The following is a 111953-nucleotide window of genomic DNA, read 5'->3' as shown; positions in this document are numbered from 1 at the left end:
GTCTGGCGCAAACCCGGGATGTTATCGCTCGTGGTGTTATCGACGAGAAGACTATTAGTGGGAAGGAAATTATTGCTTGACCTGTGTCTGATATCCAGTCCTTATTAGTATCGAAACCAGAGAATGACAATCATGATTCGAGAACACAGATACACCACTAACCAGGACTTGACCACATGAAGCCATGACCATCACATTCACATCTATTACAGTCGCTGATTTTTCGCAACTACTTGACACCGACCGGCCACGTACACTTTGCACATGCGTCGAGTGAAGGGACAACCATGGTTCGTGTATCGCCGGATCCGGATTGGACGCCGGTGCCTTTCCGCCAGTCATGGAGCGGACACCTCATCGTCGGCACCATTACTGCGATAGGCATCGTGATTACGCTGGCGCTGAGCCGGTTGTTTCTCCCTCATCAGGTGAATTTTTTCGCTCTGCTGCTCATTGTGGTGCTGAGCACCGTAGCTGTTGAATTCCTTTCAACACACATCGACCGTTGGCATCAACGCCGCTGGCGCCATCCGAGTCCTGGCGGATGGATTCCTCCGCTGTGCCGGATTGTATTTTTTGTGGGGGTCTATTTTCTTGTCACGCTAGTGCTGACGCTGAACTCCCGGCAGGCACTCATCTGCGGTGGCGCGGCAACCACAGTCGCGATCATCGAAGTGATTGGGATACGGGAGTGGAAATCCGGCTTGACCGGAGCGGAGGAGAGAGAAGCCACTCGGACAGCCAAGAAAGCGCTTGAGGAAATAGCGATAGAAGCGCGCATTGAGCGCCGGGAGAAAGCTCGCCGCAAGGAGGCGGAGCGCCGCAAGCGGCTCGGTTTGCCGGAGGATACCAGTCCGATTATTACGGTAAAGCGGGGTGGTTTCGAATTCAGGCCGCACCGCGTGAACTTTATTCCGCCGCGCGCCGAGCCCGACGCCGCGGAGCGGCCTGATAGTCACTCTGATAAGTGCCCGCAGGAGGGGTGGGATTAGCGAAGCGATGCGCGGGGCCTTGTTCCGCTGTGTGGGCGGAGCTGGCCGCTGAGCTATGGGAGGCGCGGTGCGCAGGGTTCGGCACGGATGTGGCGGCCGCAGCGGAGGTATGCGCGGCGCGGCGGCCGCGGATTTCCTGCCAAATATTGCGGCTGCGTGCGGCGCTTTCGGTACCCGGCTGGGCAGCCCGGCTCCCCCGCCGCCGCGGGCGCTCGGCAGCAGCTGCCGGCGCTTCGGGTGTTTCTGCTGGCGACTCGGCTTCTGCGGCGGATTCCATCTCGACAGCGTCATTCGCTTCCGCTACCGACTCCGGCTGAGCTTCCGCCTCGGGATGATCACCCGCTTCAGCCGCCACATCCAAAACCGGCACCCCGGCGGCTGGCCCGAGCGCGGTGGCGCGCTGGAGGCGGACTTCATCCACAGAGAGCAAAATCCCAGCGGCCCGTTCCAGGATGGTTACCTGCCAAACTTGCACCCCCGCTCCGGCCAGGGCCCGCACGGCATCAGTAATATCCGGATCGATAGCACAAGCGAAAATGCTCAAGCGCGGGGCCGGTTCCGGGATGGGCGGATTGACGGCGGTGAACTCCTGCCAGGCGGAGGAAAAATCATGAGGCCCGCCCGGGAAAAGCCGGGTAATTTCCCGCCGATCCAAAGTGGCGTGCTGGGCGGAACGGGCGAGGGCCGCGAGGAGCGCTGCGCCGTCGAGAACATCAATAATATCGACGCTAATAATGTTCCCGGTGGCATCCAAGGCGACCAAAGAAGCGGTGCCGCGCTCCCCTTCCGGGCGCGTCCACGCTACTTGGAAGGCCGGGAAATCGAGGAACTCCGCAATCTGGGCGCGCAGCGCTTCGGCAACGGAGGCGCGGGTTTCTTCCGGAAGATCAGCGGGAGGCGCCGCGCGATGAAATTGCCCGCCACGTAATGAGAAAACGCCCACGAGATACCATCTCCGATACTGCTTACCGCACCAACCTGCCTATCCAAGCCTATCCTAGGCGAGGTACCTGAGAATTGACTGCACCGCGCTTTATTGCACGACGGCGCCCGCGTCTCCAGGTGCTTGCGTTGTCGTGCCCGAACGGCCCCGGTGGCCCGGTACCGCTAAGCCATCAGATGCTAAGCGGCCGGGCGGAAACCAGCTCCGTGAAGAGCTCGGTTCCCGCCCGGCCGCTGTGCAGTGCTAACCGTGCTTGGCTAACGTTTGCGTGCCCGGCTAACGGTTACGCAACTACGCGCAATACGCAAGCGCTACGCCGTCGCGCCGGCTCCGGACTCATGCCCCTTGGCCATGACGGCCGCGCGCCCGGCTTCCAGGCGTGCCACCGGCACCCGGAACGGGGAGCAGGACACGTAATCCAAACCGACGGAGTCGAAGAAGTGCACCGAGGCGGGATCCCCACCGTGCTCACCGCAGATACCCACGGTGAGATTCGGGTTGCCCTTCCGGCCGCGTTCGGTACCCATGCGCACCAGCTCGCCCACACCTTCGCGGTCGATGGTCTCGAAGGGCGAGGTGTCAAAGATCCCTTCCGCCATATAGGTCGGAATGAATTCGTGTTCGACGTCGTCCCGCGAGAAGCCCCACGTGGTCTGGGTCAGGTCATTGGTGCCGAAGGAGAAGAATTCAGAATCTTCGGCGATCTTCTCCGCGATGATCGCCGCGCGCGGCAGCTCGATCATATTGCCGATCGCGATGTCCAGGTCGTAGCCGGATTCGCGTTCCACCTCGGCGATGATCTTGCGGGCGCGGTCCGCCACCAGGCGGAATTCCTTCTCCGAACCGATCAGCGGGATCATGATTTCCGGATGCGGGTCCAGGCCGCGCTTGCGGCAGGCAACCGCCGCCTCGGCCACCGCTCGCACCTGCAGATCCACGAAGCCGGGGATCTGGATGGACAGGCGCACCCCGCGCAGGCCCAGCATCGGGTTATCTTCGTGACGTTCGGTTGCCGCCCGCAACAGGGTGCGGGTGTGCTCGGACACCTGCTGGCCGCGGGCTTCCATGGTGGCTACCTCAACCGCGAGCTTCGTCATATCCGGGAGGAATTCGTGCAGCGGCGGGTCGATGAGGCGCACCACCACCGGCAGGCCGTCCATCGCCTCGAAAATACCTTCGAAGTCACCGCGTTGCAGCGGCATGAGCGCGCCCAGAGCGGCCTCCTGCAATTCCGGGGTGGCCGCGAGGATCACGTGCTCGATAAGTTCGCGCCGCTCCCCTAAGAACATATGCTCGGTGCGGCACAGGCCGATGCCCTGCGCCCCGAATTCGCGAGCGCGCGCGGCATCTTCCGGATTATCGGCGTTCGCCCGCACGTGCATGCGCGAGGATTTATCCGCCTGGGTAAGGATGCGATCCACAGAACGCACCAATTCGCAGGTGTCCTTATCGTCACCGGCAGCCTCCAGCGCGGCCTCCAAGCCCTGGGATACGTAGATCATGACCGGGGAGTCTTCCACCGGTACCGCCCCGAAGAATACTTCCCCGGTGGTGCCATCAATGGAAATAACATCCCCGGCACGCAGCGTCTGCCCGGTGGACTTGATGAAGACCGTGCCGGCCTTTTCTTCCACAAGCAGGTCCTCCGCACCCACCACGCAGGTGCGGCCCATCCCGCGGGCCACCACCGCGGCGTGCGAAGTTTTCCCGCCGCGCGCGGTGAGCACGCCGGCGGCCACCACCATGCCGGGCAGGTCATCCGGGTTGGTTTCGCGGCGCACCAGGATCACTTTCGCGCCTTCTGCCGCGCGCGCTTCCGCCTGTTCATTACTGAAGACCACTTCACCTACGGCCGCACCCGGGGAGGCCGCCATGGCCTTGGTGATGAGGGTGCGCTGCGCATCGCGCTGGAATTGCGGGAAGAGCAACGAGGTGAGCTGTTCGCCGGTAGTACGGGTGATGGCTTCTTCCGCGCTGATAAGGCCTTCGTCCACCAGCTGGGTGGCCACCCGGAAAGCCGCGGCAGCGGTGCGCTTACCCACGCGGGTTTGCAGCATCCACAGCTTGCCTTCCTGGATAGTGAACTCGATATCGCACAGGTCCCGGTAGTGGTTTTCCAGACGCTTCATGATGTCCATGAGCTCGGTGTAGGAAGCCGGGTCCAGCTGTTCGAGGTCCTTGAGCGAGAGAGTATTGCGGATACCGGCCACCACGTCTTCGCCCTGAGCATTGACCAGGTAATCGCCGTACACCCCGGAGTGCCCGGTGGAAGGATCGCGGGTGAAGGCCACTCCGGTTCCGGATTTCTCCCCCATATTGCCGAAGACCATCGTGCAAATATTGACGGCGGTGCCCAGATCATCCGGGATGTGTTCGCGGCGGCGGTAGATGCGGGCACGTTCGGTGTTCCAGGAGCGGAACACCGCGGTGATCGCGAGGTTCATTTGCCGGCGCGGGTTCTGCGGGAAGGGATACCCGGTGGCGCGCCGCACGATTCCCTTGAATTGTTCGACCAGCTCTTGCAGGTCCGCCGTCGTCATATCAAGATCGCCGCTGTAGCCTTTCGCCTTTTGCAGGGCGTGCAGGGCGTCGGAGAAAAGATCCCCATCAATATCGAGGACGGTGCGGGCGAACATTTGGATGAGGCGCCGGTAGGAATCCCAGGCGAAACGCTCGTTGCCGGATTGCGCCGCCAGGCCCTTCACGGATTCATCATTGAGGCCAATATTGAGTACGGTTTCCATCATGCCCGGCATGGAGAACTTCGCGCCCGAACGCACCGAGAGCAGCAGCGGGTCCTCCGGATCGCCAAGTTTCTTGCCCATCTGCTCTTCCACGGTTTCCAGGTGGCGCGTCACCTCCGCTTCGAGTTCTTCTGGTTCCTGCCCGTTACTCAGGTAGTAGCGGCAGGCTTCGGTGGTGATGGTGAAACCGGGTGGGACAGGCAAATCCATGTGGACCATCTCGGCCAGGTTGGCTCCCTTGCCGCCGAGCAGGTCCTTCATGTCCTTGTTGCCCTCGGTAAATGCGTATACGAACTTGGTCATATCGTCCTCCGTGAGGGTTCACACGCGCATAAGTGCGCGGAGCGGCCCCGTCGCCGCTCACGTGTCCAGGGTAACACTTTGGGGCGGTGTGATCGAGAGGGATTTTTAGTGAATACCGCGCACGTTGCCGGCCGCGTCCACGCCAATGGCCAGCGCGGACGGTTCTTTGGGTAGGCCCGGCATGAGCATGACGCTCCCGGCCATCACCACGACGAACCTGCCACCCGCGGAGAGATGCACGTCCCGTACCGGCACGTCGAAATCGCTGGGTGCGCCCAGGCGTTTCGGGTCGGTGGTGAAGGAGGCCGGGGTTTTCGCGATGCACACGGGATAGCTGCCGTAGCCGCGTTCTTCCAGCTCACGCAGTTGCTCGCGGGCTTCTTGCGCGAAGGTCACGCTCGCACCCCCGTAAACGCGCCGCACCACCGCGGTGATTTTTTCGGCGAGACTCGCGTTATCGGGGTACGTGAACGTGGTGCGGGAGGGCGTTTCGAGGGCGCCCAGGACCGCTTGGGCCAGTGGCGCCGCGCCTTCCCCGCCGCGCGCGAAATGCTCGGAAACAGCCACGGGCACGCCCAGATCTTCGAATTGCGCGCGCACGTTTGCGATATCGGCTTCGGTATCCGTATCAAAACGGTTAAGGGCGACGACGACGGACTGCCCCCAGACCGCCCGCAAATTATGGATATGCCGGGCAGCGTTGGCGATACCCCCGTGGTAGCGCAGGGCGCGCAAAGTAACCACGAATACGACGGCGTCGGGGCGCAGCCCGGAGGTCCGGCACATAATGTCAATAAATTTTTCGGCGCCCAGATCGGCCCCGAAGCCGGCTTCGGTCACCGCGATCTCCCCCATCGCGAGCGCGGCGCGGGTCGCCACCACGGAATTGCAGCCGTGGGCGATATTAGCGAAGGGCCCGCCGTGGACCAGGGCGAGGGTGCCTTCCTGGGTGGCGACCAGGTTCGGGGAAAAAGCTTCGGCGAGGAGGGCGAGCATAGCGCCGGTGGCCCCCAGGTCTTTGGCGGTGACCGGCTTGCCGGCGCGGGTGCGGGCCACTTCCATCGAATCGAGGCGCTCGCGCAGGTCCGCGAAAGAGGAGGCCAGGCAGAAAGCTGCCATGACTTCGCTGGCGGGAACAATATCGAAGCCGGTGGCGCGGGTGGCGTGCGCGCCGGGATTGGAGTGGGTGCCCGCACCCGGGCCGGCACTATCGAGGCGCCCGCTGGGGCTGAGGAGGATGGCACGCAGGGCCCGGTCGTTCATGTCGATCACGCGGCGCACGCTCACCGTGGCCGGGTCGATATCGTGGGTATCGAAATACACCGCGTTATCGGTCATGGCGGCCAGCAGGTTGTGTGCGGCGGCGATAGCGGCAAAATCCCCGTTGAAGTGCAGGTTAATGGAGTCCGCCGGGGTGAGGGTGGCGCGGCCCCCACCGATGGCCCCGCCCTTGAGCCCGAAGACGGGCCCCAGCGAAGGTTCACGCAGGGCCAGCACCGCACGCTTACCGAGGTAGCGCAGGCCGTCGGCCAGGCCGATGGAGGTGGTGGTTTTCCCTTCCCCGGCCGGGGTGGGTGACATGGCGGTCACCAGCACGAGGCGGCCGGGTTGCACGGAGTTGGTTCCAGGTTCGACGGAGCCGGTTTCGGGGTGGCCCAGCTGCGCACCGAGGCTTTCTACCCAGCGGTAATCGATCTTCGCCCGATCCCGGCCGAAGGGGATGACGGCATCTGCAGGCACACCGGCCGCCAGAGCCATATCAACAAGGGGAAGATCAATAGACATACGCTGTAGTTTATACCGCCACGGCCGATCACCTAGGCAAGCGGACCCATGTCAGCAACGTAGGCGTCGAGAAGCGCTTGGCCGCGGGCGTCGTCGTCGTTATTAAAATATCGGAGCACGCGGGCCGGGACCCCAACCACAATGCAGTTCGCGGGGACGTCGCGCATGACGACGGCGCCGGCGCCCACGATGGAGTTTTCGCCAATGGTGACACCCGGGCCGATAGTGGCCGAGGCGCCGATCCACACGTTATCGCCGATGGTGATAGCGGTGCCGAATTCGAGGTCGGTTTCGGCGCGCAGGCGCGGGGGAACCGGGTGACCGGCGGTGGTGATGGTGACGCGCGGGCCGATGAGGACGCGGCGGCCCAGGGTGATGGGTGCGACGTCGAGCAGAATCGCGCCGGAGTTAATGAAAACCTCCGGGCCAATGTGGACATTCGCGCCGTAATCGCAGTGGACGGGCGGAACCACGGTGGCGCTCGGGTCGAAAGAACCGAAGAAACGTGCGGCGATAGTGCGGATCGTTTCGTTATCGGAGGGGTTGGTGGCATTGAGTTCATGCTGGACGGTGAGGCCCTCGCGGCGGACTTTGGCGAGGTAGGGGTCGTCCGCGATGTACATTTTCCCGGCGACCATGCGTTCCCAGGTGGGAGAGGGTTGGGACGCCGATTGTGGTGCGGCGGGCACGGGTTGGGCGGCGGCGCCGGGCACGGATTCCGGCGCGGGCTGATTCGATTTGGTCATGGGTTCATTCTGGCATATCTGAGCTACCATCTAAGGTGAACTCTTGTTCACCCTTCGGAAGGGATGCGGTGGTGCGTTTCCCAGGCTTTCTACCCCGGCGGTGGCCGGCTGGACATCGTGGCCCAGCTGGCATGCTGCCACTTCGCCCCGTGACGGGCTCCCAACTGCGCGGCCGGGCGTCCACCACCGCAACCGTATTGATAAGACCTCACCAGCAGCGGGCCGTTCAGCCGGCCCCACATCAGAAAGGATGAATTATGCGCATTGCAATTATTGGAGCTAATGGCGCGGCCGGAAAACTCCTCACCCAGGAAGCTATGTCGCGCGGGCACGAAGTTATGGCCGTGACGCGCTCGGAAAACGAAACGGAAGCTCCGGTCTCGCTGCGCCGCGATATTTTCGATATCGAACGCGGAGATATTGCCGGCGTCGATGCCATGGTTGATGCCCTCACGCCCAACGCGGATGCCGGGAAGGATTTCCCCGAACGCGCCGCGCACCATCTCATCGAATTGGTTTCCGGGCTGCCGACCCGACTCATCGTGCTCGATAACGGGGACGCGAAGGTCCCGGCAGCTTTGGAGGGTGCCCACATCGCCAAATGGACATATATTTCCCCGGAGATCACCTCCGCCGATCTGGCCGCGGCCGTGATTGAGGAACTCGAACGCGGGCCGCTGACCGCGCATATCCGCCAGCATCTGGTGGTGAGCTAGAAGTAAAGAAGGGAACCTATGATTATTTACTTTTCTGAAACTGGCATTACTGAAAAGGCAGCAGAACGTTTGCAGGATATCGTCGGCGGTGAAGCGGTACGGATAGCCGCAGCGCAGCCCTACACGAATCAGGATTTGGATTGGCGAGTCGAGGATAGCCGGGCGAACCTGGAACAGCACGGAAAGCTCCCGGCCCCGGAACTCGCAGCACCGGTCGATTTAGGTGGCGCCACGGACATCTTCCTCGGTTTCCCGATCTGGTGGGGCATCCCGCCGAAAGTGGTGGATAGCTTCGTGAACTCGCATGATTTGGGGAAGGCGCGGGTACACCCCTTCTGCACCTCCGGAAGCTCACCGATGGACGAGGCAACGGAGTATCTACGCTCCACCTTCCCGCAGATTGCGTGGGCACCAGGATTGCGTTTCCACAGCGGCCTCAGCGACGAAGAAATCCGCGCCTGGGCCGATGCTCAGTAAGGTCACGGGCGCGACCACTGCACTTATCGGAATTCTTGGCACGCTTGCTACCCTCGCGGCATGTTCACGGGAATCGCATCCCTCTTTCGATGAATTGGCGGCTTGCACCGGAACGGTGACGCTTTCCCAACTCAACCTGCCCGGCCCCTATGGGGTTTCCTGGACGGTTGAGTTTGCGGAGGGTGACACCGCTACCTTGACGTACAACGTTCCCGGTGAAGGTGCGGGACTGAAGGAGGTCTATCGGGAGTCTTTCCAGGTTGACCCGCAGCTGCACCAGGAGATGTGCGTGCAGGCTGCGATGACAAAAGAAGTCGAAACCCTGCCGGGCGGAGCGACCGTCAGCTGGGATTTACCTCCGGCCGGCTCGGGACACACCAATGACGGGGAAGCAACTGCGCTCATGGAGCCGGTCATGCTCATGGTCACCAAGGAACGCCTGTGGGCTGGGAACGAGGCATATGAGGAATACGCACGCAATCGCTAGTGGACGCGCGGGGCGGCAGGCGCAGCGTCGTCGTTCTAAATAAGGGACGGCACGGAAACCGCATGCCGCCACGGCGCGAACCAAAAACGAAAGCAGGTACCGTCGCCCCGGTTTCCTCCAGGGCGACGGTACCTTTTCTGCAATAAGGCGTTAATTAGGCTCCGGTTACTTCTTGTTCAAGATCGTCGGTAATAACCTTGCCCATGGTTTCCGGCGTGGACAGGCACGCCAGAATTCCTAGGCCCATCATGATGGTGGTGAAGGTCAGTACCGGCCACCAACCGAAGCTACCCGGCCGCACGATAATGGCCGCGATCATCGGGGTGAAGCCCACAATGATATTGCCCAACTGAGTGGAGACGGCATAGCCCGTCATCCGCAGGCGGGTTGGGAACATCTCGCTATACATCGGAGCCTGAACAACGTTTCCGCCGGTCGAGACCAACCCGATAATGAAGAGCAAAACTACAAGCAGCGGCACGCTCTTGATCTGAATTGCCCAGAAGATAACCGGGAACAGTGCCACGAGGCTGAACATCGAGATGAGGTACACCGGCCGGCGGCCGATCTTATCCGAAAGCGCTGCCCACAGCGGCTGAACTGGAACACCGATAACCATCGATACGGTGGCTAGAGTCAGCAGGGTTGAACGTTCCCAACCCCAGTAGGTCGTGCCGTAGTTGAGCATGTAGTTCGTGAGCAAAACGCCGGTGATCGCGAACTGTCCCATCGCCATAACGCGAATGACTTGGCGCCAATGATTCTTGAAGAGGTCGCCGAGGCTCCCCTTATTTTTTCCGGCAGTTTTTGTTGCCGAATGTTGCGTGGTTTTGCCCTGCTGGCGGGCGAGGGCCTCGTAAACATCACGGGGTTCATCTGCCTTCGTCCGTACCCACAGCGCGTAGAGCACCAGGGGAATCTCAACGAAGTAAGGGATTCGCCAGCCCCAGTCGAGAAGGAAGGACTCATTCCCTGACACAGGGATAAAAGCGGCAATGCCGAGGAGCTGACCGATGAGAAGTCCGTGCATGGTGAAAGCAACGAGGCGCCCGCGTTTCTCGGGCGGGGCTAACTCTGAGGTCATTGCTGTGGATCCGGCTTGCTCACCACCCGCGGAGAAGCCCTGGATGAGTCGCATCGCAATCAAAATAATGCCGGCGGTAGGACCAATCGAGTCGTAGGACGGCAGGATTCCAATAACGAGAGTGGCAAATCCCATTAACCCGAGTGTGAGGAGGAGCGTCTTCTTCCTTCCCCAAGTATCGCCGAGGTGGCCGAGCACGATGGCTCCGAGAGGTCGAGCAAGATACGCAACTCCAAAAGAGGCAAGCGAAGCAATATTCGCTAAGGTCGGATTATCTCCGCCACCGAAGAAAACGGTAGGGAAGATGACTGCGGATGCGGTTCCGTACAGGCCGAAGTCATAGTATTCGGCAAGAGCGCCCCAAAAGCCAGATTTTGCGGCTTTTTTGGCAGATTTTTCTACGTTCACTTCCTCGCTCGAGGCCTTCACGGTTACATTCGATGCGAGACCGCTCTTCGGCGACGATGCCGGTGCAGCACCCGATGTCGTGTGCGGGTCCGTCATTGGTTATCCTTTCGCGCAACGGAGCTGCATTGCATCCGTTATATGCGGTAAATCGTGGGCGTTCCCTTACGTCCATTCGCTAGCGTACTGAGAGCATGGTGATTAAAACCGCGTCAAAGCGGGTGAATTATTTACTCTCTCTTCACACCATCAGACGAGTAGACTAGTCCGTAATCACCGGAAGTAATATTCAAAAATCCGTGTAACGAATGGCGGTGCAGCATGCGAACAAACCTACAATTCTCACAGCGTTTGACGGACGCAATCCAAGCGCTCCACGCAGCCGATGACCGCCGGGCCATCGCGCGCTATTTCGTTGCTTTACTTGCGGACGTGGCACCTCATGCAGACTACATTTCTTTCCACGTATTCTTGCCGCGCCAGAATACCTTTGCGGTACTGGGCGTATACGGGCTGCGTCATTACAATTCCACTCTCTTGGTGGAATCCGATTCGACCTTTGGAAGAACTCTTGACTGCCGCGAACAGTACTGGGCCCGTACCCCCGCAGAGGTAGCTCGCCTGTATTCCTTCCCGGACGATTCTTCGCTCGCCTACGAACGAACTCGGCCGCTATTTCGCTCGGCTTCCGAAGCAACTCACACATCCGCGGTTATTCAGCCCTGCATCATCGGCCAAGAATTAGAGGGCACGATCTGGCTGGAATCCCATTCGCGAGCCGGAGCTTTTTCGACAACAGATCGGTTGCGTATCTCCCAGCTTTCCACCCTCGCTGCGCTACTTCTGCGCACCGCACCTCACGCAACTATTCTCAATTCTGAAGGTTTAGCGGAGGTATGGGACGTGCTTCCCACCAACCCCACTCAAGTCACCGCGGAAACACCGGAGAATTCCGGATCTCAAAATACGCCACGCAGAACCGAATCGAGAAACGCACCGGCTCTTACACCCCGCGAGAGGGAGGTATTAGCGCAAATTGCACGGGGCCTCACCAATTCCGAGGCGGCCTGTGCTCTGCATGTATCTATCAATACGGTGCGCAGCCATCGCCGCACCCTCATGCGAAAACTCGGAGCACACAATGTAGTGGAGCTACTGGATGCAGCGGAACGCTACGGAATACTACCGAGCTCATAGAGAGACTAATCCCCCCGACAGTCCATGGGAGGTGTTTTCACCCCGATGTGCCAAGCTAATTCAGAGCTCGGACTCTAGGCTGGCATTTAACCGCACAGGAGATTATTTCGAGGGAGAAATGATGAACGCACCAACACTGACCGTACCGGTTCCCCATGCCGTAGGTCCGATTCCAGCCAACGATAAAAGCTATCCCTTTTCTACAATGCGTTTCGCACGCGAACCACTAGATTTAGCCACGTACGGATACGTTGAGGAGGAGTATTTCCTTTCCGGTACCGCGAATATTTATGGTTTCGCTCCGGAGGATAACTCCTGCGTCGTCGTAGAAAAAGAGGGAATCCCGTATTGCACCCGCGTGCTGGTGCGGCGCCCTGCGGAGGAGAGTTCACCGACCGCGTGGGTGTCCATTTTGAACGCCTCGCAGGGATACGACATTGAAGATGATTGGCGGCGGGCCTGGGACTACCTCATGAGCAAACGGCATACCTATGTCGCGGTGACGGCCAAGCCCATCCAGATTTCCGCCTTGCAGACCTTTGATCCGGAGCGTTACGGAAAGCTGAGCTGGGGTGGAAAGCCACGCCAGATTGATGCTGCGGAGCCGGGCTGGAATCCGTTTATGCAGCTCGACGAGTGTGAAGAAGGCTTGGCCTGGGATGTGATCGCCCAGGTGTCTGCGTGGTTACGCTCATCGGATAGCCCCGTTGAATTAGAGCATGTTTTCCTTATCGGTCAGTCCCAATCCTCGGTGTATGCCAATACGTATCTGACGTACTTCCATAATCTCTTGCGACTAACCGACGGCGCACCTACGTATGACGGTTACGCTCCCGGGGTTGGATCTGTGTTTGTCAAAGCTATTAACCAGCACAAGTCCGGGATTCCACCGCAGATGCTCAGCGGTGTTGATCTTGAGGCGCCCGGAACCGAGGAGAAACAAGCAGCGTTTGTCCCCTACCTTGTTGAACCCGCCCAACTCGATGTGCCGATCATTAGCACTTCTTCGGAGGCCGATGTGAGTCTCTTCGGTGCTGGCCCGGATTCTTTCCACCTTGGGGATGGGCCGCTGCGCCGGCATTGGCACGTAACGCGCTCCCCGCATTCTGATGCTCGTTCGCGGGTGATTCCGCAAAATTCGGAAGTGGTCAAGGCGAAGCGGCGCCCGCGCCAGATAGATACCGCATTCCTCGAATCCCTCAGCGCGCTTCCTATTGAGCCCATTATTACCGGATCCATGGCCGCCGTGGAGAAGTGGGCTGCGGAGGGTGCGCCGGCTGCACCTTCTACCTGGTTTGATGCCGATGGGAACCGCTGGATTAAAGATAGCGATGGAATGCTTTCAGGCGGCGTTGAGCTGGGCATTGTGGCTCATCCGATTGCGGACTTCCTCCCCGGAGAACCTTCTAATCCGGTGTACGGCCTCATGACCCTACACTCGCGCGAGTCGATTTTGGGGCGTTTCGCTTCTTTCGAGGACTACCAGGCAACCTGCGATGAGGTCGATGATGCGCTGGAAGCGACCGGGTACCTCGAGCCCGTGGGCCGGCGTTTGCTCCACGCCGTGGAGCGTGAGCTGTGGGAGCGTGCGGTGAACGGGGCACCGGCACCCCTGAGTTCACCGCAGGGGCGGTAATTTCGCCTGAGCTTCCGGTGCGAGAGGTGCGGCGTCGCCCTTAATCCCGCGCACTCAAAGCACCGGTTTCTTCCAGGTAATTCTCCCACTGCGGCGAGGCCGGGATGCGCCGGACCTGCGCGGAGGCCAGCATGGCGAAGGCCGCGAGCGCGGTGGGAAAGGCGAAGGCACTCTGGGTGAGTTCCCAGCCCAGAGCGCCGATGCCCCAGCCGGCCAGCGCGGGCGCGAAGGCCGCCGCGCCAGAGGAGAAGAACTGGCTGACCGAACCCACGCGGCCCATGAGCTCGTTGGGCGTCATAAGGGTGACCAGGCCCATGACCGCCGCATTGACGGCGGGGATAATCAAGCCCATTAATGCGTACACCGCGCCGATCCACCCCAGGCCAGGAAGGAAAGGCACCAGGGCGACGACGCCGGCGCACATGAGGAATCCCGCCACGATCAGCACTCCGGAGGCCACCCGGGCAACCACTTTGGCTGCAACCACCGCCCCGGCTAGTGCCCCGCAGCCGAGCGCGGTGGCGAGCAGGCCAATGAGCGCCGGCTCCACCCCGCGGTCGGCAAGGCCGAGGGTTACGCTCATCATCATGCCAGCCCAACCCAGGTTGAGCAGGCAGGCGCAGATAAGGAGCACCCGCACCGCAGTGCGGTCCCATATCCAGCGCAGGGATTCGTTGAATTCCGCGAGAGCGCGGGAGATACGTCCGGTACTGATAGAGCTCGCAGAGTTTTCTGAGTTCTCAGGGCACCCGGCTCTGCCGGAGCACTCATCCCCGCAGGAACGCCCGGGCCGGTAATCCCCGCGCATGAGGAGTGTAGCCCCCATGCTCGCCAGCTGCCCGATGATTTGCGCGAGGGCAGGAACGTAGAGATGGATAGCGAGCAATGCTCCGCCGGCCGGGCCGGTAGCCAGAGTGACTGCGGCGTCGCGCCCTTGATTTGCGGCCACGGCATTGGGCAGTAAGCGCCCGGGCACCACCTGTTTAAGCATGGAATTGGAGGCCGGGGAAAGCAGCGAATTACGCAGGCGATCCAGGAAGGCGAGCGCGGCAAGGTTGGCCACGTTCGCGGTGCCGGTGAGGAGCAGTGCCACCAGCGCGAGCTGCGCGAGCACGCCCAGTCCGGAGGAGACCAGGCGCAGCGTGCGCCGGTTGTGGCGGTCCGCCAGAACTCCCCCGGGGAGGATACCCAGCAGGGTGCCCGCACCTTGGAAGAAGCCCACAGTTCCGGCGTGGACCGGGGAGCCGGTAACCGCCAGGCAGACCAATGGGAAAGCGAACATTGCAATGCCCGCGCCCAGGTCTTGGAGGAGGTCGCCGGCAAACCAGGCCCGGTATTCACGGGATGCCCAGATGGTGGCAGGTTCACGCTCCGAGGCAGGCGCCCGATCTTGGTCAGCCACCTGATCCGTTACTGTGACTGGCGCATTCGCCGTGCTTGACATGCTTTCTCCTTGCCTATTTTTGGCCATTTCCCTGGCTTCCACCTCCCACTATAATTACGCAACATATATTGCGCAATATTTGTTGCGAATATGAGAGGATTGGGCACTCCAGCTACAATGAACCCATGGCTTCATCTGACGGCACCCCCGAATCGAGCAGGACCGCGCCGGGGACCACCACTACAGAAACGGCAGCTCGCCTCAACCGCGAACAGCTGCGGGCGCTTTCTCACCCGGTTCGTTTAAGTTTACTTCACACCCTGAGCCGCCTAGGCCACGCTCGCGCCGCCGACCTGGCCGAAGAACTGGACCTACCCGCTAATTCCATGAGCTACCACCTGCGGATTCTGGCTCGCGGCGGCCTGATTCGCGAGGATCCCACCCGGGCGCGCGATAAGCGGGATCGAGTGTGGACGCTCACATCCCCGCGCATGGCCACCGATTCCAGCCTGCCCAATCCCGAATATTCCAAAAGCGTGACCGCGGCTGGCACCGCGATTCTGGAATGGGCCACCTCGCTGTGGCTGGCGGCGATGACTGCTCGCACCGATCACCCGGAGGAACGGCCACTGTTCACCAGTTTGCACCCGGCGGAAGTCCTTCTCACTCGCAAGCAAGCTGCCGATCTTTCCAAGAAAATGTACGAGCTCGTGGAAGAATATCGAGTGGATAACGAGGCGGCCGCGGCGGCCCATCAAGAAGGCGCCGCCACGGAAAACGCCACGGATAATGCCACACCTTTCGTGACCCTGCAGGCCATTATTCCGCGCAGCCCCCACAAGAATTCTTAACGAACCTCAAGCCGCAACTCACCCGCGAAAATCCCACGAGTACACAACAGCGGCCTACCACTTTCATCCCCACTCTGCCAGGAGACGCAGAGCACCCCACTCCCCGGTTCCACATCGAGCACTTCAGCATCGTCCACACTGGCGGTGCCGTGCGCGAGTGTGAGCTGTGTTGTTACCAAACGGTATCCATAAGCATTTTCGAGACAATCGCGCACCGGACGACTGAGATCCTCAGAAAGTAAATCGGGAAAATGCTTGGCATCGATGTGGGTTTCTTCGACGCCGCGCACACCAGACCCGGTACGCAACTGTCGGACGAGATACACAAATTCTCCAGAATCCAAGCCGAAAGCTTCACGTTGGGCAGAGTTAGCACGTTGCAAAGCGCAGCCAATAAGCTCCGTGTCAAGACTGGTGCGCAGGTGTTCCTCGAGGCTGGGCAGCGGTTCCCTGCCCCGCTCCGGGCGTGGCACCGCCACGAAGGTCCCCTTCCCCGGAATGCCAACAGTGCGCCCCTCCTGCGCGAGCAGTGTCAGGGCGCGGCGTACCGTCATAGGCGCCACGTCCATTTTGCGCGATAGTTCCAATTCACTATCGAGTTTCGCACCGGGTTGCAGCTTCTCGATGGTCGCGAGGAGACTTTCGTACACGGCTGCGTATTTCGGCTTCATGCTCTTTATTATTACCTAGATCTCATCGCGAAAGGCAGCCGCACCCTAGACGGCCTAGGGTGATGTTTATTACCCTAGGGTTATTCGGTTCGGGCACCTCACCCGGCCGTGCGGGCATCTTCTAGCAAAGGAGCGCAATGAGGCATTCCGCGTTATCGTATTCAGTTTCTGGGGCTCCCATCGAGGGCACTATCGTCGCTTTTCACGGGGTGACCGATTGCGCCGCCTCGCTACACAGCCTCGCCGCGCATTACGGGCGGGACTACCGAGTAGTGCTCTGCGATCTCCTCGGCCACGGACTCTCGGCCCGTTTCGCCAAGGATGACCTGGCCGATCCCTTTTCCGCCCTGGTTGCCAGCGCAACCGATGTGGTGGTGCGGGCCGCGGCCAGTACGCCCTCGCGCCAGATTCTCCTCATGGGGCATTCCCTCGGCGGTGCAGTTGCCGCGCATATTGCCGCCGCGCATCCCGCCCTCATCGCGGGGCTAGTGCTCGAAGATCCAGCACTCCTCACCCCGGAGCAGGTACAGACCTACCGCGAGGCCGCGGAAAGCCTGGGCAAAACTCAGCAGCGGGTGCGCGAATACCTCCCCGAGGCCATCGCTTCGCTGCGCGAGTCCTACACCACCTGGACACCCTCCGAATATGCCGGCTGGGCGCAGGGTAAAACCGAGGTTGATCTCGATTTCATTGCCACCGGCGTGGTGGGTCGCCCCGGCCGTGAGGTGCTCGGCCAGCTGCATATGCCAACCCTCCTTGTTACCGGCGACGGCGATGACGTGCTTTTCGGAGCCGCCGGCATCGAAGCCCTGGCCGAACACCGCAACCCGCAACTGCGCGGAGTACTTATCCCGCAGTCCACACATACGGTGCGCCGCGACCAGGACAGCGCGTTCTACGCCGCCGTGGACCCCTTCCTCGCCGAGTGCGCAAAAGCGCAGGTGCGCCCGCAACCGTACTTGGATCCGCAGCTCACGCCGCTGCTCGCGGGCGTCCCCGAGCAGACCACCTGGGATACCGCGGCAATGCGCGCGGAGGGCGAGGCGCTACTGGGAGCAGAGCCGGAACTACCCGCGGGAATTCGCCGCGAGGTCGTTACGGAAAACGGCCTCGAGTTGCGTATTTTCCACCCCGATAGCACGACGACGCAGCCCCGCGTGGTCCTGTCCTTGCACGGCGGTGGTTACGTGGCGGGCCGCGCCCGCTACGATGACGCCCGCAACGCGGAGATTGCGCAGCTGGCCGAGGCCACCGTGGTAGTTCCCGATTACCGACTGGCTCCCGAGCATCCTTTCCCAGCGGCGGTGGAAGATTGCCGGGCTGCGCTCGCTTATATTACGCGCGTTTTCCCGAGTGCACCCGTGCTGATTTTCGGCGATTCGGCCGGGGCCGGCTTGGCCGATCAGGTGCTGCGCTTCGCGCAGCCGGAGGAACTGGCGGGCTTGTGCGGCGTCGTCGCCCTAGAACCGTGCGTGAGCCCGCGCCTCGATACGCTTTCCTACCGAACCTATCGCGACGGGCCGGTGTGGACGCGGGAGGCAGCGGCCGCGGCGTGGAACGCGTACGTCGGCGATTCCGGGTATCGCGCCGAGCCGATTTCCGCAGGTAGCGGACCATATTCCGGCTTGCCCATGTTGCTTGTAGTCAATCCGGTGGACCCGCTGCGCGACGAGGGCCTGGACTGGGCGCGCGATCTTATGGACGCCGGAGCAGCCGTGGAGCTGCATATGTATCCAGGGACGTTCCACGGCATGCTCAGCGCCCCTGGCACCGATGCCTGGGCGAAAGTCCGTGCGAATATAAGCAGTTTTATGGCGGCCGCTTTCGCCGGGCCGCTTCCCACCTCCACAAAAGAAAGGCAGAACAATGAGTAAGGCGACTTCTTCGCGGCTCCTTCAGGTAGCCATCGCCGCCGCGCTCGGAGGTTTCCTCTTTGGCTTCGACGTCGCCGTCATTAACGGCGCGATTGGGTCGGTATCAGGGAACGTGACCGGGTTCGACCTCAGCTCCCTCATGACGGGAGTGGTGGTATCGGTGGTGAGCCTCGGCGCAGCCATCGGGGCCTGGTTCGCCGGGCAATTCTCCAATAAATACGGCCGCATTAAGGTCATGGTTACAGCCGCTATCCTGCTGGCTATTTCAGCTCTTATGTCCGGACTGTCCTTTAGCGCTTGGCAGTTGGTGGGCTGGCGACTGCTTGGCGGGCTGGGCGTGGGCATTAGCGCCGTCGTCGCTCCCGCCTATATCGCAGAGATCGCACCCGCGGATAAACGCGGGCGGCTCGGAACCCTGCAACAGCTGGCCATCGGCATTGGTATTTTCGGGGCCTTTATCTCCAATTTCATCCTCGTGAAAATTGCCGGCTCCGCGGACGACATTCTGTGGTTCGGGCTAGAAACCTGGCGCTGGATGTTCATGAGCGAATTGGTGCCTGCACTGATTTACGGATTGTTGGCGCTACGCCTGCCCGAATCGCCGCGTTACCTAGTTTCCGTGGGGCGTGAGACGGAAGCTGTTGCTATTCTGACCTCTACCGGAGCGGATGCGAATCCGGCCGAACGCGTCGAAGAAATCAAGCGGAGCCTACGCGGGCACCAACCGCGGCTGCGCGATCTGCGCAATAGCAAGTACTTCCTGCACCCGGTGGTGTGGGTGGCACTCGCCTTCGCCTTCCTTATCCAAATGGCCGGTATTAATAACATTTTGCTGTATGCAACTCAGCTGTGGGAGACGGTGGGCTACACCGGAAACCTCGCGGTCTTCATCCCCGTTGTCACTTCAATGATCGGTATCGGCATGACCGTGGTGGGTATGCTCTTGATTGACCGCGTGGGGCGCCGGCCACTGCTCCTGTGGGGTGCTATCGGCATGTTCATCACGATGATCACTTCGGCCATCGCTTTCATGCAGGGCACGGTCGACGCCAGCGGTGCGCTCGAACTTCCCGGAGCGTGGGCGGCTATTGCGCTGGTGAGCGTACACCTCGTTTACATCATTTTCTGCGGTACCTGGGGCGTGGTGCTGTGGGTATTCCTCGGGGAGATTTTCCCGAACCTCATCCGCACCGCAGGACTTGGTTTGGCAACGGCGGGCAACTGGATTGGCGGAACCCTAGTGACGCTGCTCTTCCCGGTATTCGCGCAGCATCTCGGCCTGGCCGGTACCTACTTCTCCTACGCGGTGGTGGGCGCACTGCTCATCTGGCTGGTAGTGCGCTATATCCCGGAGACGAAGGGCCGCGAACTCGAGGAGATGGAATTTAGTACGCGGTAGCTAGGCTGCTGCGGCTGTGCTGCGGCGCCTTCCGAGCACCGGGTAATCCAGACGGCGGCGATGGTGAATCCTCTAGGTTCACTATCGCCGCCGTTAGTTTTCCTCGGGCGAAGCGGGAGGCCGGTGCACATCGAGCCAAGACGCCCGGCAACTATCCGGAATATCCGGATAGTTCGATTGGAACGCGCAGCTCTTCTCAACGCAGTTCAGACTATGACTCAGATTCATAGAACCTATCTCTCCGCCCAGAACACTTATCAGTGAACGGCGAATGGACTGTACGTCTACAGATACAGAAGTACAATGAATATATGGCTATCACCGCTTTGCCTAGTTCAACGCAAGTTCCATCACTCCAGCGGCTTCAGTCCGCTGAGGAGGAAATTCGCGATGTCATTAAACTTCATAAAGGCACCGGGCGGTTCTGGGTTTTCGGTTCAGTTGCTCGCGGTGAGGCAACCACCGAATCGGACTATGACCTCCTGGTCGAATTTTTGCCCGATGCTAGCTACTTTGACCTTGTAACAATAGAAATGAAGCTGAGCGAGCTACTCGAAACTCCAGTCGATGTCATGTCGATTCGTTCGAGGGGCTACGCTGCAGATCATGCACGCTCCCAGGCTATAGAGATCAAGCATGGCTCCCCCTACTGATCCGCGCATCGTGGCCGAAGCTCTCAACGAATTGGCAGATACAGTCGCATACATCGTTAGCCACGGAAGAGATACTTTCCTTGCACGTTCAGCTGAGTCAGAACTGCTGTACCTTGCATCCTGTCAAGTTGTAATTCGACTTCACGCTATGATTGAGGACCTTCCCAAAGAACTGACAATTTCATGGTCTGATTTGCCTTTAGGACAGGTACGTGGGATGCGTAACCGACTTGCGCACGGATACCTTGATATTGATGAACAGATGCTCTGGAAAACCCTAGCAAACGACACACTCCCCTTAATCACCGCCATACTTGCTCGAATCGAAGAGTAAGTTGCCCGCAGGAAGCATAGGAAACAGCGGGACCTTGCTCTTCCAGCAAGTAGTCACAACAAAGGCTATGGACACCGAAGGGCAACTATTGGAATTTTTCCAATAGTTCGAAAAGAAGACATCAGGAAGATCACGCCGCTAACCCAGCATACTCCCGCTATTGCACTTCAAACTAGAATCTAGGCCGGTCTGGACCTATGTCCAAGACCGCTTTTATGACAACCCCACAATCGCGCGGATTTCCTCCACATGTGCTTCCAGATCCGCGAGCGGAGTCCGATAGGTCAGCGCGCTGACCGAGATTGCCCCGTCCGGAACCGCGGTTGAGGAGAAAAAGTACGGAACAGCCAGGCAGTTAATACCGGTCTCGTTTTCCTGACGATCCACCGCGTAGCCCTGCTCCCTAATTTGGAGGAGTTCCCGATACAGTTCTTCCGGGTCGGTCACCGTGTATTCGGTGCGGGCCGGGAATCCCACACGCTTCTCCAACTCACGCACATCCTCCAGACTTCGTACCCGGTAGGCAAAAAGAAGCTTCCCCACCGCCGTGGAATGGATGGGATTTTCTCCACCGATGCGCGATGTCAGTTTCACGGGCCCGAGGATGGGATCCTTTTTCGCCCGGTAGATAACGCGGTCCGCTTCCAGAGTGGCATAGTGGGCAGTCTCCCCGAAGCGTTCCACCAGTCGCTCCAAAACGGGGCCAACCCGCTCATCATTACTCCACGCTTCGAGATTACGTAACGCTAGGCGCACATAATTATCTCCAAGGACGTACGTCCCATCGGGGCGCTGATCGGCCAATCCCGCCCGCCGCAAAGCTGCCAAACCCCGATGAACAGTGGGTTTTGGGGAGTCTACCGCCCGCGCGAGCTCCTCGAGCGAAGCCCCGCGCACCCGCTCCCCCAAAGCCACCAAAATGGCGAGAACTCGGTCAGAACCCACCAATTTCTTGCTTTGCTCACCCATATCGCCCCTATCGGCTAAACTCATAACTGTTCCACTTATCGAATTGCGTTCCATTTATCGGAACCGCCCAGTGCGGGGCACGCCGCGGAAAGCGACGGCATTTCGGCTTGGAACACCACGCAATCCGGCATCGTCGCTTGTGTAGATTTGAGAGGTCATCATGGCATCCCTTCTTGCTATGCCGCTAGGAACATTACCAGCGGTCTTCCCCATGGAGGCGGAAACCGCCTCCGCTCACCCTGGCATTCTTGTGGCCGCGGCCCTCCTGGGCATTGCCACCATCGTTGTTCTTATCACCGTTTGCAAGATCCACCCCTTCCTTTCCCTCATGTTCGGATCGGTGGTCATGGCTCTTGTGGCCGGCGTTCCCCTCCTCGACGTTTTCGATTCCTTCACCAAGGGCTTGGGCAGCACCGTCGGCTCCGTTGGTGTTCTCATCGTGCTCGGCTCCATGATTGGCGCACTCCTCATCAAATCCGGAGGCGCGGATACCATCGTCGATTCCATCATCGGGCGCACCAGCACCTCGAAGCTCCCCTGGGCTATGGCACTGATTGCGTTCATTATCGGAATCCCGCTCTTCTTCGAGGTCGGCGTGGTTCTGCTTATTCCGGTCGTCCTCATGGTCGCCCGCAAGTCCCATGTTAACGTGTTGCTCATTGGCGTGCCCGCCCTGGCCGGCCTGGTCTGCCTGCACGGCTTCGTTCCCCCGCACCCCGGCCCGCTTATCGCCATTGACGCACTGGGCGCGAACCTCGGCCTCACCCTGGGCATCGGCCTCATTATCGCCATCCCGGCGGTTATTATCGGCGGACCGCTCGTGGCGCCCATGATGGCCCGCGCTATCCCCGATCTGCAGCCCAAGGAACTCATTTCCACCGATGAACCGGTCCCGGCCGAACACCGCCCCGGCTTCTTCGCGTCCATCATGATCGTGCTGCTGCCGGTTATCCTCATGATGCTGCGCTCCGTCGTCGAAATGACATCACTGAACGTTCCCGTTCTCACCACGGCGCTGCTCTTCCTGGGAGAACCGGTTGTCGCACTGCTCTCCTCCGTGATTTACGGTGCTTTCGCGCTGGGGATGCGCGGCGGGCGCGGCCTGCAAGGAGTCTCCGATATTATCGGCTCCTCGCTCCCGCCCATCGCCGGCATTCTCCTCATCGTGGGTGCCGGTGGCGGTTTCAAGCAGACCCTCGTCGATTCGGGTATCGCGGATGTGATCGGCAACTGGCTCTCCGGCCTGCCGCTTTCCCCGCTCCTGGCTGCCTGGCTCGTGGCGGTCTTCATCCGCCTGGCTACCGGCTCCGCCACCGTTGCCACGATTACCGCGGCCGGCCTGGTGGCACACCTGGCCGAAGGCATGGAACCCATTTCCCTGGCCCTCATGGTCCTTGCCATCGGCGCCGGTTCCCTCTTCATGTCCCATGTGAATGACGCGGGCTTCTGGCTGGTCAAGGAATACTTCGGTATGACGGTCGGCCAAACCTTCAAGACCTGGTCCGCCCTCACCACGATTATTTCCATCGTCGGAATTGTCATGGTTGAGATCATTCACCTCTTTGTCTAGGAAAGGAGCTCCCCCACCATGGAAAACCCGCAATTCATTTGCCCCACGGTCACGGCTTTCGATAACAACCTCGATATCGACGCCGCAACCAACCGGCAGCTGTGGGACCGACTCATCACGGGCGGCGTTGATGGCATTCTTGTGGCCGGCTCCATCGGAGAGTTCTTCGCCCTCGCTTATGAGCAGAAACTTGAGCTGATCAAGCTTGCCGCGCAGCACATTAATGGCCGGGTGGAGTTGCTGGCCGGCACCGGGATGAACTCCCTTCCGGAAACCATCAAGCTTTCCAACGCGGCGCTGGAAGCGGGAGCGGACGTCGTCGCCCTTATTACCCCGTACTACTTCACCCTGGGTGAGGAAGCGCTCTTTGATTATTACGCGGCTTGCGCGCAGGCAATTGACGGGAAGATTCTGCTCTACAATTTCCCGGCTCGAACCGGGAACGATATTGGCCCGGAACTGCTGCGGCGCCTGGTGGATGAGTTCCCGAATATCATCGGGATTAAGGACACTGTCACGGAGCTGTCCCATACCCGCGCGCTGATCCAGGCGGTACGCCCGCGGCATCCCGATTTCCGCTTCCTGGCCGGTTTCGATGAGAACTTCTACTACACGCTGCTCAGCGGTGGAAACGGAGCTATTTCCGGCCTGGCGAATGTGTACCCGGAGGTGACAGCTGCCTGGGTACGCGCGGCGCGCGAAGGGAATGCGGCCACACTGGAGCGCATGCAGGAGCTCATGAACCACCTGGCGAATATTTACACTATCGCCCCGGTTTTCGTGCCCGTCATCAAGGAAGCGATCCACCAGCGCGGCGTCGCCCTTTCCACCGCGTGCCGTGCCACCCCGACCGGATTGACCGCGGCGGAAAAGGAAGCAGTCACGGAGCTGCTTGCCCGCGCCGATGACCTGATCGCCGCAGCTGACCTCCCGCCCACCGACCGCTAGAAACACAGCAGAGGAGACAACTATGCGCCTCGAAGATATTTACGAGGAACAGCCACCAGAATTTTACGAAACTCGCACGCACGCGGAGGGCCCCAGCGGCAAGCTCCCGCTCACCGAAGATTTCTTACGCAATGCGCCCTCGGGATATATTTTCTCGATGACGCAGGGCCGCGGCATGGGCTGGGAAGCCGATGATCTCGCCAATGACGACATCATGATGATTTCCACCCTCGGCGGCCTGCGCGATGCGGACGGCAATCCCACGGCTCTCGGCCTGCACACCGGGCATTTCGAGCTCGGCATGCTGCTGGACGAAGCGGCCAAGGAGTTCAAGCGCCTTGATCATATTCCGTACGCTACTTTTGTGTCCGATCCGTGTGATGGGCGTTCCCAGGGCACCACCGGAATGTTTGACTCACTTCCGTATCGGAACGACGCCGCAATGGTCTTCCGCCGCCAGATCAGATCGCTCCCCACCCGCACCGCGGTGCTGGGCGTGGCCTCATGCGACAAGGGCCTGCCGGCTCTCATGATGGCCCTCGTTTCCCAGCATGACACCCCGACCATCCTGGTTCCGGGAGGTGCCACCCTCAAGGCTTATGACCACGAGGATCTGGGGACAGTTCAGACCGTGGGTATTCGCTTTGCCGCCGGGGAGATGACCCTGGAAGAAGCCATGATCGAAGGCTGCCGGGCTTGCGCTTCGGGCGGTGGCGGTTGCCAGTTCCTCGGTACCGCAGCCACGTCACAGGTGGTGGGTGAAGCCCTCGGGCTCGCCCTCCCGCATTCTGCGCTCTGCCCTTCGGGTGAAGATATTTGGAAGAACCTGGGTACTGCTTCGGCCCGGGCGCTACTCGGTTTGAAGCGTGATGGCATTACCACCCGGGATGTCATCACTGATAAGTCCATTGAAAATGCCATGGTGCTACACGCCGCTTTCGGCGGGTCTACCAATCTGCTGCTCCACCTCACGGCTATCGCTTACGAGGCCGGCTGCAAGGTACCCACGGTTGATGATTGGGAGCGCATTAATAAGAAGGTTCCGCGCCTGGTATCCGTGATGCCTATTGGCCCGGTACATTTCCCCACCGGGGTGGCTTACCTGGCCGGCGGAGTTCCGGAAACGATGCTGCACCTGCGTGATCTGGGATTGCTCCATCTGGATGCTCTGACCGTAACAGGGAAAACCGTAGGGGAGAACCTCGAGTGGTGGGAGAATTCCGACCGGCGCGCCCGCGTGCAGGAGCGCCTGCTGCGCGTCAATAAGATCCCCAAGGACGACGTGATTATGGATCCGGAGAAGGCCCACCGTAACGGCCTAACCTCCACTGTCACTTTCCCGAAGGGCAATATTGCGCCGGAAGGGTCGGTTGTAAAATCCACAGCCATTGATCCGAGCGTGGTGGGCGAGGATGGAGTATTCCGCCAGACCGGACCGGCTCGCATTTTCGTGCACGAAAAGGACGCTATGGCCGCACTCAAGGACGGCAAGATCCAGGCCGGCGATGTCATGGTCATTGCGGGCATCGGCCCCTCGGGTACGGGGATGGAGGAAACCTACCAGCTCACCTCCGCACTGAAGAAGCTCCCTTACGGCAAGCATGTTTCCCTCATTACGGACGCGCGTTTCTCCGGGGTATCCACCGGTGCCTGCTTCGGGCACGTGGGCCCGGAGGCCTTGGCCGGTGGCCCCATCGGCAAGCTCCAGGAAGGCGATCTCATCGAGATTGTGGTGGATACCGTCAACCTGGAAGGTTCGCTCAACTTCATTGGGCGGCCCGGGGCGGAGGTTAGCTGGGCGGAGGGTGCCACGATTCTTGCCGAGCGGCCCTCGAACCCGGACCTGGCTCCGGACGAGGATCTCCCTGATGACACCCGACTCTGGGCAGCACTCCAGGATGCCTCGGGTGGGATTTGGCGCGGTTGCGTCTACGACGTCGACCGTATCGTTGAAACCCTGCAGGCCGGACGTGCGGCACTCAAGGAGGCGGGGGTGCCCTGGGCCCAATAAACGTAATAAATCTTGTCTAGTTCCTCAATCGGAGCTACATCTCCATGACCCGTCAGCACCGAGCTGACACGCCGCGGGCGGCTTGATCGCACTCATCAAGCCGCCCGCACTTTTATTAGCGTTTTATTAGCGCCTTCGGGCGCCCGGTAAGCTCGCTACTCAGCACGCCTCGTGCGCTTTATCAACGCGACCCGCATGCCTATGAGTGCGCCTCCCTAGCTTCCGCGATCCGGTTGCACAGCGCGGCCACGGCATCCTCGTCATTGGAACCGATCTCATAAGCCGAAATATCCTTGACCGCCGCCACAGAATTGGACGGGCAAATCGCCACGCCCACTTCGCGCAGCCAGGGCAGGTCATTGGCGGAATCGCCGATGCCGGCGGTGCGAGCAACCGGAACGCCGAGCCCTTCGAGGATAGTGCGCAGCGCCACCCATTTATCGGTAGCCGGGCTGGTCACCTCGATGGTGCCATCATAGGAACGCGCCGCATTGGGGAATTCCGCCGCAAGATCGGCGCGGATACGCTCGTATTCGGCATCACTGGCGAAAAGCGCCGCCTTGAGGCGGTCCTCGCGCGGCAGTTCCTCCAGGTCCGCCACGATGGGCTGCTCGCCTTCGTTGCGCTCGGCAAGCACCCGCACCGCTTCGCCGTCTTCCTTGGCGAAAAGATGGTCGCGCCCGAAAATAACCAGCTGGAGGTTGTGCTTGCGGCAAAAGTCGAGGATGCGTGCGTAGAGTGCGTCGTCCATGGGTTCGTACGACGCCGCACCCGCCACACCATGCGCATAATCTCGCACAGAGGCTACCGCCATCGCGCCGCTGGCCGCGATAAGCGGTCCGTCAATATTGGCACGCTCGTAAATTCCCACGGTAGCCGGGTATACCCGGCCGGTCGCCACGATAATAGCGACACCGGTGGCATGCAGCCGGGCCAGCGCGGCGATCGTGGCATCGGAAACGTGTTTGTCATTGCGCGCCAGGGTGCCGTCCAAATCGAGGGCCAGCGCGTCAACGGTGAGAAGGTCTGCGGGAAGCTCAGCTTCCAGGTCCAGATGAATAGCCATATCTCCACGGTACGCTACTCGCGCGCGCTCCGGGAGGGGCTGCGCCGCCCGCGGCCCTTGCACCGGGCAACCGACCTGCCCGAACGCACCCGCAGTCCGCGGCGCACCCGGCGCAGCTACCGGTGACTAATCGTTTCCTTCCCGTCCTTCCCGTAAATTTCCACCAGCTGCGCGGTGGCTGACTGACCATCCGCGGCCACCTCCGTGATATCAATCGTCAGGGCCAGCTCACCCCAGGCCGGATCGGGGCTGGCCGGCTTGGGAGTTTCACCCGGCCGGGTCACCACCGCCGGGTCCACAGTTTCCAAGCCCAGCTCCTGGGGCGAATAGCTTTCCAGGCCGGCGATAGTCACCCGCGCCCCCCCGCATTGGGGCGGGGAGCTCTCCAGGAACACATCGCACATGGTGGCCACGCCACCCGAAATAATAACCCCGCCGCGCACCTTCACTTCTCCGGTGCCGTGCGCGATAGCCTCAGACGGGAACTGAGCGGTATCCCCGGGCGCGCCGGGGAGGTGCGTGGCCGGTGGCTGCGGCGTCGTACCACCACTGCATCCACCCAGACCCGCCACGCCGCAGAGCGCGGCCACCGCTCCCGCGGCCCAAGCCATTAGTTTCGTGCTCCGCATGTCACACCTTTCGTTTCTGGGTCCGTGCCCCGCGCGAATCCGCCCGCGCCTACTGGTAGCTCACAAAAGCCGGGGTCGGCTCCACCTGGGTGTAGGTTTCCTCCGGCGTGAGCATAGGTTTGTCCTCATCGTAGAAGTTCTTCCAGCCCCATGCCACACCCGCGGGCGCGTGGCTGTGCAAGGTGCGCCAGGTGTCCTGCTTGGCGGCCTGGCTGCCCTGGCCGTCGGCGTGGATCACCAGCGCGACTTCGGCGCGGGACTGGTCGAGCTGATCGACGTCGCGCAGCATCTGCACCTGGAACTGGTGCAGGATCACGACTTTCTGCGGCAGCTGATTCTCCCGCACAAAATCGGCGAGCCACCTCACCGTCTCATTGACCTCGGCGATCTCCACGTGGCCGATGCGCTCCAGCGGAAAATCATCCGGGCCCAGGCGCCATTCCGGATCCAGCGCGATGCCCACATTCGGGTAGCGCAACAGCTTCTCATAGCGTTTGACCTGCTCGGGGAAGCTGGAACGCCCGGGCTGGAAATCGAGAACCACATACTGCCCGTGGCGCGCCGCCGCCTCAATATAGGGGATGAAAATATCCGGATCCCATTCGTGTGAGAAATTGCCATCGTCACCGGCCTGCCCGGCCGCCACCGTCACGATGAGCTCCATCGCGGGGATCACCGTATCCTCCGTGAGCGCGCGATAAGGCTGGGCATGCATATCGGCCCGCGCCGCGGTTTCCTCCACGCCCTGCTCGCCGAGCACCCCGAGCGCGGCCGTGACCGGCGAACCGTAGAGCGCCACGTAGCGCTTACCGTCCAGCACCAGCTGCCCGCCGCCGGGCAGTTCCGTTCCGGTGCGCGCCGCGGCCAACTGCCAGGAAAGATTCGGAAGGTCGACGCCGAAGCTGGCCACCGCCGCCTCACCTCCCGCGAGCGCCTGGATAGTTGCACTGCTTGCGCGCGGATCAGGACTTGATTCGACGACGGCGCCCCCTGCCGCGCGCACCGTGGCCAGGGTCGCAGGATTAGCGCCGTCGGTCACGACAGGGAATGACGCGGTGGTGGCCGGCAGGTAGTGGAAATCGGACGGTGCGGGATGTGCGGAACCGGAAGGCTGCGCGGTGCCATCGGGCTGGGCAGATTCAGCGGGCGGCGCGGATTCCCGACTCTCCGCGGGCTGGTACTCTTCGGCTTCGCCATTCAACCAGGCCGGCTTCGGGGTACCCACCAGGAGGGTATGCTGCACGCCGAGCCGCTCAAATTCCGCGGCGAGGGTGCTCCCAGCAGTCGAGGCTTCGGGCTGAGTCTCCGCGTTTCCCACCGGGAAAACCGGTACGCCCAGCGATTCGGCTAGCTCGCCGGCCTGTTCCACGGAGCCCGGGCCGCTCAGCACCGCAAGCTGAGCACTGGCAAAAAGCGCGGCGGAAGCGGCGATGGCACCTTCCGCGTCCGTGGCGGGAAGTACCAGGTCCGCAGTCGGGGCGCGATGCACAGCAATAGGCCCGCGCTCCTCGACGCTCGGCTCGCCGCTACAAGAACTGAGGCTGAGAGCTAGCACAAGGGCCAGCACGGTGAGCAGGCCAAACGCGGCCGGGTGCGCGCGGCGGGCAGTGTGCGAATCCGTGAATGGCGTGGTGGCGGTGCTGGGTCGACGGTGACGATGCGGCACAAAACTTCCTTCCTTCGGCGCCTTTCCAGGGTAGCGATTATGCGCCGCCCGCGCATCCCCGCCTACCCCGAAAGCGGCTCCTCACCTACTTCCGATTGATAGTCGGCGAGGAGGACTGCCGCGAAGGCGGCGTCGTCGGAATTAATAGAACGGAGCACGCGGGCCGGAACCCCGCCGACGACGCTCCCCGGCGGGACGTCGCGCAGCACCACGGCACCGGCGCCCACCACGGAATTTTCGCCGATGGTCACGCCGCCGGCGATGGAGGCGCCCATGCCGATCCAGACGTTATTTTCGATGGTGATGGGGCGGCCGTATTCGAGGCGGGTGGCGCGCAGAGCTGGGTCGATGGGATGCGAGGCGCAGGAGATGGTCACGTGCGGGGCGATGAGCACCCCGGCGCCGATGCGCACCGGGCACAGGTCCAAAATCACCGCGCCGGTATTAATGAAAGACCCCTCCCCCAGGCTGATATTCACTCCGTAATCGCACGTGAAGGGGCGCACGATCTGCGCTCCGGCCCCGAAGCCGCCGAGGAGCTCGCCCAGGATTTCGGTTGCTCGGGCACTGCCCCAGGCAGCCTCGGCATTGAATTCTTCCAGCAACGCGATGGCGCGTTCGCGCACCCGGGCTTGCGTCGGCCCCCAGCGGTAGAGCCGACCTTCCACCATGCGCCGCCATTGCACGTCTGTTTCTTCGCCCGGAAGCGGGCAGCGGGAACGTTCGGGCAGCTCGGAGACCTGCGGGCGGGCAATATGGCGCGGGTTGCGGGGTGTTTCGGGCATTTTTCTTCCTTAAGTTTGATGCGCGGGAAAGACGGAAAAGTAGTACGACGACGCCCGTGTGGGGCGAGTAGTGACCTACCCGCCCCGCACGACCCCGGAGGAGTGCAATTCCGGAGATTGGTAACCCCAGCCTGCATAGCCAAGCCCATTAGCCTTGGCACGCTGTTTTACGCTCAGCGTGAGCAGTCCGATGGCATCACGTAGTGGGCTTACCTCAACGAGCCTCCTTACTTGGTGGACTTGATCATGGCAATAGCTACGCATCCCACCAGCGCGAGAACAATACTCGCCGGGAAAATCGCATGGTAGCCAGCGATACCGATGACAGCAGAGGCAATCAGTGGGCCGATAATCTGCGATCCGCTTTGCGCGAGATTCAGAATTCCTAGATCCTTCGCGGCAGTCTCTGGGTTCGGAAGGACTTCCAAATTCAGCGCCTGATCAACGGCATTGAACGCGCCGTTACCGATACCAGCTCCGACAATTGCGTAGGCAATCATTGCCCACGGATATGGGAAAATCCATGGGAAAACTAAACCGATAGCAATTAGGAATGCCGACACAATTACGGGCATCTTCCGGACAGCAAGCTTGTCGGAGAGCGGACCAATAATGGCCGCAACGATTACACCCACCACCATCAGACATAGAGACATGATCGTGATAGTCGATTGTGTTGTACTGTCGTCCGCACCAATGTAATCGGTGAAGATATACAGCTGATAACCCGTAATCGCGAATCCAGCTGCCAAGATAAACAGGCGCCCAAACAGTGCCAGGTAGAAATCCCGACAATGTTTGGTCGGAAACATGAAATTCGTAAGGAAAGTCTCCTTATTGAAGTTCTTCTTCGGCATACTTGCGCTAGACGGCTCCCGAATAATCGTTGCTGAGATCGGTGCCGCACAGAACACTAGAACGGCCATGACGATGTATCCCATTCGCAGATCCTTAAGGAACTGCGCTCCAATGAGCTGACCCGAAGCCATGCCCACCGTAAAACCTATGGCATACATTGCTGAAATTGTTCCGCGGAATTTAGGAGCAACCCGATCAGCAATTGTTGCTAGCAGCGGCGCGACAAGCGAATTCAAGAAGACCTGATAGACACACCAATTGAGAATCAGAAGTGGTACTGACGGCGAGTAATACACGAGCATTGTCGCCGCGGCAGTACCGATTGACCCCACCCACAACCAAGGCGTTCGTTTACCGAACCTTGATCTAGTCAAGTCAGAAAAAGCCCCGATAATGATATTGGCGAGAGTTGCCGTCACCATCGCAAATGTTGCGAGGGTCGCAACAACCACTTCCTTTTGATCAGGTGCAATCTCGACAACCTTGGCAGGAAGTAAAAGAGCATTGATCCCCAAGTACGGCACGATCCAGAGGAGCGCACCAATTGTGACGCCAACACCTACTCGGTAAGGCGGCTTGGTTTGCCCGCTAAAGGGATCTTTTGCGTGCTCTGATACTGCGACAGGATCCGCACGATTCTCTTTCCGCTCCATTTCAGTTCCTTTCGGGAATCTCGACGGAGAGAGCCAAAGCGTCTGGGGCACCGCGATATTGCGCAGCCTCAAGTACTACCCCGGTTGGGAGTGGGTCGAACTCCGCTGACTGTTCGTTCCACTCACACAGTGGCCACAGATCGATATCTATCGTCGTTGTCACCGATTCACCGGGCGCCAGCAATACTGAAGTGAATCCCAGCAACTCGCGCACACCACCGGAAACAGAACCGTAAATCTGGACTACTCCATGAGCTAGTCGGTACCCATCGTTACCGATAGTTACACGAACCTTACCCGTAGTTTCGCTTGCGCTAACAAGCTCGAAATCGCTCAACGAGAAAGTGGTGTACGTTAGGCCCCATCCGAGTGGGAAGAGCGGTTCCTCACCTATCTCATCTAGGAGCCTCGACCCGAACTTATCGTCATAAGTAATCGCTGTGGCGTTAATATCAAGAGGCGCAGTATGCTCCTGCTTCTTCGGCATTACATAGGGAAGACGTCCACCCGGAGCGCGCTCACCAGAGAGTACAGCACCCAGCGCGTTACCGCCTTCTTGTCCCGAATACCACGCGAGCATGACAGCCGGAACTGAATCAATCCAATCGGTCATAATAACGGCGCCCGCCGTCACCACGGAGACTACAACCTTTTCGTTCAGATCCACGACCCTGCGAATAAGGTCGGTATCTCCCTCCGGAAGCGCAAGGCTAACGCGATCACCACCAGCAGTCGCGCCGCCAACAACAGATTGGCCTTCAGCACCACTCTTGGCGAAAGCTTCCGCAATACGCTTCTCTTCTTCCGTCACAGGTTTGGGATACAGCTTAAGAAGGTCATCACGCTGCATCACGGTACCATCAACAAACTCGCCCTCTTCTAGCGCTGTATACCCAACAACCGCGATTACTAAATCAGCGGCCCTAACCTGAGAGTCGAACTCGTCAGAGTCCACGTCAGCCAATACAACATTTGCAGCGGGGAAACTCCTTTTAATACCCTCATAGGGTGTGACCACGTACGGAGCATCCACCTTCGAGGAGCCGTTATCACCAGTGTTGGCAAGATCTGCAAGCCTTCCAACAACCAAGATAGTGCCCGAGAAGTCCCGCGATACCGGCAGCAACCGCACACCATCAATCGAATCATTTTTCAACAAAGTCATCGACTGTACGGCCGCATCAAAAGCCAGTTTTGCGTGTTCGGGGGACGCAATAACCTCCTTTGAAGGCACCTCACCTAGCTTTGCGTAGTGCTTCAGAACAGTACGAATAATCCGAATTCCAGCACGCTTTACCGCTTCCCAGCTTGTTTCGCCATTTGCAATCCGCTCAAGCATCCCGTCTTTACGCTGTTGCGCAAAGGGAGCTTCAATATCAAGTCCTGCCTCCAAAGCCTTCGCCGGATCGCGCATGCCCCATACAAAATCGGTGATAACAAAACCTTCAAAGCCCCAGATATCACGGAGGATTTCGGTAAGCATCTTCCGATTCTGACCACCCCATTCGCCGTTTACAGAGTTGTAGCAGGACATAACTGACGCAACCCCGGATTTGATAATCTTTCGGAAGTGCGGCAGATAATGCTTATGTAGATCCTTATCAGAACACGTTACGTCTACAGAGAAGCGCGCATTTTCCATGGAATTCAACGCATAGTGCTTAACACAAGCCATCGCATTCTTCTGGATACCCTTGGCAAACGCTGAGCCCATATTGCCGAGGATCACCGGTTCTTCCGAATAGGTTTCTTGGGCGCGCCCCCAGGCCGGGTTCCGTGGAAGATTGACACACACTCCACCAAAGAAGTTTCCACTATTGGCTCGAACCTCTTCTCCGATGGCTTCACCAACTCGTTCTTCCAAGTTAGTATCCCAAGTAGCTCCGCGAGCCATCGAAACTGGGAAGGCCGTGGCAGTTCCAACAGCGCATCCACGCGGACCATCGATGAACCGGATACCCGGGAATCCGATCCTCTCTACGGCACCCATAACAAATGGTTGCGCGTTGTAGCCAACATCGGGCCCCATCATCGCATCGATACCCCGCCAGAACGGCACACTGCCCTGCAGTAAGGCAATACGTTCATCTTCCGTTAGTGCATCGTAAATATCATGCGCGACCGCGTTTGCGGACCCACCATTCTTTACGTCGGATACATAATCGCTAAATTGCTTAGCCTTCACGATTCTCACTCCTTTGTGAATTGGACGATTAGGTATTTCTTGTTATCCATTTATGTCTTCTAATTAGTGGCCAACAAGGGCCCGTGTCGCTCTCGCGTCCTCGCGAGGGTTTCCGTACAAGGCCGGTTCCGCAGTACTTCAAAACAGGAACCTCCTTTCTTCGACTGCGGACACCGGCGATTAGCCAATAAGGTGGCGCATGGCCTGCTGGTAGAGCTCAACGTAGTGGTATTCGCGCGCGGCCAGGGCTGCGACGTCGAACTTCTCCGCCCGCACATCATCCAGGCTCTCGCCTTCCGCCACGGTCGGTTCGGCCAGTTCGGGAACCGAGGCAGCTTCCATGATTTCCTGGGTGCGCGGGTCGGCGCGGAAGGCCTTCGCCTTCTCCGCGAGCATGAGGTACATTTCCATATTCGCGGCCGCGGATTCCCACACGCCTTCCAGACCTTCGGTGCGCGAGGGCTTGTAATCGAAGTGGATGGGGCCTTCGTAGCGCGGGCCGCCATTGGAGAAGCCGTTGACCAGCAGATCCACCGTGAAGAAGGCGGAGGCTAGATCGCCATGACCGAAGCATTTGTCCTGGTCATAGCGGGGTCCGGCCTGGCCGTTGAGGTCGATATGGAAAAGCTTGCCGGCGTTGAGCGCCTGCGCCAGCCCGTGGGTGTAATTGAGGCCGGCCATCTGCTCATGCCCGGTTTCCGGGTTGAGGCCGACGATATCGCCATTATCCAGCTCCGCAATAATGCCGAGGGCATGGCCGATGGTGGGCAGGAAAATATCACCGCGCGGTTCGTTCGGCTTGGGTTCCAGGCCGATCTTGAGATCGTAGCCCTTCTCCTTAATGTAGCCAGCTACCGTATCCAGGCCTTCCTTGTAGCGTTCGAAAGCGGCATTGAGATCCTTGGAGGAATCGTATTCGGTCCCTTCACGCCCGCCCCACATTACGAAAGTGGTGGCGCCAACTTCCGCGGCCAGATCCACGTTGCGCAGGATCTTCTGGAGCCCGAAGCGCCGGATCGAACGATCGTTATTGGTGAAGCCGCCGTCCTTGAAGATGGGATGGGAGAAGGTGTTCGTGGTGACCATTTCAATGGTCAGGCCATTGGCATCGGCAGCTTCCTTGACCTTGCCCACCCGCTCGGCACGCTCAGCGTCGCTGGCGTCAAAAGCGAAAACGTCATTGTCATGGAAGGTGATGCCCCAGGCGCCCAGCTCGGCAAGCTTTTCCGTATAGACCCACGGATCGAGGGCCGGGCGGGAATCCCCGCCGAAGGGATCGGTTCCGGTCCACCCCACGGTCCACAGACCGAAGGAGAACTTATCTTCTTTTGTAGGCTTTCTCATTATTCCTCCTTGCGTAGCCGAACTCCTTTGTTCTACCTCTAAACTAAGGGGGCGAAAACGGTGCGTCAAGGGGGCGAAAATCAAGGCATTTTGATTCGGCTCAAAACAAAGCCTAAGCCAAGCTTATTGTGAGGCGATTCACATAAGGCTTATGTGGTTAGACGCCAGGGAAACCACTCAGGTCCTCTATCAAATCATTAAAAATCCATAGACAAGCGCCTATTGCCGCCGATATCTCACCCTTTCGATTCACGATGAGTTCAATATCTTTCCAATGCGACGAAAGCACACGGTACTTCAATTCAGCTTTAAGAATCGTCTCGAAACATGGATATAAATCTACGAAAGTACCGCCAAAGAAAACCGTGTCCAGATCAAGAAGATTTAGCGTATTCGCGAGCGCTAGCCCTAGGGCGAGAGCTCCGGCGTCCATCGCATCCCGAGCAGTTTCACTCCCCTCTCGGAAAAGCTCAATTAGCTTCGACAGTTCGGTACCTTCAGGAAGACCTGCATTTCGCACTAATCCCGATTCGCCAACATACTGTTCTAAACAACCATTAGAACCGCAGTTGCATTTCGGTCCTGATCGGTCGACACAAACATGTCCAAACTCTCCAGCCCAACCATGAGAGCCACCCAGACGCCGGCCTTTTTCATACACCGCAGCACCAACACCAACCTCACCGGAAACATAAAGGAAATCCCTATAGTTTGACACTTTTCCGGGAGCTGTGTGGAGAACAGAGTATCCCGCAGCATCAGCCTCGTTAAAAAGGCGGAATCCCTCAAAACATCTTGGCTGGGCAAAGGATAATTCTTTCATCTGAACGCCCGTCCAGCCTAGGTTTGGGGCAGTCAATACCGTTGCACCATCATCGGCAATCAAGCCCGGAACACAAAGCCCGGCGCCGAGAACTTTGACAGCTTTGGGTCGCTTCCATTGCCCGTAAATCTTCTCGAGCTCTTTCAATGCGCCACTTGGACCTAAGTGACGTGTACTCATTTTTTTGATTTGCGAGTAGAGGAGTTTTCCGGAAAGGTCCATCACAGCGACAGACAAATAAGCCACATTGACTTCACAACCAACGACAGCATGCCGCGCGGTACGGGGAACAAGAGGGGATGCGGGACGCCCGATTGCGGATTTCACCGGTGGCAGTTCGCTAATAATGCCGTAGTCAAGAAGTGAATCCACCAAGCGCGAGACCGTGGCGCGAGTTAGACCGGTGGAAGCTGAAACATCGGCACGGGATGGGGGGACTTTACTGGAGAGGATCGTCTTTAGGACAAGTTTAGTGTTATCCATACGGAGCGAGGTGGGCGTTTTACCACTTTTCCCCATCAGCTACCCTCCCGTGTCGTTTTGACAAACTACTAGACAGCATAAACCGCCTGGCGGTTTTTTACGATCACCCCATTCCTAGCGAGTAGCCGAGCTTCTACCGCATCCGAACCATTCTTCGTACGGCTCGGTCTCCTTTCGCGTTTCACAGCAATACAACAATCACCTTTTATTATTGTCACGGCAACTGCAAGCCCATGAGGCAATTCCTTGTTTCGACGACATGAAAGGGTAAAGGGTTGCTTGATAAGCATGATAGAGGTCTGGTTGCCCTGGCCACGTGTAGGTTACAGGGGTATTGCTCCTGTCAACTTCATGGAACCACCCGCCACCGGACCTGTCTACAATTGCCGAATCAATCCAACGCCAAATACGTTCGTACAGCTTAGATAGTCCAGCATCCGGGTTCTCCTCGTACAGGAAGCGAGTAGCGCCAGCTCCTTCGGCGGGTGGCCACCAGAATTTTTCCGTAACCACAGGCGATCCATCCCAATCAACGGTGTAAACAAATCCCCCCTCTCGGGTCCACCCGTCTTCGAATGCTCCCTTCACAAGGTTTTTCGCCGCTGGGAGCATCCAATCCTGCTCAATTCCTGCACCACGAATTTGCATAAGCAGTTTCGCCCACTCCAGCCAGTGTCCAGGTTGCGATCCGTAAGGACGGAACGCATGTCGCGGATCGTCACGGTTGTAGTCACGCAACGGATGCCATTCTTCATCGAAGTGCTCCGGGATGCGCCAACTTCCTTGTTCGCTAGATACGGCCTGCCCCACCGTATTCTCTGCAATACGACTAGCACGTTTGAGGAATTCCTTATCGTTTGTAGCCTCATATGCAGCTAGAAAAGCTTCAGTCAGATGCATATTTGCATTTTGGCCCCGATAGGCGTCAAGGTCTGTAAATGTCCGATCATAGGCTTCGACGCAGCGTCCCTCGTCATCAAGCCAGTATTTCGTATCGATTAAGTCGATGGATTCTTCGAGTAGTTTTACCGCACCGGGGATGCCCGCAAGAGTTGCCGAGGCGGCAGCAAGCATAATATGGGCTTGACCGTATAGCTCTTTCCGATCCGATGGGGTATTACCTCCCACGGTGGCATACCACCCACCATATTCGCTATCTTTGCCCGGCCCATCTGAGTAAAAACGCACGCCTTGTTCAGCCAGTTTTTCCGCGCCTTGCCGACCGAGCATTGCGGCGACCGCAAAACAGTGGATCATTCGCGCCCCGAGATACAGTTCAGCACCCCGTTCAGGCATAGGGTTGCCATCTCGATCCAGATAAGCGAACCCCAGATCCGATGACTGCCACACCCGCGGCTGGAAATGATCCAAAAGCCTCTCGCGCTCACATAAAAGGTACTCCTGGTGGGTTACATCAGAAAACGCTGGAGTTTCAGACGAATTTAACTGCGATGAGAAAACAGGCATCGTGTCGACTTCCTTGTCCCTAACGACATTGACCCCTCTATTGTATTCCACTCGAGCCTCTGTCGGGCAAAAGACAAAACATTAGTTCCCGGCGGCAACAAACACTGATAGACTATTTCTTAGTTAAAGCTAACGTCACCCACAGAATAGTCAAAGGAGACATAGTGGCACTTGTAGCGGGTGTAGATTCTTCTACTCAGTCAACAAAAGTTCTCATTGTCAACACAGATAACGGCGCAGTTATTCGGATGGGCACTTGTCCCCATCCTTCAGGAACCGAAGTAGATCCTAACGAATGGCTTACAGCTTTGAGAACAGCTATCCAAAAAGCTGGTGGAATAAGCGACGTATCTTCCATTTCCATCGCCGGCCAACAGCATGGCCTGGTCGCATTGGATGCGAACGGCGATGTTATTCGGCCCGCGCTTCTCTGGAATGACACGCGTTCCGGGCCAGGTGCTGCCGCGCTTGTTGATGAGTTAGGGCCCGAATTTTGGGCAAAAGCAACCGGTTCCGTTCCCGTCGCTTCCTTGACAGTCTCCAAACTCCGTTTTCTCGCCGATAGCGAGCCTCACAATGCCGCTCGGATCAAGGCGATATGTCTACCTCACGACTGGTTAACATGGAAATTATCTGGGTCAACAAGGCTATCTGAACTTACAACTGACCGCAGCGATGCATCTGGGACAGGGTATGTAGACTGCTCAACTGACGAATACCGCTATGATATCCTGGCGCACGCTCTACACATCACCACCGAAAAAGCTAAGGATATAATTCTTCCCCGAATCGTTCCCTATAACCAAAGCGTTGGAACTGTCGCACAGGAATGGATAACCGACAAACCTTCCAGTCAACAAATTCTAATTGGCCCCGGAATGGGTGATAACGCCGGATCGGCATTTGGTCTTAACCTTCAAACTAACCAGGCATCAATCTCCATCGGAACCTCCGGCGTTATCGCGACGATTTCCGACACCCCTATTCAAGATCCTCGTTTCGGTGTTACCGGATTTTCAGATGCCACAGACAAATGGCTACCGCTTGCCTGCACCCTCAATGGTGCCCTCATCCAGGACTACTTCCGCAAGATCCTAAACGTGAGCTTTGAAGAGTTAGGCACCCTTGCCGAACGAACACAACCGGGAGCCCAAGGCATTACCCTGGTTCCTTATTTCCAAGGAGAAAGAACACCCAATCTGCCTTACGCAACCGCGCATATCGCGGGGCTCACCTCTCATAATTTCACACGTGAAAACCTCGCCCGTGCGGCCTACGAGGGTCTTGCTTGCCTAATGCGCGGGGCGCTCGAAGCTCTTCGCGGCGGAGGAATATCAGTCAATGGTGCCATGCTTATCGGCGGAGGCGCACAATCAGAAACGCTCAACCAGATTCTTGCGGATGTTCTTGAAATTCCTATTAGTGTTCCGCGAACTTCCGAATACGTCGCTAGGGGTGCAGCGCGGCAAGCCGCCGTGGTTGCGGGTATTCCTGAGAATACTAACTCCTGGTCCCCAGACATTACCCAAACATACAAGCCTCGAGAGAATGAAAGCGTCTGGGAACGCTATCGAGCCGTCTCCGAGTCAATTCGTAAAAGCTACCCGACTTTTCGTCCTGAATCAGCCTAACTGTAAATCGCAATAGCGACCGTACTAATTCATCCTTTATCAATACGGAGAACGTGGGACATGATTCTTTCTTACAATCACACTTCCACACGTGGACAGGTTACGTTAAAAGTATCTACAATCGGTGCAACCCTTCTCAGCTATCAAATAGATGGGACCGAGTTTATAGACGGTTATCTCAGCGAAGATGAGTTGCAAACACAAGATGGTTTCAGATCTGCAGTGTTGGTGCCCTGGTCAGATCGACTTTGCGACGGAAGATACTCTTCCGCTATCTACAAGGACGATGGTGTAGGTGACCGTCCACGCATTGGTCAGAGCCCCGCTCCGTTCGCTGCCGATCACATTTTCTCGGCAAAAAACCCGAAGTATGAACCTGGCATTCACGGTCTTGTTTACGACAAAGATTTCAAGGTTGTCGAGAACAGCTCCGAAGCTCTTAGGTTAGAGCTTCATCTGGAATCCGAGCCTGGATACCCCTTTGAACTACTAATCTCTGTAAGTTTCGAGATAACACCCGACGGAGACCTCGTCACACGAATAAGCGCGCAGAATCAATCTCTGCTCGCCTGCCCAATCTTTATCGGTTGGCATCCATATTTTCTTCTTGACGGCCCTCTAGGGCAAGCCGACCTGCGCATATATGGATCTTCAGTAGTGAAAACCGACGACGACCTCATTCCACTTCCAGGAAACGCTGCATTTAAACCGATACAAAGTCCCGCGCCTGGGAAAGTCTCGACCTATGCGGACGTGGGGTACACCCACCTGAAAAACCTCCAAGATATTGAGCACTGCAATCCCCCTACAGGTGCGATTACATCGCTTGACGGCAAAGCTTCGAGGGATTTTTCGGGTTATGCCCATCTGAACACCGGGAACCGCTCAATTCACATGTACGTGAATTTTGGAGCCGATCTTCCGTTGCGCACATTCCATGTGTTCACCGGGCATAACCTCAAGCGAAATCCTCTTACTTCAATTGCCATCGAGCCATGTCAGGCTATCGTTAATGCCTTCAACCGGCATGATGTCGGAAATAAACTTGTACAACCAGGAGATAGCAGGCAAATGCGTACTCTCATCCAAGCCAGGATTGAAGGATCGGCTTCTACAACCGACCCGATGTGCAGTTAAATTCTTCCACCGTCACGCTCAAATGTGGTCAGTGCTTCAATTGAGAGTGGATTATTTACCAGCATCTCGGCTACTGAGAGTGAGATCGTAACATCATCTGCACCAGCTGCAAACGCCGCTGATACATCTTCAACTTTCCGAAGCGACGCCGCGAGGATACGAGTTTTTGTCTCAGATAGAGTCCGAGCCATACGTTTGAGCTCCAATTCCGGATCTTTGCCAATGTCACGCATTCTGCAAAAATACGGAGCGAGTCCCCACACCCCTATTTCTCCAGCAATGGCAGCCTGTGTAGAGTCATAAACCGCCGTAAGCAGCACTTCATGTCCTTCGTTGGTCACTTTAGCCGCAACAGATAGCCCCTCCAGCGTCGCCGGAATTTTAACCACAACGTCATCGCCTAGACTTAGAATTTGACGAGCAGACTCCTCAATGTCACTCTCGGTACACCCTGCGGTTTGGAAGAATAATCGATCAAAACCAAATTCTTGGAGAGTGCGATAAAGCTCTGGGATATCCTGCTGGCACAACCCCTGCCGCGCCAAAATGGTAGGGTTCGATGTCACTCCAGAAAAAACTCCTGTTGATGCATACTTACGCATCTGCGCGCAATCGGCACTGTCAAAATAGATCGCCATCTTATCTCTCTCATTCGTAATTGCTATCCGGACCGTTTTGACGTATCGGCAAAGAACACTCGTGTCATAGTGAGCTACGCTCGACAGCTCATTCAGAGACGTTACCTTTTCTTCAACGACAATTTGCTTTTCTACTAGCTACCATATCGAGATAACGCGAGAATCTGTCGCTTCGCCCGCGCTCAGCTTTCGGCGTAAATGTAGATGAAATAGTAGGTCGAACCCGAGCCCGAACGGCGTCAATCGAATCACCCGTCATCACCGCCAACGCCTGGACACACGCGCCCCTAGCAGTTGCTTCTGTCAATTCTAGACGCGAGACCGGCTCACCCATAAAGTCTGCCAATAACTGACAGTAGACATCCGATTTTGCACCTCCACCCACAGCAACATTTACACCGTTGATACCCGAACCTAGAGCCCGTATTTTTCTTGATCCGGCATACAAACCCATTACAACGCCCTCGAAGGCAGTGAAGGCTAGATCCTCACGTGTCGTACCGTTTGTTAGCCCCTCAAGCAATCCGGTTGCGTTCGGTATCGACGGAGAACGTTCACCATCAAAAAATGGAACCAGCAGTGGCGTATTACAAGAAACGCTCATCGATTCCGCCAGGTTGCCTAGCTCCTGAACGGATACTCCTAGCCATTTCGCCACCGTATCCGTCACTTTCGTCGAGTTGAGCGTGCACGTTAATGGTAGCCAACCTCCTGTGGCATTACAGACTCCGTCAACATCTCCAGAATAATCGCGAACAGGAGTAGGAGATGAACTGAAAGTGACTCCCGATGTGCCAATTGAGAAACACATATCGCCATCGTCGAGACCTATGCCGACCGCACCAAGATGCTGGTCGCCACCCCCAACCGCCACAATGACATCAGAGGCAAGTCCTAGTTCTACGGCCGCTTCAGGAGATATTGAGCCTACAGCCTCCGACGGTTCGAGAACATCGGGGAAAACATCATGCCAAGATCGGGAAGGAATCCCCTTCCCTTCCTTCCCAAACGCGTTACTTATAACGTCAGACACCAAGTCGAAGAGATAGACGTTTCTCAAACCATCGAAATAACCAGTCCCAGAGGCCTCGCTCCGGTCTGTCACAAATTGACCAGTTAAGCGATAGGTAAGGTAATCATGCGGAAGCAAGATTTTAGAAATCCGCTCCAACGTATCTACTTCATGACGCGCGAGCCAGAGTAACTTTGAAACCGTATGTGCAGCATTCGGAACGAAACCGACTTTTTCTACCCAGAATTCTTTACCATACGTTTCAATGAGCATCTCTGCTTCAAGTGCAGAGGTCGTGTCATTCCACAGTTTCGCCGGTCGAATGACTGTGCATTCTCGATCTAGAGGCACAAGTCCATGACACTGACCTGCAACTGAGATAGCTCCAATCTTGCGCACTTCAAGACCACGCGCATGGAGGAGGTGCATCCCTTTTACTAGAGAGTCCCACCAGGTCTCCGGATTCTGTTCCGACACTGGTGGGTGAGTAGCCGGTAGCGGATTTGACACGCAATCAACTACGTGAAACGTCTCCACATCCCGCACTTCTAAGGTTACGGATTGGGTTGAACAGTCAATCCCAAGGACAAAGGACACTTTCATTGCTCCAATCTGTTGAGCTCTTCAGGTGCCGTCTGCATTTTTCCAACTGCGCCCGCCGGATGAATTTCAAGCGTTTCTTTCCACGATCTCTTACGTAAACGCATAAGCACATAAGCCAACGCATCACCCCACACCCCGGAAACCAGCGTTGATCCCATGGCGATAACGTTACCCGGATCCGCTTGATCGGGCGTGTGTAAGAGGACAGTTACATCAGCCAGTCCAGCAAGTTCCGAAGACTCGTTCTCAGTCAATGCTACAATTTTCGTTCCCTTTTCTCGCAAAATCGAGCAGAGCTGATTAAGCTCGTCGGATCCGCCTCCTTTAGAAATCGCAAAAACAACATCGTCTTTGGTGATAGCTCCCATGGTGCCGTGGAGACAGTCCATCGGATGAAGGAAAACCGCTGGCGTACCAGATACGGATAAAAGATGAGCCATTCGGCGCCCGGCATGTCCAGAAGTTCCCGCTCCGGTAACTATAACTTTTCCTGTCATACGCAAACATAAGTCTGCCACCTCTATAAAAGAGTTGTTCAGCAACTGCGCTACTCCAGCAACCGCCCTAGCTTCCCGTTCAATTTGTTGACATGCAGCTTCCAAAACAGCCTGGTTTTTCATATTTTATTCTTCCCTGAGTGAAGGTGGGGTGCGAGGGCCACGGTTGAGCAGCCTCACACCCCACTATCTTTTGAACCTATTCAGAAATCTCTTGCCACGCCATCTCACGGAGCCGCGTAACGTTTAGATCCCCCGCAGGAACTCCCGATTGGACAACTCGGCCATGCGCGAAAACAGTCACATCATCGCAAAGCTCAAGAATCTCTTCTTCCTCGGACGATACGACCATGACAGCAAGGCCCTCTTCATGCGCGAGTTCCCGGACGATTCTATGAATTTCAGCTTTGACACCAATATCCACGCCCTTTGTTGGCTCGTCTAGCATCAGAATCTGCGAGTCTTCCATTATGACTCGAGCTAGGAGGACTTTCTGCTGGTTACCACCAGAAAGCGACTCTATCGACGCCTCAACATTACCTCGCACCTTTAAAGCGTCGAACTGTTGTTTCGATGCCTTCCGTGCCCTCCTGCGGTCAAGGAATCCAGGTTTAGAGTACCGGTCCGTAATTGGGAGTGTTGCATTTCGATAACTATTTAACTGAGGAACAATCCCATCAAGTTTCCTTTCCTCTGTGAGATAAGAAAACCCAGCTTTCTGCGCGCTTTTCGGGTTCTTAGGCTTATACGGGTCCCCATTAACCGTAAATTCACCCGACTCATATTCATCAGCCCCGTAGATACAACGCATGGCCTCGGTCCGCCCAGATCCGATTAACCCGTAGAACCCATGGACTCGACCCGGATAAATATCGAACGACACACCTTTATGGGCTACTGAACGCAGATTCCGAACAGAAAGTGCAGGTACGCCTTCCGGCACCTTCCCTTGCCGTCCACGAACAGTAGCGCTAGTTTCAACGGATACATCTGTACCCGCATTCACTTCACCGGCGATCGCGGTTACAACCTCTGCATGCGAAACCTCGTCCGCCCTTCCCGAAATCCTTACCTTACCGTCAACGAGAGCAACGATTTTATCGGCCACGGCGTACAGCTCATCAAGTTTGTGGTTGACGAGTACAATCCCGATACCTTCCTTTTTAGAAAGATCACGCACCCACTCCAGGAAACTCTCTACCTGATCACCTTCGAGCGACGTTGTTGGCTCATCCAGGAGCAAATAGCGCGTGTTTCGAGTTGTTGCAATAGCAATCTCCATCAGTTGCCGAGTCGCAACGGGGTAGCTACCTACCTTACGATCAACATCAACATCAATTCCGTATTTCTCCATAAGAGACCTGGCGGATTTTCGCATAGCTGACCGGTCGAGGTTAGGGCCTTTCCTAACTTCTCTCCCTAAGAACGTATTCTCGGTCACCGAGAGATTAGGAAGAAGGGAAAGCTCCTGGTAAACAGTAGCTACCCCGTGTGAAAGGGCATCTGAAGGGGAAGCGAAGGTTACTCTCTCCCCGTCCACTTCAAGGTAACCATCATCATTACGGTATGCGCCTGAAAGTACTTTAAGCAGAGTTGATTTTCCCGCTCCGTTATGCCCGACGAGCCCCACGACTTCGCCAGGGTGAACCGTTAAAGAAACACCGGAGAGAGCGGGTGTACCCGCAAAAAGCTTCCAAATATCGACCGCCTTGAGGGACCGCTTGCTCCCCGGCGTTTCCAACGTTGTCATCTTTTACCCCAATTCTCCTTCACCAGGGGTTTGGCCCTTCTCGAACTGCTTAAGCGACTGCAAAAGCTCACTCTCAACAGACTTACCTTGCTTATATTCTGCGATTTGTTGCACCAGGATGCGTCCGTACTCTTCAGGCTCCTGGGCGACGCAACCGGGGTAAGCATCAGTGAGGGTTTCACCAGCGGCACAAAAACCGTAGACCTTAATGTCCTTACCAGATGCCTGGACAGCCTGCAGTGCACCATACGCGGCAGGGCCAGTCGACGCGAAAATTACGTTAATGTCAGGATTACCCTGAATCATCGCAGATGTAACATTGAGTGAATCATCTGGTTTAACATTGCCGTCGACTTCCGCAACGTCCTTGGCATTCGGGTTGCTCTTCATTTTTTCCCGGAATCCAAGATCGCGCTGAACCACAGGCAATTCATCCGGTTCAGTAACGTACCCAATGTTCAGCTTTGCGTCGGCACCAAAATCGGCAAGAACCTTCTCTGCCATCTGGACGCCACCCTCATGGTTGTTGGCGCCCACATACTGAACGACACTCGCACCTTGTGCGTTTAATGCATCAGGATCGACAATAATATTCACAGTGAACACCGGCACCCCGGCATCATTAGCTGCCTTGACGATTGCAGCCGCGGGTTCGGACTTCACTGGGTTAAGCGCCAAAGCACAGGGATTCTTCTGCAACATAGCCTGAGCTTGAGCAAGCTGGTTTGCATCGTCGTCATTGGCAATCTGGACTTCAACATTGAACCCCTTCGCCTTGCCTTCTTCTTCAAATCCTCGCTTCATTGCGACGTAGTAAGGATTCTGCTGGTTAGGAAGCAACACTGCGAGGTATGGATTCTCAGCGTTACAAGCTTCAGGAATCTGAACGCTTGCCTTCCCGGTTTCGCCAGTGCCACCACTATTTTCACCGGTTCCGGTATCGACTCCCCCGCAGGCTCCCATTGTCGCGGCAAGAGCCGTCGCGCCAATAGCTGCAAAGAGCTTCTTTTTCATGTTTTTCTCCTCTGTTTTCCTAGACCTCGTTGTCTCGGTCATGGGTTTGGATACTTTTCTTCCCACCGGGCATTCCAGCAGGTTGTTTTTGTGAATGACTAATTTCGGAATTGGTCGTATCCGCAGATGCATGCGATGCCACCGACGTAGCTTGCTGCTTCTTGCGGAACAGCTTCGAGAGGGACAGCTGCTGGCGATTAGTATCGAGAAGAACACCAACGAGAATAATTACGCCAATGACAAGCGGCTGCCAATAAGAATCCACTCCAATAACGTTCATTCCATTGGAAACTTCTGCGATCAAAATGGCACCAAGGAACGCGCCGAGAAGGGTACCGACACCACCGAAAAGCGAAACGCCACCAACAACTGCCGAAGCGATTGAGTAGAACTGCTCAGTACCCGATCCAGCTGTCGGATAGCCGACCATAAGGCGCGACGTAACAATGATTCCCCCGAACCCAGAACAAATACCGGAGATTACGTACACTAGAATGATGATCTTTCCATTATTAACACCGGCAAGACGGGCCGTTTCTTTGTTGCCGCCAACCGCGTAAATATGGAGACCCGTTTTTGTCCGGTGCAAGAACCAAGCGAGAATAACCGCAGCAATAAGCACTAAAACCACCGGAATAGGGATGCCGAAAATACTCCCTCGGCCGAAGAATGCGAACATTGGATCAGCGACAGTTACTGACCGGGCTTGCGTCAGGATCTTCGGAATTGAAGCGGAAATCCCAAAGGTAGCAAACGTGACGATGAATGCTGGCATTTTCCCAAAATGAATAAAAACGCCGTTGAATACGCCAACGAGAGCACCAGTCACAATGGCCAGCAATGCGGCAAGCCACCAGGGAAGACCTCCCTGCATCGCCAGCGCTGCAATCATTCCAGTCAACGCGATATTGGATCCCACCGAAAGGTCAATACCACCAGTTAGGAGAACAAATGTCTGCCCCATTGCAAGGAAAAGCACGACCGTCCCATTGAGCAGGAGAACCTGCATGTTATTCATTGTGAGGAATGCTGGAGAAAGCAGCGCCATAATAGCACCCACTATCAGCACAACACCAAAGATTCCCGCCTCCTGCGGTACGCGGAATTTTTTCATTACATGCTCCTTTGCATGACTTCGCTTTTACAGATCGAGAGACCGGATGCCTACTGCCAAAACTTTCCCGGATCTATTGAAGATAGACAGTCATCTGACCGTTGCAAGATATTTTTCTGCAACCTCCTCAAATCTCTCGATAATAAAAGAGTCGTGTTTCGCTTGGTACTGAGACCGGAGACGTGGAGTCCATGCCGGAGGATCGTCTCCTCCCATATAAGTCCATGCCGCCTGTCGTGCCGCGCCATCGGCTGAGTAAGCTGAATACTCAGGAACGCTCACAGGTAAACCGAGCACTGATGCGGCTATCCGGCGCATAGCTGGCGTACGCGACGCCCCACCTACCAGTGTTATACCGGTAACCTCCACACCAAGCCTTCGAAATGCGGAAAGACCTCGAGCTACACTCGCTACGATTCCTTCATATGCCGCACGCGCGAGATTCGGCGCCGTGAGGTTTCGTGATGACACTCCCAAAACCGCTCCCATTCCTTCCGGAAGCCGCGGATTTCGCTCTCCCGCGAAATATGGAATCACCACAAGGCCTTCCGCCCCAGGCGCGGCATTAAGTGCGGCACGTGAGAGTTCCTCTAGCGTCATTCCAAGTAGAAGGGCAACGTCATCGAGAACACGGCTCGCATTAAGCATTCCGACTAAAGGAAGATACCGTCCAGTCGCATCCGCGAAACCAGTAACCTGACCAGTCCTGTCCTTAATCGGACTGTCCGAAACCAAGGAAGTAACACCAGAAGTTCCTATAGAAACACACACCTCACCGGGAGGTAAATCCAGCCCCAGCGCCGTGGCTGCGTTGTCAGCGCATCCGGGACCCAAAACGATTGCCTCGCCTTTAGAATTCAGTTCTCCTACAGATTCTGCTTTTCCAACAACACGTGGCAAAACGAGTCTCTTAGATAATTCACTTCTTGCCGCCAAGTCAATTAGGTCGTTGCGGTACTCGTTCTTTTCCGCGCAGTAGTAACCGGTGCCCGAAGCCTCCGAGCGGTCTGTAACGAGTTCCCGAATATCCCGCTTTTTCTCTAGGCCGTCTCGGGAGTCGTCAGCACCCATAAGTTGCCACGTGAGCCAATCATGAGGCAATGCAATGGCACATAACTGTTTGAATAGCTGAGGCTCATGATCAACGAACCACCTCAGCTTCGAAACTGTCAACGACGAAACTGGCACGCTTCCGACGCTGTCAGCCCACAGCTTACGTCCCTCAGAAACATCGCCTCGGCCTAATTCTCTAATCAGATCTTCGGCATCTTCCTTGGAGCGATTATCGTTCCAAAGAATCGCTTGACGCAGGACATTCCCGTCAGCGCCTAGACCAACGAAACCATGCTGCTGTCCGGCAACAGACATCGCCACTACATCATCTAATCCGCCAGCAAGTTCGACCGCTGAACGATATGCTTCCATCCATGTCCGCGGATTGGTCTCTGTCTTAGTGCGGAAAGATGCAGTTGCGCCGCGAACCAGCTCACCCGTTTCCAGATCACGAATTACTACGTGGCAGGAACGTGTAGACAAGTCAATACCAGCGACATTGCTCTTTTTCATTGCACCTCCAACCCCAGCGTTAGATTTTGTTGCTGTTTGCAATATACCCGTCCAGTTGCATTAAATGCAACAATGCGCACGTCGACACTTCTGTGTCACGCGCCACAAGTTCGGCTGATAGCGTCCTCTATCATTAAGTGGTGATCAACCCTTTCGGAACATCTACGGAGACTTGCTGTGCGAAAAGCTGCTGAGACCTCTCACGGTGCTGTCCGCAACCAAAATTTAGCTTCTTTAGCAAGCCGGATTATCTTCACCAATTCAGCCCCATCAAGGGCGGATCTAGCCCGCTCAACCGGATTAAATCGGTCCACTATTTCACGACTAGTTGACGAGCTTGTTAACCGTGATATCGTGCGGGAAAACGAAGTTTATGTCTCTGGCCCTGGCAGGCCCGGGGCGCCCTTAACGCCAGCCCCAAGAACATACTGCGCCCTCGGGATCAATGTTTCCGCTGAAGCGGTAGAGGCATCTCTAATAGATCTGACGGGAAACGTGCTGATCGAACGACTAATTGACATGCCCCCAGACTCAACCTCTCAAACCCTCGATGATATTGCCGCAATTCTGCGATCCGTATCAACGCAATGCAACGTTGCCGGACTCTCGCTCAAGGAAGTTGTAATCACGTTTCCCGGAATCGTAGATCCAGCCACCTCCACCGTAGTAAATTCCACCCCCCTCGGTTGGATAAACGTCGAATTATCTCGAATTGTCGAGGGAATAATTGATTGCAATATCGTCATTTCCAATTCCACAACAGCGGGAGCGAGCGCAGAAACGGTCTATCTTCACCGTAATGACGAGCAGCTTGATAATTTTCTTTACGTCAACCTCGATTCAGGCATCGGCGCCGTACATATATTGGACGGAGCACTTTCACCCGATAGCACCGGCTGGAGTGGGTCTTTAGGCCACATCTACGTTTCGGATCAAGCACGCATTTGCACCTGCGGACAAAACGGCTGTCTTGAGGCATTTGCTACCAGATCTGCAATTGTTGCAGCCAGCAACCTACCGACTGAAACAACGATTGGAACCCTTGTTTCCTTGCTTAAGCGAAACGAAACCCCTGTTACCAAAGTGGTCAAGGAAGTAGCTACCCTAATCGGCCGAGCAGCTGCTAGCGCAATTAATCTGATCCACTCCCCTACTTTGATTTTTGGCGGGCAACTCGCCGATATTTACGATTTTTTGCTCCCTAATATCCAAAAGGAAATTAGTTCCCGCGTGATTTGGAGTGGTCAGGCCCCTTTGGATATCCGGGCGACCCTCGCTCGGGGAGCACCTCTTTCCCGCGGCGCTGCCTGGTTAGCAATCGCCAACTTCTTAGGAAGGCCCGAAACCTGGGATAGGGAGCACACAGATCACGACAATCCGGTAGATGCCTCTTCACTGCCAGAAATCCAGTTAAATATCGACACATAATCCATTTACTGAGTAGACGCCAAGGCCCGCCTACCCGACTTTGGCGCGTACCCTGGAGAACGTGGGAAGCTAAAGGAGGCGCCCGCAGCTGCGGCGTCGTCGTACCCGGACTTACGAGGAAGAAGGACCATGATCGTCACCACTGAACGCGTGTGCGCGGGCCGCACCGTTACGCTGCGCGCGGCCACTCGCGGCGCCACCCTGCTCAGCTATCGCCTGGGCGATACCGAGATCATCGACGGCTACCGCGATCCTGTTGAGCTGCGTGAGCTCAACGGTTTTCGCAGTGCCGTGCTGGTGCCGTGGTCCAATCGCATCCGCGAAGGGCGCTACCCGACCGCGCTCTATCACGGCGAGGATCCAGCCGTGCGCGCTAAACTCCACGCCAATATTCCTGTAAGCGGTGTTCATAGCGTGCCGGCCCCGATTCCTGAGGCTGAAGCCGGCCTGCACGGCCTGGTCACTACCCGGGAGTTCGAGGTTATTCGCGCAGGCGACGGCGTTCTCGAGTTCGCCACCCGCGTGGATGCAAACGGTGTTTACACCTTCGAGCTTGCCGTAAACATTGTTTACAGCATTGGTGCCGACGGCTCCTTGCACGTGCGTCTACGCGCCGAGAACCTCAGCGAAGTAGCGGCCCCGGTCGCTCTCGGCTGGCATCCGTATTTCCGGCTCGCCGGTCCGCTGGCGGAGGCACGCCTGAGCCTGGACTGCCGCGCGCGTATCGCCACCGATACCACGCTTATTCCGTACGACGGCGCCGGCGCTTTCGCGCCGTGCGAGCCGCTCGCGCACTCCCCCATCGACCCGGCCACGGATTGGGCCTACGCGCAGCTTGCCGATGACGCCGGACCGGATGCGGGTGCTGTCGGCGCTGGCGGAGGTGCGGACGGTAGCGCGGACGGAAACGGTGGCGCCGGGACTAGCTGGAATGTGGCACGCCTGCACACCGGGGATCGCGAAGTAGCCCTGTGGGCACGCCTGGGCGACTGGCCTTCGAAGAATTTCCATATTTTTGCTGGCGCCGGGCTGGCGCGCGACGCCGGGCAGGCGGTAGCTATGGAGCCGTGCCAGGCGCTCCCCAATGCTTTCAATCGCGCCGAAGGCCGTGAAATGTTGCTGGAGCCGGGAGCGTGCCGCGAGCTCGAAGCGCGGGTTGTGGTGACGGAGACGGGTACCGCGTAGCTGAGCCGGCACAAGCTGTGGATGACACGCCGCTACGAGTCCTCCTGTGGATAGGCTCTGGGCGGGTGCAACGCGACTGTTAACGTGGCGCCATGAACGTACTCATAACCGGGCGCCGTGCCGGAATTCTTGCCAGCCTCTGTTTCCTTCTCAGCAGCTGTGGGGCAGGGGCAGGCGCGCCTCCCCCTGGGCTCTCCCCCGGTAACTTTTCCGGAATGCCTGCTGCTAGCTCCGCCCCACCCGCTGCGAACTCACCCTCGTCTACCATCAGTTCTGGCTCTGTCGCGCCCTCAGTTCCCCCATCCTCTCCCCCCACCTGGCCGGTCCAGATTCCAGTGCCCGCACCACCCGCCCAGATGTCCGAAGATTCCGTAGCGGGAGCCATCGCGGCCGGGCAGTATCTTTTCACCCTCCTCGATTACGCAACTATCACCGGCGATATCGCGCCCCTCTCCCCACTGGCCGGAGAACAATGCGATTGGTGCCAACACCAGATCGCGAAACGTGAAGAAACTGATTTCCGGCCCCGGCAAGCCACCGTTTTTAGTTTTAGCGATGCGCGGGGGCGCTGGAATGATCCCATAGCCGCCTATACCGTGCAGTTCTCCGTTTCCCATCCACCCAATCCAGTGATGAACCGCAAAGGCGCCGAAAAAACAGATCGTGCCGAAGAATTCTTTGTGACCATGCGGATTTTCCGCTCCGGTAGTAACTGGATCGTCGATGCGGTGGGGATGAACGATGACATTTTGGATGGAGGCGTGTGATGAGGCCATACACCAACCCCAGGTTCAGACCGCGCTGGTTCCTGCGCGCCTTCATCGTAGGCGTGGTCGCAGTGATATGCCTTGGCTCGTGCACGGTGAGCGCTCCGGCCCTCGCCCGCGAATATGCGGATGGTGAGGAACGCATTTACACCGCCCGCACCGATGCCGGCGGAGTGACCGTGGAAGGTCAGGTGAGTTACACCAGGCGTTCGCCCGGCGAGGCAGCCGGAGTGTCATCAAGCTCAGGTGCCCTTGCCAGCGGGAGCGCCGGACTCTCCAGCGGGCCTTATGGCCTGCCGTGGTCGCGCGGTGCACTAGTAGCCGCGGTGCGTGATGCGTCTCTACCGGGCCATGTGCGCGGCGCGGCAGGAATTCTCAGTTGGATACTGGGTAATGGCACTCCTCCGGCCGGCACTCAAGCGGGAGCGCCTCCCACCCCCGCGCAGCTGGAAAGGCTTATCCACACGGAAAGTATCCGGATCGCGGTAGCGAGCGCTGAGGCGCGGATGGAACCGGCGCGCGGCTGGGTGGCGATCAACTACCCTGTTCGCCTGCATTATTCCGCTCCGGCTCAACGGCATCCGGTTGTAGTGCTCGGCGCGGAGGTTGTTATTGACCTGATTCCCGTGCGGGCAACTTGGGAGGTGCCCAGCGCGGAAAGCACAGCCGCAAGAAACTCCGGAAACGCCACGCCCAGCGGCTCGCTCCCCGCTCACTCAGCACAGCTCATCCCGGCCCGCCAGCCCTTTACGGAAGTTATGTACCGCCAGGCCAATGAGGAGGTGAAAGCCACGCTCGTCATGGAGTGGGAGGTGCACTACACCGTTGCCGGGCAGCGCCGCACGGTATCGGAGTTGCTCACTACCCGCTCCGAAACAACCCCGGTGATAACGCGAGAGCTCGAAGCGCACCTGATCGGTTAGCTTCGAGCTCTCGGTATCAGCTATTCCTTGCTAGCGGCCCTAGCCGGTGCCTGAGCGTGGCCGCCCCTAATGTGGGGCTTTAGCTCGCGGCCCCGCTTGGGACGCAGCAATCCTAGTTCGCTGCGGCCAGGCCACCTCCGGAAGTCGGCGCGCCGGCACCGGCTACCGACCCGCCGCTGGGGCGAGTATTCACCCCGGAAGCCAAGCCTTCCATTTGCGCCGGTTCTTCGGCTTCGATCACACCATCCGGTAGCGGCTGGTCGGGCGACTGGCCGGTGAAGGTGAAGGACATCGGAATATTTTCCTTATCCACATCCACCACGATGATGTCCCCCTTGGCGAATTCGCCATAGAGCAGCTTCTCGGAGAGCACATCTTCCACGTCACGCTGGATGGCGCGGCGCAGCGGGCGTGCCCCGAGCACCGGATCGTAACCACGATCCGCCAAGAGTTCCTTCGCATCCTTCGTCAGGGCGATCGACAGGTTCTGATCCCGCAGGCGCTTATCCAGCTTGCCGATCATCAGATCCACAATCTGGAGGATTTCCGGGCGGCCCAGCTGCGGGAAGACGATAATGTCATCCACGCGGTTGAGGAATTCGGGCCGGAAATTGTTCTTGAGTTCTTCCGCAACCTTCGTCTTCATGCGCTCGTAGGAAGACGTGGTATCGGCATCGAACTGGAAACCAGTTTGCACACCCTTCGCGATATCCTTCGTACCCAGATTGGTAGTCATGATGATGATGGTGTTCTTAAAGTCCACCACCCGGCCTTGTGCATCCGTGAGGCGCCCTTCTTCCAAGATTTGGAGAAGAGAATTGAAGAGATCCGCGTGGGCCTTCTCAATTTCGTCAAAGAGCACCACGGAGAAAGGCTTGCGCCGCACTTTCTCGGTGAGCTGGCCGCCTTCTTCATAACCCACATATCCCGGAGGAGCACCGAAGAGCCGCGAAACGGTGTGCTTCTCCGAATATTCGGACATGTCCAAAGTGATCAGCGCGGATTCATCCCCGAAAAGGAATTCCGCGAGTGCCTTGGCGAGCTCGGTTTTCCCCACACCGGTAGGCCCGGCGAAAATGAAAGAGCCACCGGGGCGGTTCGGGTCCTTGAGTCCCGCGCGGGTACGGCGAATTGCCTGGGAAAGCGCGGTCACGGCTTCATGCTGGCCGATAACCCGCTTATGCAGCTCGTCTTCCATACGCAGCAACTTCGCGGACTCCGCTTCGGTGAGCTTGAAGACCGGGATACCGGTAGACATGGAGAGCACCTCGGTGATGAGATCTTCATCCACCACCGAGACGACGTCCATATCCCCGTCCTTCCAAGCCTGCTCACGGGCATCGCGTTCTTCACCGAGCTTCTGCTCTTCATCACGCAGGCCAGCGGCCTTCTCAAAGTCCTGGGCGTCAATAGCCGCTTCCTTAGCGCGGCGCGTGGAGGCGATTTTATCGTCCAGCTCGCGCAGCTCCGGCGGCGCGGTCATCTTACGGATGGCCAGGCGCGCCCCCGCTTCGTCGATGAGGTCAATGGCCTTATCGGGAAGGAAGCGGTCGTTAATATACCGATCCGCCAGGGTGGCGGCCGCCTCCAGGGCGTCGTCGGTAATAGTCACGCGGTGGTAGGACTCGTACCGGTCCCGCAAACCACGCAAAATATCAATGGTTTGTTCCACGGTGGGTTGTTCCACCTGGATGGGCTGGAAGCGGCGCTCAAGCGCGGCATCCTTTTCAATGTACTTACGGTATTCATCGAGGGTGGTTGCCCCGATGACCTGGAGTTCCCCGCGGGCCAGCATCGGCTTGAGCAGCGAGGCGGCATCCAGGGCACCTTCCGCGGCACCCGCACCCACCAGGGTATGGATTTCGTCAATGAAAAGAATAATATCCCCGCGGGTATTAACTTCCTTGAGGATCTTCTTCATGCGTTCCTCGAAGTCGCCGCGGTAGCGCGAACCAGCCACGAGGGAACCCATATCCAGGGAATACAGCTGCTTATCCTTGAGGGTTTCCGGCACATTACCCGCGGCGATGGACTGGGCCAGGCCCTCGACCACCGCGGTTTTACCCACGCCGGGTTCCCCGATCAGCACCGGGTTATTCTTGGTGCGCCGGGAAAGCACCTGCATAACCCGCTCGGTTTCGGTATGCCGGCCGATCACGGGATCAAGCTTGTGGTCACGCGCGGCGGCCGTGAGGTTACGCCCGTACTGATCCAGAATCGTGGAGCCGGCCTTGGTGCCTTCACGCGGGCCCCCACCCACCCCAACGGCTTCCTTACCTTGGAAACCGGAGATGAGCTGGCTGACCTGGTTCCGCACGGTGGGCATATCCGCACCGAGCTTGATGAGGACCTGCGCGGCAACACCATCCGCTTCGCGGGTGAGACCGAGGAGGAGATGTTCGGTTCCGATATAGGAGTGGCCCATCTGAAGCCCCTCACGCATCGCGAACTCAATGACCTTCTTGGCGCGCGGCGTGAAGGGAATATGACCCGAGGGTGGTTCCTGGCCTTCGCCGATAATATCGATGACCTGCGTCCGGACGGACTCAAGCGTCACCCCCAGGGCTTCCAAGGCCTTTGCGGCCACCCCTTCGCCCTCGCGAATGAGGCCGAGCAAGATATGTTCGGTCCCCAGGTAGTTGTGCTTGAGGTTCCGTGCCTCTTCCTGCGCGAGCACGATGACTCGCCGGGCGCGGTCAGTGAACCTTTCGAACATAACTCTCCTTGCACTTGCAATCTTCTAAAAGAGTAACGGCCCGCGGCCCGGGAGCCGTCCCCTGTTCGCCAGTGGCATGAGTGTGTGGCTCACATTTTGCTGAGGGAAAAAGCCGAATTAGCGCGGAAATCGCTGTTCTTGATGAGATTTCTGAGCTTATTTCACTATCCCTAGGCCCTTAGACCTAGGATTATGGGGCGCCGCGGCGAGTTAGGCGCTGGCCGGTTCCACCTCAACCAGGAGCGTAAAGGGGCCGTCATTAACGAGCTCCACATCCATCATGGCCCCAAATTGCCCGGTGGCTACCTCCAGCCCGTAGGTCTCCCGCAATTCGCGCACCACCGCCTCATAGAGCGGATCGGCAATTTCCCCGGGCGCGGCCTTGGACCACGAAGGCTTGCGGCCCTTACGCACATCCGCGTACAGAGTGAATTGCGAAACGAGCAGCACGGGAGCCTGCGCTTCTTCCGCGCTGCGCCGACTATTCGGCTCATCGGTTCCATCCGCGGCGCGCAGTACTTTCAGCTGCGCGATTTTCCGCGCGATTTTCTCCACTTCCGGGGCGCCATCCCCGTGCGTTACACCCAGGAGCACGCACAGTCCCGTGCCGATCTGCGAAATCACACTGCCGTCCACCGTGACGGATGCGCGCGTGACGCGCTGAATAACTGCTCGCATTCTTCCTCCTTCGTGGTGCGTGTAGTACGACGACGCAGCTAAGGGCCTGCGCTCACCCCGCTTTACCAGGACCCTTTCCCGCGCCCGCGCGAACCGCGGCGCGGCCCCATCCGCTGTTCTTCGGGACCCAGATAGTAGAGCGCGCCGTAAGCCGCCCCGAGCATGAGGAACGGCTGGAAAGGTAGGCGAATGGGTGTAAAAAGCACGATCCCCGTGACGAGAGCGCAGCCCAGCAGCACCCCGCTCCAGAACTTCTTATCCTTGCGGGCATAGCGAAAATCCGCATCCGGGCGGCGCAGACAAGCCACCAGCGCCCACACCATAAACGCGAGAATCGCCAGCTGGATCACAAAAAATATCCCGTTGCAGATATCTGTGACGAGCCGCAAGGTTGTTAGGTTCATAGTTCTCCGTCCTCGTGGTGAGCGTGGTGCTCGCCCTCATTCTAGTCACGGCCTACGACACTTTTTCGCCGCTTTCACGAATGGTCACCACAACGGGAGCGTGCGTAGGCAGAGGAATAGGTTCGACGCCGCAGCGGAATTCCCCTACCCGCACCGCGCCCAGCGCCGCTGGCTCCCTGATCAGCGCGAGGGCAAGCGGACCTTCTTCCCAATGCCGCACCGCCGACAGCACCGGGCCCACAACCACCCCCTCGGGCTGATTCGTTTCCGTTTCGACCGCCGCAATCCCGCTCGCCCCACCCGCACTCACCGCATCGGACCGCTCCGCGAGTACCGGCGTGCCAGCCTCGGGTAAGTCGGCCGCGTCCGGGCCTTCCAAATATAAGCAGGCCAGGCTCCGCCCGGCACCGCCGAGCTGGCGGGTACTCGCTTCTCCGGATTCGCGAGTGCTTACTTCCCGGGATGCGCAGCTGCCCGCTATCCCAGGTCCGTATATCTCAGTCGGGCCCGCCCCGGCGCGCGCCGCCCGGAACGGATCCGGGCGGCGCGCCGCGGCCCGATGCGCATCCCAGGCAAATAAACCTACCGGGCTCATGCCGGCCGCTTGCCCGGCCCGGGCAAGTACCTCAATATCCTCGACCAGGAGGATCACAATATCGCTATCCGGCCACCAGTCTTCCCAGAAAACAGCGGATAGCCCCGGCCGACCGTGCATGGCCGCACGGAGGCGCTCGGCTCCCTGCGTCGTCGTACCTATCGCGATATAGCTGGCCGGGCACATAGTGGAATGGATCCCACCCGGTGGACTCAAGAAAACATCTTCACGACTACCCGCACAGCGCAGCAGAGCACCACGAATCCGCCCCCGGCTATCGCATTCCAGCACTTCGCAGGCCCGATCAGCACCCGGGCAAGCCCTGCCGGCGCCGCGCAGCACCCGCCAGTGCGAGAGGTCCACGAAGCCGCGCCCGGCCTCCAGCTCGCGCTGCTCCACATAGGGATTGGTGTAAAAAGCAGCCACCCCGGCCGTGTCCCCTACCCCGGGAACCGCACCGGGCCAGCGCAGCAGCGGGCTGGGTTTCACGATTCCGGTTGCGCTTCGGATGGCGCAGACTTCGGCTCCGCTTCCGGGCAATCGCTCTGGCGCTGGAGGCGGCCGGCCATGTAGCTGCGCATCGGAACCCCGAAGGCGGCCATATCGTAAGCGTAGAAAAGCTCCGATTCCACGTAGCCACCCATGATTTGGCCGCCGGTATAGCTCGCGGCGGTGGGGGTGGCGGCGATGGCGTCCGCGACGATCTGGAATTGCGGGCCCTTAATGAAACCGGCCCAGGTCATGGCGTGGCCGGCGGAAGTGGCAATCATTCCCTCCAGCACGAAACGCCCCTCCGTCCCCTGGAGGTTATTCGGGGAAACGCGCAGGTAGCCTTCGAAGCTGGACCACAGCTGGCCTTTGGTGAGGGCCGCGTACATCCGCCCGCCGGGGACTTCGCGATCCACCGCCCCGGCCGGCTCTTGGGAAAGCCAGGTCGCGGAGCGCAACCGCAGGTAGGGGCCGTGGTCATCATTATCGATGCGCAATTCGTGAAGGTAACCGGCCGCGTCCACACCTTCGTATTCGAGAAGGCCAGCGCCGCGCCAGGTATCAACGAGCCACGCCATCGGATAGGTTTCCGGGCTGAGATTTTCAGGGATTGCAAAGACCATATGCTCAGGTTACCCGCCCCGGCCGGGTGCCGCCCAAAGATCCGGGCACGCGCGACCCGCGGCGGCCGGAGCCCATAGCTAGTGATATTTTCCCACGTCGGAGCGAAAAAGTCTTCATTTTTCACGCTTGGCCCGAAAGTCCGAGGAAAAGTTTCCGATTGCCCGTGCTCTTGTTATTCTGAAGCCACGGTGCCGGACCTTGAAAGCCCCGGGCTCCAACTAGCGCCGCTACGAGCGGCATTCGCGCCGTCAGGCGCTCTCAGGTCCGGCACCCTTTTCTTGCCCGATCTCACCGCCGCGCAATACACGTTTCGCCCCGTAATGAACTATCCTTGAAACGAGTCGTTCATCGATTGTTCATGTCCCCGAAACGAGGAATTCACGTGGGGTTATTCTCTAAATTCTCGCGTTCCACGCGGGTTTTCGACCTTATTGGCGCCCAGGCGGCGCATCTTCCCATTGCCGCCGCGGGCCTCGCGCAGCTCATGACCGCACCGGTTCACGAGCGCGGAGAGTTGCAACAGCAGCTGCACACCATCGAAAACAATGCAGATGAGTCAAATCACGCACTCCTCAAAGTGGTAAATAGGTCTTTCGTCCTCCCTTTCGACAGGGAGGATCTTTATGCCCTCACCACCGCTATCGATAATTGCGTGGACCTCATGGACGAGGTCGGGGAAAACGTGGCCTTTATGCGCCCCCTCACCCTCCCCGATAGCGCGCCGACGGTGGTGGATATTCTCAAGACCTGCGCCCGCCTCTCCTCGGATATTCTCGCGCATTTCAACCCCACTTCCCCGGATACTCGCGAATACTGGGTGGAAATTAACCAGCTGGAAAACAAGGGCGATTCCCTCTACCGTTCCACTCTCGCCTCGCTCTTTGAGAACGCCACCGATGCCATTGAATTGCTGCGCGTCAAACTGGTTGTGGACACTCTCGAGGACACCGTCGACGCTTTCGAGACGCTCGCCGCCGTGGTCGAGCGTATTGCCCTCAAGGAGTCCTGATTTTGTCCGAGTTGCTCTTTTTGGTGGGCACCGTCGTCGTCATTAGCCTCATTTTTGACTTCACTAACGGTTTTCACGACGCCGCGAATGCCATCGCCACCTCGGTAGCCACCCGTGCATTGACCCCCGGGGTGGCCCTCGCGATGGCAGCCGTCATGAACTTCCTCGGCGCGATGCTCGGCACGAAAGTAGCCGAAACAATCGGCTCCGGCATCGTTGATATTACCGAGCTGGAAAAAATAACCGGCCTCACCCTGGTACTCGGCGGACTGGCCGGCGCGATTGGCTGGAATCTTATTACCTGGTGGCGCGGGCTGCCCTCTTCTTCTTCGCATGCGCTTATCGGCGGGCTGGCCGGCGCCGGTATCGCCTCCCTGGCCACCGTGCATTGGACGGTTATTTTCGACCGTGTGGTGGTGCCGATGATCGTTTCCCCCGCGGTTGGTTTCCTGCTGGCCTATCTCATTATGAAAGTGGTGCTGCGCCTCCTCACGGAGGCTCCCTACCACACCACTATGCATCGCTTCCGTTACGCCCAGACGGTTTCCGCTGCCATGGTGGCCCTCGGGCACGGCCTCCAGGACGCCCAGAAAACAATGGGCGTGATCGTGCTGGCCCTCACGGCCGGCGGTTTCCACAATCTTGAAGACGGCATCCCCACCTGGGTGAAACTGGCCGCGGCCGCCGCGATTTCTTTGGGGACCGCGACCGGCGGTTTCCGCATTATGAAGACGCTCGGCTCAAAAATTATTGATTTGGATCCGGCTCGCGGTTTCGTTGCGGAAAGTGTAGCCGCCAGCGTTCTTTATACGACGGCGTTTGTATGGGCCGCCCCGATTTCCACCACGCATACCATCACCTGCGCCATCATGGGGGTCGGTGCCACGAAGCGACGTTCGGCAGTGCGCTGGTCCGTGGCCGGTAACATTGCCACCGCTTGGATCCTCACGATCCCGGCCGCCGGTGCCCTGGCAGCGGTTGCTACGTGGTTGCTGCGCCTGGTACTGATCTAGACGTATTTACGCATCTCCGCCCGGCCCGCGCTAACCCCGCGGGCGAGCACCACACCACGCGCACGCTGCACAGAGGTGAGGCGGCGGGCCGGTGCGGCGTCGTCGTACTTATATAGCATCCACAACATAACTGTGCCGCGCAGGATCATTCCCGCGCGGCACAGTTCGCAAGGTAAACAGCTAAGATTTAGCCGGTGTTTAACCGAAACGCCCGGAGACGTAATCTTCGGTTTCCTTATGGGTCGGGTTGGAGAAAATCTTCTCCGTCTGGTCGAACTCCACGAGGTGCCCGGGCTTGCCGGTCCCGGCAATATTGAAGAAGCCGGTCATTTCCGAGACGCGCGCAGCCTGCTGCATATTGTGCGTCACGATTACGATTGTGTATTCCTCTTTGAGGCTGTTCATGAGGTCCTCAATCGCGAGGGTGGAAATCGGGTCGAGGGCCGAACACGGTTCGTCCATGAGGAGCACCTCGGGCTTGACCGCGATGGCCCGGGCAATGCACAGGCGCTGCTGCTGGCCGCCGGAAAGCGAAGAACCCGGCTTATCGAGGCGGTCCTTCACTTCTTCCCAGAGGTTGGAGCCGCGCAGCGAACGCTCCACGATCTCATCCGCATCGGACTTCTTGATCTTCTGCGAATTGAGCCGCATCCCCGCCAGCACATTGTCACGAATCGACATGGTGGGGAAGGGATTGGCACGCTGGAAGACCATGCCCACGTGCTGGCGGACGGTTACCGGGTCCACGCCGGGGCCGTAGATATTATTACCGTCGATGAAGACGTCGCCGGTCACGTATGCGCCGTCGATCACTTCATGCATACGGTTGAGGGAACGCAAGAAGGTGGACTTGCCGCAACCGGACGGCCCGATGAGCGCGGTCACCGAATTCGGCTTAATATCCACATTGACGTTCTCCACGGCGAGGAAATCACCGTAGTAGATGTTCTCGTTACGAACACTAATTCCCTGAGGCACTGTTTTTCCTTTCGGCTGCCGCTTTAGCGGCCCTTCGGGGCGAAGATATGAGCAATCAAGCGCGCCAGCAAGTTGAATACCAGCACGATAAACACCAAGACGAGCGCGCCGCCCCAGGCCAGATCGAGGTTATTGGCCTTGAACTGCGAGTAAACGAAGACCGGCAACGTCATCATCGGACCGTTGAACAAGGAATAGTTGAACGTGTCCGAGACGGAGGCGGTAATCATCAGCGGGGCCGATTCGCCGATCACGCGGGCGATGGCGATCACGCAGCCGGAAACAATACCCGGCAGCGCGGTCCGCAGCACCACCTTGATAATAGTGCGGGACTTCGTCACTCCCAGCGCGTAGGACGCTTCGCGCAATTCATTGGAGACGATGCGCAGCATTTCTTCGGTATTGCGCACCACGATCGGCGTCATAAGAACAACAAGGGCGACGGCGCCCATGATGCCATTGCGGAACCCGAGCGCGGGGGCGAGCACCGGAACAATCGCCGCGGCAAAGAGACCGGCCACGATAGAAGGGATGCCCGTCATGATATCGACCAGGAAGGTCACCGAGCGCCCGAACCAGCCGCCCCTATTGTATTCCACCAGGTAGATGGCCGTCAGAACACCGAGCGGAATGGCGATGAGCGCCGTAATGCCGGTAATAATGAGCGTGCCCACGATGGCGTGGCCGAGACCGGGCTGAGCGCCGGGCAGGGACATGCCGAGGGTGGAATTATTGAGGAAGGAGTAGCTGAGAACCGGAAGGGCTTCCACGATCACCGTGTACAGCAGCGAGAGCAGTGGAAGAACCGCGAGCGCAAAAGCACTGGTGATGAGCACGGTTGCCATGCGGTTGGCGCCGCGGCGCGGGCCTTCTACCGCGTACCCGACAATGCGGATAACGAGGAAGAAGACAAGGAGTCCCACGAGGACCGCGCCGAAAAGTGAATCCGCTTTGAAACCGAAGTGGAAAAGTAGCCAGGAAGCCAGCATGCACACGATGAGCACGGCCCAGTTGAAGAACTTGGGCAGGCGCCCGTATTCGGAGGCGAAGATCGGCGTGCCTTCGCTGACAGCCGGCTCGACCGGAATAGCGTGCGCTCCGCCGTCGGGTTGGCTGGCGGGGGTCTGTGTCACGTCAGTACTCATTAGGCATTCGCTCCTGAGAATTCTGCGTACCGGGCCAGAACGCGCCGCGCCAACCAGTTGACCACGAAGGTCAGGGCGAAGAGCATGAGGCCGATACCGATAAGGACCTGGCGCTGCAGACCGGGATGAGCTTCAGGGAAGTTCAGGGCGATCTGGGAGGCGATGGTGGAGTGCTGGCCCGGGGAGAAGAGGTTGAAGTTCACCTGCAGACCCGCCGAGAGCACCATAAGGAGCGCCATCGTTTCGCCCAGGGCGCGCCCCAGGCCCAGCATAGCCGCGGAAACGATACCGGAACGCCCCACCGGGAGCACAGTCATCTTGATCATTTCCCAGCGGGTGGCGCCCAGGCCAAGGGCCGCTTCTTCCAGCAGCTTCGGCGTCTGGAGGAACACTTCACGGCACAGCGAGGTGATAATCGGGAGGATCATAATGGCCAGTACCAGGCCGCCCATCATGATGTTACGGGCCGGCGGAGTGAAAGCCACCAGGCTGGGCTGCAGGGGCCACCAGTCGAATTGGGCCAGTCCGCCTTCTTCACCCATGAAGGGAACGTGATCCACCCACCACTGGAGGGGCGGGGTGAGCACATTGGAGACCCATTCGAAAACGGGACGCACAATCGGTTCGAGAGTGCGGATGCCCCACAGGCCGAAAACCACCGAGGGAATGGCCGCGAGCAGGTCAATGATGTAACCGAGGACGGAGGCGAAGCGCCGGTGTGCGAAATGCGAAATGAACAGCGCAATCGCCACCGCGAAGGGCACAGCAAGGGCGAGAGCCAGGAGTGCGGAAAGCACGGTGCCGAAGAGGGCTGCCCCGGCGTACTGCCAGAATCCCATCCCCTTCGTGAAATCTGCTGTCCCTGAGATTTCTTCCTTACCGGCAATGAATGCCGGATATGACTCGAGGAGCAGGAAGATGAAAACGGCACCCAGGATGAGGATGATGAATGCTCCAGCACCGATGGCCAGGCCGTTGAAGGTAGTGTCTGCAACGCGGCGACGCGCGCGTTTGCTCGGGCGGGCCGGCACTGCAGTCTGACCCACCTCCGGGGAGGTTTCCTGAGCGTTACGCTCAAGAACCTCCCCGGCTGCGTTATCTCGTTCAGTCATATCGACTTTCAGATAGAGGTATTCGGTTGTCTAACCGGTGTTTACTTGATGGTATCGATAACGGCCATGGCCTGCGTGCGCAGGGTTTCCGAAATCGGGGCGTTACCACCGTTGGCGGCGAAGGCGGCCTTCTGGCCCTCTTCAGAGACGACGTAGGTGAAGAACGCCTTGACCAGTTCACCGGTGGAGGCATCCTTGTATTCCTGGCAGCCGATGAGGTAGGAGAGCATGACGACCGGGTAGGCACCCTTGACGGAGCCGTCACGCTTGAGGTCCTTGTTGAGGAGGGTATCTGTGGCGCCTTCGGCGGCCGGGGAGTCATCCACCACGCGGGCGGCGGCTTCCGGTTCGGGACCGATGAACTCATCGCCAACCTTGACCTTCACCGGGGTGAGGGTTTCAATCTGGGAGTAGTCGGCGTAGATGATCGAGTTCGGGGTGGAAAGCGCCAGCTGGACCACGCCGGAGGTGGATTCGGCGGACTGACCGCCCTGGATCGGCCAGGTTTCTTCCGAGCCGTAGGTCCAGACTTCGGGGGCAGCTTCTTCCAGGTAGGACTGGAAGTTACCGGTGGTGCCGGACTTTTCCGCGCGGTGGATCGGAATAATGGTTTCGTCAGGAAGCTTGACGCCGGAGTTGGTGGCGGCAATCGCCGGGTCGTTCCACTTCTCAATCTGGCCGGAGAAGATCTTCGCGATGGTGGGAGCATCGAGCTTGAGCTCCTTGACGCCTTCGAGGTTCACAGCGATCGCGATGGGGGAAATGTAGACGGGCAGTTCCACGGCCACATCGGTCTTGCAGGCGTTGGAGACCTTGGTAAGTTCTTCGGCCTTGAGGGCCGAATCCGTGCCAGCGTACTGCACCTGGCCGGAGAGGAACTGCTGGCGGCCGGTGCCCGAGCCGGTGGGCTCGTAATTGACGGTCACGCCCGAGTTCGCAATGGTGAAGTTATCGCGCCAGGCCTGCTGCGCCTTCTGCTGCGAGGAGGCACCGGAACCGGAGATAGTACCCGAGAGGTTCGAGCCGCTATCCGCGGCCTGGGTGGTGGTGTCCCCCTTGGCGGCTTCGGTGGTGGCAGAAGTCGTTGCGTCCCCACCACAGGCGGAAAGGGTCAGAGCAAGAGCGGTGGCACCCGCAAGTGCCGAGATCTTCATGGTCTTCACTGTTTAATCCTTGCGTGTTCAGGAACGCCCGTTTCGGCGCTCGCTGGTTCGAGCCTAGGAAGCGTGGGTTACGGTGACCCGCACCGGAGGTAAACAGAAGGTTAACGAGCTTGTAGCATGTCTCACAGAGCGCTCTGGGTATGTGGCTGGCTGTGCGGGCCCGTTGGGCACACGGGGTACACAGGGCACGCTCACGGGAACAGCCTGCACGCTGGCCGCTAGACACACGGTCGCTAAAGCTCGGTGTGGACGGGGCGGAAGCGCTCGACGTCTACCGCGTGCTTGTCTTTCATATGGACGACGAGGATTTCTCCGGTTTTGAGGTAGGGATCTTCCTCGGGGAGCTTTTCGCGCACGTGGTGGCCGCCGTGTTTTTTAACGACGTCGATAACTGTGCTCAAGGTGGGGCGATGCAAGCTGACCGCCGCGGGAGCGCCGCTGTCTGTTAGTACCCCTTCGATGGTTTTACGCACTCCGCCGGGGTTCTTCGCGTGGGAGTGTTCGGTGAGTGCGGCGACGCAGGTGAGGGAAACTCCGGAAGCCTGCGCGTAGGGGGCGATGGTGGCGGTGCAGCGCTGCCAGGGGGAGGAAACGAGCCGGTCCACGCCGTATACGCTGAGCACCGCGCTGATGGTGCGAGCCCGCGCGGCTCCGTGCGGGGTGAGGGGCCGGGTTTTTTCACTTCCGTTCCAGGCCGAGCGTTTTTGGGCGCGGGCGTGGCGCACTAGCAGCACCGCACGGGTGGTGAGTTCCCCGCGTTCCCAATATTTCAGGACGCGTTTGAGCATGGCGCGTTCGTCTTTATAACTGAGTTTTTCGAGGGCGGTTTCCGCGTTCATCCAGCGTGATCGGGTGATTTCGCCGGGGTGGGCCTTGGGGAATTCCGGGCGGGCGGCGACTGGCCGGGAGCGCGGTGTGAGCGGGCGGGCCACCCAGTAAAAGACCCGTTTCTTTTTCCCCGAGGAGAGGGTGTAGCCAATGGAGGGCAGGGGGCGCTGCAGGGCGATATATTCGCCGGTTTCTTCGTAGACTTCCCGTACGGCTGCCATGCGCGGGCCTTCGCCGGGCTTGTATTTACCCTTGGGGAAAGACCAGTCTTTATAGCTATCCCGGCGTACGAGTAGCACCTGGAATTCGCCTGCTTTTTTGCGCCATACAACGGCACCCGCAGCATGAACGCTGCCCATCACTCCCCCTTCGGCATAGTCGTTACGGATATGTGCGCACCCGCGGTTGTCCCGCGAGGCCCTGGCCGCGGCTTACCCGGCAGATTCTGGGCCGGACCGCTGCCGGCGGGCCGGGGCGGCCCAGGTTTTCTAGTCCCCTCCTGCCACGCGTGAGCGTGCCTGCTTCATGAGCAGCTCCTGGATATCGACGAGCGGGCGGCCCTTCGGGCTGAGGTTGTGACGCACCCACCCGTCCGGGCCCAAGTGCCACGAGCTGGTGGTATCCGCGGTGGCAACATCCACAAGCTCTACCAGGCGATCCACCATATCCGGATCCGTGATCTTGATAAGGGCTTCGATACGCCGATCTAGGTTGCGATGCATGAGATCGGCGGAGCCGATGAAGACATCCGCGTCGCCGTCGTTACAGAACGCGTAGATACGCGAGTGCTCGAGGTAGCGCCCCAGAATGGAACGAGCCTTGATGTTATCCGAGAGCCCGGGGATGCCGGCACGCAGGGCGCAGATTCCGCGCACCTGGATGCTGACTTTCACACCAGCTTGGCTGGCCCGGTAGAGGGCGTCGATCATGGCTTCGTCCACGATGGAGTTGACTTTGAATTTCACCCACGCGGGTTTGCCGGCGTTCTTGTTTTCAATTTCGCGTTCGATCCGGTCGATAAGCCCGGAGCGGATGCCGGTGGGCGCCACGAGGAGCCGGTGGAAGCGTTCCTGCCGAGAGTAGCCGGAAAGCTGGTTGAACAGCCGGGTGAGATCCTGGCCTACATCCCGGTTGGAGGTGAGCAGGCCCAGATCCTCATAGCCGCGGGCGGTTTTCGGGTTGTAGTTGCCGGTACCCACGTGGCAGTAGCGGCGCAGGCCATCGGATTCTTGGCGGACCACCAGTGCGAGCTTGCAGTGGGTTTTCAGCCCGATCATGCCGTAGACCACATGGACCCCGGCGCGCTCTAGCTTGCGTGCCCACTCAATATTGCGCTGCTCATCGAAACGTGCCTTGATCTCCACGATGGCGAGGACCTGTTTCCCGGCGCGGGCCGCGCGGATGAGCGAATTGACGATGGGGGAATCCCCCGACGTACGGTACAGGGTTTGTTTAATGGCCAGGACTTGCGGATCCGCGGCTGCCTGGGCAATGAATTGCTGCACCGAGGTGGAGAAAGATTCGTAGGGGTGGTGAAGCAGCACATCATGATCACGCAGCTTGGCAAAGAAATCCGCGGGTTTGGCCGATTCGGCATCGGTGAGCCCCGTAGGCGTGACCGGAACGTACTTGGGGTATTTGAGCCCGGGCCGATCCAGATCGTGAAGCTGCTCCAGGGATTGTAAATCCAAGGGCGCGGGTAGGCGGTAGGTATCAGAGGAGCTCACGCTCATTTCCTTCTGGAGGAAACTGAGGGTGGCATCATCCATATCCTCATCTACTTCCAGGCGCACCACCGGCCCGAAGCGCCGCCGGAGCAATTCGCGTTCCAGCGCGGTGAGGAGGTTTTCTGCGTCATCTTCTTCGACTTCGAGGTCCTCATTACGGGTGACCCGGAAGGTCGCGTAGCTCTGCACATCCATACCGGGGAAGAGCTCACCCAGGTGGTGCCCGATAAGTTCCTCCAGGGGCAGGAATTCAATATCGCTACCGGCCTCCACCGGAACGTTTTCCGGACTGTAGGCAGTGCCATCTTCTCCAATCATGAGGAAACGCGGGAGCAAATCCGGCACTTTCACCCGCGCAAAAGCGGAGGAACCGCGCCGATCCTTGAGGACGACGGCGAGGTTGAGGGACAGACCTGAGATATACGGGAAGGGATGGGAGGGATCCACCGCGAGCGGGGTGAGGACAGGGAAGATCTCATCCTTGAATAGCTTGGAGAAGCGCTGCTGTACCTGCGCATCTAGCTCATTCCAGCGGCGGATGAAAACGCCCTGGCCTTCGAGTTTAGGCTTGATATCCTCCGAATAGACTTTCGCTTGACGCGCGGTCAGTTCATGGGTGCGTTCCGCGATGCCTTTCATCACCTGGCGCGGGGTGAGGCCGGATGCGGCCACCACTCCGATGCCGGTATCAATACGGCGCTTGAGACCAGCCACCCGCACCATGAAGAACTCATCGAGGTTCGAGGAGAAAATGGAGAGGAACCAGGCGCGTTCCAAGAGCGGCAGGGTTTCATCCTCTGCCTGCTCCAGCACCCGCTCATTGAAAGCCAGCCAGGAGAGTTCCCGATCCGCGAAACGACCTTCGGGAAGCTGGGATTCCTCCGGGGCTTTCGCGGAGCGCTTGGCGAGTTTGCGGGATTCCTTAGCCATATCAGTGAGGGATTTCGTGGAGACCGGGGAGCCGAGCCGCACCGCCTGCAGGAAAGTTTCGTGCGGGGTGGGTTCCACAGCGCTGGCACCCTCCCGGGCCGCCAGGCGAGCACGGGTGGCGGAGAGGGCCGGTTCGGGTTGCAATTCATAGCGAACATGCCGTTCCGCCTGCGTGAACCCAGCTTTTCCGTAGACGTGCACCGCGGCGGAATTCGCGGCATCAACGTAGAGAATGCAGCGCGAGAAGCCCCGCGAGCCAGTGGTAACAAGGGCCCAAGCGGTCAGGAGCTTCCCGATGCCCTTGCCGCGGTGTTCCGGTGCCACCGCGAGAACGTAGAGTTCCAGCACATTCGCTTCGCTCGGTTCGCTGGCCGCATTAGCTTCACCCGCAGCCGATTCGCCAGCCGTGCCCGCAGCACCAGAGCCGCCCCCAAGCACATTCGGCTTGAGCCACACAAAACCAACGAGTTCACCTTGGGAGCGCGCCGTTACTAGGAGTTCCGGCGTGAACCAGGGCGCTTCCATACGTTCGCGCAGATCCTCCGCGGTGAGCTGGCCCTGATCGGGCAGATCTGCAAAAGCCTCCGCATTGAGGCGCGCAATATCCTCCAAATCAGCGGCAGGATCCACCGGAGCCAGTACGATCCCCGGCAAAGTCCACAGCGCGGGAGCAGGATTTTCTTCCGTAACCGGACGTTCCAAAACGAGGAGGGTACGCCCTGGGTAGAGCTGGGAAGATGCCGCGAGTTCCTGCGCGGCGGGCAGATCCCCGTGTGCCCACACCGCGGTTTCCCCCGCATCCAGAACGGTGCGCAGCAATTCCTTACCGGCACCCTTGCCGCGGGCCTCCGGACGCACGGCCAATTCCACATCCCCGGTGCGCCCGGAATGAGCCACCCCGACCACGGGATCCCCGAGAGTCCACACCCGCGAACTTTCCGCACCCGCGGCAATATCAAGAAGGGTTTGCTCACTGAAAGGCACAACACCATCCGCCGCGAAGCATTCCTGGGCGAGCTGATTAAAAAGCGCGGCCTGGTCCGGCTGCGGTGATCCGCTAACGATACTCATAGGAGGGCTCCTTTTTCCTGCTACCTCTTAACCGTAGTCGATCACTACGACAGAAAAGTTACGTCCAAGCAAACGAACGACGGCGCAGCGCCCCTCCGCCAGAGGGGCGCCCTCCCCGAGACCGTGAATTCCCGAGCGGGGCAGCGCTGCTACCGAAACGGAGCACTTCCCGCAAATGCAGATCGGCTCCCCTCCCGGAACGGCACAGCTCCGCTAGGAAAGCGTGCCACGCACCGCCCGGGCTCCGGCCGCGCGGAATTCCCGCGCCGTTTCCAGCAGCGCAGCATCGCGGCGCGTGACCGGCGTGGCCAGCGGGTGTTCATCACTAGGGATCCAGAGCGGATCCACTTCGGCAAGGGTGTCACACAGGCGAGCCGAGCTGGCTAGCACTTCCGCGAAGTCCCCGCCGAAAGAACCGGCGAACACCTCATCCCAGCTGGATTGCACCTCCCCGAGAGTGGGGGTTTTCTCCAGTTTCTCCACTCCATCAGCTCCCTGGGAGCCGAGCTTTTCCCGCGCGGCGGTGAGCCGCGCGGCGGCGTCGTTCGGGAAACGCCGCAACCATTCGCGCAGCAAGTAGCCGCGCCACAGCATTCCGGGAAGGGTGTCTTCCGGGGAGCGGGCCCATGCTTCGGCGATGACGTCGATGCCTTCGGTGGCGACGAGGTCGAGCACGCGGGCACGTACCTCCGGATCTTCGGTATGGTAACCGGAGCCGGGCAGCAGCGCCTGGGCCGCGGTGTGGGCAAGCTCGCTGTGGTAGGCGACGTCCGCTTCACCTTCGATCGACTCGAGCTGGTCCGGTTTCATCTGGGCCGGACGGCGAAAACTGCTAGCCATAATTTTTCCTCCACTCGCTCGGGGCGCGCCAGTGCGCTCGCTCACTCCTCTATTGTCGCACCTCAAAGCGGGCCTTAGTGCGGCTTTGAGCTGTTTTCCGCCGATTACGTAAAGGAGTTCCGGGATGCGGATTTCCACACAAATTCGACCCTACTTTTACCACCGGGCCAAAGCGCGCTACACTACTTCGTGGGCCTCTAGCTCCAACGGTCAGAGCACTGGACTTTTAATCCAAGGGTTGTGGGTTCGAATCCCACGGGGCCTACCATTTTCCTCTAGCGAGCGGTCGCGCTCTTTTTGAGCGATCTCCACCGATTCTTCCGGCATAAGCTCACTCAACGGAACGCCTAGGAACGCGGCAGTCCAAGCCAAATCCCTAGCAGACCATCCAACATGGCCACTTACTTTCCGGCTAATAACCGCTTTTTTCAAGCCTAAATATTCACCGAGTTGCACCTGCGTTTTCCCGCATCGCTTAAGCCAAATCATTACCCGCTCACCGATGTACTGATCGGTATTAACGGTACTCAAGTAGGAATCACTAACAACACTCATGAGACCATGATACCAAATGGGTTTACTTTTACGAAACCTCCTTGCTTGACTTAAAATTTTCGCACTTGCACAATAGAGTCATCGAGATTATTCAGAATAAACTTACTTATGAGGTGTGATTATGGGTCTTTTGACTTCAGTAGAATTCGCTGAGGCAATCGGCGTAAGTCGCGCTTCGGTGTGGAATTGGTGTAGGTCGGGCCGAATTTCCGCAGTACAACTGCCCGGCGGCCAGTGGCGGATCCCCCAGTCGGAATTGGACCGGATTCTTGCACCAGTTTCTAAAACAGCCCCATCCACGACAAATAAAGGGACAGCCGCAGAGGTTCCGGGCCAGTTGGAAATTTTCGGGTAGGCACCAGATGGAAGCCGTGGACGAGCTTGGACAGCCGGTTGTTATCCAGTGCTGGAATTTGAATATCGCCGATGAGGGCGCGTATTCACCAGAATTGGGCGCACGAGCGCACGCCCCGTGGGTGTATGTAGCTTTCGACGTGGACGGGATACCCGAAGAGCGCTTCGATAAAGCGTGCCGGGTGCTTGAGCATTTCAAGGTGCGCGTGGAGGGCGGCGAGATTCGCCTGGGCTACAACCTCGACACACTCCCCAAGGAACTATGGGGTTGGTGTTTGCCGTGGCTAGTGTGTGGCCTGGCCTATCGCACGACCCCGGCGTTTGGCCCCAACGCTAGCGATGGTGAGGATATGTATGTTTCCCACTCTCAGATTGACCCGCTTGTGGGACTTATAGTCGCGAACCACACGGATACATGTATTGGTACGTGGCTTGGTGGGGAATGCCTGAAAGTAGCGGCTTTCACGTCGCCGGGCATTCTTACCCGGGAGTCGGTTTTCCCGCCCGCATCCTCGCAGATCTCTTCGGGGGATCTAGCTGAGTGGCTGGAGATAATCCCATGGTAAAAACACTACAAGCAGTGCTTCCCGAGCCAGGCTCGGTTTTTGACTTGGTGGTTATTGAGGGTTTGCATGTGGCCGATTGGGATATCGAGGTCCCGTCTGTGTTGAGTTTCCGCCACTGGAATTTCTCCGAAGAGTCCTGGCGCGAGCAAGCTCGCGCTAAGGTCGAGGATTTTTACGGGCGACGCCTACGCTACTTCCAAACACTAACCGGTATTACCGAGAGCGCCGTTACTGCTTTGTATGGCAGGCCGGGTGTCTCTTATCGGGCGACGTGTATCAGGCTCGCCGTGGATATGGGCTGTGAATTGCATGGCGACCTAGACGAGCCAGCCGTATTGCAAAAACTCCTGGATACCACGGCGTTCACCGCGATAACCCGAGCATACAGCGCCGTGCCAGGGCTGGTGCTTGCTGGCGGAATTCGGGTGCGGAAAGACCCGGAAGTGTTCAAGGTAGGTAATCCACCTCTCGAGTGGGTGCTCGCCTACGGGCTGCTTTCGGCAGCCTACATGATCGGTCTTCTTATTACGAGATGGCCGTGCTATCGCACGCCCGAGCACCCGGACGGGCTGATGTGTGCGGTTCATATCGCGCCGCTTGGCGGAGAGTGTGATGAGCGTGGTTTTGTGCCCGTCAATGAGCGCACGAAAGAGCTTGCCGGGTTTTCCATGCGTACGCGCGAAGACGAGCAATACATCCGTGTTGGTGGTCTGCTCTCATGGCACTAACACCTAATGCGATGCGACCGCTTGGCTGGCTAACGCGACCAGCCCGGAGGCAGCGGCCTTTGCGTGTTTGCTTCACGGCTGGCGGGGCTGGGTCGGTCTGTCCAGCGGCTACTAATGTTGTTGGTCTTGCAAAAACGAGCAATGTCCAGGCCGAGGAGACATGCGGTTTTGTCCAGGTTCGCTGCGGTGACATGACGGCCGGCGTTTTCGGTTTGGTGGTCGAGCCATCCGTAGAAGTAGATTTTCTCGGATTCTTCAACGTTACGGCGCAGCGAGGGCGGGATTTTTTCCGGGGGCACCCATTCACGGACGTTTTGCCGTGCTGCGGCGTTACTGGCAGCCTCGACAATGTTTCTGATAGGAAGTTTCACTTTTCCGCCGTGTCCGCCGATTCCCAAGGCTTGCAGAAGTGGCCCGTAGTCATCACCGAGGTAGGTCTCCACTGCCAGAACTCCCTTCGCGATTTCTTCTACCTCGTAGATGTGACACCAGGGGATTGGTGTTTTGTGGGTGGCGATGAGGAGCTTGTAAGGGGGCTGGGGTGCCCCCACGAACAGGCAGTCGAAAGTGTAGGGCCGGTAAGTTCCGTCTTCTTCCAGGTTCGTGGTGAACGTGAAAAGGATCCGGTAAACATTATGGGCCTTGTGCTTCTTCCATGCATGGCTCAGGCCTTCGAGTCTAATCACGTCTTCCCTTCCATCTCCGTTGATAGAGGTTTTTTCTTCACTCTTATTATGCGGGTGGTGGTTGGGGTGCGCGTCGTGTGGCGCGCGGGTCGGCTGACTCTTGGTACTCCTAGAGAGTCAGCCGGCCCTATTCTTCCCGCTACGGTCGGTTACTTTGTTTCGTCGCGTGCGGGGTCTTCGGCCGGGTTGGTCTCGCTGTCTCGTTCTGGGGTTTCCAAGTCGCTGCCGCTAGTCAATGACACCGAGCCATTAACAAGGATGATGTTCTCGGCATTGATAACCACCCCGCTACCGGGCATGTCAGATGCGCTTTGCGTCTGCGACGCACCCGACGCAATAGGTGCGGTTTTCGGCCCATACCCCCACAAGGTGAGGGTGTTAGACCATGCCGACATGGCGTTACTAATAGCGCTTATAAACAGGAAAATGATTTCCATAATCTCCCCTTTCGGGATTGTTGGTAGGAGCACGAGCGGGATTGCTCGCACTCGAGGGGAAAGAACTGGGATTTTTCCCCTCAACTTAACTAGTGCGGCTAACACACACATTTTGTGTGTGGGTTCTTCTCGTGTTTTGGTGAAGAAAGGGAGGCACCACCAGTGGTGGTGTGGCTCGCCGCGTTTTCCACTGCGGCGGGCAGGTATGGGCAGGGTCGGTGCGGGCACATCGGATTCGCACCGGCCGGCCCAGCCTAATAGCGGCCCGTGCCCAGTGCGCCGTAAGGAGGTGGCCTCATGACTGATACGGGATTGGTTTTCTCGGTTCGTTCTTATCCGGTACTGCTTGAGCGCGATGTGGTTCTTGATCCGGATTTGTCATATGAGGCTTTGAGTGTGTGGGTGGCGATGCTGGCCATGCCTAAAAACGCTGAGCGGACAGTTAGTGCTCTTAATGGGCGTGGGTTTGGGCGTGATCGCGTTACCCGTGCTTTGAGTGAGCTTGAACGCTACGGGTTGGTGTATCGCTGGGAGCGGCGCGTGCCCGAGGGCCACGGGTTGCTCACTCAGGTGTTTGAGCGCCCAGCCTCGCCTTTGACTGCGTTTCGGTGTTTGCCGGTGAAAATCCGTCCGTTTGTCAAGACGTGTTTGTCGGTTCCGGGTGTTGATGTTGGTGAGTTGCGGGCTAGCCTGGCTGCCACACACGCACCCGGCACCATTACGCCGGCCACTGCCGGTAGTGGTGTGGGGGTGCGTCATGGGTGAATACTTTGCGGTGCGGCGGGGCGCTACGGCGCTACCGAACTCCATGATCTTCAACCGCGCGCTCACGTATGACGCTTTAGCGTTGGCGACCGTGTCGCTCTCGTTACCGCCGAATGCGCCTGTTGGGTACCGCGATCTCATGGGCCGGGATATGGGCGAACACAGGGCACGGAAAGCCCTCGCGCTTCTGGAAGCGGAGCATTATCGGTTCCGTTTCCGCACCAGAGCGTCGGGTCAGATCCGCGAACTCGTCGTCATGTTCGACACCCCAGTAAGCGTGGGTGAGGCATTGTGTGAAATCCAGGGGCGGATGGATAGCGGGGCGATCACGGCCCGCCAGGTGGTTGGGTGTCCGAGTCATCCAGGCGAATTCATTGCCGACATTCCGGCCGGTGCTGGCATGGAAGATGAGGGGCGCCTTGATGAGGCACCTGCGCCTTCCACGGTGTCTATGCCGGCAGTGTCTTCCGTCCCCATGGAAGGCGCGGGCGAGGCTATTCCGGTCGCCACAGCGGGTGTTGATCTTGTGGATAACCCCGGAACGGCCACCACCCGGTCTGTGGATAACCGCGAAACACCCGACTCGAACTGTCGGACAGTTTCAAATTCCGGGAGTGACCCAGGTAACGAAAATGAGGGCGATTTTCACCGTGCCTGGAAAACCTCGGCACGGTGGGAACCGCGAGATTCCGCGGCAGTTGAAACCGGCAGCGAGTTATCCACAGGGGTTCACCGTGCGGGGATTACCGGAGCACGGTGGACCGGGCCGCGGTCAGCCGCGGCGCATATATCTAAAGATATATCCAATAATTCCTCACTACGTTCGGAATTAACCAACCAACCAAGCCCGCCGGCAGTTTTTGTGTCTTTTGTGTCGCAAGGGTCTGGCATGGTTGGAGTGGTGGATTCCAAGCCAGAGCATCCCGAGCAGGATGCGGGTGGGGGTGTCCCTGGCGGGACTACCCCACACCCGCCGCCGGCCGCGGTAACTCCGGCTTGCCGTGAGCCGGTGCCGGTCACTGAGGGCCAAACTCAGCGTGAGCCAGCGCCGGGAGGTTCGGGGCGGCCAGATGCCGGGCAGGCAAGCGCGCCGTCTGGTAGCGGGCAACCGTCGAGCACTGCGCAGCCGCAAGGCTCGCGGCAGGACCAGCGTTCACGGCAAGCCTGGGCAGCCGGTTTGATCGGTGAATGCGTGCCCCGGGACCTGGTGCGTTTCTTGGCACCCGCACGGTTTGTGGCGGTTGCCCGGGATTTGCAGGTAGCGCTCAATGCGGGGTGGCAGCGCGCGGAAATTCGTGCCCAGCTCGCCGGCAACGCTTTGGGGGATGCCCACAATCCTGGCGGGGTTGTCGCGCATCGCATCCGCGATATCGCGCTAGCTAGCCCGCCGCGGCCACCGCGCTCGCGCACTGCCGTGGTGGTGGATACTCGGCCGGATCCAGCCGAGGTGCGTGCGATGCCTGAGGGACTACGTGCGAGGGTTTCTCGCCCGCCGGCAGCCGTGGTGCGGCCGGCCTCTACGGGGCCGCCGGGCGATGCTGGTCCCGTGCGGTGTAGGGGTTCTGGAGAGCCATAAGTGCGGGTTAGGCTGAGGAAAACAACCCGCAAGTTTTTGAAAGTTTTTAGCGAAAAGGGAGGGCGAGCCATGAGCGAGCAAACAACGCTTGACGAAATGACGGCTGTTGCCAGCGACGCGGCCACTACCGAGCAGGGCAAGGCACGTGGTAGGCGTGTGTGGCTGTGGCCGACTGTCGCCGTGTCCGTGGCGGTCTTGGCCGGCGCGGGTGTTTACCTGGCAGGGCGCTCAAGTGGCACCGACGAGGCCCGGGCGACTTATTCGGAGGCTGTGACGCTCACCGAGCAAGCCCGCAGCGCGCTGCAGGCAGCTGTTGACGGCGTTGGTTTCACGGCGCAGGAGTGCGAGGCTGATGGTGGAGTGCCCGCGGACTGCCAGGCACTCTTCCAGGCTGTGGAAGCCGCGCGGGCCGGGCTTGCTGAGCCTTTCAAGCCGGCGAACGCTAAGGACTTGGATGCGGCTACGGCGCGTTCCCAGGCCAAGGAATTACAGGCTGCATCTAAAGACCTTGATGCGCAAGCGACCCAGATCAAGGATGCAGCGGGGAAAGTCGAGAGCCAGTTCACGGCTGCCACGTCAGCGTACTTGAGTAGCGATGCGGCGAGTTTCGCGGCGTCCTGCGAGGCTGCCACGACCACCGCCCGCGGTGTCGAAAGTCTTGCCGGCGAGGCTGATGGGTTAGCTGCGGATTGCAAGAGCTTCGCAGCTTCCGAGAAGAGCGCGCGTTTGTCCGTCCTCAAGGAAAAGACAGCAGCTCTCCAAGCCCGTGTTGATGCTTTGAACAACAAGGCGGCGGCCGCACAAACTCCGGCGGCGGTTCCCGCGCCGGCGGTATCGTCCGGCGGTGGTTCGGAAGATGCGGGCGGGTATTCGGATTCGGGATATTCCGCAACGGAAAGCGGCTCGTCGTGGACGAGCGATGATTCGTATGACGCCCCTGCACCAGCGCCGGTCGCTCCTGCCCCGGACCCGGCTCCCGCAGATAACGGCGGCGGATGGGTAAACACCGGCGACATAATCGTCGACAACACTTCCGGCGAAGGCGTCTGCGGCGATGAGTTTGGGAATACATGGCCATGCTAACTTCCATGACCACCAAGGAACGCCCCTGAAACAGATGGCTCGGTGCCTGCGGCAACAAGCACCGAGCCGGTGAATCCCTCCAGTTTTTCGCAATGACCTTAAACATTTCGATATAGAAAGGACTCGTTACCTATTATGGCAGCGAACACACATGCCCGGCCACGCGGCCGGACGCTCGCCGCACTCCTCGCGGCATTCACTCTCATATTTTCCAGCTTGCTTGGCGGTAACGCCATAGCAGCCTATGACGCGACGGTCGGCCGCGGTATCGACCTCGTCGGTATCAACGCGTCGGGTGCGTTGCGGCTTGGGCCGCATATCAACCAGACGCCTCAGATCGGCGGAGTTGGGATCGAGCCGGCACCGCAATGGTGCATTGATGGCAAAAAGGCCGATCCAGGCCCGAACGACCTAACTTCCATCGCAACCTTGACGGATTCGGCACAGCACATTCCGGAGCTGGCTTTGACAACGCCGCAGGCCGCCTGGCTCCTGCATAAGTACCAGTCCAATACGGGCGATGATACGAATCTCGCGGCGCTCAGCCTGTTGATGCATGCGAATTTTGAGAACAGCGCGGCGGTTGCGGCCGAGATCGCGCAAGCGACCCAAACCCAACAGCCCGACACCTGGGCACGCGCCTTGCAATATGTGGGCGAGGCCCGCAACAGCGCCGTCGTCGGCTATGAAACCGGCCGCGTAGAGGGCGAGAGCCAGAAAACCGGTGTTATTAACGGCCTCGGGCAGGTTAATTCCGCAGGTGCTTATGTTCCGAATCTTCCATTCACAGTGACTTTGAACGGCCCGGCCATTTTTGATGCAACCGGAACTAACACCTGGAATGGCAATACTGCGAGCGAACCAATCACACTCAACTGGACCGCCACAGGAAACGGAACTGTGTCTTTTAAGACCGTGTACTTGGCAGAAAGTCGCAATACGTTGACGAAGTATGGGTCCGACGGAAGCATTCAGGACATGATTACCACCGGTAACCGTCCGGCGAGTGACCCCTCTGAGGTGACTGTTCCGGGGCCGTCGTGGCGTGTGATTTTTGATTTTCAGCCCACCGGCACCAGCCAAGCGGCTAGCCAGGAGATCAACACGGATGGCACCATCTCGGACACTCTTACAACGAGCGTCGATAAAAGCTATGGGGATGGGCAGTGGACGCAGGTAAACGGAAAGCCGGTTCCGGTTGTTTATACCGCGACCGCTTATTGGGCTGGCCGTGAAAAGCCCGCAACCAGCACCACCATCCCGGCGGGCGCGGAAGTTCTCGGCAGCGTGGATGTGACCGCGACGGGCGAGGGCCAGAAGCTGGAAGCGAAGCTCACCACCCCGAAGCGTGGTTACGTGAGCTGGGTGTGGTCGGTTGATAAAGCCAAGCAAGGCGAAAACGCCCAGTATGTCCATCAGAACTGGGCCGATTCGTACGGCCTTGATAATGAGACGACGTCGGAGAATTTCGATTTCAGGCCGCTCGGCGTCTCGAACGTGGATACCGCGAAAGTAATCGACAAGGGCGCAGTGCTTTCCGATACTTTTACTGCGTCTGCTGATCCAGCCTATCGTGATGGTGAATGGACGCGCATCGTTGCTCCTGGCACATCATTTGACGAGGGTACGTACGTGCCGGTGACTTACCGGGCGAGCGCCTATTACGTTTCCCCGGCCGAGCTGCCCGCCACTGTCGACAATGTCCCGGCCAGCGCGGAACTGCTCGAGTCCGTGACTGTCGTGGCCAATGGGCCGGGCCAGATCAAAGCCACGCTCTCCAAGCCGACCGCTAAGGCTGGGTTTGTCAGCTGGGTTTGGGAAGTCAAGGCTGAAGACCAGGCACCGGATGCGGCGAAGTGGATTAAGGCTGGGTGGGCCGACCAGTTCGGCCTGCCGGACGAGACCACGTCGGTGCGTTACCCGGCACAGATCGACTCGACACTCTCGATTCGCGATACCAAATCAGGCACGTATCTCGTAGATGATGTTTTCGTGACGGGCTTGCCGAAGAATCACCCTGACTTCCAAGGCGGGATGGGATTCAAAGCCGACACCCAGGTGATCGAGCATGAGATGTTGTTCTTCCCCCACGGCCTTGAGGTTACCGAGGCCAACCGCGCTAAGGCTGAAAAGATCGGCGAGACCGTGAGTATCCCGGCGAAGAACGGCTTCTACCCGTCTATCGGTGAAACTAGCTGGCTGGTGAAGCAAGACGCGAGCGGTAAGAATCTGCCCGGAACTTATGTTTTCGTCAGCAAGTTTGCTGGGGATGATCGCGTCCAGCCCCTCGCCACGAGCGTTGAAGATAAGACGGAGCAGTTCACTATCACGCCTACCCCGTCAATTCACACGACCCTCACCTATGAAGGTACGCACGTGGCACCGAACACCGACAAAGTGGAGCTTGTCGATACCGTTTCTTATCAGAACCTGACGCCTGGCAAGGAATACCTGCTTGAGGGCACTCTGATGGAGAAGGCGACTGGCGAAGCGCTGGTGGACGCGAACGGCAACAAGGTGACGTCGCAGGCTGTGTTTACCCCGGAGACTCCGAACGGCACCGCGAGCGTCGTGTTCGTGGTGGGCGGGTCGCTGTTTGCGGGTAAGCAGACGGTGGCTTTCGAGAAACTGACGCAGGACGGCCGTGAAATCGCCGTACATACGGATATTAACGACGAGAACCAAACGGTGACCTTCTCGAAGCTGGCAACCACCGCTACCGATAAGACGGACGGCGACAAAGTGATCACGCCGACTCCGAACGCGGTGATTACCGATAAGGTCTGTGACATCGCTGGCACGTTGGTGCCGGGCACGGAATATGAAGTAACGACGGCATTGATGCTGGATAACGGCGAGCCGCTCCTGGACAAGGACGGCAGGCCGGTGACAGTGACTTCGAAGTTTGTTCCGGCAGCGAAGAACGACTGCGCCTCGATTGACATTAGTTTCGATGCCAGCAAGCTCGCCGGCAAGAAAGTTGTCGTTTTCGAGACCGTGTCCCAAGACGGGCGCACTGTTTCGGTTCACCACGATCTCAAGGACTCCGAGCAGACCGTGTCGGTGGAGATTCCAGGCGATGGGGATAATGACCGGTCGAAGCGGCGGTTGACCCGCACCGGGGCAAGCGTCCTCGGCGGCAGTGTCCTCGCGCTTGGGTTTATTGGCGTTGGCGCGGCTGCGCTGCGTCGTCGTAACAACTAACCAAACCATCCACCTACACAAGTAGGTAGGTGAATGGGTGTGCCCGCACTCTAGTTGTGGGTGCGGGCACACCACACCTCCCCCACTCTTGGCGGGGTGACCCAATCCTTCCTATTCCTTTCTTTATCTTTTTCTTCCTTCCTTTTTATGACCCCTATGTATTCGTGTGAGGAGGTGCGTTATGGGTGAGCGGCTTGGCGTGTGGGCACTTGAGCAAGGCGGACGCATCAGCGCAAACTCCCTCGCCCTCCTCGGCGTCGTCGCGTTGTTTGCTGATCCGGCCGGGGTATGTATCCTGACGCCTACGGATTTGCAGGCACGCGCGGGCCTGAGCGAATCAGACTTTCGGGCAGCGCTCGGGGATTTGATGGGAGCGGGCCTGATTGCAGCGCAAGAATCCACCACCGGCACCGCTCTGAGCGTTCTTGCTCCCCGCCAGTATTTAGACGACGCCACCACCGCGGCATCCACCGTCGGTGAGTTAGAGCGCGGCTTGCGGATTATTTCGACAACACTCACCACCGCCACCGGTACTGACATGGCTGGCACTGCTGGCACTGCTGGCACTGCTGGCACTGCTGGCACTGCTGGCACTGCTGGCACTGCTGGCACTGCTGGCACTGACCACGCGATTACCACGCCCGCCAATATCGGGTTGGTTGATCCGCTCACGAACGACGGACTGGCCACGATTCTCGCGTATTTGGAGGAGTGTGGGTGGGGTGACAAGGTGGTTGTTGACCGGCTCTTGATAGCTATTGAGGTGCGTACCCGTTCCCGCTTGGCTTTCCTGCTCAAGCACAACTCACGCCTTGGTTCCAAGGAAGTGCTTGCTGACCTTTGTACTCGGGTGTGGGAGATTATCCGCACCCAGACCCGCGATGTTATCGGGGCGGAGTTCGGGTGGGCGTATGTGTTGCGTGCAGCGGCCCGCCAGTATGCAAAAACTACTCACGCAAATATTCGCGAGCACTTGATCGGTGACGATACCCGTTTCGATGCTGAAGATGGCGGTGCGGCCGGGGATTATGAGCACGGCACCAGCCGGGTGCTGCTTGATGATGTTATTTCGTGGAATGCGGGAGCGCAGTTCCTTATCGGTGAGCTTGTCGCTCGCGGGGTTGATCAGGGTCTTGCTTGGCATGCGATGCGGCGGGTGCTTGAAATTTGTGCCCGGTGGGGTTTCCAATCCCGTTTCCTGAAGGCGCGCGATGATCGTGAACTAGCAAGGCTCGGACTGTCCCCGCAAGTGATAGGTGCGTGGATGGGCCTGGTTAGTGGCTCGCGCAGGGAGGGTGAGGAAGGCTCGTTTTTGCTGGCTTTCGCGCGCGGGCGGCGCACGTTTACTCGAAATGAAGAAGCCCGGCTCAAGCGCATTGTTACTGGTACCACCCGTCACGATTCCTCGGGTGTGTCTGGTGTGGACGTGCCGCGTGTGGGGGTGGGCGCGTGAACAAGGGTCCATTCACTTATAGACATGGTGGTGACTATTTGGCTTTCCCACACAGCGCCGTTTATCTCTCTGGCTGCGGCTTCGGCTGTTTCCCGGTCGGTGTACCAGGCCGATTGTTGGACGAACGGCGGGATACGGTCCGCGGTGACGGCGTAGACGGTTTCGATGCTGGTTTCCACGTCACGTGGCCAGGCCAGCTTGGCGGCGGACTGGACCGGGATGGTTGCGTTTTCGTTCATGGTGTTACTCCTTGTCTAGGTGTACGGCTCGGTTTTTGTGGCCTCACTTTTACTAGTGCACCTAACACACACATTTTTGAGGCGCGTGTATCCCAGCCAGGCGTTACCGGCAGTTCCTCTTCTATGGGGGTGGGTTTGCGTGCGTAAACACAAAACACAACCAGCTCGGGCCGGGCAGTCCCTGCCCTGGGGTCAGCTTCCTGACCTGCCAGGCGAAGGCACTTTCCTGCCGTGCGTATGGACCGACCCGATCCCGGCGGTGTTTGCGGTGGGCGCGAGTGGGGGTGTGGGCACAACCACGCTCGCTTCGCTATGCGGGCTAGTGGACTTTGGGCGTGCGTGGCCGGTATCGGCCCCGCAAGCGGCGCGGTGTGTGGTGGTTGCCCGTACCACCGCTACGAGCATGGCGGCGGCGCGTGAGTGCGCGGGCGCGGTGTTCGGTGGGCGCGTTGCCGGCGTTGAATGCTTGGGGTTGGTGCTTGTTGCCGATCAGCCCGGGCGCTTGCCGCGCGAGCTGGCGCGGGCGCGGGCACTCACCGAGAGCGTTTTTCCGCGGGCGTGGGTGGTGCCTTACAGCCAGGCTATTCGGCTTGGGAAAGATGACCCTCAGCTCGCCGCACACAAGACCGTCCAAGAACTGCGCGGCCTAGCGAATGTGGGCGAAGAAGAACCAGAAGTTTTTATTGATGACATTCCCGCTGTCGGTGGGGTGTCCCTAGATATCTAAAGGAGAAAACAATGCTGACACAACTATCAGCTCTGGAAAACTACTTCCACGCGGCGCTTTTGCCGCTTATTGATATTACCCCCACCCAACCTCCGGGAACCGAAAAAATCACCCAGATTTTGGGGTACGTCGCCTGGGGTGCGGGTGTTTTGTGCTTGATCGGAATTCTCTTTGTTGCCGGCAAGCTCGCCATCAACGCAAGGCATGGGGAAGGTATTGAGGAAGCCAAGGGCTTGCTCTGGATTTTGCTGGCTTTGATCCTAATTGGGTCGGCCGGGGCGTTGGTGGGTGCTTTCATCACCCTATAAGCACCCACGAAGCCGAGATAAGGAAAAAATGGAGGGGACAGGCATGGGTAAAGACAATAAGCCGGGCAGTAAGGGGCTGGGTGTAGGCCTAGCTATCGGCGGTTTTTTGCTGGTTGCTGGCATTGTGGCGGTGGTGTGGGCGCTCATCGCACCCGCAAATACTCACACACAACCTACGCCGGTCCCCTCCATATCTACTGCTGTACCTTCGCCGCAGGCGTCAGCGTCGCCTGTGGCTAAGTGTGGTCTGGATTTTAGTGACATGTCACTACCCGACCGGAATTTCACGCCCGTGTGGCAAGACGGCCCGCTCGGCGTGCGGCTCGCAACCCTCCCGGGGGCGGGGCCGTGTGAGCAGACGCCGATTGCTGCGGGGTATACGAATACGCCTAAAGGTGCGCTTCTCGCCGCGCTCAACTATATGTCGTTGTCGTCGGTGGGCGGTCCAAACGCTCAAACGGTTCTCGATGGGTTATTGGCTGATGGGCCGGACAAGCGCGTCTTGCTTGAGGCTGCGGGTGAGCTGGCCGGCCGGGTGCTTCCCGCGCCGCGCCTGGTGGGTTTCCATATCTTCGATTACGACCTTGATCGGGCGAGTATTGGGGTGGCGTTCATGCTGGACGCGAAGCCTGGCGTGGTGTTTGGGCGCAGCCTTGACCTCACCTACGACAAAAAGGAAAAGACGTGGCGGGTGGTGCCGGTGGCCGACATGTCCACAGTGCTCACGCTGGTTGATCGGCCCTTGTCTACGGGGTGGACGTTATGGACGCGGTAGTGTTTGCTGATTACCTGGCGCCTGCCCCAATGTGGGTGCCCGGCGGCCCAGCACCGTCTGTCTGTGTGACGGACGTGTGCGGGTGGAATATTTTGAACCCACTCGCCTGGGTCGGCAAAGGCATCGGAACGCTCGTCGGCTCCGTCATTGAGCTGCTCGCTGAAGCAATGGCTAGCGCCTCCATGTGGCTCCTGGAGTTCCTCGTAGGCTTCGTATCCTCCAATCCGCGGCTGAATCTTGAGGACACGGAAGCGATCACCTGGATCCACGACTCGTTAGCCTACGCAACCGGGCTATTTATGTTGCTGGGCGTGTTGGTGGGTGCGGGGTCGATGGCGTGGCATCGCCGCGGCGAACCCCTACGCGACATGCTCCAATCAGTCATCCAGCTCGTTATCGTTTCGGGTGCGGGCGTGACGGTCGTCCAGCTCCTCATGGAAGCATCCTCCCTCTTCTCCTCCTGGCTGCTTTCGTCGTCGGGTTCGATGGAGAGTGTCCAGGCCGCTATCAACGTGATGATTGATGAGGGCACGAACCTCGCGATCCTCACGATCTTCCTGCTCGCGGCGATGCTGCTGGGCACCCTCTTAGCATTGATTTTGCTGTTGTGTCGGGATTCTTTCCTGGTGTTGTTGATCGGTATTTTGCCGCTTTCGGCAGCGGCCACCAACACGGCCGTGGGGCGGCAGTGGTTTGAGAAAACAAAAACCTGGATTATCGCGTTCCTCTTATATAAGCCGGCTTTCGCGATCATCCTCTCGATAGGCATGCGGCTCATTTCTTCTGGGAGTCCGCCGACGATGACCGCACGGGTTGAGCAAGCCTGCGGGACCTTCGACGAAGCGAAACTCGAGGAGTACCAGAAGTGTGTCCTGGAGCAGATGAAAGCAGCCATAGGCGATGACTCTTCGCTCACGAACTCGGTCACCACGATTCTCGTGGGCGTCGGGGTACTCGTGTTAGCGGGGTTTGCTATGCCCGCGCTCATGCGTTTCGTGGTCCCCGCAACCGCCTCCATGTCGAGCGGTGCGGGTATGAGTGGGATAGCGGCCGGCATTGGCGGAGCAGCCGGCTCGCTGGTCGCGTCGGGTGCTATCAAGGTTGCGCGTGGCGGGGTTGCCGCTGTGCGTGGTGGAGCATCGAAAGTCCGGGCCGCACGCGCCACAAAAACCAACGCCAGCAGTAGTGGTAGTGGTGGGGCGCGGGCTACCGGGGCAAGCACCACTCCTACCGCGGGCACGAATGGAGCAAGCACGGCCAGCAGACACGGCGGGGCGAGCGGGGCTACCAGCGCTCCCACATCGGTATCACCACGTGGGAAGAAGAGTGTACGGGGTATACGGGCACGGAAACAGGCCGCCACTGCCACGCCTGCGCCACCGGTGTCTGCTGGGGGTCAGGCTAGTGGGGCTGCCCCAACCCCACCCGCGAAACCGGCCTCGCCTTTCGCGCTACCAACAAAGCAGCCGGGTCGGGGTGCGTTTGATAAGGCGCGCCAGACCGGGGCGTTCAGCGCGAATTTGGCCAGCGGAGCTGATGAGAGTGAGGAAACCGCATGAGTAGCCCGCGCACGTATGGCCATTGGCGTAAGCCTCAGGCACCTGGGATTGGGCGGCTTTCTGGCGCGCTGACTGTCGGTGTCTTCGCCCTCCTGATCTTGATGGTCCTGGTTCAGATTATTGCCGGTATTATTCCCGCTCTTGTGCTCGGCAGCATCGGCGGAAGCCTAGGCCTACTTTTTGCCCGTAAAGACGTGCACGGGGTGTCACTCGCGGGAAAGATTGGAGAAAGAATGCGATTTTGGCGCTCGCGCAGACGCGGTGAGAATCTCTACCGCTCCGGCCCTCTCGGGGTAACAGGGGGTGCTTTCCTGCTTCCAGGTGTCCTCGCGCCCACGAACGTGGCCGATTTTGTGGATGGTTTCGGGCGCGACTTCGCCGTCATCACCACCGGGCGAGCGGGCACTTTCGCTGTGGTTTTCGCTTGTGAGAGTGAAGGAGCATCGCTTGTCACGCAAGACCAGGTCGATACGTGGGTCGCGCGGTGGGGACAATTCTTAGCCCGGCTGGGTGAAGAACCAGGCCTTGTGGGGGCGAGCGTCGTCGTTGAATCCGCTCCCGATACTGGCTCGCGCCTCCAGCGCGAGATAAGCACCCACCAAGCTGAGAATATTCCGGCGTTGGCGGAGCAGATGCTCAGCGAAGTCGCCGATATCTACCCTTACGGGTCCGCGTCCTTGCGTGCCTACGTGACACTCACGTTTGAGAATCATTTGGGGAAAGGCACTAGTAAAACCCTTGATATCGAGGAGGCGGGCCTCGAGCTTGCCACTCGCCTCCCCTCCCTCTCCCAAGCCCTCACCGGGACCGGCGCAGGCTTCGTACGGCCCTTAGATGCGGCCGGTTTGGGGCGGGTCGTGCGGCTAGCTTATGACCCGGGCGCACAAGAGGTTTTCGACGACGCACTAGCCAGCAGCGAGGCAGTTACCTTGGGATGGAATGAGGTTGGCCCGAGTGCCACGCAAGCTAACTGGGACAACCTCGTCCACGACAACGCTGTGTCAGTGTCGTGGGTTATGAGCGCAGCCCCACGCGGTATCGTCCAATCAAACATTTTGGCTTCGCTGCTGGCGCCGTCGCCTCGTATCGCTCGCAAACGCGTCGCGCTGCTCTATCGGCCGATTGAGGCTGGGCGGGCCGGGGAGATCGTGGAGAAAGACAAGAACGCGGCCTCCGTGCGGGTCTCCTCCTCGGCGAATGTGCGGGCCCGCGATGAGGTCGCACTTGCTCACGCGGTAGCCTCCGCGGCCGAGGAAGCGGCCGGTGCGGGGCTGGAGAATTTCGGGATGGTCATTACCGCAACCACGACGAGTGACGCGGGCGATGTGAAAGACATGGTTGACGCGGTGGGGTCTTTGGCATCGTCGGCGCGGATTCGGATCCGGAAATGCTATGGCGGGCAAGACGCCGCCTTCGCCATCTCCCTGCCCCTCGGGATTATGCCAGGCCGGTATTCGGTGATTAGTGAAAGTGTTCGGGAGGCACTATGACCAGCCAAAGCAATACCGCAGCAACGGCTGGCGGGCGGGTGCCTGGTTCGCGTGGGTTTACCGGGCGCGGGGGCGGGCGCCAAGTATATGTTCCCGCACTCCCCCAATGGCGCGGCACCAGCGTACAAGTGTGTGGCTTGTGGCCTTTCGCTAGCGGCGCTCCAGCACCCTTGATTGGGGTGCCGTTCGGGCAGTGCGAGAAAGGCGGCAGCCTCTCCCCCGTCTGTTTCGACCCGATCTCGTGGTTTAGGGCGGGCATGATCTCTAACCCCTCGATGTTCGTCCTCGGACTACCGGGTTTAGGTAAGTCTTCGGCGGTGCGGCATATCAGCCTCGGACTAGCTGGCTTCGGTGTATCAACCATGGTGCTTGGTGATTTGAAGCCCGATTACGTTGACCTCGTCGAGGCTATGGGTGGCCAGTGCATTACTATCGGCCGCGGCGGCGTGAGCCTGAATCCACTAGACACCGGCAACACGGCCGCAGCCGCCAGCCAACTCACCGGGCAGGCCCGGCTCGATCTATTGAATAGCGCTCATGCTCGCCAGCTCACCATGCTTTCCTCCCTTGTTGAGCTGGTGCGAGGCGGACGCATCACCGACCGGGAGCGCACCATCCTTGACCGGGCGCTGCGGGTATGGGATACCCACACCCCCGATGCCGTCCCCGTCATTAGCGATATTCTGAATATCGTTCGGGCAGCCCCTGACGACGTACGCCTGGCGGCACTTGATCGCGGCTCTATCGAGCGTTATTTGCAAGTAACCGAGGCCTTAGAGGCCTCGCTCATGGCTTTGCTGGGTGGGCGGTTCGGGCAAATATTCGCAGCCCCCACCACAACTCCGATGCGGATGGACCGGTCCGTCGTCTTTGACGTCAGCGCGGTGTCGGGTGCGGATGAAGCATTGCAGGCCGCCGTTTTGCTGGCTTGTTGGTCGTATGGGTTCGGGAATATTACGACCTCGAACACGCTCGCCGATAATAGCCTTGCCGAGCGCAGGTTGTTTTTCGTGGTCATGGATGAGTTATGGCGCGTCCTGCGGGCAGGTGAGGGCATGGTTGACTCCGTCGACGCCCTCACCCGACTCAACCGCCAATGGGCGGTGGGGCAGGCCATGATCACCCACACCATGAGCGACCTCGAGGCCCTAGCTAGTGAGCAAGCCCGGGCGAAAGCCCGCGGGTTTGTGGAGCGCGCTGGCGTGTGCCTCCTTGGCGGCCTACCCGAACGGGAAATGGGTTTGCTGCGCGGTGCAGTGCGCCTGAATTCCGCTGAGGAAGATGTGCTCACGAGTTGGCAAGACCCGGGCAGTCTTGACCCCGACACCGGGCGCTTGTCAGCCCCGGTAGGTCGGGGACGGTTCCTTATCAAAGTCGGGCGCCAGCCCGGTATTCCGGCCGAATGTGTCCTCACCCCGTGTGAGCGTGATTTGTCTGATACTTCTTGGAGATGGCATGAATAACAACCGGTTTCGCGGCATTCCGCGCCAGCTTTGGGTCTCAATCACCCTCGTGGTTCTTTCCTCCCTCTACGCGGGTCTCTTGCTCGCATCTTTTGCGACCGGTGAGGAAGTGCCGAAGTTTTTCCCTGTTTTAGTGGCCGATCTTCTCACCGGACAGGTGAAACTGACGCCGCAGGCGTGGGGCCTGGGCATCTTTTTCGCGGTTATTTTCGCTGATTTGACCGGGCGCGCCACCTGGCATCTCCTGCGCTACCTCACCCGGGCCGGACAACAGCATAACGGCTCCAACGCCTCGGAGGACTGGCATGACTAATAAGCCCGGAACAACCGGCGACGCCGGCGCGCTCATCGCCACCCTCATTTCCATCGGCGTCGGCGTACTGCTGTGTGCATCCCTGTTCCTCGCCGGCCTCATTACGGGTGAGAGAGTGCCGTTCAATCCGCTTGTGCTCCTTATCTACCTCGCAACCGGAAAACTACACCTCAGCAGCATGACGTGGATGATCGCCGGGATTTTCGCCGCAATCGTCATGAGTATTACCGGCCTAGTTTCCTGGCGCGTGCTTCGGGCGCGAGGGCGGCGGGTGCGAGGGGATAACAAAGCACGCCTCACCGGCGGGAGAGCGGCCCGCCAAGCCCTCCAACGCGACGTGGTTGCCGAGAAAGCCCAACGCCTCGGAATCTCAGGAGATGCCCCGATAGGTTACAGGCTCGGGCGGGCCGTAGACACCGGCGAACTACTCTACGGGGACTACGAGAGTGTCTCGCTCATGCTCTCCGGACCTAGGGGAGGTAAAACAGCCGGCTACGCCATCCCCTTACTTCTGGAAGCACCGGGAGCCGTGCTTGCGACGTCGAATAAACGCGACCTAGTGGACGCGACCCGCTATGCCCGCGAAACCTTAGGTGAGAAAGTGTGGGTGTTCGACCCCTGCAACATCCTGCAAAAACCCGCCTCGATGTGGTGGAACCCCCTCACCTACCTCACCAACCCCTCCTATGGCGGGAGCCTCTTCTCGCGCGCCACACACCTAGCAAAAGTATTAGGGGACGCGGCCCGAGCCGGCACCGCAACCAAAGCCTACGACAGCTTTTGGGATGGCGGCGGGGAACAAATCCGCGCCTGCCTCTTGGCCGCTGCCGCGCTCGAGCACCGCTCCATAGCCGACGTCTACACCTGGGTGCAATCCACCCTGGATGAGACCCCTATCGACATTCTGCGTAACCACGGCATGAGCGAACTCGCCGCGCTCCTGCGGGCACAAATGGACCTCCCCAGCGTGACTAAGGGCGGTATGTGGGCACATGCGCGTAGTGGTTTGGAATGGGTGGGCGACCCCGAAACCAGGAGCTGGTGGGACGGGGGCGGTGCCGAATTCAACCCGGCCATGTTCGTGCAAACCCGCGAAGCGCTTTATTCGATGTCCGTCGACGGCGCAGCAATCTCCCCGTTAGTTGCGGCGCTCACGGCCGTGACCTGTTTGGCGGCTGAAAACTACGCCCAAGCCCAGCACGGCGGGCGTCTTGCCACCCCCATGATGGTCGTGCTTGATGAAGCAGCGAACGTCTGTCCTTGGCGTGAACTACCGCGTCTTTATTCGCATTTCGGGTCGAAAGGCATCTGCCTCCACACGATCTTGCAGTCCTGGTCGCAAGGGGTCTCCGTGTGGGGTGAAGCGGGAATGAATATGCTCTGGTCAGCGGCGAATAACGTTTTGTATGCGGGTGGTGTTAAAGAGACCGAGATCCTCGCGAAAATCTCGAAACTCATCGGAACTTATAGGACTTCCCAACGTTCGACGTCACTGTCGAAAGGTGTGCGATCGACCTCCATCTCCCAAAACTCTTTAGAGGTGCCTATCGCGAGTGAAGCGGAGCTGGCAGCGCTACCGGCGTGGCGTGCCTGGCTTTTCGCCTCAAAATCTAGACCCACTCTCATCCGGCTCCTCCCCTGGTTTGAGGGAGATAAGAAAGAGTTGGTGGAAGAGTCTATTGCCCGCTACGGCTCCACAGCCACACCTCACAGCGCAGTGCCCAGTGGTGGGCGTGATGCCTGGACCAACTAACCACCATACAAATCTATTCAGATCAAAGAAGGAGAAGACACCATGAACGAGCAGACCGAAGACGTCATGGACGAGACCGCCGAGTCCCTGGCAGCGCTCCTGAAAGCGGCATCGATGATCGTCGCGCGCGTCCAAACCGAGTATGCCGCACACCTCCAGCGCTCGGCGCAGCGCGCCGCCACCGCCCAGCAAGCATTCACGGCGCAGCTCGGGGTTGCGCGTCCTTTCCTCGCCCAAGCAAGCAACGAACGCTGGTGGGACAGCGCTAGCGCGATGGATATTGCCCGCATGTATGGCCTATCGAAGAAATATGCAGGGGCCGATCCATTGGCGGCGCAGGCTCATGCTCGTGTTGCGTCTTTCCTGGAAGACCACGGGATTACTGACGACATGATCGACCGAGCAGACACGAACTCGCTCACGCCCGAACAGGTAGATAAGCTCACCGCCGCCCTGGATGCTCGTCCTGACGTGGCGACGTCGGACAAGACACCAGCGTCCACCACTAACCCGGCCGCAGTAGCCCCGAGGGTTGGCGTGCCGGGGGTTGGTGTGGAGAGTGAAGCAGCTGAGCCGGACGCGCCGGTCTTGGGTATCGAGGCGATGAAACAACGCATAGCGCAGATGCGGGAGAAAGCCGCAGCCGCCGGCATCAAATTCAGCGAGGATACCGGCGAAGGAGCACTCACCGGCGAATACAGTGTTCAAGCCGCGTGCCCGGGTAACCCGGCCACCCGAGCGGCAACAGTTGCAACTCCTGACAAGAAGAAGCCAAAGGTGAAGAACGTGGCCAGCGAGCAGCCGTCTCTCACACAATAGACGTTGATAAATTACGGGAAAGTCACTACACCCGCGCGTCTATATCCAGTCAAGAGTTGACGATTTCAGCGAAGGAACTGGGCAACGACTTCGTTTCTTCGCTCAGAGAGATTGTCTAGCTCACGTTGCGCATTAATTATGTTCATTTCCAGCTCTTCTACTCGTTCGATAGTTCGGCGCTGCGCGTTGATATCGGGCGCTTGGATACTCAAGCTCGAAATGCGGTCGATCGAAGCCCTGTAATCACGTGAAAACCTTGCCTTCCGGCCAGCGCTCTGGAGAACGTGGGCAAGGTAGCGGGGCTGCACCGCATCGGACACGACACGTAAGACCCCGCAATGGTCTGTGGGATAAAAGGGCTTGCCTGCTTCCTGATAGCTAACCATCCAGTCACCGTCGATACCCCAGAGAATCGACGGCTGATTGAAATCATCGAAAAGGGTTTGGTTCAGATAACCGAAAGGTTCAGCGACATTAGCGCTGTAAACCGGAACGCTACCGTCTGAACTGAGATCCTTGGTGAGAACACGTTTGCCGATGCGGATATCAAAATGAGTACGGTCAGCAAGCTTGAGACGGTGCCCCCCCCCCCGCAGCTAAAATGTCAAGTTCGGTAAACAGTTGTTGGATTTTCTCTCGGTAAGTTGCGATACTCATGCGTGTCGTTTCGTAGGCAGCATCAATACTTGAGCAAGCTGATACAACTTGTTGCTGTTGTTCCTTAGTTAAAACGGGTATTTTGATCCTCTCGATATCGCTTGGGTAGACGTGTGGTTGCGCTGCGCCTTTCTGGAGTACGTTCATAATTTGCGCTTCAACAGACTTCAGGAAATAGAAAAGCCACCGTGTAGTGAGTGGATCAGAAGCTTGGACTGTGGTGCAATCTGAAGCGAAAATCTCTTCTTGCCAATAATTGACGAATCCGGCGTTCGCGCCCGATGCGCTGATAGTAATGATCTCAGCAGAACGGTTTGCAACATCGGTGTAGTATGCGAACGTTCTTCCACCGGCAACGACCTTAACGTCACCGTTTCCAGCTTGGCTGGAGGTAATAGATTGTCCTTTCCTGATCTCGATCTTATTGAGTTCACCGAGGAAAACCGTTGGATACTTTGATTCGATAACTATCTGCTTGTCTCCCACGGTCTTAATTTCCAGATTGAATTCGGTTCGGGAGAAATCGAGCATATCCTTGGTGCGTAACACGGACGCATAAGCGCGACTCTCCCGAGTCAAATGTGGAGTTCCTGTGAATGAGTCACGTACTGCGGCAGCTAAGGTTCCTTCGGCTTGGCGATTTTGCTCGTTATAGAGTTTGCCTCCCGGATGTGAGATTTTGATTCCTTCGCTGCCTTTGCGGTTTGACCATTCGTAGCCAAGGAATTCTTTTTCACTCTTAGTATTGCTCGGGGCTGTTATGACTAGCGTGGACTGGTCGCGGGTGAGCGCGAAGTAGCGCAGCTTCTCTGCTTCGATAGGTCGAATGAAATCATAAAAGGCAGTGCGGACATAAGCTTGTTGTTCGTGTTGTGAAAGGGTTTTGAATTCTTCGCGCCCCTCGATTTTTTGTACCATTCCAGTATTGAAAGTTTGTAGATACGGCTTAAAGTGGTTTATTTGCGCAAGCTCGTCCAAGCTTGTCGACTTCCTAGTGACTGCACTGAAATACTGGCGTTGGGAGACCTCGATATGTTCGAGATAGTCAGCAAGGATTTCCTCGTCTTCCCATTTGCTAATGTCAGCACCGGACAGGATCGCCTCGACACAGTCAGAGATAAGAGCGCTACGTTTCGGGGGTTCATCGTACTTCTCCAGGAACAATACGACAGTCTTGGTACCTGTTGCTCCGAAAGTTTTAGATTCAAACTGAACTATTGTGCGCAGTTTAAAGTTCTGTAGTAGTAGCTCGCGCGAACCCTTGTAGCTAGCTGTATTTTTAGCCAAAATTGATGACGGTAAGATCACCGCCGCGATACCTTTCGGTTTGAGAAGCTGGGCGATGCGCTCAACGAATAGTACTTCAATTTCACCTCCCTGATCGGTGATGTACTTCAGCAGCTCGAAATTGTTTCCTTTTAGATCTAAGTGGGATTTGAAAGCTTTTACAGAGTATGGTGGGTTCGCAACAAGGACGTCGAAGCTGTTTGGTTTTAGGCCCTGATCGGTTTTGTTTTCCAATCCGTCACCGAAAATAATCGTCCCCTCCCCTGCCCCATTCATGAACAGAGAAACTTTAGATACTCGTGCAAGTCTGTAGTCTTTCTCGATACCAAAAATATGGTCTCTCACCCAAGAGTTGTCCGAGTGTGATTTATGAAAAGCATTGATAGCTTCCACTGCTTCGGTGAGGAAGTGCCCAGCACCGCAGGCGTAATCTACTACGCGCGGATATTTCGGCGCCGCAGCACTTCCCGCAATTTTGTTCATCGGAAGACAATCCCAGATGAAACGGGTAATTGGCATGGGTGTGAAGAACTGGCCTTCGTTTTGTTTGAAGCCTTTATTGAGTAACTGCTCGAAAAGATCGCCTAAGAATTGATGCTTTTTAGTGTAGACAATTCGATAGCGTTCGAAGAGTTGAACCATTTCTACGAGAATTTTTCCGTTCTGTAGGAAAAGTTCTTCGTTGTGCACATCCTTGAACGCGAAGTCGTTATTCGAATAGAATTTCAAGATTCTTATTGTACGATCAAGGTCCTCGATTGCCCTTTCCCGTTTACTCTCGGTATATGTTGCGAACAAGCGGGAGGGGTAATCAGCCGGAACGTAGAAGATCTCTTCTTTCATGAATGTCTGCATACCTTGTTGATGAAGTCGTTGCAGACGATCCTGCAGCGATTCATATGTGTCGGCACCTTGCCGGTATTGGAATTCGACTTCATCATTTTCACTCTTGCCGTATTCGTCAACGAGCTTGCAAATGAAAAGCGCTATAAGCCTGTTGAAGGCATTTTCCTTATCGGAGACATTATTATGGCGCAGGATCTCCTCAAAGCGGTTTACAATATTATCTTCTGGCGTGAATGCTTTGAGGTCTCGTTTACGCAAAGGGAGAATCTGAACATTATAGGCGCTTGAATCGGGATTGAAAATAAGGTCGCCTTGAAGCTGCTTTCCGTACGTCTCTTGCCAAACAGAGAAAAGCGTTTCGACGGATGTAGCTTCACGATAAAGCGTAATGGTTCCGTCTTTTTCCGCCTGTTTAACCTTTTGAGGATCATCAAAAGCAGCGACTACCTCAGTCTGGTATTCTACCTTGCCATCCTTGAAGTCGGAGGCGTAGAGGGCAAGCCATTTTGCCGATCCCTCTTGCTGGCGATATGAGAAGAGTTGTCCCCCATCTTTAAGGAGAATTCGGCGCGCTTTCTTATATTCGCTACCAGCCGTTTTACACTCAATGATTGTGATAACGCATTGCCCGGTAGCGTCATAAATACAGATATCCGCGCGACCACCTTTCGGGGTATGGCCGAGAGACCAGCGTTTTTCGAGTTCAATATGCTCGGGTCGATACCCCTTTTTCAAGAGCCGAAAAACGCATTCCAGTACAACGAAATTCTCGGGAGCTGAAAAATTCGTCGTCTGTTGTTCGTTCACTCGTAAGGCTTCCGGGTAGGTTATAGTTTCGTTTTCAAGATCGACTTGAACACGGTCGAGCAAACCTTCCCCGAATTTTCCCTCACCCTTTTCACCGGTAAAGCGGAATCCTATAGACTTGAGGGTTTGTTTCAAGTTCGCCCTATTGATGGTCATATTGACTCCTTTGTAACGATGAACGTATGTGCCCGCATGAGACATCTATGTGATGTTACCAATTGAGAGTGGCACGATAGCCAGTACTGCTCCGGTATCTTCGCTGGCTTACAACAGCTCTTGGCAGTGTTCAATTCTTGGTAGAAAAGTAGATGTGTGGTTCTGGCGCAGTTTTTTGTTGTAACCGTGCTCTATTTTCCGCCATCTTTTCAGCTATTTCCGTACCTGACGAGACAAACGGCAAGCCTAGGTCAGGGCCGGAGCGTGCGTAGTGCGTCATCGCTGTACATCCTTTAAACACGGCGTTCGGATCCAGAAGCACCCTCATCATCGGGTCGGCGACGTCGGTGAACCATGCCGCGAGGCCGCCCACGGGTTTTTCGAAGCGGTAGATTTCCCAGGCTTCCCACATCGCTCGGACACGGGTTCTCGCCTCGGGGTGGTCCCACCATAAGGGACACCATACGCAACCGGTGGTGATGGAGCGGCGGTAGTTCGGTGCGAGCCATTTCTCGAAAAACTCAAACTCATCGGTATACATGGGTTTAAATTTCTGTTTTCCGGGCATGAAAGTCTCTCCTCTCTTATAGCCACGGGCAGTAGTCTCCGGCGCGGCCGATATGCGTCTTTTCGGCTGTCTCGAGGACGGTTTTCCCGTTGTAAAAGTCTGGATTGATCATGCGCGCAACACACAACGTAGAGATGTGCCGGGTCCCGTATTCACGCAGGCGTGCAGCGACTGAGAAAATGTGGGAGCCGGATACCCACGTGTCGTCGATGACGAGGACTCGCGGCGGGGTGGGACGTATCGCGAATTTGTATCTGTTTGGACTGACTTGGCGTGGATTTGTGCCAGTGTCGAGGCTTGTGATGGGCAGGTAGGGAAGGTCCTCGTTCAGGCGGATGGTGTTGGTGAGGATGTGGTAGAGCGGATGTGCGGCGCCTTCTTCTGGGGCGTGTTTGGTTGAGGGGACGAGCGTCCAGGCGTCATAGCCACGGATTATTTTCCCGCAGGTACAATCCAAGTGGTTCCTTAGCTGGATTCCGAGGATCATGCACAGCGCTGGGCGTGCCAGGCCCTGCTTGATTTCGTTTTGCGTCCCGCGTGCCTTGTAGTCGTACATGTAGCGCAAGAGCTGATTGCCTTTATATACGTAGGTACAAAAGCCAGTCTCGTCGATAAGGCTTGGGTAGTTATGGCACCGCGGGCAGTACTTGTATCGAAAGTCGCGCGGGCCGCGACACACCGCACATACGTAAGGTGCTAAATCCGCGGAAATATAGTCGAGGTTTCCAATGGTGGGGCCTGCCTGTGCCCAGATGAGGGAGAGTTCTTGCCAGCTAATCATGTCAGGGCAAAGAGGTTATAGGCACGCGCAATACTCTCCAGGGCTTCGCGAATATCTTTCATACTGGAGGCAATATACACGCCCGGGTTACCCACAAGCTTTCTTGCCCATTGCGTTTCGCGAACCACGGGCGCAAGGAGAATAACGCTGCGTCCGTGGGCTAGTGCGGCGCGTACTTGGTTACGGGTCCCCGAGTATTCACCAGCGGCCACCACTATGGTCGCTTGAGAATATCCGGACATGGTGGCGTTCCTCATTGGGAATGACACCTTGGTGGGCGGGGCACCTGGCTCGAACTGGGTGAGAACGAGGCCGCCGCTTTCCACGATTCGTGAGCGTAGCTGGGTGTTTTCGGGCGGGTAGGTGATATCGATACCGGTTCCCATGACGGCGATGGTGCGGCCAGTGGCCTCTAGGGTTCCTTCGTGTGCGGCGGTGTCGATACCGCGCGCGAGTCCGCTGGCAACGCTGTAGCCTTGCTCAACCATCAGGTGTGCGATCACCCGCGCGCGTTCGCAGTCCTCTCGCGTAGCTTGGCGTGAACCAACAATCGCTACCGCGCGGTCTACCGGCTCGATCTTGCCTTCGTAGTAGATGAGCAAGGGTGCTTCGCGTACTTGGGCGAGGTATTGGGGGTAGTCATGGTCTACTACCGACAGAATGTTGATGCCGCGCTCATTCCAGGTAGCAATATCGTGGGCAGCTTGTTCACGCTCGAGCTGGCATGGTTGTAAGGCTCCGGGATCAACTTCCATGAGGGCAGCGTCAATCCCCTCGTATAGCAGGGTGGCAAGGCGTACCGGTTGTGTGATCTTCTTATTGGTTTTACGCGCAAGAGCAAGAATGTCCACTAACTGGCTCATTGTTGTTGCCACCTCCTATCTTTGCTCTCCATCTTAGCGGTGCCACCATATTCGTAAAGGGGAAACGTATCACCGAAGTCAATCGGTCCAGTCACGTAGGTCATGGTGTTTTAGCTCCCTTCGCCGAGGCCAGGTGCCTCCCCGAAGCCCTGGGCACTATCGCCCCTAACGCGGTGAGTTTCCGACCGGTCGGAGCGCGTTACGTAACTCCAATCCACCGGGTCGTATTCCACTCCCGGTAGCCACGCTCCAATGTCGGTGCGTGGTTCAGGCGCTGTGAGTGTGGCGAGGGCTGCCTGGGTTTCTTTGAGTGTGCGGCGGGCAGTCGTGAGTTCGCCGTGGGCGGCTTGTATCCGGGTGATACCGGTGACAATCCGCTCCATTGAATCCATGACCTGACTACTCACCCACGTGGCGCGGCTGCGCGGCCGGGCCAGGCTGCTCAGTGCCCGTAGCCCGCTGGTGAAAACAGGCGAATAACGCCGCGGGGTGGGTGCGCGTTTGGTTTGGGCTCGTCGTCCGAGGACTTGGGATGCACGGGCGAACGGGCGTCCGTGTTCTGGACCGTATGCGTTTGCCAGGCCGGCGAAGAGTGCGGATGCACGCCCGCACGTATCAGCAATAGCCACACAGTCACTGGCATCGGTGTGCTCGATGTCGGTGATAGTCGCAGTGAGGGTTTTCCCGAACTCGCTCCACACGCGCGCCTCATCGACGTCGCTTGTGCGGGCGGCGGGCTTCCAGATCGCTACTGCGCTCGAGCGCGTGAGAGTGTTGTCCCACCAGTGTTCGCGTAGCGCATTCAAACTGACGTCGGCCGACATCCGGTTCATGGAATACCACGTGGGCTTGTGTCCACTCTCGGGTTTAGTGGCCACCGAATACGAAACTGCCTCACTTGCTTCGTCGTTGAGGCGTACCGATACGAGCAGGCCCGAGGCACGCAGATGCTGCGCGAAGTCGCTCTCATTAGCAACACTTGCGGCAATGGTCTTGATTTTTTCTTCAAGACTGCACGCTTGCGCGGCCGTATGCGGTGCCGGGTCTTTGAGTGGGTTCCATAGGTCAGCTGCTTTGCGACGCTCTTCTGGATTGTCGTCCCACCGGGCGCGTAGTCGGGTGAGGGTGAGGTCGCGGGCAACACGTCCCCCGCCAATCCAGATAGCGCGTTTACCGGGTTCTTGTTTGGTGACGGTATAGGCGACAACGCCTTGGCCTTTCGCATACCTAGGGCGAAACTCAATGCCGTGACGCGTGAGTCCTTCAACATATTCACTTTCGGTAGAAGCTGCCCCGGCCGCGAGGCGCATTGCTGTTTCCAGATCGAGACGCAGCTCCTTATTGTCTTCGTTTTTGTAGCCCCTGGAAGCATAATTATGCTTGCGTGACTCCAAGACAGCTAGCCCGTATTTTTCCTCTAGCGCGGTGCACAGTTTTTGGGAGCGCTTATAGTCGAGCCAAGTATTGGCTTTGGTTCCGTCTTCACGCACGAGGACGAGGGCGATGTGGATGTGGTCGCCCCCGGCTTTCGTGAATCCGTGGCGCACGGCTATCCACTGGCAGGGCGACTTCGAGGTTGTTGCTCGGTTGTCGAATTCCATTCCTTCAATGAAGTCGCGTGCGATGGCGGCCCATGTTTCGTCGCTCAAAGGTTCTTCATCGGGATGCAAAGACAGTGAGCAGTGCCAGACGTGTGCGGGTGTCTTTTCTTTAGAAACAGGGACAGCTCGCTCAGCTTCGTAGTCCCAGCGCGTGACTTCACCGAGGATTTGGGTGCCGTGTTCGAGCCTGTTTTGGTCAAGGAGTTTCGCGACGACGCGCTTTTCTTCTTGTTCGAGTACGCGCCCGCCGTAAGCCCACTCGGCGGCGATGTCTTCGCTGCCCGCAACAATGTGCTGGTTTGTGTGTTCGTTGGCGCGCCCCGGCCCAAAAAGGTAACGCACTAAGCCGGCGATGTCGCCGCCGCGCATGATGTTTGGGATCATAAAAGCTCCACCAACTTAATGCGCAGCAGGTTGATCGCGTTGACCTGAGCGCGTAATTGTGCGGCCACCTCACGTGCCTCCGCGGGGAAGGATTGTTCGCTGTTTGCCCAGTGTGCTATCTGGTTGATGTTGGTGGCTTCACCTTGGATTTGCCGGCGCAGTTTGCGTAGTTCGGCGAGCACCTCTCGCATCTCCCCCGCACTCACTTGCTCAACTTTGCGACCCAATCCGAAGCGCACGAGGTAGTCCGACATGGAGACGCGCTCGCCGGCCGCTTTCATTTTCAATTCTTCATACTGGCTAGCTTTGAGTTTCAAATGGAAGGAGCGGCGCGGATCGCCTTTCGGCGCGGTCGAGGCGTACGTGATCGGCATCCGCGCCTGCTGCGTATCGCTCGCCATCACGTCACCTCCCCGGCTCACAACAATGGCCCGGCCCGCGCGCACAGCGCGCGGAAGTTCTAGTGGGCCTTGTGGCTAGTATAGCCCCTCAAGCTGATTCGTGCACACGAATCTTTAGCTTGCTCCACGCCACTGGTGGCGTGGAGGTTACGCGCAGCGCCGGAGGGGTTGGCCGGGGCGGGTGGCCGCGCAGCGCCGGAGGGGTTGGCCGGGGCGGGTGGCCGCGCAGCGCCGGAGGGGTTGGCCGGGGCGGGTGGCCGCGTAGCGGCCGGGCGCGCCTTTTTGCGCGCGCTTTAGCGCGCGCCTGCGGGGCCGCGGGGTGTGGTTGGGTGGGTGGTGTTATTGCGTGTGCAGAGGGGCCGGGTGGCGTGCTCTGATCCGTGCCAACTTTGTTGGCACGGGGGCGTGGGGTCCAGGGGCACGGGTGCCCCTGGCGGAGTGTGAGGCAGCGCCTCACCCCGCCCGCAAACCGAGCCGGTAATGCCTGGCTGGGATACACGCGCCTCAAAAATGTGTGTGTTAGGTGCACTAGTAAAAGTGAGGCCACTTTGAATGCGGCCGCTACTCAAGACAAGGAGAAAGACATGGACGAAAACATGGACGCTAACGCGATGACAAGCAGCGCTGAGCGTGTGAGTAAAGAGGTGGAGGCGTTGCGCGCGTCCGAGCAAGAACGCTTTACCAAGCGCCTTGATGCGGGTGTGTACTTGCAAGAAATTGCGGCGCGCTTGCGCGCGCTTGAGGGTGAGTATCGGAATGCGTGGGCGCAGGCTCTCAAGGCGGGGTGGAGTGAGCGCGAACTGAAAAGCTATGGGCTAAACGCCCCGGCACAAGCACGTAAAAAGCCACGCACCAAACGCACGACTAGCCCGAGCGTAGACGCGCACAACGCGGAGCAAACAAGCAACGACGAACAATGTGCGATGTAGTCCGGTACGAAACACACGGCGGGCGGGAACCCGTGCATGTGGGTGTCCCGCCCGCCGCGTGTTTCGGCATCACAGTTTGTTACATGAGTGCGTTTCCGTGCTCGCGCGGATCGCTCGTTTCACGCTGTCCAATAGTGCGTGCTGCGTTTACCGCACGGCTCACCGCGGTGAAGATCGGAGCGGCCGCTTGGCGTTCATAGTTCGCCTCGCAATACGCCCTGTATTGCGCACGTACCTCGCTCGCTTCTTGGTTCCATGTCGGGTCAACCGCGTGGCAGTAGCGTGCGTCTTCCCTACTGCCAAGGAAGAGCGCGCGCACCAGTTGTGCACTGCCGCGTAGGTGTGCTTCGCGTGGTTTGTCTTCCCGGTAAGCGGCGCTCGTTTCGGATCCGGGATACGCAAACAAGGATGCCTTGTAGCGGCTGGGTAGGAGTGCATCGACCTCGGGGTCAAGGAACACTACCGTGCCCACACTCTCATAGGTTGCGGTTTCAATACCCGGGGCAAGCACCTCCACGCGCTCGGGTGTTTCACCCCGGTAGATCGGTGGAACATACCGGATATTGACGCTCGTCTCGCTGCTGACATCATCCGCGTCTGTGGTCTCAAGATCGCGCGTATCAGGTGCGTCTGGCGCGTCTATAGCGGTGCGCCAGCCGGGCGCAGCCTCGTCGAGATACGCGGCGTCTTGACGTGAACCAAGAAGCATTGCGCGGGCGACTTGCCCGCTCCCCGCGACGTTGCCAGTCTGCGCAATATCCAGGTCTGGGTAGGCGTAGAGTGCGGGTTCGCCGGGTTCGGGGAAGAGTCTTTGATACGGCACACCGACTTGCTCGTTGCGTTCTTCGTCAAGGAAGGTAACGACGCTCTCACCGTACTCCGCGATATAGATCCCGGGTGCAGCCTCAGTGAGCGCAGTACGCTCGACACCATCGTAGAGAGTAGGGATACTCGGTCGTATCGTGGCCGCTGGCTGTTCGTCGTCTACATGATCGGCGACGTCGCTAGTCGCCTCCCCCGCATCGCTTAGCTCCCTTTGCTCGCTGTGGTTATCGGTGGCCGCTAGCGTTTCGTCTTCCCGCTGGACTTCGTCGAGTGGGGTGCGGTGGACGAGTGGCTGCGGTACAGTCCCGGGCGCGTGGGTGAGTGGATCGCTCATGGCTTCCAGCTCGAGGAGGTCCGCGACAAACAAGTGGGTTTGGTTGTCGCTGGTTAGGCGCGTGAGTGCTTGTCCATTTTGACTGCCGGCCACAATCCCAAGCACCTCCCATACATACTCACGTGATTCGTAGCGTGCGACGGGTGGGCGCGTCTCCCAGTTCTCTATCGTTTCAAGAGGGGTTGGTTTGGGTGGGAGTGGGATGCGCGGCCAGGAGGCAAGTCCGTCGAAGAATCCTTCGTGTTCTTCGTGTTTGATGCCTTCCCTGAACCGCGTTTCTTGTTCGCGGTGTGCCTTGCTGTCTCCTTGGTCTTCCAGAGCGATCGTGATTTCTTTTGAACGCGCACGCACCGCCGCGTACTCGGCTTCGTGTGGAAAGTCTTTGTTCGCGATCTCGCGGGCGGTTTCAGCCTCATCACGCAAGGAGTTAAGGTTTTCTTTTTCTTCCTCAAGGCGCTGTGGCAGTGACGCGACGAGGTTTTCGAGGCGTTGGATCAGGCCTGCTTGACCGCGTTGCAAGATCGAGAGGGGAATACTCGTGCGTGGCCCGTACCGCACATCTTTCAAATCGAGCGGTGTGAAGACGATTGAGACGTCGGAGACCGTGCCGAGTCGGCTTTCGGCCTCGACCCGCGCGATGTCAAGCTCGATGCCTCCGAGTTCTATTCTCACGCCACGTGGTAACGAATAGGTGCTCCCGGTGCGGCGTACGTTATCAATAATGTAGGGCGATATGCGTGCAGTGAAGGCGCGTGAGAGGGCTTGGGCGGCCGCGGCCCGCTCCGTAAATGTGCCGTTCTCAATCCGGATCTGGAACTTATCCCCGCTCGTATCACGGATGTATTGCTGGAGGTGCTCCAGGGTGGCGATGGTTTGCTCTGCGGCTCGGATGCGTAAGCCTAGCGTGCGGGTGTCGTCGATGGCCCGGTTGCGGGTGCGCTGCCAAGACGAGTGGAGCGCTTTGTATTTTTGTAGGGTTGCGTCCACTTCGCATTTTTCGAGCAGGAGCGGATTACCGGTGGCGATTGCTTTGGCACGGCCGGCCTCCATCTCCTCCGGCGAGACATCCTCGACAGAACGGGTGCCGGCCTTGTTGGTCATGATCTGGGCGATTGAGCGCGCTTTGCGTTCGTTTGTTTGCCACATGTAGGCCGCAAACGAACCGGTCACCACGTAGCGGTAGTTGTAGACTTCCGGGTTTTCGTTACCTTGCCGGACCATGCGGCCGTCGCGTTGGGTGATGTCGGTGGGCCGCCACGGCACGTCCAAATGGTGGGTGGCGATGCAGCGTTTTTGGACGTTGGTGCCGGTTCCCATTTTTTGTGTGGAGCCGATCAAGACCGCGACTTTGCCTTCTCGGCAGTCTCGGAAGAGTTCTTCTTTTGCTGCGTTATTGGGAGCTTCGTGGATGAATCTGACTGATCCGTCCGGCAGTCCTAGCGAGTAGAGTTCTTGGCGCAGGGCGTCGTAGGTGTTCCAGGTGTCTTTTGGTGTGTCGTAGTCGCAGAAGACGAGCTGGAGCGCGCCGGGTATAGGCGATTCTTCGCCGTCGATGCCGCTGTAGCGGTTGTCCTTATTTTCCTCCCAGATTCGGTAGATAGTGCGTGCGGCGACTTCACTGACGGGGTGGGCGATAGGTGCCCGTCCGCGCAGTCTCAGGTCGAGGGCGCCAAGCCTCCCATCGGTGGAGAGGGCGAGCATGTTGTCATTGCCACTAGCCCCTGCTGCGATATTGTCTGCGCGGCGGGCGATCTCGTCCATGAACGCTTTCATGCGTTCTCCGCCGTCGATAGACACGATTTGCGGGCCGCGCTCACCCTCACTGTTCGGCGCGAGAAGCGGAATGTTGAGGGAGAGTTCGGCCGACGTTTTCACGTCGGCCGCGATACCCCACAAACTCAAAAACTCGGGTAAATTGTGGAAGCGGGAGATGCGGGTACGCATACGGAAACCCCCGGAGGGCGAGATTTCGGCTTTCCGCTCCGAGCGCGTGAAGGTGGCAGCGAACGCATCGAAGGGCTCAATGCCCGCAGCCTTCAAAACTCCAGGCGCGAGGTAGCGCATCATCGTATGTGCCTCCGCGAGGCTGTTGGAGATGGGGGTGGCTGTTGCGAGGGTACAGATACGCCCGCCCGGATTCTTGTCTCTGAGGTAGTGGAGTTTCATGTCCAAGTCGGCCGTGTACGCATTGCCGTCGCTGGTGCCGATACCCTCGAGTTTCGTAATGATTTTGAGGTTTTTGTAGCGGTGTGCTTCGTCGGCGATGATGTAGTCGATGCCTGTTTCCTCAAACGAGATCCCCGGGTCGGTGGGATGATCAAGCGCCTTTTTCAAGGCACCTTCCAGCGAGTTGATTTGGTTGGTCATCTCTTGGATTGTGGAGGATGAATCGCTGGCCTTAATCGCTTCTTCAAGCTCCCCTATGCGCGCCTCAATGTATTCGGCCTGGGTCTTATTTGAGCACCCCAATGCTTTGAACTGTTCGTGGGTCATGACTACCGCGTCCCAATCATTGGTGGCGACTTTCGCAACGAACTCGCGCCGCCCGTTTTTGGTCAAGTCGTCGGCGCTAGCTGTGAGGACGCGGGCGGCGGGGTAGGTTTGTTGGAATTCGGCAGCGAACTGGTAAAGCACGTTTGCTGGCACCGTGATGACGGGTTTGTGGATGAGGCCGAGGCGCCTTAGTTCCATCGCCCCCATGATCATTGTCTTCGTCTTGCCTGCCCCGACCTCATGGAATAGCCCGACGGATTCTTGGTAGATCATGCGGGCCACGCCCGAGCGCTGATGGCTATATGGGGTGATGTCTTTCGCCAGGCCCGGCAGAGTGAGCTTTTCTCCTGCCTGCGTGTAGTCGCGGGGCACGAACGAGTTAAACATTTGGTTATAGCGGCGCTCTAGACGCGATGCTCGTTCGCCGTCTGCCCAGATCCATTCGGTGAAAGCGGTGGCCATGTCTTCCATTTTCTGGGCGACGGCCGCGGTTTCCGCCCGGTCGATGAATTCTTCACCGTCAATGGTTTTTGATTTCACCGTGATCGAGGTGTGATTGAGGAGCGCCGCGAAGATTTCCGTACCACTACGCCTGTCCGTGTTCCATATGCGACGAGCCTTTGCGGAAGGCTGGTAGCCGTCCTGGACAGCTTTCCAGGCACCGGTAACCGGGTTATAGCCCACTTGCCCAACCCGTTGCTGGTGCCACCCCATCACCACTTGAGAGTAAAAGTCGTGATGGTCGGCAACGCTTATCCACGGCGCACCCGGACTAATCTCGATATCCGAGAGCGAGAGTGGTTCGGGCAGAGCAGCTTTGAGGGCCGCGATATTCTCGCTCATGCGAGCATCGGTTTCGAGTGCGGCCTGAGCGGCTTCTAGCTTGGTGTGAATATTGCCCGATAGATAAGCGCTGCGCTCCATCAGTTCGCCGCTTTCCGGGTCGAAGAAGGTATGCTCGCGCAAGCCGGCCATAACTTCCTCGCTGGTTTGGCCGGTGAGGTATGAAATGTATTCGGGGTCAACGCGGCCTTTCTCAACCATACAGATAGCCAGACCGTCCTCAATAGTGTCTGCGCCTAGGGGTTTGAAGGTGATGCCGATTTGGCGCCGCTCAAGGATCCCGGCAGGGCGTGCCGTGCGGGTGTCTTTATCGAAAATCTCGATAGCCATGGTGAGGGCCGCGTCGGGGTCAGAGCGGAAGACACGCACCGCAGGTACGTCAACCCACGATAGTTTTTCTTCCCCGGTTTTCTTATCCGTATACCACCGCTCCCGCTGGGAATTCAATGGCCCGAACCGTGCTACGTATTCTTCGTAGGCAGTTTTCAGGCGGTTGCGGGCTTGGGTGAGTGTGGGTGGGTTTTCCTGGGTTTGGGACTCAAACTCCACCAACGCCCGAGTCCGGTCGCGTAGATCCAGGAGCGCTGTGAGTTGAGCGGTAGCGTTTTTCGCGATTCTGACAGGCGTATTGCCATTCGCCGTGTAGCGCTCGAAGCCGGTCTCGGTCTTGGTGATGCGGCCGAGTTTTTCTTGGTCGACCGGGCGCAGCGCAATCTCGCCCTCGTAAGCATCACGGCGTGGGGTAAAGATGAGGCCGGACTCCCGCGCTTGGGAGGTGATCGTGGCGAGGGTGGTGGCAAGCTGCCCCTCCAGGGCATCTATATTGCCGGTCACGCTAAGCACCGGGCCGTACTGGTTGGTGGTTTCTTCCCATTCCCCCAGCACGTGCTCGGTGTGGGTGTGGAAGTATTCATTCACCGGAAACTCACCCGCACCAGCCTTGAGTAGGTGGGTGTATTCCCAATCGAAAGGCTGCGGTTCTTCGCCTTTTTCCCGACGTCGGAAGATCAAGATGTCTGAGACGACATCCGTGCCAGCCATAGCCTCATGCGTGCCGGCCGGTAGGCGGACAGCACCCAACAGGTCGGCGCGGGCGTAGAGTTCGCGGCGGATCCCCGGGTTCTTTGCGTCCATGGTGTAGCGCGAGGTAAGCACCGCAACAATGCCACCGGGCCGCACCTGCGCAAGGGCCTTGGAAAGAAAATAGTTGTGGATGGTGTGATTGCCCGCGTTATAGACCGGGTCATACGGGCGGAAGTTACCAAAGGGCACGTTCCCGATACCGGCGTCGAAATAACCAGCTTCGTCAAGGTCCGTGTCGGTATAAGACTCGTTCCTGATCTCGGCGTTTGGGTAGAGTCGGGCGGCGATAGCGGCCGGGGTAGGGTCGATCTCAACACCCACCATGCGGATTGTTTCGGGTGCGGTGCCGATGAACATGCCGACGCCGCAGCCGGGTTCCACCACCCGCGCGTCTTCCCCCAGCCCTAACGACTGGAGGGACTGCCAAAGGAGGCGGGCGATAGTGGGCTGGGTGTAGTGGGCATTAGCCGTACTTTGGAGCGCCCGCTTATAAGCCGCCTCATCCACAAGAGACTGCAAAGTCTGGCGTTCGTGTTTGTAGGTGTCGTTTTTAGTGTCGAAAAGCGTGGAGAGGCCTCCCCACCCGGAAAACCGTGCCAACACCTCCTGCTCATCAGTGGTTGGGGTGCGGTCGCCTAGTTGGGTGAGGAGGCGCAGTGCAGCGAGGTTCGCCTCTATCCGGGCTTTCTCGCCGCGCGGACTGACTTGGGTGGCTAGTTGGTAAGAAGGCCGGCTTCTTTCAACTCGATCGCCCAGGGCTGGGGATGGTAATACTCGGTTTTCAGGTAGAACGGTGCTTGTTCTATCAAGACTTTCTCCACCGCTTCCCAGCTCAGAATGAACGGGTCGATGTCGTTCATCTCGTGTTGATTCTTGAATGCGTCCTTGAGGTAGGCCAGGTTGAATGTCGCTTGGAGTTCTTTGGACTCGCGGCCCATCACTTCGTCGACTAAGCGGTTCAACCAGTCCCGAGCCGCTTCCTCGACTCGGTTCTCGGCCTGCTCGATCATCTCGGCCCTCATCTCGGCTATCGCTTCCGGGTCCTCCAGCTGATCCCCGCGCAGCACCCAGTCCGACATGTCCCAATACTGGGTCATCCATTCGTTGGCGAGGATTGTCGGGAGTGGTTCGGGAAGGGCCTGATTCTTCCAAATCTCCAGGGACTCCTCCTCCTCGTAAGCGTCCATGATCGCGGCTGCTTCGTATGCTGCTTCCATCCGGGCTGTCGCTGCCGCGGTCTGGCGCGCTGCCACTTGATCGGTCCAGTTCTCGCTGGCTGGCGGGTAGGCCGCTAGGAGTGCTTGCTCGAGCGCGTTCTGTGTCTCCAGCGTCGCTTCGTTGACGTTCGCTTCCAGTTGTTGGCGGGTTTCCTTGCTCATGAGAGTCTCCTTGAGGGCTGGTTGTGTTGAGGTAGAAGGTGAGGTCGAAGAGGGCTTCTTGCCCGCTCGAGATTTTTGTGCGTCGCACCATAGCTAAGTGTCTCCATCCTCCCGGGCATGGCCCGGGAATTGGTTTTTTGGGGTCACTTAGCTAGTGATTGTGTTCAACACATTTTGAGGTTTAGGGGTTGCGGGCCGCGGCTGCGATGAGTGGCGTGAACATGAGGATGATCAGGATGGGGAACAGGATGGTCCACATAATCCCCTTCAGGATCCCGAAGAAGATGCCGTGCATGTAAATCTGGTAGCCGAACACAAGGTAGAAGAAGGCGAAGTAGACGCCCCAGCCCGGCCCGTACTGGTCAGGCATATAAAAAGGTGCGGTAACCGCGCCTAGTATTCCGGTAATAAGGAAGCCAGTGCGGTAGTGGCGGCGAATCCACGAGAATGTCCGCATGGTTCTGCTCCGCGGGCGGGCTGGCTCTGGCATGTAGACGCTGGCGTCGTAGGTCGGGTCCCCGTATGCCAGGTCTGGCGGTAGTGGCGGGTAGGTGTTGGTTGGTTGGCTCATTTTTCTGGTTCCCTTCTCCCCAGGACTGGTTGTGATACTATACTACAATAGAGTTGCGAGGATGCCCCTAACCTGCTACTTCGCGGTTGCAATGTTGCTCACTCGCCATGTTCCGTCTTCTTTTTTCGTGAGCGTGAAGTTGTAGAAGGTCGTCACGGGGGTTCCCGTCCAGCCATTCTCGCTCGTCGGGGTGATGGTTACTTGGCGGTCGGCATAAGCGACATCGGTGGCTGCGGCTGGTGGGGCTTGTCCCCACAGCGGTTCCACGGTTATAGCCGTGTATGCGTCGTTTGTTTTGAGGGTTTCCCAGGCTGCTCCCCCACGCACCCGCGCCTCCTCGCCGGGCTGGAGAGACTCAGCGAGGTACTGGCTTGCTCGCTTATAAGCGTCAAGCGGGCTGGCGTCCGTGCGCGAATCCTGGCATGAAAGCAAGAGCGCGACTGTGTCGGCGATGCTTTCCGGGTCCGCCTCAGTAACGTCTGGGGTGTTGGTGAGGCAGCGTGGCATCATTGCGGCCAGCGACGCCGGCGCAGGCATGGTTGGCTTTGTTTCGGGTTCGGAGGCTTGGCAGCCAGCGGCCACCGCAAGCACCAGCGTCGCAAATAAACCGATGGTTCTGTTTTGTGTTGTCATTATGGGATCCTTAGTGCTTGCGGGAACATATGGTCGGAGGATTCTCCCCACCCGAGTGGGTAGGTATTGACACCGTATCCTGGGGCTGCGTCAATATATTCGCCATTACCGATATACAAGGCCACGTGCGTGATGTAGTCCACGTTCGGGTCGACGCTTGTTGACTGGAACGCGAGGATATCCCCGGGCTGGAGGTGTGCGACGTCGGCTGGCACGTAGGTGCCACCGAACTGGGTGGCGCTATAGAGTGCGTTTTCGCATTTACGCCGGGCCGGTGTCTCACCAGGAATACTCATCGGCAAATCAATGCCACGGCCGTTCTTATATGCGGCCCACACTAGCCCGCAGCAATCGAAACAGTCGGGTCCCATGCTCCCGCACGCACCGCTTCCCTCACCTCTGTAGGGTTTGCCACGCTGGCTTATAGCCCAGGCAACAACCGAACTATTCGAACCACCCGCCGCGGTGGGTGCGTAGCGAGTCGTCGCTAGGGTTTTGATTTTCTCCACATAATTCTGGGTTTCCGGGTAGGGCGGGATACCCCCAAACGTTTGAACCGCGCCTTGTCCGGCATTGTATGCGGCTAAGGCGAGGTCAACCGGGTCTCCTTTCGCTCCCCCGCTGGCAACGAGGTCTTTCGTGCTGGCGAGAAGGTCACACATGTAGTGGCCCTGCGAGAAAATCGCGTCGATGGGGTTGGTAATGTCGGCGAGTCCGTCGCCGTCCCCGTCTTTACCGGCTGTGGCCCAGGTGGTGGGCATGAATTGGGCGATGCCTTGTGCGCCTGCATGAGAGACTGCGGTCGGGTTCCAGTTTGATTCGGCGTCAATCTGGGCCGCGATCAAGGCCGGGGTGATGCCTTCACAAATACTCCCGGCCTTCGTGATGATGGCGGCGTATTCGGGTGGGATATTACTCGCAGCCCCGGCAAGGCTCGCGCTGCCTTTAGAATCCCCGCCGAGCAGGATGATCATGAGAGGTGCGAGCAAAGCGAGGACGGCGGCCGCGCCGAGGTAGATAGTACTTTTCACGAAAGTCCCCTATTTAGTAGACGGTGATTGTTCCGGAGTTCACGAGGCCGTCCGCGCTCACGGTCCAGGTGTAGGTGCCAGGTTCAAGGCTGATGCTGGCTTCGAAGAATCCACTCCCGGCGACGGTTTGGGATCCGAGTGAGAGGGAGTGTCCTCCCACGGTGGCGTAGACGGAGACCGGGACCGCGCCGGTCGTGCTCACGTTCGCGCTGATTGTGACCGAGCGGCCGCTAGAGCTTGCGTTCGCGGAGAGGTCGGTGACATAGGCAGGCTCGGGGACCGGTGCCGGTTCAGGAGCCGGTGCGGGTGCTGGCGCCTCTACTGGCTCGAGTGGCTGCCAGTCTGGTTGCGGTGCTGGCTGTTCGTCGGTGCCTTGAGGCGCGCTCCCGCCCTCGCCCACCGGGGGCGCTGGGGGTGCTGTATCTGCTGACGGCGCTGGCACGGCCGGCGCGGCTGGCGAAGGCGCTTCGGACGGAGTGCTCCGCGGGTGCGGCGTTGCCGTAACACTAGGCATTTCCGGGGCAGGCATAGCCTTGTCTTCATCGGTGCTAGCGAGGAGAAGGTGTGCGAGGTATCCAGCCGCTAAAGCCAAGACCAGCGCAATAACCGCAGCGACGATTTTTAGGACGCGGGAGTGTCTATCACCCTCCTTATCATCACCCGAAGCCGTGTTTTCTTCCGCTGGTGCTGGTGGAATAGTGAGCGGACGCTGAACAACGGGCAGACTGACGGTATCTCCAGGACTGTTGGCGCGTAGCTGGGCATTGAGCTGCTTGTTTTCTGCCTCCAGTTTGGCAAGTTTGCGAGATTGTTCAGCATTTTGTGCCTGTAATTTTTCAAGGGCAAGACCCGCTGCTGCTAGCTCGGTGTGTAGATCCCGCACCTGACCGGCAACCGTGGTGCGTTCCCGCTTTAAACGGGCCTTATCCGTCTCAAGCGTCTGAGTGTATTCGTTTCGCTGATCCAAGGCTTGGGCGAGCCGGCTTTGTTCTTCACGTGCTTGGGCAAGCTCAAGACGCAAGGCATCAACCTGTTCACCCTCTTGTGTAACTGCCGCTTGGTTTTCTTTAAGCTCACGCCGGAGCGCTTCCAATTCTTCATGCTCGGCGGCACGCGATTCACGCTCTGCGGCCAGGTCTTGCTCGGCTTGCTGGAGGAGCGTAGTTTTCTCAACCAATGCGGCTTGGGCTTGCTCAAGCTGCCCGGTAAGCACCTCGTTGGCGGTTTTTAGTTTCTCGTTTTCTTCCCGCACCCAGGCTAAATCCTGCTGACAAGCAGTAAGGACTTCACGGGTCGCCTCGGCATCGCTGAGTGCTTGCTGCAAGGTTTGAGTTTGTTCTTCTAGGTCACGCGCGTGCCCGCGTGCTTCGCTGAGTTCGCTGCGTGCCGCGGCTAGTTCGGTTTCTAGTGCCGAGCTAGCCGCCTGGACCTGCTGTAAAGCAAGGTTCTGCGTGGCTGCTTGTTCTTCCCACGCAGCGCGCTCGCTCGCGTAGCGTGTTTGGAAGTCTGCGTATTCTTGACGGACCTGGCTAACCGCCGCTTCCAAACCAGTGTGTTGTTCTTCGGCTCGGGTCGCGGCAAGCCGCTCGCTTTCCAGCGCTTCTTCTAACTGGGTTATCCGCGCAGCTCGGGAAGCCTTCTCGTGTTTATCGCTGCTTTGTGCGGCCTTGAGTGTTTCACACTCTGCCTCGAGACTTCGTTTTTCCAGGAGGAGGCTCGCGTATTCGCTCTCAAGGAGACGCAAACGCACATCAGTCGCCTGGGCAGTAGTGAGTGGGGAGTCGTCAGTAGTTTCCGAGTGTACTGGGACTTCTGGCGACGACGCACCCTCCCCCATGGCCGTATCCGCCGGCGGTTCCGGCACGGCTGGCACGGCTGGCACGGCTGGCACGGCTGGCACGGC

At 58.5% G+C, this 111953-nt stretch carries 93 protein-coding genes, 1 tRNA gene and 1 pseudogene; 42 read left to right on the top strand and 53 right to left on the bottom strand.

Going from position 1 to position 111953, the window contains the following annotated elements; translation table 11 throughout:
- Window positions 1–287: 287 nt before the first annotated feature.
- Window positions 288–992: a hypothetical protein gene (locus tag HMPREF9237_RS09460; RefSeq protein ID WP_016442315.1), complete on the top strand. Its 705-nt coding sequence runs from the start codon at window positions 288–290 to the stop codon at window positions 990–992.
- On the opposite strand, the gene HMPREF9237_RS03300 is transcribed toward HMPREF9237_RS09460, so the two are convergent.
- From HMPREF9237_RS03300 to HMPREF9237_RS03285, 4 genes are all read right to left on the bottom strand, one after another.
- Entirely contained in the window at window positions 910–1935 is a 1026-nt protein-coding gene (locus HMPREF9237_RS03300; RefSeq protein ID WP_016442314.1) for a hypothetical protein, read from the bottom strand. The two genes, HMPREF9237_RS09460 and HMPREF9237_RS03300, sit on opposite strands and share 83 nt — an antisense overlap.
- Window positions 1936–2246: 311 nt before the next feature.
- A complete protein-coding gene (gene ppdK / locus HMPREF9237_RS03295) occupies window positions 2247–4982 on the bottom strand; it encodes a pyruvate, phosphate dikinase (protein ID WP_016442313.1) in 2736 nt (911 codons plus the stop codon).
- A 105-nt stretch (window positions 4983–5087) separates the two neighbouring features.
- Window positions 5088–6767: a formate--tetrahydrofolate ligase gene (locus HMPREF9237_RS03290; protein WP_016442312.1), complete on the bottom strand. Its 1680-nt coding sequence runs from the start codon at window positions 6765–6767 to the stop codon at window positions 5088–5090.
- A gap of 32 nt (window positions 6768–6799) precedes the next feature.
- Window positions 6800–7513, bottom strand: a complete 714-nt coding sequence (locus HMPREF9237_RS03285; protein WP_155875817.1) for a sugar O-acetyltransferase — start codon at window positions 7511–7513, stop codon at window positions 6800–6802.
- Between the two features lie 257 nt (window positions 7514–7770).
- Here HMPREF9237_RS03285 and HMPREF9237_RS08880 point away from each other — a divergent pair, with 257 nt between their 5' ends.
- Genes HMPREF9237_RS08880 through HMPREF9237_RS03270 form a run of 3 tightly spaced genes read left to right on the top strand, consistent with a single transcriptional unit; the run spans window position 7771 to window position 9193 of the window.
- Entirely contained in the window at window positions 7771–8229 is a 459-nt protein-coding gene (locus HMPREF9237_RS08880; RefSeq protein WP_016442310.1) for an NAD(P)-dependent oxidoreductase, read from the top strand.
- A gap of 18 nt (window positions 8230–8247) precedes the next feature.
- Entirely contained in the window at window positions 8248–8706 is a 459-nt protein-coding gene (locus HMPREF9237_RS03275; RefSeq protein WP_016442309.1) for a flavodoxin, read from the top strand.
- Window positions 8696–9193 carry a hypothetical protein gene (locus HMPREF9237_RS03270; RefSeq protein ID WP_016442308.1) on the top strand — a complete coding sequence of 166 codons (498 nt, stop codon included), beginning with the start codon at window positions 8696–8698 and terminating at the stop codon, window positions 9191–9193. The genes HMPREF9237_RS03275 and HMPREF9237_RS03270 overlap by 11 nt, the downstream gene beginning before the upstream one ends.
- A 154-nt stretch (window positions 9194–9347) precedes the next feature.
- Here HMPREF9237_RS03270 and HMPREF9237_RS03265 read toward each other — a convergent pair whose 3' ends face one another.
- The gene (locus HMPREF9237_RS03265) at window positions 9348–10781 is read right to left on the bottom strand and encodes an MFS transporter (RefSeq protein WP_016442307.1); all 1434 of its coding nucleotides are present in this window, start codon (window positions 10779–10781) and stop codon (window positions 9348–9350) included.
- Window positions 10782–11033: 252 nt separating this feature from the next.
- Between HMPREF9237_RS03265 and HMPREF9237_RS03260 the strand changes: the two genes are divergently transcribed.
- Window positions 11034–11879, top strand: a complete 846-nt coding sequence (locus HMPREF9237_RS03260) for a helix-turn-helix transcriptional regulator (protein ID WP_196800231.1) — start codon at window positions 11034–11036, stop codon at window positions 11877–11879.
- Window positions 11842–13515, top strand: coding sequence for an alpha/beta hydrolase domain-containing protein (locus tag HMPREF9237_RS03255; protein WP_419456733.1), 1674 nt, complete (start codon window positions 11842–11844; stop codon window positions 13513–13515). The genes HMPREF9237_RS03260 and HMPREF9237_RS03255 overlap by 38 nt, the downstream gene beginning before the upstream one ends.
- A 40-nt stretch (window positions 13516–13555) precedes the next feature.
- Here the strand turns inward: HMPREF9237_RS03255 and HMPREF9237_RS03250 are convergent, their stop codons facing one another.
- The gene (locus tag HMPREF9237_RS03250) at window positions 13556–14959 is read right to left on the bottom strand and encodes an MFS transporter (RefSeq protein WP_016442304.1); all 1404 of its coding nucleotides are present in this window, start codon (window positions 14957–14959) and stop codon (window positions 13556–13558) included.
- 125 nt (window positions 14960–15084) lie between these two features.
- On the opposite strand from HMPREF9237_RS03250, the gene HMPREF9237_RS08875 reads away from it, so the two are divergent.
- Window positions 15085–15750: a winged helix-turn-helix domain-containing protein gene (locus HMPREF9237_RS08875; RefSeq protein WP_016442303.1), complete on the top strand. Its 666-nt coding sequence runs from the start codon at window positions 15085–15087 to the stop codon at window positions 15748–15750.
- Here the strand turns inward: HMPREF9237_RS08875 and HMPREF9237_RS03235 are convergent.
- Window positions 15747–16421, bottom strand: a complete 675-nt coding sequence (locus HMPREF9237_RS03235) for a GntR family transcriptional regulator (RefSeq protein WP_016442302.1) — start codon at window positions 16419–16421, stop codon at window positions 15747–15749. The genes HMPREF9237_RS08875 and HMPREF9237_RS03235 overlap by 4 nt on opposite strands.
- Window positions 16422–16558: 137 nt before the next feature.
- On the opposite strand from HMPREF9237_RS03235, the gene HMPREF9237_RS09810 reads away from it, so the two are divergent.
- The 4 genes from HMPREF9237_RS09810 to HMPREF9237_RS09235 all read left to right on the top strand — a co-directional run bounded on the left by HMPREF9237_RS09810 (window position 16559) and on the right by HMPREF9237_RS09235 (window position 20681).
- Complete coding sequence (locus HMPREF9237_RS09810) at window positions 16559–18295, top strand: alpha/beta hydrolase (RefSeq protein WP_016442301.1); 1737 nt, start codon at window positions 16559–16561, stop codon at window positions 18293–18295.
- Window positions 18288–19694 (top strand): sugar porter family MFS transporter, encoded by a 1407-nt coding sequence (locus HMPREF9237_RS03225; RefSeq protein WP_016442300.1) that lies wholly within the window; start codon window positions 18288–18290, stop codon window positions 19692–19694. The genes HMPREF9237_RS09810 and HMPREF9237_RS03225 overlap by 8 nt, the downstream gene beginning before the upstream one ends.
- Before the next feature lie 311 nt (window positions 19695–20005).
- Window positions 20006–20347 (top strand): nucleotidyltransferase family protein, encoded by a 342-nt coding sequence (locus HMPREF9237_RS03220; RefSeq protein ID WP_016442299.1) that lies wholly within the window; start codon window positions 20006–20008, stop codon window positions 20345–20347.
- Complete coding sequence (locus HMPREF9237_RS09235; protein ID WP_016442298.1) at window positions 20331–20681, top strand: DUF86 domain-containing protein; 351 nt, start codon at window positions 20331–20333, stop codon at window positions 20679–20681. The genes HMPREF9237_RS03220 and HMPREF9237_RS09235 overlap by 17 nt, the downstream gene beginning before the upstream one ends.
- A gap of 213 nt (window positions 20682–20894) precedes the next feature.
- Here the strand turns inward: HMPREF9237_RS09235 and HMPREF9237_RS03215 are convergent, their stop codons facing one another.
- Window positions 20895–21674 carry an IclR family transcriptional regulator gene (locus HMPREF9237_RS03215; RefSeq protein WP_016442297.1) on the bottom strand — a complete coding sequence of 260 codons (780 nt, stop codon included), beginning with the start codon at window positions 21672–21674 and terminating at the stop codon, window positions 20895–20897.
- Window positions 21675–21810: 136 nt separating this feature from the next.
- Between HMPREF9237_RS03215 and HMPREF9237_RS03210 the strand changes: the two genes are divergently transcribed.
- The 3 genes from HMPREF9237_RS03210 to HMPREF9237_RS03200 are packed head-to-tail and all read left to right on the top strand — an operon-like array spanning window position 21811 to window position 26179.
- Window positions 21811–23220 (top strand): GntP family permease, encoded by a 1410-nt coding sequence (locus tag HMPREF9237_RS03210; RefSeq protein WP_016442296.1) that lies wholly within the window; start codon window positions 21811–21813, stop codon window positions 23218–23220.
- 18 nt (window positions 23221–23238) lie between these two features.
- Window positions 23239–24168, top strand: coding sequence for a dihydrodipicolinate synthase family protein (locus HMPREF9237_RS03205; protein ID WP_016442295.1), 930 nt, complete (start codon window positions 23239–23241; stop codon window positions 24166–24168).
- Between the two features lie 22 nt (window positions 24169–24190).
- Complete coding sequence (locus HMPREF9237_RS03200; RefSeq protein WP_016442294.1) at window positions 24191–26179, top strand: YjhG/YagF family D-xylonate dehydratase; 1989 nt, start codon at window positions 24191–24193, stop codon at window positions 26177–26179.
- 199 nt (window positions 26180–26378) lie between these two features.
- Here the strand turns inward: HMPREF9237_RS03200 and HMPREF9237_RS03195 are convergent, their stop codons facing one another.
- Window positions 26379–27245, bottom strand: coding sequence for a Cof-type HAD-IIB family hydrolase (locus HMPREF9237_RS03195; RefSeq protein ID WP_016442293.1), 867 nt, complete (start codon window positions 27243–27245; stop codon window positions 26379–26381).
- On the opposite strand from HMPREF9237_RS03195, the gene HMPREF9237_RS09605 reads away from it, so the two are divergent.
- Window positions 27234–27371, top strand: a complete 138-nt coding sequence (locus tag HMPREF9237_RS09605) for a hypothetical protein (protein ID WP_196800229.1) — start codon at window positions 27234–27236, stop codon at window positions 27369–27371. The two genes, HMPREF9237_RS03195 and HMPREF9237_RS09605, sit on opposite strands and share 12 nt — an antisense overlap.
- Here HMPREF9237_RS09605 and HMPREF9237_RS03190 read toward each other — a convergent pair.
- The 8 genes from HMPREF9237_RS03190 to HMPREF9237_RS03150 all read right to left on the bottom strand — a co-directional run bounded on the left by HMPREF9237_RS03190 (window position 27362) and on the right by HMPREF9237_RS03150 (window position 38138).
- Complete coding sequence (locus HMPREF9237_RS03190) at window positions 27362–27874, bottom strand: hypothetical protein (protein WP_155875813.1); 513 nt, start codon at window positions 27872–27874, stop codon at window positions 27362–27364. The genes HMPREF9237_RS09605 and HMPREF9237_RS03190 overlap by 10 nt on opposite strands.
- 49 nt (window positions 27875–27923) lie before the next feature.
- On the bottom strand, window positions 27924–29540 hold the full coding sequence (locus HMPREF9237_RS03185) for a hypothetical protein (RefSeq protein ID WP_016442291.1): 1617 nt from the start codon (window positions 29538–29540) through the stop codon (window positions 27924–27926).
- A 62-nt stretch (window positions 29541–29602) separates the two neighbouring features.
- The gene (locus HMPREF9237_RS03180; protein ID WP_016442290.1) at window positions 29603–30325 is read right to left on the bottom strand and encodes a sugar O-acetyltransferase; all 723 of its coding nucleotides are present in this window, start codon (window positions 30323–30325) and stop codon (window positions 29603–29605) included.
- A 227-nt stretch (window positions 30326–30552) separates the two neighbouring features.
- Window positions 30553–31836, bottom strand: coding sequence for an MFS transporter (locus HMPREF9237_RS03175; protein WP_016442289.1), 1284 nt, complete (start codon window positions 31834–31836; stop codon window positions 30553–30555).
- A 1-nt stretch (window position 31837) separates the two neighbouring features.
- Window positions 31838–34021, bottom strand: coding sequence for a glycoside hydrolase family 3 protein (locus HMPREF9237_RS03170; protein WP_016442288.1), 2184 nt, complete (start codon window positions 34019–34021; stop codon window positions 31838–31840).
- A gap of 180 nt (window positions 34022–34201) precedes the next feature.
- Entirely contained in the window at window positions 34202–35365 is a 1164-nt protein-coding gene (xylA, locus tag HMPREF9237_RS03165; protein ID WP_016442287.1) for a xylose isomerase, read from the bottom strand.
- Between the two features lie 157 nt (window positions 35366–35522).
- Window positions 35523–36707 (bottom strand): ROK family protein, encoded by a 1185-nt coding sequence (locus HMPREF9237_RS09230; protein WP_016442286.1) that lies wholly within the window; start codon window positions 36705–36707, stop codon window positions 35523–35525.
- Between the two features lie 162 nt (window positions 36708–36869).
- A complete protein-coding gene (locus HMPREF9237_RS03150; RefSeq protein ID WP_016442285.1) occupies window positions 36870–38138 on the bottom strand; it encodes an AGE family epimerase/isomerase in 1269 nt (422 codons plus the stop codon).
- A gap of 164 nt (window positions 38139–38302) precedes the next feature.
- On the opposite strand from HMPREF9237_RS03150, the gene xylB (HMPREF9237_RS03145) reads away from it, so the two are divergent.
- Together xylB (HMPREF9237_RS03145) and HMPREF9237_RS09225 are read left to right on the top strand one after the other, a co-directional pair.
- A complete protein-coding gene (xylB, locus tag HMPREF9237_RS03145) occupies window positions 38303–39769 on the top strand; it encodes a xylulokinase (protein WP_016442284.1) in 1467 nt (488 codons plus the stop codon).
- Between the two features lie 60 nt (window positions 39770–39829).
- Window positions 39830–40906, top strand: coding sequence for an aldose 1-epimerase (locus tag HMPREF9237_RS09225; protein ID WP_016442283.1), 1077 nt, complete (start codon window positions 39830–39832; stop codon window positions 40904–40906).
- Here the strand turns inward: HMPREF9237_RS09225 and HMPREF9237_RS03140 are convergent.
- The 7 genes from HMPREF9237_RS03140 to HMPREF9237_RS09215 form a co-directional block, all read right to left on the bottom strand.
- Window positions 40903–41544 carry a transaldolase family protein gene (locus HMPREF9237_RS03140; protein WP_016442282.1) on the bottom strand — a complete coding sequence of 214 codons (642 nt, stop codon included), beginning with the start codon at window positions 41542–41544 and terminating at the stop codon, window positions 40903–40905. The two genes, HMPREF9237_RS09225 and HMPREF9237_RS03140, sit on opposite strands and share 4 nt — an antisense overlap.
- A 112-nt stretch (window positions 41545–41656) precedes the next feature.
- Entirely contained in the window at window positions 41657–43159 is a 1503-nt protein-coding gene (xylB, locus tag HMPREF9237_RS09220) for a xylulokinase (protein WP_016442281.1), read from the bottom strand.
- Window positions 43156–43779: a KpsF/GutQ family sugar-phosphate isomerase gene (locus HMPREF9237_RS03135; protein ID WP_016442280.1), complete on the bottom strand. Its 624-nt coding sequence runs from the start codon at window positions 43777–43779 to the stop codon at window positions 43156–43158. The genes xylB (HMPREF9237_RS09220) and HMPREF9237_RS03135 overlap by 4 nt, the downstream gene beginning before the upstream one ends.
- 76 nt (window positions 43780–43855) lie before the next feature.
- Complete coding sequence (locus HMPREF9237_RS03130) at window positions 43856–45406, bottom strand: sugar ABC transporter ATP-binding protein (RefSeq protein ID WP_016442279.1); 1551 nt, start codon at window positions 45404–45406, stop codon at window positions 43856–43858.
- A 3-nt stretch (window positions 45407–45409) separates the two neighbouring features.
- Window positions 45410–46420, bottom strand: a complete 1011-nt coding sequence (locus tag HMPREF9237_RS03125) for a substrate-binding domain-containing protein (RefSeq protein ID WP_016442278.1) — start codon at window positions 46418–46420, stop codon at window positions 45410–45412.
- A 19-nt stretch (window positions 46421–46439) separates the two neighbouring features.
- Entirely contained in the window at window positions 46440–47534 is a 1095-nt protein-coding gene (locus HMPREF9237_RS03120; RefSeq protein ID WP_016442277.1) for an ABC transporter permease, read from the bottom strand.
- 90 nt (window positions 47535–47624) lie between these two features.
- Entirely contained in the window at window positions 47625–49100 is a 1476-nt protein-coding gene (locus HMPREF9237_RS09215; protein WP_016442276.1) for a xylulokinase, read from the bottom strand.
- A 177-nt stretch (window positions 49101–49277) separates the two neighbouring features.
- On the opposite strand from HMPREF9237_RS09215, the gene HMPREF9237_RS09210 reads away from it, so the two are divergent.
- The 4 genes from HMPREF9237_RS09210 to HMPREF9237_RS03100 all read left to right on the top strand — a co-directional run bounded on the left by HMPREF9237_RS09210 (window position 49278) and on the right by HMPREF9237_RS03100 (window position 53403).
- Window positions 49278–50528, top strand: a complete 1251-nt coding sequence (locus HMPREF9237_RS09210; RefSeq protein WP_016442275.1) for an ROK family transcriptional regulator — start codon at window positions 49278–49280, stop codon at window positions 50526–50528.
- A gap of 129 nt (window positions 50529–50657) precedes the next feature.
- Window positions 50658–51713, top strand: coding sequence for an aldose 1-epimerase (locus HMPREF9237_RS03110; protein WP_016442274.1), 1056 nt, complete (start codon window positions 50658–50660; stop codon window positions 51711–51713).
- A 92-nt stretch (window positions 51714–51805) separates the two neighbouring features.
- Complete coding sequence (locus tag HMPREF9237_RS03105; protein ID WP_306471241.1) at window positions 51806–52480, top strand: DUF6318 family protein; 675 nt, start codon at window positions 51806–51808, stop codon at window positions 52478–52480.
- Window positions 52480–53403 (top strand): hypothetical protein, encoded by a 924-nt coding sequence (locus tag HMPREF9237_RS03100; protein WP_016442272.1) that lies wholly within the window; start codon window positions 52480–52482, stop codon window positions 53401–53403. Before HMPREF9237_RS03105 ends, HMPREF9237_RS03100 begins: the two co-directional genes overlap by 1 nt.
- Window positions 53404–53515: 112 nt before the next feature.
- Here the strand turns inward: HMPREF9237_RS03100 and HMPREF9237_RS03095 are convergent, their stop codons facing one another.
- From HMPREF9237_RS03095 to HMPREF9237_RS03075, 5 genes are all read right to left on the bottom strand, one after another.
- Entirely contained in the window at window positions 53516–56119 is a 2604-nt protein-coding gene (locus HMPREF9237_RS03095) for an ATP-dependent Clp protease ATP-binding subunit (RefSeq protein WP_016442271.1), read from the bottom strand.
- A 210-nt stretch (window positions 56120–56329) separates the two neighbouring features.
- Window positions 56330–56797, bottom strand: a complete 468-nt coding sequence (gene dtd / locus HMPREF9237_RS03090; RefSeq protein ID WP_016442270.1) for a D-aminoacyl-tRNA deacylase — start codon at window positions 56795–56797, stop codon at window positions 56330–56332.
- 62 nt (window positions 56798–56859) lie between these two features.
- Window positions 56860–57201: a DUF2516 family protein gene (locus HMPREF9237_RS03085; RefSeq protein ID WP_016442269.1), complete on the bottom strand. Its 342-nt coding sequence runs from the start codon at window positions 57199–57201 to the stop codon at window positions 56860–56862.
- Between the two features lie 52 nt (window positions 57202–57253).
- Complete coding sequence (locus tag HMPREF9237_RS03080; RefSeq protein ID WP_016442268.1) at window positions 57254–58285, bottom strand: hypothetical protein; 1032 nt, start codon at window positions 58283–58285, stop codon at window positions 57254–57256.
- Window positions 58282–58908: an FABP family protein gene (locus tag HMPREF9237_RS03075; RefSeq protein ID WP_016442267.1), complete on the bottom strand. Its 627-nt coding sequence runs from the start codon at window positions 58906–58908 to the stop codon at window positions 58282–58284. The genes HMPREF9237_RS03080 and HMPREF9237_RS03075 overlap by 4 nt, the downstream gene beginning before the upstream one ends.
- Before the next feature lie 383 nt (window positions 58909–59291).
- Between HMPREF9237_RS03075 and HMPREF9237_RS03070 the strand changes: the two genes are divergently transcribed.
- Both HMPREF9237_RS03070 and HMPREF9237_RS03065 read left to right on the top strand, forming a co-directional pair.
- Window positions 59292–59918: a DUF47 domain-containing protein gene (locus tag HMPREF9237_RS03070; protein WP_016442266.1), complete on the top strand. Its 627-nt coding sequence runs from the start codon at window positions 59292–59294 to the stop codon at window positions 59916–59918.
- A 2-nt stretch (window positions 59919–59920) separates the two neighbouring features.
- Complete coding sequence (locus HMPREF9237_RS03065) at window positions 59921–60931, top strand: inorganic phosphate transporter (protein ID WP_016442265.1); 1011 nt, start codon at window positions 59921–59923, stop codon at window positions 60929–60931.
- Here HMPREF9237_RS03065 and HMPREF9237_RS09805 read toward each other — a convergent pair.
- The 8 genes from HMPREF9237_RS09805 to HMPREF9237_RS03030 form a co-directional block, all read right to left on the bottom strand.
- Window positions 60928–61059 (bottom strand): hypothetical protein, encoded by a 132-nt coding sequence (locus HMPREF9237_RS09805; RefSeq protein ID WP_269208111.1) that lies wholly within the window; start codon window positions 61057–61059, stop codon window positions 60928–60930. The two genes, HMPREF9237_RS03065 and HMPREF9237_RS09805, sit on opposite strands and share 4 nt — an antisense overlap.
- 70 nt (window positions 61060–61129) lie before the next feature.
- A complete protein-coding gene (gene pstB / locus HMPREF9237_RS03060; protein ID WP_016442263.1) occupies window positions 61130–61909 on the bottom strand; it encodes a phosphate ABC transporter ATP-binding protein PstB in 780 nt (259 codons plus the stop codon).
- A gap of 23 nt (window positions 61910–61932) precedes the next feature.
- A complete protein-coding gene (pstA, locus tag HMPREF9237_RS03055) occupies window positions 61933–63042 on the bottom strand; it encodes a phosphate ABC transporter permease PstA (protein ID WP_231366658.1) in 1110 nt (369 codons plus the stop codon).
- Window positions 63043–63053: 11 nt separating this feature from the next.
- On the bottom strand, window positions 63054–64166 hold the full coding sequence (gene pstC / locus HMPREF9237_RS03050; protein ID WP_016442261.1) for a phosphate ABC transporter permease subunit PstC: 1113 nt from the start codon (window positions 64164–64166) through the stop codon (window positions 63054–63056).
- Window positions 64167–64207: 41 nt separating this feature from the next.
- Entirely contained in the window at window positions 64208–65320 is a 1113-nt protein-coding gene (gene pstS, locus HMPREF9237_RS03045) for a phosphate ABC transporter substrate-binding protein PstS (protein ID WP_039898602.1), read from the bottom strand.
- Between the two features lie 242 nt (window positions 65321–65562).
- Window positions 65563–66516, bottom strand: a complete 954-nt coding sequence (locus HMPREF9237_RS03040; RefSeq protein WP_016442259.1) for an NUDIX hydrolase — start codon at window positions 66514–66516, stop codon at window positions 65563–65565.
- Window positions 66517–66645: 129 nt separating this feature from the next.
- Window positions 66646–69885, bottom strand: coding sequence for an RNA degradosome polyphosphate kinase (locus HMPREF9237_RS03035; RefSeq protein WP_016442258.1), 3240 nt, complete (start codon window positions 69883–69885; stop codon window positions 66646–66648).
- Between the two features lie 213 nt (window positions 69886–70098).
- The gene (locus HMPREF9237_RS03030) at window positions 70099–70725 is read right to left on the bottom strand and encodes a hypothetical protein (RefSeq protein WP_016442257.1); all 627 of its coding nucleotides are present in this window, start codon (window positions 70723–70725) and stop codon (window positions 70099–70101) included.
- 191 nt (window positions 70726–70916) lie between these two features.
- Between HMPREF9237_RS03030 and HMPREF9237_RS03025 the strand changes: the two genes are divergently transcribed.
- The 4 genes from HMPREF9237_RS03025 (at window position 70917) to HMPREF9237_RS03010 (ending at window position 72928) form a co-directional block, all read left to right on the top strand.
- Window positions 70917–70993 (top strand) — tRNA-Lys (locus HMPREF9237_RS03025).
- A 408-nt stretch (window positions 70994–71401) separates the two neighbouring features.
- Window positions 71402–71635 (top strand): helix-turn-helix domain-containing protein, encoded by a 234-nt coding sequence (locus HMPREF9237_RS09885; RefSeq protein ID WP_039898247.1) that lies wholly within the window; start codon window positions 71402–71404, stop codon window positions 71633–71635.
- Between the two features lie 16 nt (window positions 71636–71651).
- Entirely contained in the window at window positions 71652–72200 is a 549-nt protein-coding gene (locus tag HMPREF9237_RS03015) for a hypothetical protein (RefSeq protein WP_155875807.1), read from the top strand.
- On the top strand, window positions 72176–72928 hold the full coding sequence (locus HMPREF9237_RS03010) for a hypothetical protein (protein ID WP_231366656.1): 753 nt from the start codon (window positions 72176–72178) through the stop codon (window positions 72926–72928). The genes HMPREF9237_RS03015 and HMPREF9237_RS03010 overlap by 25 nt, the downstream gene beginning before the upstream one ends.
- Before the next feature lie 29 nt (window positions 72929–72957).
- On the opposite strand, the gene HMPREF9237_RS03005 is transcribed toward HMPREF9237_RS03010, so the two are convergent.
- The gene (locus HMPREF9237_RS03005; protein ID WP_016442254.1) at window positions 72958–73614 is read right to left on the bottom strand and encodes a DUF6037 family protein; all 657 of its coding nucleotides are present in this window, start codon (window positions 73612–73614) and stop codon (window positions 72958–72960) included.
- 149 nt (window positions 73615–73763) lie between these two features.
- Complete coding sequence (locus HMPREF9237_RS03000) at window positions 73764–74051, bottom strand: hypothetical protein (protein WP_016442253.1); 288 nt, start codon at window positions 74049–74051, stop codon at window positions 73764–73766.
- A 297-nt stretch (window positions 74052–74348) separates the two neighbouring features.
- Here HMPREF9237_RS03000 and HMPREF9237_RS02995 point away from each other — a divergent pair, with 297 nt between their 5' ends.
- The 5 genes from HMPREF9237_RS02995 to HMPREF9237_RS09600 all read left to right on the top strand — a co-directional run bounded on the left by HMPREF9237_RS02995 (window position 74349) and on the right by HMPREF9237_RS09600 (window position 82132).
- Window positions 74349–74816, top strand: coding sequence for a hypothetical protein (locus tag HMPREF9237_RS02995; protein WP_016442252.1), 468 nt, complete (start codon window positions 74349–74351; stop codon window positions 74814–74816).
- A complete protein-coding gene (locus HMPREF9237_RS02990; RefSeq protein ID WP_016442251.1) occupies window positions 74809–76392 on the top strand; it encodes a hypothetical protein in 1584 nt (527 codons plus the stop codon). Before HMPREF9237_RS02995 ends, HMPREF9237_RS02990 begins: the two co-directional genes overlap by 8 nt.
- Window positions 76393–76461: 69 nt before the next feature.
- Entirely contained in the window at window positions 76462–77475 is a 1014-nt protein-coding gene (locus HMPREF9237_RS02985; RefSeq protein ID WP_016442250.1) for a hypothetical protein, read from the top strand.
- Between the two features lie 135 nt (window positions 77476–77610).
- Window positions 77611–80679: a VaFE repeat-containing surface-anchored protein gene (locus tag HMPREF9237_RS08870; RefSeq protein WP_016442249.1), complete on the top strand. Its 3069-nt coding sequence runs from the start codon at window positions 77611–77613 to the stop codon at window positions 80677–80679.
- A gap of 181 nt (window positions 80680–80860) precedes the next feature.
- Window positions 80861–82132, top strand: coding sequence for a hypothetical protein (locus tag HMPREF9237_RS09600; RefSeq protein ID WP_016442248.1), 1272 nt, complete (start codon window positions 80861–80863; stop codon window positions 82130–82132).
- Here the strand turns inward: HMPREF9237_RS09600 and HMPREF9237_RS09200 are convergent.
- Window positions 82075–82371, bottom strand: coding sequence for a hypothetical protein (locus HMPREF9237_RS09200; protein ID WP_016442247.1), 297 nt, complete (start codon window positions 82369–82371; stop codon window positions 82075–82077). The genes HMPREF9237_RS09600 and HMPREF9237_RS09200 overlap by 58 nt on opposite strands.
- Window positions 82372–82510: 139 nt before the next feature.
- Here HMPREF9237_RS09200 and HMPREF9237_RS02970 point away from each other — a divergent pair, with 139 nt between their 5' ends.
- The 9 genes from HMPREF9237_RS02970 to HMPREF9237_RS02930 all read left to right on the top strand — a co-directional run bounded on the left by HMPREF9237_RS02970 (window position 82511) and on the right by HMPREF9237_RS02930 (window position 91578).
- On the top strand, window positions 82511–83098 hold the full coding sequence (locus HMPREF9237_RS02970; protein ID WP_016442246.1) for a DUF6668 family protein: 588 nt from the start codon (window positions 82511–82513) through the stop codon (window positions 83096–83098).
- Between the two features lie 11 nt (window positions 83099–83109).
- On the top strand, window positions 83110–83406 hold the full coding sequence (locus HMPREF9237_RS02965; protein WP_016442245.1) for a hypothetical protein: 297 nt from the start codon (window positions 83110–83112) through the stop codon (window positions 83404–83406).
- A 262-nt stretch (window positions 83407–83668) separates the two neighbouring features.
- Window positions 83669–84181, top strand: coding sequence for a hypothetical protein (locus HMPREF9237_RS02960; protein ID WP_155875801.1), 513 nt, complete (start codon window positions 83669–83671; stop codon window positions 84179–84181).
- Complete coding sequence (locus HMPREF9237_RS02955) at window positions 84169–85740, top strand: hypothetical protein (RefSeq protein ID WP_016442243.1); 1572 nt, start codon at window positions 84169–84171, stop codon at window positions 85738–85740. Before HMPREF9237_RS02960 ends, HMPREF9237_RS02955 begins: the two co-directional genes overlap by 13 nt.
- Window positions 85737–87230, top strand: a complete 1494-nt coding sequence (locus HMPREF9237_RS02950; protein ID WP_016442242.1) for an SCO6880 family protein — start codon at window positions 85737–85739, stop codon at window positions 87228–87230. Before HMPREF9237_RS02955 ends, HMPREF9237_RS02950 begins: the two co-directional genes overlap by 4 nt.
- A gap of 257 nt (window positions 87231–87487) precedes the next feature.
- Window positions 87488–88693, top strand: a complete 1206-nt coding sequence (locus HMPREF9237_RS02945) for an ATP/GTP-binding protein (protein WP_155875799.1) — start codon at window positions 87488–87490, stop codon at window positions 88691–88693.
- Window positions 88686–89006, top strand: coding sequence for a hypothetical protein (locus HMPREF9237_RS02940; RefSeq protein WP_016442240.1), 321 nt, complete (start codon window positions 88686–88688; stop codon window positions 89004–89006). The genes HMPREF9237_RS02945 and HMPREF9237_RS02940 overlap by 8 nt, the downstream gene beginning before the upstream one ends.
- On the top strand, window positions 88999–90759 hold the full coding sequence (locus HMPREF9237_RS02935) for a TraM recognition domain-containing protein (RefSeq protein WP_016442239.1): 1761 nt from the start codon (window positions 88999–89001) through the stop codon (window positions 90757–90759). Before HMPREF9237_RS02940 ends, HMPREF9237_RS02935 begins: the two co-directional genes overlap by 8 nt.
- Window positions 90760–90801: 42 nt before the next feature.
- Window positions 90802–91578, top strand: coding sequence for a hypothetical protein (locus HMPREF9237_RS02930; protein WP_016442238.1), 777 nt, complete (start codon window positions 90802–90804; stop codon window positions 91576–91578).
- 65 nt (window positions 91579–91643) lie between these two features.
- On the opposite strand, the gene HMPREF9237_RS09880 is transcribed toward HMPREF9237_RS02930, so the two are convergent.
- From HMPREF9237_RS09880 to HMPREF9237_RS02895, 7 genes are all read right to left on the bottom strand, one after another.
- Complete coding sequence (locus HMPREF9237_RS09880; RefSeq protein ID WP_407707009.1) at window positions 91644–92117, bottom strand: restriction endonuclease subunit S; 474 nt, start codon at window positions 92115–92117, stop codon at window positions 91644–91646.
- Window positions 92118–92139: 22 nt separating this feature from the next.
- A complete protein-coding gene (locus HMPREF9237_RS02920; protein WP_016442236.1) occupies window positions 92140–95331 on the bottom strand; it encodes an N-6 DNA methylase in 3192 nt (1063 codons plus the stop codon).
- Between the two features lie 130 nt (window positions 95332–95461).
- Complete coding sequence (locus HMPREF9237_RS02915; protein ID WP_016442235.1) at window positions 95462–95899, bottom strand: DUF4913 domain-containing protein; 438 nt, start codon at window positions 95897–95899, stop codon at window positions 95462–95464.
- A gap of 16 nt (window positions 95900–95915) precedes the next feature.
- On the bottom strand, window positions 95916–96680 hold the full coding sequence (locus HMPREF9237_RS02910; protein WP_016442234.1) for a hypothetical protein: 765 nt from the start codon (window positions 96678–96680) through the stop codon (window positions 95916–95918).
- Complete coding sequence (locus HMPREF9237_RS02905; protein ID WP_016442233.1) at window positions 96677–97543, bottom strand: DNA-processing protein DprA; 867 nt, start codon at window positions 97541–97543, stop codon at window positions 96677–96679. Before HMPREF9237_RS02905 ends, HMPREF9237_RS02910 begins: the two co-directional genes overlap by 4 nt.
- 110 nt (window positions 97544–97653) lie before the next feature.
- Window positions 97654–99528, bottom strand: coding sequence for a relaxase/mobilization nuclease domain-containing protein (locus HMPREF9237_RS08865; RefSeq protein WP_016442231.1), 1875 nt, complete (start codon window positions 99526–99528; stop codon window positions 97654–97656).
- Window positions 99525–99929 (bottom strand): MobC family plasmid mobilization relaxosome protein, encoded by a 405-nt coding sequence (locus tag HMPREF9237_RS02895; RefSeq protein ID WP_016442230.1) that lies wholly within the window; start codon window positions 99927–99929, stop codon window positions 99525–99527. Before HMPREF9237_RS02895 ends, HMPREF9237_RS08865 begins: the two co-directional genes overlap by 4 nt.
- Window positions 99930–100513: 584 nt before the next feature.
- Between HMPREF9237_RS02895 and HMPREF9237_RS02890 the strand changes: the two genes are divergently transcribed.
- On the top strand, window positions 100514–100858 hold the full coding sequence (locus HMPREF9237_RS02890) for a hypothetical protein (RefSeq protein ID WP_016442229.1): 345 nt from the start codon (window positions 100514–100516) through the stop codon (window positions 100856–100858).
- A gap of 79 nt (window positions 100859–100937) precedes the next feature.
- On the opposite strand, the gene HMPREF9237_RS02885 is transcribed toward HMPREF9237_RS02890, so the two are convergent.
- The 6 genes and pseudogenes from HMPREF9237_RS02885 to HMPREF9237_RS02865 form a co-directional block, all read right to left on the bottom strand.
- The gene (locus HMPREF9237_RS02885) at window positions 100938–107036 is read right to left on the bottom strand and encodes a DEAD/DEAH box helicase family protein (protein ID WP_196800226.1); all 6099 of its coding nucleotides are present in this window, start codon (window positions 107034–107036) and stop codon (window positions 100938–100940) included.
- Window positions 107037–107149: 113 nt separating this feature from the next.
- Entirely contained in the window at window positions 107150–107815 is a 666-nt protein-coding gene (locus HMPREF9237_RS09595; RefSeq protein ID WP_016442227.1) for a hypothetical protein, read from the bottom strand.
- Window positions 107816–107996: 181 nt separating this feature from the next.
- Window positions 107997–108272, bottom strand: coding sequence for a hypothetical protein (locus HMPREF9237_RS02880; protein WP_155875794.1), 276 nt, complete (start codon window positions 108270–108272; stop codon window positions 107997–107999).
- 189 nt (window positions 108273–108461) lie between these two features.
- Window positions 108462–109019, bottom strand: coding sequence for a hypothetical protein (locus HMPREF9237_RS02875; protein ID WP_016442225.1), 558 nt, complete (start codon window positions 109017–109019; stop codon window positions 108462–108464).
- Window positions 109019–110050 carry a transglycosylase SLT domain-containing protein gene (locus tag HMPREF9237_RS08855; RefSeq protein ID WP_016442224.1) on the bottom strand — a complete coding sequence of 344 codons (1032 nt, stop codon included), beginning with the start codon at window positions 110048–110050 and terminating at the stop codon, window positions 109019–109021. Before HMPREF9237_RS08855 ends, HMPREF9237_RS02875 begins: the two co-directional genes overlap by 1 nt.
- 13 nt (window positions 110051–110063) lie before the next feature.
- Window positions 110064–111953: pseudogene (locus HMPREF9237_RS02865) on the bottom strand (hypothetical protein); the annotation flags it as partial.

It is taken from the genome of Actinotignum schaalii FB123-CNA-2 (assembly GCF_000411135.1).
Lineage (GTDB): Bacteria > Actinomycetota > Actinomycetes > Actinomycetales > Actinomycetaceae > Actinotignum > Actinotignum schaalii_A.
This window is presented reverse-complemented; position numbering and strand designations above follow the sequence as displayed.

Coding starts and splice junctions, on each gene's coding strand:
- HMPREF9237_RS09200 (WP_016442247.1), bottom strand. CDS start 82,371: ATGAACGAAAACGCAACCATCCCGGTCCAGTCCGCCGCCAAGCTGGCC.
- xylB (WP_016442281.1), bottom strand. CDS start 43,159: ATGAAAGTGTCCTTTGTCCTTGGGATTGACTGTTCAACCCAATCCGTA.
- xylA (WP_016442287.1), bottom strand. CDS start 35,365: ATGAGAAAGCCTACAAAAGAAGATAAGTTCTCCTTCGGTCTGTGGACC.
- HMPREF9237_RS02930 (WP_016442238.1), top strand. CDS start 90,802: ATGAACGAGCAGACCGAAGACGTCATGGACGAGACCGCCGAGTCCCTG.
- HMPREF9237_RS02895 (WP_016442230.1), bottom strand. CDS start 99,929: ATGGCGAGCGATACGCAGCAGGCGCGGATGCCGATCACGTACGCCTCG.
- HMPREF9237_RS03125 (WP_016442278.1), bottom strand. CDS start 46,420: ATGAAAAAGAAGCTCTTTGCAGCTATTGGCGCGACGGCTCTTGCCGCG.
- HMPREF9237_RS02910 (WP_016442234.1), bottom strand. CDS start 96,680: ATGATTAGCTGGCAAGAACTCTCCCTCATCTGGGCACAGGCAGGCCCC.
- HMPREF9237_RS03200 (WP_016442294.1), top strand. CDS start 24,191: ATGCGCCTCGAAGATATTTACGAGGAACAGCCACCAGAATTTTACGAA.
- HMPREF9237_RS03095 (WP_016442271.1), bottom strand. CDS start 56,119: ATGTTCGAAAGGTTCACTGACCGCGCCCGGCGAGTCATCGTGCTCGCG.
- HMPREF9237_RS02945 (WP_155875799.1), top strand. CDS start 87,488: ATGATCTCTAACCCCTCGATGTTCGTCCTCGGACTACCGGGTTTAGGT.
- HMPREF9237_RS09230 (WP_016442286.1), bottom strand. CDS start 36,707: ATGGGGAAAAGTGGTAAAACGCCCACCTCGCTCCGTATGGATAACACT.
- HMPREF9237_RS03150 (WP_016442285.1), bottom strand. CDS start 38,138: ATGCCTGTTTTCTCATCGCAGTTAAATTCGTCTGAAACTCCAGCGTTT.
- HMPREF9237_RS09600 (WP_016442248.1), top strand. CDS start 80,861: ATGGGTGAGCGGCTTGGCGTGTGGGCACTTGAGCAAGGCGGACGCATC.
- HMPREF9237_RS03105 (WP_306471241.1), top strand. CDS start 51,806: ATGAACGTACTCATAACCGGGCGCCGTGCCGGAATTCTTGCCAGCCTC.
- HMPREF9237_RS08870 (WP_016442249.1), top strand. CDS start 77,611: ATGGCAGCGAACACACATGCCCGGCCACGCGGCCGGACGCTCGCCGCA.
- HMPREF9237_RS03290 (WP_016442312.1), bottom strand. CDS start 6,767: ATGTCTATTGATCTTCCCCTTGTTGATATGGCTCTGGCGGCCGGTGTG.
- HMPREF9237_RS02935 (WP_016442239.1), top strand. CDS start 88,999: ATGACTAATAAGCCCGGAACAACCGGCGACGCCGGCGCGCTCATCGCC.
- HMPREF9237_RS02955 (WP_016442243.1), top strand. CDS start 84,169: ATGGACGCGGTAGTGTTTGCTGATTACCTGGCGCCTGCCCCAATGTGG.
- HMPREF9237_RS02990 (WP_016442251.1), top strand. CDS start 74,809: ATGGGTGAATACTTTGCGGTGCGGCGGGGCGCTACGGCGCTACCGAAC.
- HMPREF9237_RS02950 (WP_016442242.1), top strand. CDS start 85,737: ATGAGTAGCCCGCGCACGTATGGCCATTGGCGTAAGCCTCAGGCACCT.
- HMPREF9237_RS03135 (WP_016442280.1), bottom strand. CDS start 43,779: ATGAAAAACCAGGCTGTTTTGGAAGCTGCATGTCAACAAATTGAACGG.
- HMPREF9237_RS09810 (WP_016442301.1), top strand. CDS start 16,559: ATGAGGCATTCCGCGTTATCGTATTCAGTTTCTGGGGCTCCCATCGAG.
- HMPREF9237_RS02880 (WP_155875794.1), bottom strand. CDS start 108,272: ATGCGGACATTCTCGTGGATTCGCCGCCACTACCGCACTGGCTTCCTT.
- HMPREF9237_RS09215 (WP_016442276.1), bottom strand. CDS start 49,100: ATGAAAAAGAGCAATGTCGCTGGTATTGACTTGTCTACACGTTCCTGC.
- HMPREF9237_RS03085 (WP_016442269.1), bottom strand. CDS start 57,201: ATGAACCTAACAACCTTGCGGCTCGTCACAGATATCTGCAACGGGATA.
- HMPREF9237_RS03190 (WP_155875813.1), bottom strand. CDS start 27,874: ATGCGGAGCACGAAACTAATGGCTTGGGCCGCGGGAGCGGTGGCCGCG.
- HMPREF9237_RS02875 (WP_016442225.1), bottom strand. CDS start 109,019: ATGACAACACAAAACAGAACCATCGGTTTATTTGCGACGCTGGTGCTT.
- HMPREF9237_RS09235 (WP_016442298.1), top strand. CDS start 20,331: ATGGCTCCCCCTACTGATCCGCGCATCGTGGCCGAAGCTCTCAACGAA.
- HMPREF9237_RS03235 (WP_016442302.1), bottom strand. CDS start 16,421: ATGAAGCCGAAATACGCAGCCGTGTACGAAAGTCTCCTCGCGACCATC.
- HMPREF9237_RS02920 (WP_016442236.1), bottom strand. CDS start 95,331: ATGACCATCAATAGGGCGAACTTGAAACAAACCCTCAAGTCTATAGGA.
- HMPREF9237_RS02995 (WP_016442252.1), top strand. CDS start 74,349: ATGACTGATACGGGATTGGTTTTCTCGGTTCGTTCTTATCCGGTACTG.
- HMPREF9237_RS03255 (WP_419456733.1), top strand. CDS start 11,842: ATGCAGCGGAACGCTACGGAATACTACCGAGCTCATAGAGAGACTAAT.
- pstS (WP_039898602.1), bottom strand. CDS start 65,320: ATGAAGATCTCGGCACTTGCGGGTGCCACCGCTCTTGCTCTGACCCTT.
- HMPREF9237_RS02960 (WP_155875801.1), top strand. CDS start 83,669: ATGTCACTACCCGACCGGAATTTCACGCCCGTGTGGCAAGACGGCCCG.
- pstC (WP_016442261.1), bottom strand. CDS start 64,166: ATGACTGAACGAGATAACGCAGCCGGGGAGGTTCTTGAGCGTAACGCT.
- HMPREF9237_RS03130 (WP_016442279.1), bottom strand. CDS start 45,406: ATGACAACGTTGGAAACGCCGGGGAGCAAGCGGTCCCTCAAGGCGGTC.
- HMPREF9237_RS03265 (WP_016442307.1), bottom strand. CDS start 10,781: ATGACGGACCCGCACACGACATCGGGTGCTGCACCGGCATCGTCGCCG.
- HMPREF9237_RS08865 (WP_016442231.1), bottom strand. CDS start 99,528: ATGATCCCAAACATCATGCGCGGCGGCGACATCGCCGGCTTAGTGCGT.
- HMPREF9237_RS03175 (WP_016442289.1), bottom strand. CDS start 31,836: ATGGAGCGGAAAGAGAATCGTGCGGATCCTGTCGCAGTATCAGAGCAC.
- HMPREF9237_RS03195 (WP_016442293.1), bottom strand. CDS start 27,245: ATGGCTATTCATCTGGACCTGGAAGCTGAGCTTCCCGCAGACCTTCTC.
- HMPREF9237_RS09805 (WP_269208111.1), bottom strand. CDS start 61,059: ATGTTGTGGATGCTATATAAGTACGACGACGCCGCACCGGCCCGCCGC.
- HMPREF9237_RS03285 (WP_155875817.1), bottom strand. CDS start 7,513: ATGACCAAATCGAATCAGCCCGCGCCGGAATCCGTGCCCGGCGCCGCC.
- HMPREF9237_RS03270 (WP_016442308.1), top strand. CDS start 8,696: ATGCTCAGTAAGGTCACGGGCGCGACCACTGCACTTATCGGAATTCTT.
- HMPREF9237_RS09595 (WP_016442227.1), bottom strand. CDS start 107,815: ATGAGCAAGGAAACCCGCCAACAACTGGAAGCGAACGTCAACGAAGCG.
- HMPREF9237_RS03250 (WP_016442304.1), bottom strand. CDS start 14,959: ATGTCAAGCACGGCGAATGCGCCAGTCACAGTAACGGATCAGGTGGCT.
- HMPREF9237_RS02940 (WP_016442240.1), top strand. CDS start 88,686: ATGAATAACAACCGGTTTCGCGGCATTCCGCGCCAGCTTTGGGTCTCA.
- HMPREF9237_RS09605 (WP_196800229.1), top strand. CDS start 27,234: ATGAATAGCCATATCTCCACGGTACGCTACTCGCGCGCGCTCCGGGAG.
- ppdK (WP_016442313.1), bottom strand. CDS start 4,982: ATGACCAAGTTCGTATACGCATTTACCGAGGGCAACAAGGACATGAAG.
- HMPREF9237_RS03100 (WP_016442272.1), top strand. CDS start 52,480: ATGAGGCCATACACCAACCCCAGGTTCAGACCGCGCTGGTTCCTGCGC.
- HMPREF9237_RS02915 (WP_016442235.1), bottom strand. CDS start 95,899: ATGCCCGGAAAACAGAAATTTAAACCCATGTATACCGATGAGTTTGAG.
- HMPREF9237_RS08875 (WP_016442303.1), top strand. CDS start 15,085: ATGGCTTCATCTGACGGCACCCCCGAATCGAGCAGGACCGCGCCGGGG.
- HMPREF9237_RS03275 (WP_016442309.1), top strand. CDS start 8,248: ATGATTATTTACTTTTCTGAAACTGGCATTACTGAAAAGGCAGCAGAA.
- HMPREF9237_RS03220 (WP_016442299.1), top strand. CDS start 20,006: ATGGCTATCACCGCTTTGCCTAGTTCAACGCAAGTTCCATCACTCCAG.
- HMPREF9237_RS03120 (WP_016442277.1), bottom strand. CDS start 47,534: ATGAAAAAATTCCGCGTACCGCAGGAGGCGGGAATCTTTGGTGTTGTG.
- HMPREF9237_RS09460 (WP_016442315.1), top strand. CDS start 288: ATGGTTCGTGTATCGCCGGATCCGGATTGGACGCCGGTGCCTTTCCGC.
- dtd (WP_016442270.1), bottom strand. CDS start 56,797: ATGCGAGCAGTTATTCAGCGCGTCACGCGCGCATCCGTCACGGTGGAC.
- HMPREF9237_RS03030 (WP_016442257.1), bottom strand. CDS start 70,725: ATGGCTAGCAGTTTTCGCCGTCCGGCCCAGATGAAACCGGACCAGCTC.
- HMPREF9237_RS08880 (WP_016442310.1), top strand. CDS start 7,771: ATGCGCATTGCAATTATTGGAGCTAATGGCGCGGCCGGAAAACTCCTC.
- HMPREF9237_RS09225 (WP_016442283.1), top strand. CDS start 39,830: ATGATTCTTTCTTACAATCACACTTCCACACGTGGACAGGTTACGTTA.
- HMPREF9237_RS03040 (WP_016442259.1), bottom strand. CDS start 66,516: ATGGGCAGCGTTCATGCTGCGGGTGCCGTTGTATGGCGCAAAAAAGCA.
- HMPREF9237_RS02890 (WP_016442229.1), top strand. CDS start 100,514: ATGGACGAAAACATGGACGCTAACGCGATGACAAGCAGCGCTGAGCGT.
- HMPREF9237_RS02985 (WP_016442250.1), top strand. CDS start 76,462: ATGAGCGAGCAAACAACGCTTGACGAAATGACGGCTGTTGCCAGCGAC.
- HMPREF9237_RS02965 (WP_016442245.1), top strand. CDS start 83,110: ATGCTGACACAACTATCAGCTCTGGAAAACTACTTCCACGCGGCGCTT.
- HMPREF9237_RS03215 (WP_016442297.1), bottom strand. CDS start 21,674: ATGAGTTTAGCCGATAGGGGCGATATGGGTGAGCAAAGCAAGAAATTG.
- HMPREF9237_RS03180 (WP_016442290.1), bottom strand. CDS start 30,325: ATGCCCGAAACACCCCGCAACCCGCGCCATATTGCCCGCCCGCAGGTC.
- HMPREF9237_RS03210 (WP_016442296.1), top strand. CDS start 21,811: ATGGCATCCCTTCTTGCTATGCCGCTAGGAACATTACCAGCGGTCTTC.
- HMPREF9237_RS03075 (WP_016442267.1), bottom strand. CDS start 58,908: ATGGTCTTTGCAATCCCTGAAAATCTCAGCCCGGAAACCTATCCGATG.
- HMPREF9237_RS03205 (WP_016442295.1), top strand. CDS start 23,239: ATGGAAAACCCGCAATTCATTTGCCCCACGGTCACGGCTTTCGATAAC.
- HMPREF9237_RS02905 (WP_016442233.1), bottom strand. CDS start 97,543: ATGAGCCAGTTAGTGGACATTCTTGCTCTTGCGCGTAAAACCAATAAG.
- HMPREF9237_RS09885 (WP_039898247.1), top strand. CDS start 71,402: ATGGGTCTTTTGACTTCAGTAGAATTCGCTGAGGCAATCGGCGTAAGT.
- HMPREF9237_RS03000 (WP_016442253.1), bottom strand. CDS start 74,051: ATGGAAATCATTTTCCTGTTTATAAGCGCTATTAGTAACGCCATGTCG.
- HMPREF9237_RS03225 (WP_016442300.1), top strand. CDS start 18,288: ATGAGTAAGGCGACTTCTTCGCGGCTCCTTCAGGTAGCCATCGCCGCC.
- HMPREF9237_RS03140 (WP_016442282.1), bottom strand. CDS start 41,544: ATGGCGATCTATTTTGACAGTGCCGATTGCGCGCAGATGCGTAAGTAT.
- HMPREF9237_RS03035 (WP_016442258.1), bottom strand. CDS start 69,885: ATGAGTATCGTTAGCGGATCACCGCAGCCGGACCAGGCCGCGCTTTTT.
- HMPREF9237_RS03110 (WP_016442274.1), top strand. CDS start 50,658: ATGATCGTCACCACTGAACGCGTGTGCGCGGGCCGCACCGTTACGCTG.